This window comes from Pseudomonas jilinensis, assembly GCF_003586265.1.
GTDB lineage: Bacteria > Pseudomonadota > Gammaproteobacteria > Pseudomonadales > Pseudomonadaceae > Halopseudomonas > Halopseudomonas phragmitis.
In genome coordinates this window covers 1-115,343 of the sequence record NZ_QJSA01000013.1, presented here as the reverse complement: position 1 = coordinate 115,343, position 115,343 = coordinate 1, and the positions used below count along the sequence as shown (strand labels likewise).

Sequence of the window (115,343 nt, the reverse complement as noted above, 5' to 3'; positions counted from 1 at the left end):
GCGGGCCAACGTATCCTCGTCACAGACAGGTGACTATGCGCGGATTGACGTTTTTGAGCGCGAGGGGCGCCCCCTGGTGCTGGTCAATGAAACCTGGGGCTTCTACTCGCCAGCCGCGCGAGGCGAGTCGGCGTTTGCCGGAATCTATGCGTTGCAAGGCGGTAATCTGCAGCCACTGTGTCTGTACCAAAGCTACCTGACCCCGCCGCGCACGCGCCTGCTTGAAGGCTTACCGATTTACAGCCAGTTGACCGAAGCATTGGATACGCTGGCGGGTGATCCCTTGCCTGGGTATGCCCAGCATGAACGGCGTGACAATTTTCAGCGCTGGAAGGAGCGTCAGTGGACGCTGCTGAACCTGCCGCTGCTGGGTGCTGATGCACTGTCACGGTATGGCCGCGAGCCAGCTCTGCGTCAGCGCCATGACCAGGCGCTGGAGATGCTGTTCCAGTGGTCCGAGCGCAACCTGCGCAGCAAGCAGCGCTACCAGCAGTTATTGCCGTTGCTGCGTCCGGCACACGCTGAGCTGCACGCGATGTATCAGCAGCAGGGGCTGGATGCCGCTCAGGCGGGCGCTGCCGCGGACCTGCTGCTGCATGAAACATTTGCCCGCAGCCTGGAGAGTCTGCAGGCGCCAGCCGGCGTACCGGGCTTGCCGCTGCAGGGATTTGCCAGCTATCAGCCGCGTTACGCGATTGCCCCGACACCAGGCGAACTGGAGCACGGACGCAGTTTCCAGCGCCTGCACAGCGTGCTGTTGAATCAGGGACCATTGCCGGCAGTGCGTGACTTTCTGGCCTGGGAAAGCCGCACCTTCGGCGAGGAGCGCGGGCTCGGTGCCGACGCTGATACGGCCCTCATGGCCGCCGCCAACAACCCGCCAGCGCTGGCTTATCTGCTTGAACAGGGGCTGGACCCAAATCAGGCCAATGCCTGGGGCAAGACCGCACTGATGACCGCCGTGCAACAGGACAACGCCGAAGCGGTAAGCCTGCTGCTGGCAGCCGGTGCCGACGTGCACGCCCAGACCCGTGCCCGCCAGGCTGGTGTCGGTGGGCCGGATCGCCAGGAAGCAGCTCGGGGACGCCAGACCGCACTGCTGATGGCCGCCGAACAGGCCTCGGAAACCGTTATCACGCAACTGTTGGCTGCCGATGCCGCGCGCCAGGCCTGGGGCGGCTACGATATGGCCGTCTGCACGGCGCTGGCTGGCAATGCGCAGCTACTTGCCAGCACGCAGCAGGCGTTGCGGGCCCGCCTGTGCGTGGAGGATGATTATGCGCCGTTGCCGGTCAGCCGACAGGTGGCAGCCAATCTGCGAGAGGGTGATGTGCTGGTGATTCGTGACGAGGGTATCGAGTATCCGGTCAGCCTGCTGCAGCGCGGCGAAACCCAACTGTTTGGGCGGCATTACCAGTTAACGCCCAAACGCTTGCGCAGTGACCTGCGCGGTCTGGCTACCAACGTAGGTATAGTAGCCAACAGGCGTGCCCGTTTGAGCATCAGCGGCCCTTTGACGCTGGTCTTCGATGACCTGGCGGCGGTCAGCCCAGAGAATGTGCCTTTGCAGGTGTCCTTTCCGGTCAGTGGTGGCGGAGCAGCAGTGGCCGGTTATGCCCTGTCGACAAGCCCGGCCATGCAGGTACTGAGCACGCCCTTTGATGCTGAGCGCAATGATGCCGAGTCAACCTGGCGGGCGCTCTACAGCACAGCCCTGACTCAGGGCTTTCGCCCTACCGGGCAGGGTTATGTGCTTATTCACACACGCGGACGGAGCTGGACCGAGTATCAGTTGGTGGTGACTGAGTAGTTGGTTTCGATGCTGAAAAGTAAAAGCCCCTGAACCGGGGTCACTCTGTCGCTGCCCGCAGCCTGAGCCGTGCCGGGGCCAGCTCATCGGCGCAAAAAGCTCAATTGCGTGGATACCAACCTTGGATACCTAGGCGTGGATTCCTCTTCCAGCGGCGTATCCAAGCAACCAATACGCATATCCAGCCAGCATCGATTATTCAAGCGCGCGGGCTGATCTCAGCATGCATAGTGGGTTAAAGTTCAGGTTTTGCCGCCTCACCCTGGAGCTGTTACGTGAACACGGAAAACCATTCCCAGACGGCCGCCTTTCTCTGGTCGATTGCCGACCTGCTGCGCGGTGACTTCAAGCAGTCGCAGTACGGCCGCATCATCCTGCCGTTCACCCTGTTGCGGCGCATGGAATGTGTGCTAGCGCCGACCAAAGACGCGGTGATCCGTGAGGCCCATGCCCAGGAAGGTCGGCCTGATCTGGTGCGCGAGCGGCTGTTGCTGCGTGCCGCCGGGCAGCAGTTCTTCAATGCCTCCAAACTGACCTTGGGCACGCTGTCCGACACCCAGACCGCTGCCGACCTGATGAGCTATGTGCAGTCCTTCAGCAAGGACGCCCGCGAGATCTTCGAGCACTTCCACTTCGAGGACTTCGTGCAGCAGCTCTCGTCGGCCAACCTGCTGTATCAGGTGGTCCAGCGATTTGCCGCCACCGACCTCAGCCCCGAGCGCATCAGCAACTTCGGCATGGGCATCATCTTCGAAGAGCTGATCCGCAAGTTCGCGGAAAGCTCCAACGAAACCGCCGGGGAGCACTTCACCCCGCGCGATATCGTGCACCTGACCACATCCTTGGTGATCACCGGGCAGGACGACAAGCTCAAGCCCAACAGCATCGTCACCATCTACGACCCGACTGCCGGCACCGGCGGCTTCCTTTCCGAGGGCGACGAGTACATCCAGTCCATCAGCGAGAAGGTGACCGTGTCCGTCTTCGGCCAGGAGCTCAACCCCGAGTCCTACGCCATCTGCAAGGCGGACATGCTGATCAAAGAAAAGATTGTCGAGAACATCAAGCTGGGCAACACCCTGTCCGACGACCAACTGGCCGACAGCCACTTCGACTTCATGCTCAGCAACCCGCCGTTTGGTGTGGAGTGGAAGAAGGTACAAAAGCAGATCACCGACGAGCACAGCGAGAAAGGCTTCAACGGACGCTTCGGGCCGGGCCTGCCGCGCGTGTCCGATGGCTCGCTGCTGTTCCTGCTGCACCTGGTCAGCAAAATGCGTGACCCGCGTGAAGGTGGCTCGCGCATCGGCATCATCCTCAACGGCTCGCCGCTGTTTACCGGCGGCGCCGGTTCGGGCGAGTCGGAGATTCGCCGCTACCTTCTGCAGAACGACCTGGTCGAGGCCATCGTCGCCCTGCCTACCGACATGTTCTACAACACCGGCATCGCCACCTATGTGTGGGTGCTGAGCAATCACAAGGCCGCCGAGCGCAAGGGCAAGGTGCAGTTGATCGACGGCAGCCAGCACTTTGCCAAGATGCGCAAATCACTCGGCAGCAAGCGCCAGTACATTACCGACGAGCAGATCGAGGATCTGGTGCGTCTGTATGGCCGTTTTGAGCAGACCGCACAGAGCAAAATCTTCCCCGTCGAAGCCTTTGGCTACCGGCGCATCACCGTCGAGCGCCCGCTGCGCCTGAACTTCCAGACCAGCGCCGAGCGCATCGAAAAGGTGCTGGAAGAAAAAGCCATCCAGAGGCTGGAAGCCCCGGCACGCCAGCGCCTGATCAACGCCCTGCAGGCCATGGATGCCAGCGTGCTGCACCGCAACCGCGAGCAGTTCAGCAAACTGCTGAAAAAGACCCTCGGCAACCATGACTTCTTCCCCAGCACGCCGGAGCTGAAGGCCATCCTCAGCGGCTTAAGCGAGCGCGACCCCGGGGCGGATATCTGCATGGTCAAAGGCCAGCCGGAAGCCGATGCCGGCCTGCGCGACAACGAGAACGTGCCGCTGGGCGAGTCGGTGTATGACTACTTCGAGCGTGAAGTGAAACCCCATGTGCCGGATGCCTGGATCGACGAGAGCAAGACGGATGCGCAGGACGGCGAAATCGGTGTGGTCGGCTTCGAGATTCCGTTTAACCGGCACTTCTATGTGTTCCAGCCACCGCGCCCGCTGGAAGAAATCGACCGCGACCTGAAAGCCTGCACCAACCGCATCAAGCAGATGATCGAGGGGCTTTCGGCATGACGTTCCCTGCCTATCCGCAATACAAGGACTCAGGAATCGAATCCCTCGGAGAAATTCCGAGCCATTGGGACGTTACTCGGCTTCCGTACGTGATATTCGAAAATAATGCCGGCGAGGTGATTGATAAGAATTTCTGGGGCGACGGATCAGAGCTTCTTTACACATGCGCCAAGCAGCCACTGCTTTCTGACTACAAAGATTTTCCAGACAGGAAAAGAACGGGAGCAAACGATCTACTGCTTACAAGGAATGGAACCCCATATGTTCATCTTCCAAGTCCGGGAGCAATTTACTCCAACGTAGTTCAGCGCGTCAGCCTCATGCCTGGCATGGATCGAAACTTTATGAGATCCGCTTTAGATGTGGCCACACGGGATCTTGTGGGGTATGGAGTATCAATCGCAAGTTTCAACTACGAAATGTGGGCCGCGCTTCGTATACCGTTGCCTGATTATGATGAACAAACCCAAATCGCCCGCTTCCTCGACCACGAAACGGCCCGCATCGACGCGCTGATCGAAGAGCAGCAGCGCCTGATCGAACTGCTCAAGGAAAAGCGCCAGGCCGTGATCTCCCACGCCGTCACCAAAGGCCTCGACCCTACGGTGCCGATGAAAGACTCCGGCGTGGAGTGGCTGGGCGAGGTGCCGGCACATTGGGTGAAAAAACGGCTAAAAAACATATCGCCATTCATTACAGTGGGAATTGTTGTTAATCCAAGTGATTACGTGGCGGATGAGGGACTCCCATTCTTATATGGCGGAGAGGTGAAAGAAGGTTTTATCGAGGTCGATAAAGCAAGAAAAATTTCGCCAGAGCACAGTAGGAAAAATCGAAAGACGATGTTGGAAGCTGGCGACATCGTCACGATGCGAGTGGGCTACCCCGGATTAACAGCAGTTGTTCCGCCTGAGTGCGCAGGGGGAAATTGCGCTTCGGTCATGCTAGTGAAGCGAGGAAATTATGACTCGCACTGGCTTTGTGCTGTGATGAACAGTCGCCTTGTTAGACAGCAAGTCGAAGTAGTGCAGTATGGTGCAGCTCAGAAGCAGTTCAACATCGCTGATGCTATTGAGTTTTGGATGTTTGAGCCGCCAATAGAAGAGCAAACAATGATCGCCGAGTTCATTGGCGGGCAGTCATCTGTATTCAATGCCCTCATGGAGGAGTCGGAGAGATCGATGTTGCTACTCAAAGAACGCCGCTCCGCCCTTATCTCCGCCGCCGTCACCGGCAAAATCGACGTACGCGGCTGGCAGCCACCGGCCAGCATCCAAGCCCCCGAATTAGCCGTAGCAGAGGCCGTGTAATGGCAGATAGCAAGGAAGCGCAATTCCAGCAGGACATCATCATCGCCATGGTCGCCCAGGGCTGGCTCACCGGCCCTGCCAGTGGCTATGACCGGCGCACGGCGCTTTATACCAAGGACTTTCTCGGCTACTTCAAGGACGCCTGGCCGGAGCGCTGGGACAAGTTCGCCAAGGCCAACCCGAATAACCCGGACGGCGTGCTGGTGCAAAAGCTGGTGCGTGAGCTGGAGCAGGACGGCACCCTGGATGTGCTGCGCCATGGCTTCAAGTTGCCGGGGGTGAAGATCGAGGTGTGCAGCTTCAAGCCCGACCACGGCATGAACCCGGACACCCTCAAGCGTTACCAGTGCAACCGCCTGCGCGTGGTGCCGGAGGTGTCGTATTCCCCGCACTACCGCGAGGGTGAGTACAACCCGCGTCTGGATCTGGTGTTGTTCGTCAACGGTATCCCCGTCGCCACGCTGGAGCTGAAAAGCGAGTTCAAGCAGAGCGTGGAAAACGCCAAGCGCCAGTACCGCGTTGATCGCCCGGTGAAAGACCCGCTGACGCGCAAGCCCGAGCCGCTGCTGACCTTCAAGCGCGGCGCGTTGGTGCACTTTGCCGTGAGCCAGGACGAAGTGGCGATGACCACCAAGCTGGCCGGCAAGGAAACCTTCTTCCTGCCGTTCAACCTCGGCAGCCTCGACGGCGGTGCCGGCAACCCGCCTGCGCCGGATTACAGCCAGTACGCTACTGGCTACCTGTGGCAGCGCCTGTTCCAGCCCGATGCCTGGCTGAAGGTGCTGGGTCGCTTCCTGCACCTGCAGAAGAGCGTGAAGGAAGATGCCGACGGCCAGCGCGTCACCAAGGAAATCCTGATCTTCCCGCGCTACCACCAGTGGGAAGTGGTCAACAGGCTGATCGAAACCACCCGTGCCGAAGGGCCGGGCAAGCGTTACCTGATCCAGCACAGCGCAGGCTCCGGCAAGTCCAACTCGATTGCCTGGACGGCGCATCAGTTGGCCTCGCTCTACGATGCCGATGGCCAGCGCCTGTTCAATTCGGTGATCGTGATTACCGACCGCACCGTGCTGGACAAGCAGCTGCAGGACACCATTTACCAGTTCGAGCACGCCCAGGGCGTGGTCAAGTGCATCACCCGCGATATCGGCAACCAGAGCAAGTCCGAGCAGCTGGCCGAGGCGCTGGCCGAGCAGACGCGCATAATCATCGTCACCATCCAGACCTTCCCGGCGCTGTTTGATGCGCTGGACAAGTACCCCAAGCTGGCAAGCGGACGCTATGCGGTGATCGCCGACGAGGCGCATTCCTCGCAGACCGGCTCATCGGCCAGCAAGCTCAAGCAGATTCTTGGCAGCGATGCCCCGGATGCTGAAGAGATCAGTGCCGAAGAGTTGCTGGACGCCGCCGTGGCCGCCCGTGCGCCGAACGAGCGCATCAGCTACTACGCCTTTACCGCCACGCCCAAGGCCAAGACCCTGGAGCTGTTCGGTCGCCCGGCCAATCCGGCGCTGCCGGCAAGCGCTGACAACAAGCCCGTGCCGTTTCACCTCTACTCCATGCGCCAGGCCATTGAGGAAGGTTTTATCCTCGATGTGCTGCGGAACTACACCACCTACAGCACCGCCTGGAAGATCGCTCACCCGGACGGCGACGACGAGGAAGTGGACTCGAAGAAGGCGCGCATGAAGCTGGCGCGCTGGGTGCGCCTGCATCCGTACAACATCAGCCAGAAGGTCGAGGTGATCGTCGAGCACTTCCGCGCCAATATCCGCCACCTGCTGGGCGGCCAGGCCAAGGCCATGGTGGTCACCAGCAGCCGGCAGGAGGCGGTGCGCTATCAGCTGGCGGTGCAGGCCTATGTGAAGCAGATGGGCTACGGCGATGTGCACCCGCTGGTGGCCTTCTCCGGCAGCGTGCTGCCGGACGGGGTGATCCCCGAAGAGGTGACCGAAAGCAGCAGCCTGCTCAACCCCGGCCTGAACGGGCGTGACCTGGCGGAAGCCTTCGACGCCCAGGACTTCAACGTGATGATCGCCGCCAACAAGTACCAGACCGGCTTCGATCAGCCCAAGCTGTGCGCCATGTACGTGGACAAGAAACTGCAGGGCGTGGACTGCGTGCAAACCCTGTCGCGCCTGAACCGCACCTTTGGCGACAGCAAGCCGACCTTCATCCTCGACTTCTTCAACGACGCCCAGGACATTCTCGACGCCTTTCTGCCGTACTACACCAAGGCCGAGCTGACCGACGTGACTGATCCGCAGCTTATCTACGACATTCAGAAGAAACTGGATGCCGAAGGGATCTACTACTGGCAGGAGGTCGAGGCGTTCGCCATGGCCTTCTTCGACCCCAAGGCCGCCGCCAGCAAGCTCAGCTACTACTGCGCGCCGGCCAAGGAGCGCTTTGCCAAGCGCTACAGGCTGGCCCAGGAATCACGCCAGCAGGCGTTGGACTTCAAGCGCAGCGCCGAGAAGAATGGCGACAGTGCCGGCCTGAAAAAGGCCGAGGCGGCCGTCAAGGAAGCCGGCGAGCAGGTGGACCAGCTCGACCTGTTCAAGAAGAACCTGCAGAGCTTCGTGCGCCTGTACGAGTTCCTCTCGCAGATCATTCCCTATGAAGATCGCGAGCTGGAGCAGCTGTGCGTCTACGCCAAGCACCTGCATCCGCTGCTGCGCATAGACCGACTGGATCAGGAAGACGTGGACGTGGGCGAACTGCAACTGACCCACTACCGCCTGACCAAGCGCGCCGAACATCAGCTGCGCCTGAGCGAAGAGCAAGGCGACTACGGCCTCGACCCGGCCACAGGGCTGGGCAGCGGCAAACCCCATGACCCGGAGAAGAAGCGGCTATCGGAAATCATCGAGGCGCTCAACGATATCTTCGGCGCCGAGGTGAGCGACGAAGACCAGCTGCAGTTCCTCACCGGCATCGCCAATCGCATCAGCCGTCAGGAGGATGTGATGGCCCAGGTGAACAACCACTCGGTCGAACAGGTGATGCATGGCCTGTTCCCCAAGCGCGTGCTGGACACCGTGCTGGACGCCATGACCGATCACGAGAAGCTGTCGCTGGAGGTTCTGGATAATGAGACCAAGAGCCGGGCGTTCGCGTTGGTGATTTTGAAGATGCTGACGCAGCAGGCGGGGCTGGATCAGAGCGGCGAGCGCCGCACCTGAACGGTCTAACCAAGTCGGGGAGTAACGATGGCAATTCCGGATTTTCAAACTGTAATGCGCCCGGTGCTGGCGACTGTGCAGGATGGCGTGCCGCTGGCGCTTAATGAGCTGCGCGAGCGAGTTGCCAATCAATTCCAGCTGACGGAGGACGAACGTAAGGAGCGCCTTCCCTCCGGCCATCAGACGGTGATCAATAATCGTATCGGCTGGGCGCGCACCTACCTGAACAAGGCTGGTTTGCTGTGTATACCGGCCAGGGGGATGGTGCAGATTACCGCGCGAGGGAAAGAGGCGCTGACCAGCGGCCCGCAACGCATCACGGTGGGGTGGTTGAAGCAGTTTCCTGAGTTCGCTGACTTTCATACTGCCAAGCCGCAGGGCAGTGATGCGACGGTCGCGAAAGAGCTGGACTTGGCCGAGACGACGCCGGATGAGCAACTGGCAGAGGCTCATCAGGCGTTGGTGCAGTCGTTGGCTGATGAGCTGTTGGCGCAGGTGCGGGCCGCGACGCCGAGCTTCTTCGAGCAGTTGGTTGTCGATCTGATGCTGGCCATGGGGTACGGCGGGTCGCGCAAGGAAGCAGGCAAGGCGACTCAGGCCACCAATGACGATGGTATCGACGGCATCATCAAGGAAGACAAGCTCGGCCTCGACGTGATCTATCTGCAGGCCAAGCGCTGGTCCAATACGGTACATAGGCCCGAGATAGACAAGTTCATCGGCGCATTGACCCGCCAGCGGGCGCGCAAGGGCGTGTTTATCACCACCTCGGAGTTCTCCTCTGGTGCCCGCGAAGCGGCGCTGGGATTGGATATCAAGGTGGTGCTGATTGACGGTGTGGAGCTTGCGCGGCTGATGGTGGAAAACAACTTGGGCGTGAGCGTTAAGCAGGTGTACGAGGTGAAGCAGCTAGACAGTGACTACTTCAGCGAAGACTGATCTGCAACAACGAAAAGGAATGCCATGAACTACCTCGTCATCCTCCAGCCCCTGCTCGACACCATGAAGTGGCTGATCCCGCTCATGCTGCTGATCGGCCTGCTGAAAACGTCCTGGTTCAAGGGCTGGTTCGGCGAACGACTGGTTCGGGTATTAGCCCACTATCAGCTGGATCGCCAGGTCTACCGGCGTCTGCATGACGTCACGCTGCCCACGCCGGACGGCACCACGCAGATCGACCATGTGTTTCTTTCGCCCTTCGGCATCTTCGTGCTGGAGACCAAGAACATGAGCGGCTGGATATTCGGCAGCGAACAGCAGGCGCAGTGGACTCAGCAGATCTACAAGCAGCGCTTCAAATTCCAGAACCCGCTGCGGCAGAACTACAAACACCTAAAGGCGCTGGAAACGGCTCTGGGCGTGGCACCGGAGCAGCTGCACTCGGTAATCGCCTTCGTTGGCGGCGCCACCTTGAAGACGCCGATGCCGGCCAATGTCACCCAGGGCACCGGCTTTATCCGCTACATCAAGTCGTTCGACCAGCCAGTGTTCAGCGAGGTACAGGTAGAGGACATGCTGGACGCTCTGCAAAGCGGTCGCCTCGCTCCGACATTGGCCACTCAGCGCGAGCATGTGCAGCGCCTCAAGCAGCGCAGCGATCCCACCGCCGAGCGCCAATGCCCCAAGTGTGGCAGCGCCCTGCTGGTGCGCACGATCAAGAGCGGTCCCAAGGCCGGTCAACAGTTCTGGGGCTGCAGCGCCTTCCCCAAATGTCGAACCATGCAGCCCTTGAACTAAACTCCCTTGCGAAACAGCCCGTCGAGGGTATGGGACTGAGCAATCAACATGCTTTTCTATCGGTACAGGCCATCGACATAGAGGCTGCTGATCGCCGCCGAGGCTCGGTAAGCAGTGATCTGTACACCATGCTCTATGCCCATTTAGCACCCGATCATTTGTCTGAAGCTGTCCGCCTGAGCCCCGTTTCAAGTGATCTGTTCCGATAAAGCTAACATGATGCTCTACAGTGTCGTCTCTCACTGTCTGGGACATTGTGGGATATTCTGGGATATCCAGAGATGGTGCGGGATTGTGTTATTCGGTGTGTTTAGGTATTCTAGATTCACGACTCAACCTTTGGCGGGCCGATTAAGTTCAGCCTTAGCCTTGGGTGAAGAAACCGGCGAAAGCCGGTTTTTTCGTTTCAAGGGATGGAAAATTCGTGCGAACAGCTTTCTTTGTTGATGGTTACAACCTCTACTACGGCCTGTTACGCGGGTCTCCTCACAAGTGGCTAGATCTAGGTGCGCTGCTTGACAGTATTTTGCGCGTTCAAGATCCCTCAGCTTTTTTAGATTCAGTTCACTATTTCACCGCCCCCGTCATTGCCAAGCTGGCTACTCGTGGTCAATTATCCAATGATGCCCAGCATCGCTACATTCGGGCCTTGCAGGCCAAAGGTGTGCATGTCACGTTGGGTAACCATCGTTTGGGGCGTGGGTATGCCCCCTTGTATCTGGATGGTAAGAAGCCCTCTCGCCTGGATCAGGTGGCTATCTGGGAGCTGGAAGAAAAAGAAACGGATGTGAATTTGGCTCTAGGCATGTATAGGGCAGCTTGTAAGTCACATCTTACCGGGTTGTCGCAGATTGTTTTGGTCTCCGGCGACACCGACCTTTCACCTGCCTTAAGTGCCATTCGTGAAGACTTCCCTCATATTGCTCTAGGTATCATTCTTCCTCATCGCCAAGAGGCCGGTGGCGTGATGCGTAACCCTCCAGGCTCTTTGAAAAAATGCTCTGACTGGATGCGCACCTATATTTCTGATTCCGAGCTGGAGGCTTGCCAGCTTCCCGCGAAGATCCCGTTGCCTAGAAAGCCAGCAATAGTGAAGCCCGATTATTGGTGATTTTCAGGTGTGACACTGCTTGGATATTCGCATACGCCAGAAACCAAAAAGCCCCGAAAATCACTAGGATAATCAGGGCTTTAGGTCTTTCTAATTTGGTGGAGCCGGGGGGATTTGAACCCCCGTCCGCCAGTCCGCCGCTATCGGTTCTACATGCTTAGCCATCTCTACTTAGTTAACTCCTCACCGCCCGAGTGGCAGGGTGTTTGGAGCGAGCTGTATAAGTTTTAGCCGTTACGTCTACAGCGAACTTGGCGGCGATCCTGTTCTATATGACAGCCAAATCTTCGGGTTTACAGGCATCCCCTAGAGGCTGCTAGCCGGCTTAAGCGGCTAGGGCGTAGTTGTCGTCGTTGGCAACTATAAGTGTGCAACAGTGGATTTACGAGTTCTGTTACCAACTCGGCATGCCCCTCAAGTTTTGTAACCGTCGTCGAATCCAAATCGGCCCCAAATCTTGCTGGTCAGTTCTAAGAGTGCATTGTACGGGAAAGGTTCCCGGGTTGAAAGGCGGCTGTGAGCTGGTTTGAGCAAACGCACGGGCTGTTTTGCGCATAAAAAAATACCCCGCTGAGCGGGGCTAGGCATTGCTTGCTTTGAACCTCTGCTGGTGGAGCAGACCAGCCTGGTTATCAGTTCTGACCGGGGGCTGTCGGCAAAGTTCAGCGCAGGTGCAAAAAAATCAGCGATGGTTCTCGCGAACGATGCGCGCCTTCTCGCGGGCCCAGTCGCGTTCTTTCTCGGTTTCGCGTTTGTCGAAGTCCTTCTTGCCTCTGACCAGGGCTATCTCGCACTTGACCAGATGTTTTTTCCAGTACAGCGCCATCGGGACGCAGCTGTAGCCTTTTTGCTGCACGCCGCTGATCAGCTTCTCCAGCTCGCGGGCATTGAGCAACAGCTTGCGGGTGCGGATCGGGTCGGCGATCACGTGGGTGCTGGCGCTCAGCAGGGGCGTGATATGGGCGCCGAACAGGAAAGCCTCGCCATTCTTGAAGACGACATAGCTGTCGACCAGTTGGGCTTTGCCCGCGCGCAGGCTCTTCACTTCCCAGCCGGTCAGGGCCAGGCCGGCCTCGAAGCGTTCTTCGACGAAGTAGTCGTGTTTGGCCTTTTTGTTCAGCGCAATGGTGCCGCTGTTGGCCTGGGGTTTCTTTTGCTTGCTCATAGGCGGCGCATTATAGGGGGTTGTAGGGATTACCGCTATCGTTGGCCGGTGCTTTGCCCTTGTCCTGGTTGGTCAAAATCTGGACAATGCCTTCCTTTTTTCAAAGGCAGACCGGGTTTTCCCATGGCGAATGAGAATGTGTCGATCCACGGTATCTGGGCCAGTCGCTGGGTATTCATTCTGGCAGCGACCGGATCGGCGGTAGGGCTGGGCAATATCTGGAAGTTCCCCTACATGGCGGGTGTCTACGGTGGCGGTGCTTTCGTACTGGTCTATCTGCTGTGCATTGCCCTGATCGGTTTGCCGATTATGCTGGCCGAGACGGTGCTGGGACGCCGTGGCCGCCAGAGCCCGGTCAATACCTTGCGTAGCCTGGCCGTGCAGTCGGCGGCGTCGCCGCGCTGGTCCTGGGCGGCAATGATGGGCATGATCGCCGCCTTGCTGATTCTGTCGTTCTACAGTGTGGTGGCGGGCTGGTCGCTGGACTACATCATTGGCATGGGCCGTGGCGAGTTTGCCGCCATCGACGGTCCTGGTGCGGGCGAGCGGTTTAACGGGCTGACCGCTGACCCCTGGCGTCTGACACTGTGGCACAGCCTGTTCATGCTGGTGACGGCCTTTATCATTGCTCGGGGCGTAGTGGCCGGCCTTGAGCGCAGCTTGCGGATCATGATGCCGATGCTGTTCGTGCTGCTGGTGATTCTGCTTGGCTATGCGTTGACCACCGGCCACTTCATGGAAGGGGTCGAATTCCTGTTCCATTTCAATTTGAGCGAAGTGCCCGACGGCATTCTGGCAGCGATGGGCCACGCGTTCTTCACCCTGAGTGTGGGGGTGGGATCGATCATGGTGTTCGGTGCCTACATGCCGAAAAAGTCCTCAATCGGTAGCACGGTGATCACGGTGGCGCTGCTGGATACCGTGGTGGCGCTGACTGCGGGCCTGGCGCTGTTCCCGATTGTGTTCGCGGCCGGGCTGGAGCCGGGCGGTGGTCCGGGTCTGATGTTTGTCACCCTGCCGATCGCCTTCGGCAATATTGCCATGGGCCAGGTGTTCGGCTTCATTTTCTTTGTGCTGGTGGCGGTGGCGGCCTGGAGTTCGGCCATTTCCATGCTGGAGCCGGCAGTGGCCTACTGGGTAGAGCGAAGTGGCCGCAGCCGGGCTCAGATTACCGGCTGTATTGCGCTGTTCTGTTGGGTGGTGGGTCTGGGTACGGTGCTGTCATTCAACGTGCTGGCCGATGCCAAGTTCTTTGTGCGTGATGCCTTGGGCTGGCATCTGATCCAGTGGGGGGCGGAGGGTGGCAAGACCTTCTTCGAACTGGTTGATTACCTGACCAGTCGGATCATGCTGCCGCTGGGTGGTTTGCTGTTTGCGTTGTTCGCCGGCTGGGTGCTGGATCGCGAGGTGTTCCGGGCCGAGTTGGGGCTCAGATACCCACGGCTGTTCCCGGTGGTATATTGGCTGCTTCGCTACGTGGCGCCGGTAGGGGTGCTGATCGTGTTTGCCTCTGAACTGCTAAAGTGAAGGCCTTATGACTCATATTCAGCGCTCGGCTTTGCTGCCGTATACGGCCAGGCAGATGTTTGATCTGGTTAATCGAGTAGAGCGTTATCCGGAGTTTCTGCCCTGGTGTTCGGTGGCGGAGATTCTGGAAGAAACGGATGTGCAGATGCGAGCCCGGTTGACCGTGGCCAAGGCCGGGATGACGCAGGCGTTCACCACTCGCAATGAGCTGCTGCCGGGCCAGCGCATTGAGATGCGGCTGGAAAATGGTCCGTTCAGTGAGCTGCATGGTGTCTGGGAGTTCAAGGCGCTGGGTGAGGCTGCCTGCAAGATCAGCCTGGATCTGCACTTTAATTATGCCGGCCCGGTGGTCAAGGCGACGCTGGGGCCGTTGTTCAACCAGGCGGCCAACACCATGGTGGATGCTTTCTGCCAGCGGGCCAAGGAGCAATACGGTGGCTGAGCGAACCATTGCCGTTGAAGTGGCCTATGCGCTGGCCCACAAGCAGAAAATCATCAGTCTGACAGTGCCCGAGGGCACCAGCATGCTGGAAGCTGCCAAGCTGTCGCGCATTGCCGAGCACTTTCCCGAACTGGATCTGGATGCCAGTGCCATGGGCGTGTTTGGCAAGACGGTACCCAAGCCGGCTGAACGGATTCTTGCCCAGGGTGAGCGGGTCGAGATCTACCGGCCGCTGATAGCCGATCCCAAGGAAGTGCGCAAGCAGCGCGCGGCAAAAGCCAAGGCGGTTAAGGACGAGCAGGGCGAGCAGGAGTAGTGCAGACGACTCTGGCGCCGTGCAGTAGCTCGGCGCCAGGATAGATGAGAGATTTACTCGCCGGTGCCCAGAGGGGCGCCCAGATCGACCGGGTAGCTTTCGGTGCCGGAGCTGCGCGGGGCCTGGCCACCCATAATGGCTTCGTCGCGGCTGGTGCCGGGGACAAAGTCGCCACTCAGGCCTACCAGGCGATCATTCTCGAAGACCAATGAAATGCGCTCCTGGGTACGCGGGCTGTGCCCGGCCTTCATGCTGTACAGGTAGTCCCAGCGGTTCGGGTGCAGGGTGTCCTGGATCAGCGGGGTGCCCATGATGAAGCGGACTTGACGGGTGGTCATGCCGGGGCGCAATTGGTCGACCATGTCCTGAGTCACAACGTTACCCTGCTGGATGTCAATCTTGTAAACGCCGGGGAAGCCACAGGCGCTCAAACTGATCGCGCAAATGAGAATACACAAGATTTGGTTCAGGGTCTTTGGCATGACGTGGTAACATCCACTATTGTGAAATGGCTCAGTGAGCCATGAATCATACCCGACTGATCCCGCCCTGCGAAGCGCTGAACGAGAAACTGACCATGGTTGAAAATCAAGAACTCCGCAAAGCTGGCCTCAAGGTAACGCTGCCGCGAGTAAAAATCCTGCAGATGCTGGACAATTCCGAAGAGCGTCACATGAGCGCCGAGGATGTATACAAGTCCCTGATGGAGGCCGGAGAAGATGTTGGGTTGGCTACCGTTTACCGGGTTCTGACTCAATTTGAATCGGCCGGTCTGGTGGTGCGCCACAACTTCGACAGCGGTCATGCGGTGTTCGAGTTGGCCGATGGCGAGCATCACGACCATATGGTCTGTGTTGACTCCGGCGAGGTGATCGAGTTTTTCGATCCGGAAATCGAGCGTCGGCAGAAGGAAATCGTCCGTGAGCACGGTTTCGAGCTGGTTGACCACAATCTGGTGTTGTACGTGAAGAAAAAAGGCGCCTGAGGCGCCTTTTTCACGTTTATGCTGTAAGCGAGAGCAGTTTGCGGGCGTGGGCCAGTGACTCTTCGGTCAAGTCCACACCGCCAAGCATGCGCGCCACTTCCTGAATGCGACCGCTCTGGTCGAGCTCGTCAATCCGGGTCCGGGTTGAATCCTTTTTTTGCTCCTTGCGCACGAACAGATGCTGATGCCCTTGGGCTGCGACCTGGGGCAGGTGGGTGACGGTAAGAACCTGGCCGCGCTCGCCAAGCTGGCGCAGCAATTGGCCGACGATCTCGGCAGTGGGGCCGCCAATGCCAACGTCTACTTCGTCGAATACCAGAGTCGGCACCCGTGACGTTTGTGCGGTGATGACCTGAATCCCCAGGCTGATGCGTGACAGTTCGCCGCCGGAGGCAACCTTGGCCAGTGGCTTGGCGGGCTGTCCAGGGTTGGCGCTGACCAGAAACTCGACGCTTTCCAGTCCCTGGGGGGGATAGTTGCCTGGGTTCAGGGGCGCTAGCTGTAGTTCGATCCGCCCGCCCGGCATGCCCAGACGCTGAATTTCACTAGTGACAGCCTTGGCCAGTTTTTGCGCGGCTTTGTGGCGAATGCCGGATAGTTTGTCGGCTAGTTGCTGGTAATGCTCGCGGTAGGCCTTGAGTTCGTCGCCCAGGCGCTCAATGTCGGCATCGCGTTGCTGGAAGCTCTCCAGTTCGTCGATCAGGCGCTGCTGCAGGGCTGGCAGCTCCTCGGGGTTGACCCGGTGCTTGCGGGCCAGTTCGTAGATGCTGCCCAGCCGCTCTTCAACTTCCTGCTGGCGTTGTGGGTCGGCCTCGAAGTGATCCAGGTAGCGGCTCAGTTCACCAACGGCTTCTTCAACCTGGATCTGGGCGCTGGCCAGCAGATTGTGGGCTTCGTTGAGGTGGCGGCTGTGTTCGGTCAGGCCGCCCAGGCGGTTGAGGCTGGAGGTCATGGCCTGCAGCACGCTGCCAGTGTCGTTCTCGCTGCACAGGTTGATCACCTGCTGGCAGGCCATCAGAATCTGTTCGGCATTGGCCAGTTGACGCTGTTCGCCTTCCAGCAACTCCAGTTCGCCATCGAGCAGGCTGAGGTTGTCCAGTTCTTCGAGCTGGTAGCTCAGCAGTTGCAGGCGCGCCTCCTGTTCGTCGTTGTGTTCGCTGGCCTGCTGCAGGGCCTGCTCGGTCTGACGGCAGCGCTGTGCGGCCAGTTGAATCTGGCGGGCCAGGTCGCTGGCGCCGGCGTACTCATCGAGCAGCCGGCGATGGGTCTCGGTCTTGAGCAGTGACTGGTGCTCATGCTGGCTGTGGATGTCGATCAGCATTTCGCCGAGGGTCTTGAGATCTTGCTGGGGGCAGGGACTGCCGTTGATGTAGCCGCGCGATCGGCCTTCGGCGGTGATCACTCGGCGCAGAATCACCTGTTGCTCGGGGCTGTCCAGGTCACGATCGTCCAGCCAGGCCTGGGCTTCGGGAATCTTGCTGATGTCGAAGGTGGCGAGGATGTCGGCCTTGTCGGCGCCAGGGCGCACGGCGCCGCTGTCGGCGCGGTCGCCCAGGGTGAGTGCCAGAGCGTCAAGCATGATCGATTTGCCGGCCCCGGTCTCGCCGGTAATGGCGCTCATGCCGCCTTTGAGCTCAAGTTCGAGATGGTCGACAATGGCGTAATTGTTCACTGCCAGATGTACCAGCATGACCTTGCTCCCCTCCGGTGATTATTTGTTCTGGTTATTTATACAGTACTTATGTTGGCTCCGACAAGAGCTGAGGATTCCTTCGCGCCAGCCCTTGAAGCTGGCGCCAGCGTCCCCATATAGGCTGTCACTATGGGTTGCTTATTTTTCGCTTAATCGGGCTGTATGCCCTTTGCATCACAGGAGATTTCCATGGCGGATGACTATAAACAGGATCTGAACGGCCAGGCGCCTGACGCTGGGGATGTGGTTGAGACCCAGGCCGACGAGGATCTGGCCGCCCGTGTCGCCAGTCTGGAAGAGCAACTGGCGACAGCGCAGGACCAGTTGCTGCGCGCTGCTGCCGATGTGCAGAACGCCCGTCGTCGGGCCGAGCAGGATGTCGAGAAGGCGCACAAGTTCGCGCTGGAGCGCTTCGCCGGTGATCTGTTGCCGATTCTCGACAGTCTGGAGCGTGGCATGGAGCTGTCCGATCCCAATGATCCGGCGATCAAGCCGATGCGCGAAGGCATTGAGCTGACCCTGAAAATGTTTACCGATACTCTGGGTCGCTTCCAGGTCCAGGCAGTGGAGCCGCATGGCGAGCCCTTCAACCCTGAGCTGCATCAGGCCATGGCTATGGAGGAGAGCGCCGCTGTTGAGCCCAATACCGTGCTCAAGGTCTTCCAGAAAGGCTACACCCTGAGTGGTCGTTTGCTGCGTCCGGCGATGGTGGTGGTGAGCAAGACCCCGAGTGATAAACCGGCCGCGCCGCAAATTGACGAGCAGGCTTGAAATTGCTGTGAGCGCCCCCATTTAGTGGGCATGACAGATTGAACCGGCCGCGGGTAAAGCGGCGAGCAGATTCGGAGAACGAGTAATTATGGGCAAAATTATCGGTATCGACCTGGGGACTACCAACTCCTGCGTCGCCATCATGGAAAACGGTGCCACCAAGGTGATCGAGAACGCCGAGGGTGCGCGCACTACCCCGTCCATCGTCGCCTACACCAACGATGGCGAGACCTTGGTTGGTCAGTCGGCCAAGCGTCAGTCGGTAACCAACCCGCAGAACACCCTGTATGCGGTCAAGCGCCTGATCGGTCGTCGGTTTGACGAGGACGTGGTGCAGAAGGACATCAAGCTGGTGCCCTACAAGATCGTCAAGGCTGACAACGGTGACGCCTGGGTTGAAGCCAAGGGCGAGAAAATGGCACCGCCGCAGGTGTCGGCAGAAGTGTTGAAAAAGATGAAGAAAACCGCCGAGGACTACCTGGGCGAGCCGGTTACCGAAGCGGTGATCACCGTGCCGGCCTACTTCAACGACAGTCAGCGTCAGGCCACCAAAGATGCCGGCCGGATTGCGGGCCTGGAAGTCAAGCGGATCATCAACGAGCCGACTGCCGCAGCGCTGGCCTACGGCATGGACAAGGCCCGCGGTGACTCCACTATCGTGGTTTACGACCTGGGTGGCGGCACCTTCGACGTGTCGGTGATCGAGATCGCCGAGGTTGATGGCGAGCATCAGTTCGAGGTGTTGGCCACCAATGGCGATACCTTCCTCGGTGGTGAGGACTTTGACCTGCGCCTGATCGACTACCTGGCCGACGAGTTCAAGAAAGAGAATGGCGTTGATCTGCACAACGATCCGCTGGCTCTGCAGCGCCTGAAAGAGGCTGCCGAGAAGGCCAAGATCGAGCTGTCCTCCAGCCAGCAGACCGACGTCAATCTGCCGTACATCACTGCCGACGCCTCCGGTCCCAAGCACCTGAATGTCAAGGTGACCCGGGCCAAACTGGAGTCGCTGGTCGAGGATCTGGTCAAGCGCAGCCTTGAGCCGTGTCGTGTGGCGATGAAGGATGCTGGTCTGGATGTGTCCGACATCAATGAGGTGATCCTGGTCGGTGGTCAGACCCGGATGCCGATGGTGCAGAAGGCGGTTACCGAGTTCTTCGGCAAGGAACCGCGCAAGGACGTCAACCCTGACGAGGCTGTGGCCATCGGTGCGGCGATTCAGGGTGCGGTACTGGCCGGTGACGTCAAGGATGTGCTGTTGCTCGATGTGACCCCGCTGTCACTGGGGATCGAGACCATGGGTGGGGTGATGACCGCGCTGATCGAGAAGAACACCACTATCCCGACCAAGAAGTCGCAGGTGTTCTCGACTGCCGATGACAACCAGACGGCCGTGACCATTCATGTGCTGCAGGGCGAGCGCAAGCAGGCTGGACAGAACAAGTCGCTGGGTCGCTTCGATCTGGCCGATATCCCGCCGGCGCCGCGCGGCGTGCCGCAAATCGAGGTCAGCTTCGATATCGATGCCAACGGTATTCTCAACGTGTCGGCCAAGGACAAGGCGACCGGCAAGCAGCAGTCGATCGTGATCAAGGCCTCTTCGGGTCTGAGCGAGGACGAAATCGAGCAGATGGTGCGTGATGCCGAGGCCAATGCCGAGGAAGATCGCAAATTCGAGGAACTGGTCACTACCCGTAACCAGGGCGATCAGCTGGTGCATGCCACTCGCAAGACCCTCAAGGAAGTAGGCGACAAGGCCACTGACGAGGAAAAGGCAGCGATTGAGAAAGCCCTGGCTGAGCTGGAAGAAGCAGTCAAGGGTGACGACAAGGAACTGATCGAAGCCAAGATCAATGCCCTGTCAGAGGTCTCCGGGCCGGTGGTGCAGAAGATGTATGCCGAACAGGCACAGGCCGCCCAGGCGGGTGAGGCTCAGGCCGATGCGGCACAGGGCGGCGCCGATGATGTGGTGGACGCCGAGTTTGAAGAGGTCAAGGACAACAAGTGATGTCCCGGCCGTCTGTACCAGCAGACCGGTAACTGTGCCAGGCAACGCGGGACTTAGCTCCCGCGTTGCCGTTTGTGCCGCAAGCGTGTTGTGAAGGAAACGGAAACGATGGCCAAGCGTGATTATTATGAGGTGCTGGGCGTGGAGCGCGGCGCCAGTGAAGCCGAGCTGAAGAAGGCCTATCGCCGTCTGGCAATGAAGTATCACCCGGATCGCAATCCGGACGATAAAGAGGCGGAAGAAAAGTTCAAGGAGGCCAACGAGGCCTACGAAGTGCTGACCGATGCCCAGAAACGTGCTGCCTATGACCAGTATGGGCATGCCGGAGTCGATCCGAACATGGGGGCCGGGGCCGGTGGTTTTGGTGGTGGCGCTAGTTTCTCGGACATCTTTGGTGATGTGTTCGGCGACATCTTCGGTGGTGGCGGTGGGCGTGGTGGTCGTTCCAGCGTGCAGCGTGGCAGTGATCTGCGCTATACCCTGGAACTGGACCTGGAAGAGGCTGTGCGTGGCACGACCGTAACCATTCGGGTGCCGACGCTGGCCGAGTGTAAGACCTGTAACGGGACTGGGGCCAAGAAGGGCTCAAGCCCGGTCACCTGTACCACCTGTGGCGGGCATGGTCAGGTGCGTATGCAGCAGGGCTTCTTCTCGGTACAGCAGACCTGTCCGCGCTGTCATGGCAGCGGCAAGATGATTACCGACCCCTGTGGCGACTGTCATGGCCATGGTCGGGTGGAAGAGCAGAAGACCTTGTCGGTCAAGGTGCCGGCTGGTGTGGACACCGGCGACCGCATCCGCCTGGCGGGTGAAGGGGAGGCCGGGGTCAATGGCGGCCCGTCGGGCGACCTGTATGTCGTGGTATCGGTGCGTGAGCACAAGATTTTTCAGCGTGATGGCAAGAATCTGTATTGCGAAGTGCCGGTCAGTTTTGCCGATGCTGCGCTGGGTGGTGAGCTGGAAGTGCCGACCCTGGATGGTCGGGTCAAATTGAAAATCCCTGAAGGCGCCCAGACCGGCAAGCTGTTCCGGCTGCGTGGCAAGGGTGTGGTGCCGGTGCGCGGTGGTTCGGCAGGCGACCTGCTGTGCCGGATCGTGGTCGAGACGCCGGTCAATCTGACCAAGCGCCAGCGCGAGCTGCTTGAGGAGTTGCGCAGCACCCTGGAGGCCGAAGGCTCCAATCAGTCGCCACGGGCCAAAAGCTGGTTTGAAGGGGTGAAAAACTTCTTCGAAGACATGAAATTCTGAGCGGAGCGAATCCATGAGACGAATCGCAGTGATTGGCGCCGCCGGGCGTATGGGCAAGACCCTGATCGAGGCCGTGACCCAGGCTGAAGGTGCGGCATTGACTGCCGCCATCGAGCGTCCGCAGAGCACTCTGGTTGGGGCTGACGCTGGCGAGTTGGCCGGGGTTGGGTGCCTGGGTGTGACGGTGGCCGGAAGTCTGGAGCAGGTGCTGGATGATTTCGATGTGCTGATCGATTTCACTCATCCGACCAGTACCTTGGTCAATCTGGAGTTGTGCCGGGCCCATGGTAAGGCCATGGTGATTGGCACTACCGGTTTTTCCGAGGAGCAAAAGCAACAGATCGCCGAGGCGGCCAGGCAAATTGGCGTAGTGTTTGCCCCGAACTTCAGTGTGGGTGTCAATCTGTGTCTGAAGCTGCTGGATATGGCTGCCCGGGTAATGGGTGACGATGCTGATATCGAAGTGATCGAAGCGCACCATCGGCACAAGGTCGATGCTCCTTCGGGCACGGCGCTGCGCATGGGGGAAGTGGTTGCCCAGGCGCTGGGGCGTGATCTGCACAAGGTTGCAGTCTATGGTCGCGAGGGTCAGACCGGCGCGCGCGAGCGTGAAACCATTGGCTTTGCCACAGTGCGGGCAGGCGATGTGGTAGGTGATCATACTGTGCTGTTCGCCACTGAAGGCGAGCGGGTGGAAATCACCCATAAGGCTTCAAGTCGGATGACTTTCGCCAAGGGGGCTGTGCGTTCGGCATTGTGGCTGGAAACTCAGGCTGCGGGCCTGTATGACATGCAGGATGTGCTGACGTTACGCTGAGTGTGGTTGAATGGACAAGGCCCGGCCAATGCCGGGCTTTGTCGTATCTGGGATGGGCTTAGCTGCTCTGGTTGGCGACCCGGACCTGTTCGCGGGCCAGCATGTCCAGGGTCTGAATGTTGCGTTGCAGATAAAAAGCGGCAATGGTCGGCACCCAATCTTCGTAATACTTGATCAGGCGCGGCTGGATGAAAGTGTATTGTTTGTCCAGTCGACTGAGTGTGGCCTGCTGGTCGGGGAATAGGCTGTGCAGTTTGCTGGCGCGCTCGGTGATGCGTTGGTCCATGGCGGCAAAGATGCCCTCATCGGCGTCCATGAAGTACACGCCAACCGAGCTGAACATGTTGTTCTGGTATAGCAGCAGGATCTGGTTGGTTTCCAGGCTCTGTTGGTGCAGGGCCAGCAGTTGCTCGGATGCGCTGCTGGTCTGTTCGTCGTAAAGTTGCGCGGCGGTGCGTTCCAGGCGGCCGTGCGCCTGCATGATGCGGTTGACCGTGGCCAGGTTGAAGTGGGCTTCTTCTTCTGGTTGCCCTTCCAGTTCGCGGATCAGGTTGACGAAGTCGGTGTAGGGGCTGCGTAGTTCGTTGGGGTTGCCGAGCTGGCGCAGGAGCTGGTCCATGCGGTTCAGGGCTTGATTATAGGTTTCGCGGTTACCCGGCTCGCGTACTCGCTCATAGAGGTTGTTGTCGATCAGCAGGTAGGTTCCGGCGATATAGCCTTCACTGCGGAACTCATGCAGGGTTTGCAGGCGTTGCAGGTCGGCCTGGGCCAAGGGCGCCATGCACAACAATATCAGTACGATGAAGTTGCGTTTCAGGTGCACTACCATGGTGTTGTCCCCGAGTTTTTCTTTTTGTTGTGATGCAAGTCGTGACCGGTCACCAGGGTCTGTGCTGCCGGCGGGGTGGCGCCTGGGCAGATGACTGCATGCGTTCATCGGGGTTTTTATCACAGTTGACCGAAGGATGAAACACAATGGGATTGTGTCCGGTTGTTGCGGTCGGGCGAACGGTGCCATTCGGTGTGGATATTTTGGGGTCAAGCCGCTAGACTATGGCGCTAATCTGTCTATCTAGCGCGTATCTGACAATGCCTTGTAGCGGGATGTGGTGTCACGGCACCTCATTCCCGCTTTTGTGCAGCCCGCGTTTGGTAAAACGTGTCAGCTCAATCGGAGGTTTTCTTGTCCAAGCCAGCCATTCTCGCCCTTGCCGACGGCAGTATTTTTCGCGGTGAGGCCATCGGCGCCGACGGCCACAGTGTCGGCGAGGTCGTGTTCAATACGGCCATGACCGGTTATCAGGAGATCCTCACCGATCCGTCCTACTCCCGCCAGATCGTAACCCTGACCTACCCGCATATCGGCAATACCGGTGTTACTCCCGAAGATGTTGAAGCCGATCGGGTGCACGCTGCCGGTCTGGTCATTCGCGATCTGCCGCTGCTCGCCAGCAGTTGGCGCTGCAAGCAGAGCCTGCCCGATTACCTCAAAGACAACGGCGTGGTGGCCATTGCCGGTATCGATACTCGCCGGCTGACCCGTATTCTGCGTGAAAAGGGCTCGCAAAACGGCTGCATTATTGCCGGTGATTCGGTCAGCGAGGAACAGGCGCTTGAGCTGGCGCGCAGCTTCCCGGGGCTCAAGGGCATGGACCTGGCCAAGGAAGTCACGGTCAAGGCGCCCTACCAGTGGCGCTCCAGTGTCTGGGAGCTGGCCAGTGACAGCCACCCCGAGCGAGCCGATGCCGAACTGCCCTACCATGTCGTGGCCTATGACTATGGGGTCAAGACCAACATTTTGCGCATGCTGGTGGCGCGCGGCTGCCGCCTGACCGTGGTGCCGGCCCAGACGTCGGCCAGTGAAGTGCTGGAGCTGAATCCGGATGGGGTATTCCTGTCCAATGGCCCTGGTGATCCGGAACCCTGCGATTATGCGATCCAGGCCATTCGCGAGATTCTCGAAACCGAGATTCCGGTCTTCGGTATCTGTCTGGGTCACCAGTTGCTGGCCCTGGCCTCCGGCGCCAAGACCGTGAAGATGGGCCATGGCCACCATGGCGCCAACCACCCGGTGCAGGATCTGGATAGCGGCGTGGTAATGATCACCAGCCAGAACCACGGTTTTGCTGTCGATGAGACGAGCCTGCCGGGCAATCTGCGTGCTACCCACAAGTCGTTGTTCGACGGCACGCTGCAGGGCATCGAGCGCACCGACAAGGCCGCTTTCAGCTTCCAGGGTCACCCCGAAGCCAGCCCCGGCCCGCATGATGTCGCGCCGCTGTTCGACCGTTTCATCGAGGCCATGGCCAAGCGCTGCTAAACCGCCGGAATACAGGATTTACTGAAGATCATGCCAAAACGTACAGACATTCAAAGCATTCTGATTCTCGGCGCCGGCCCCATCGTCATCGGCCAGGCCTGTGAGTTTGACTACTCCGGCGCTCAGGCCTGCAAGGCGCTGAAGGAAGAGGGGTACCGGGTGATCCTGGTCAACTCCAATCCGGCCACCATCATGACCGATCCGGCCATGGCTGATGCCACCTACATCGAGCCGATCAAGTGGCAGACGGTAGAGAAGATCATCGAGAAGGAGCGCCCGGATGCGGTGCTGCCGACCATGGGTGGCCAGACCGCACTGAACTGTGCGCTGGATCTGGAAAAGCACGGCGTGCTGGAGAAGTACGGTGTCGAGATGATCGGCGCCAATGCCGACACCATTGACAAGGCCGAGGACCGTTCGCGCTTCGACAAGGCCATGAAGTCCATTGGTCTGGAGTGCCCGCGCTCGGGTATCGCCCACAACATGGATGAGGCCAATGCGGTACTCGATCAGGTTGGTTTCCCGTGCATTATCCGTCCGTCCTTCACCATGGGCGGCACTGGTGGCGGGATCGCCTACAACCGCGAAGAGTTTGAAGAGATCTGCACCCGCGGTCTGGACCTGTCGCCGACCAACGAGCTGCTGATCGACGAATCGCTGATCGGCTGGAAAGAGTACGAGATGGAAGTGGTCCGCGATAAGAAGGACAACTGCATCATCGTCTGCTCGATTGAAAACTTCGATCCAATGGGTGTGCATACCGGTGACTCGATCACTGTTGCCCCGGCCCAGACCCTGACCGACAAGGAATACCAGATCATGCGCAACGCCTCGCTGGCGGTGCTGCGTGAGATTGGCGTGGAAACTGGCGGCTCCAACGTGCAGTTCGGTATCTGTCCGAACACCGGGCGGATGGTCGTGATCGAGATGAACCCGCGGGTGTCGCGCAGTTCGGCGCTGGCCTCCAAGGCCACCGGCTTCCCGATTGCCAAGATCGCCGCCAAGCTGGCGGTCGGTTACACGCTTGATGAGCTGCAAAACGACATTACCGGTGGCCGCACGCCGGCTTCGTTCGAGCCGTCGATCGACTACGTGGTCACCAAAATTCCGCGTTTCGCTTTCGAGAAGTTCCCCAACGCCGATGCCCGTCTGACCACCCAGATGAAATCCGTGGGTGAGGTCATGGCCATCGGTCGCACCTTCCAGGAGTCTATGCACAAGGCCTTGCGTGGGCTGGAAGTTGGCGTGGTGGGTCTCGATCCCAAGGTTGATCCGGCCAATGCCGAAGTACGCGCCGAAGTCATTCGTGAACTGACCGTGCCCGGCGCCGATCGGATCTGGTATGTAGCGGACGCCTTCCGCATCGGCATGAGCCGTGACGAGGTGTTCGAGCTGACCCGGATTGATCCCTGGTTCCTGATCCAGATCGAGGATCTGGTCAAGGATGAAGAGCGGGTCAAGACGCTGGGGCTGGCCAACATCGATCGCGATCTGATGTATCGGCTCAAGCGCAAGGGCTTCTCCGACGCTCGTCTGGCTCAGTTGTTGGCAGTCAGCGAGAAAACCCTGCGTAGCCACCGTCAGAAGCTCAAGGTGCAACCGGTGTACAAGCGGGTCGACACCTGCGCCGCTGAGTTCGCCACCGATACCGCCTACATGTATTCGACCTACGAGGAAGAGTGCGAGGCCAATCCGAGCGGACGCGATAAGATCATGGTGTTGGGCGGTGGCCCGAACCGGATCGGTCAGGGCATTGAGTTCGATTACTGCTGTGTGCATGCCGCGCTGGCGATGCGTGAAGATGGTTACGAGACCATCATGGTCAACTGCAACCCGGAAACCGTATCGACTGACTACGACACCTCCGACCGTCTGTACTTCGAGCCGGTGACTCTGGAAGACGTGCTGGAAATTGTCCGGGTCGAGCGGCCCAAGGGTGTGATCGTCCAGTATGGCGGCCAAACCCCGCTGAAACTGGCGCGTGCGCTGGAAGAGGCCGGGGTGCCGATCATCGGCACCAGCCCCGAGGCGATCGACCGGGCCGAAGACCGTGAGCGTTTCCAGCAGATGGTTGAGCGGCTTAATCTGCGTCAGCCGCCGAATGCCACCGCGCGCAGTGAAGAGCAGGCGCTGGCGCTGTCAAAGAATATCGGTTATCCGCTGGTGGTGCGCCCCTCCTACGTATTGGGTGGGCGGGCGATGGAAATCGTCTATCAGGAAGATGAGCTCAAACGCTATATGCGCGAGGCGGTCAAGGTGTCAAACGACAGCCCGGTGCTGCTCGACCACTTCCTCAACTGTGCCATCGAAGTCGATATCGATGCCGTTTCTGATGGTACCGATGTGGTGATCGGCGCGATCATGCAGCATATCGAGCAAGCTGGCGTGCACTCCGGTGACTCGGCCTGCTCGCTGCCGCCGTACTCATTGCCGGCCAATATTCAGGATCAGATCCGTGAACAGGTGCGCAAGATGGCGCTTGAGCTTGGCGTGGTTGGCCTGATGAATGTGCAGATGGCAGTGCAGGGTGAGACCATCTATGTGATCGAGGTTAATCCGCGGGCCTCGCGCACTGTGCCCTTTGTATCCAAGTGCATTGGCCAGTCGCTGGCTAAGATTGCCGCTCGGGTCATGGCCGGCAAAACCCTGAAGGAGCTGGGCTTTACCCAGGAAGTTGTACCGCCGTACTTCAGCGTCAAGGAGGCGGTGTTCCCGTTCGCCAAGTTCCCTGGTGTAGACCCGATCCTTGGCCCGGAAATGAAGTCCACCGGTGAGGTCATGGGCGTTGGCGACAGCTTTGCCGAAGCCTATGCCAAGGCTCAGGTTGGCGCTGGCGAGCGCCTGCCGACCGGCGGCTGCGCGTTCCTCAGTGTGCGCGAAGACGACAAGCCGTTTGTTGCCGAGGTGGCGCGTGACCTGGTTGAGCTGGGCTTCGAGGTTGTGGCTACCAGTGGTACCGCCAAGGTGATCGAGGCGGCCGGTATCCCGGTACGCCGGGTCAATAAGGTGACTGAGGGGCGTCCGCACATTGTCGACATGATCAAGAACGATCAGGTCAGTCTGGTGATCAATACCACCGAAGGCCGCCAGTCGATTGCCGACTCCTATTCGATTCGTCGCAACGCGCTGCAGCACAAGGTCTACTCGACCACTACCCTGGCCGGTGGCCAGGCGATCTGCATGGCGCTGAAGTTTGGTCCGGAGAAGATCGTACGTCGACTCCAGGATTTGCACGCAGGAATTTGATATGAAGTATCCGATGACCAAGCAGGGCGCTGAAGCCCTCGAAGTTGAACTCAAGCAGCTCAAGAGCGTGGTGCGTCCGCAGCTCAGTCAGGCGATTGCCGAGGCGCGTGAGCTGGGTGATCTCAAGGAGAACGCCGAATACCATGCTGCGCGCGAGCAGCAGGGCATGGTTGAGGCGCGCATCCGTGATATCGAGGGCCGTCTGTCCAATGCCCAGGTGATCGATGTCACCAGCATTCCGCATACCGGCAAGGTGATCTTCGGCACGACCGTGACCATTGCTAATGTCGATACCGACGAGGAAGTGGTGTACCAGATCGTTGGTGAGGATGAGGCAGACATCAAATCCGGCAAGATCTCCGTGGGTTCGCCCATCGCTCGCGCCCTGATCGGTAAGGACGAGGGTGATGTGGTTGCGGTCAGGACGCCCGGTGGTGTGGTCGAATTCGAAATCGTCGAGGTGCGTCACCAGTGAGCGATATGCTGACCCGGCCAACTCCTCGCGGTGGTCGGGTGGCTTGGCAACTGGCTCAAACCCTCTGGGTTGGTGGTATCTGGGTGGTTCACTTCGTGCTGCTGCCTGCGCTTGATCGTTTTGGCCTGGCGGCGCTGCTGGTCAATGAAATCGGTGCGTTCATGCGGCCGCTGATGATTGGTTTCGCCGCGGCGTGCGCGCTGCTGCAGTTGCTGGTGGCGGGCGTTGCTCTTGGCGCACGCTGCTGGCGCGATCTGCGAGGTCAGCTACTGTTGCTGGTGCTGTTGGCCTGTACGGTATTCTTCGTCGCGCATGGTTTTGCCGGTGGCGAATACTGGGCGATGTTCGCCTATCTGGTGGTGGCATTTGCCGGCCTGGTGCTGGTATTGCAACCCAGGCCTGACGAGGATGTCGAACCGCTCAGGCGTTCTTGAAGCGCAGCAGGTTGGACAGGTTGGCGTTGGGTTGCTTGCTGCGGCGCAGCAGGATAGCCATTTTGCCGATGACCTGAACCAGTTCTGCGCCGGTCTGCTGGCAGATCTCGCTGATCAGCGCCTGCTTGGCTTCACGGTCGGCGACGCTGAGGCGGATCTTGATCAGCTCGTGATCGTTCAGGGCGCGCTCCAGTTCAGCCAACACGCCGGCGCTGACGCCCTGTTCACTGACGATTACCACCGGCTTGAGGTGGTGGCCGATCTTCTTGAGGTCTTTCTTCTGTGCCGAACTGAGCGCCATAATGATCCGAGTGCTTTCCTAGGGTAATGGAGTGAAAGCGCATAGTTTAACCGGCGGCGCGATCCGCTGCACGAGGTATTCCGTGGCCCGATCCAAAACCAGCAAAGGCTGGCTGAAAGAGCATTTCGACGATCCTTTCGTCAAGAAGGCGCAAAAGGACGGCTATCGTTCGCGCGCCAGTTACAAACTGCTGGAAATCCAGGAGCGCGATCGCCTGCTCAGGCCAGGCATGACAGTCCTCGATCTGGGGGCGGCACCGGGTGGCTGGTCGCAGGTCGCCAGCCGGGTGCTGGGGGAGAAGGGGCGGCTGATCGCCTCTGATATTCTGCCGATGGACAGTATTGCTGATGTCACTTTCATTCAGGGTGACTTTACCGAGGATAGCGTGTTCGAAGCCATTCTGGCCGCCATTGGTGATCAGCCTGTCGACCTTGTTATTTCCGATATGGCCCCCAATATGAGTGGAACACCTGCGGTGGATCAGCCGCGCGCCATGTATCTGTGCGAGTTGGCGTTGGATATGGCTACCAGGGTGTTGCGCCCGGGCGGCGACTTTTTGATCAAGGTGTTCCATGGTGAAGGTTTTGATGATTATTACCGGGGTATGCGTGGTCAGTTTGACAAGCTGCTGACCCGCAAGCCGGATGCCTCGCGTGGTCGTTCGCGGGAAACCTACCTGCTGGCGCGTGGATTCAAGGGTGGCGATCACTGAGAATCCCGCTGGGCGACATAGGGCGTTACACTGGCCGATCTGCCGTCAGGGGTGAAACTGGTGTAAGGTAATCGTGTCTAAGCAGACACACGATTTTAGCGAAGGCTCTGCCGGCGAGCGGCGGAGCAAGAGGGTAGGACTTTGAACGATATGGCGAAAAACCTCATTCTGTGGTTGATCATTGCCGCCGTCCTGGTCACGGTGATGAACAACTTCAGCAGTCCCAGTGAGCCGCGTACCGTAAATTACACCGAGTTCCTGGAGCTGGTTAAGGATCGCCAGGTCGAGCGGGTGACGGTTGATGGCTTTGTAATCACCGGCAAGCGGCGCGATGGTGAAACCTTCAAGACCGTGCGGCCGGCGATTCAGGACGGTGGCCTGATCGGCGACCTGCTGAACAATGATGTGGTGGTTGAGGGCAAACAGCCCGAGCAGCAGAGCATCTGGACTCAGTTGCTGATCGCCAGCTTCCCGATTTTGATCATCATCGCGCTATTCATGTTCTTCATGCGCCAGATGCAGGGCGGCGGCGGTGGCCGCGGCGGGCCGATGAGCTTCGGCAAGTCCAAGGCGCGAATGCTGTCTGAGGATCAGGTCAAGACTACCTTTGCCGATGTCGCCGGGTGTGACGAGGCCAAGGAAGAGGTCAGCGAGCTGGTTGAGTTTCTGCGTGACCCGGGCAAGTTTCAGCGCCTGGGCGGCCATATTCCGCGTGGCGTACTGATGGTCGGTCAGCCTGGTACTGGTAAAACCCTGCTGGCCAAGGCCGTCGCTGGCGAGGCCAAGGTACCGTTTTTCACCATTTCCGGTTCCGACTTCGTGGAAATGTTCGTAGGTGTCGGTGCCAGCCGGGTTCGCGACATGTTCGATCAGGCCAAGAAGCATGCGCCGTGCATTATCTTCATCGACGAGATCGATGCCGTGGGTCGCCATCGTGGTGCCGGTCTGGGTGGCGGGCATGACGAGCGAGAGCAGACCCTGAACCAGTTGCTGGTCGAGATGGATGGTTTCGAGGCCAATGACGGCATCATTGTGGTGGCTGCTACCAACCGTCCGGACGTTCTCGACCCGGCGCTGCTGCGCCCGGGCCGATTTGATCGTCAGGTGGTGGTTGGCCTGCCGGATGTGCGTGGTCGTGAGCAGATTCTCAAGGTGCACATGCGTAAGGTTCCGGTTGGCGATGACGTCAAGCCGTCACTGATTGCTCGCGGTACACCGGGTTTCTCCGGTGCCGATCTGGCCAACTTGGTCAACGAGGCTTCGCTGTTCGCGGCCCGGGCCAACAAGCGGCTGGTGGAAATGAAGGAATTCGAGTTGGCCAAGGACAAGATCATGATGGGCGCCGAGCGCAAGTCGATGGTTATGTCCGAGAAGGAGAAGCTCAATACCGCCTATCACGAGTCCGGTCACGCGATTGTTGGCCGGCTGGTGCCCGAGCATGACCCGGTTTACAAAGTGTCGATCATTCCCCGTGGCCGGGCCTTGGGTGTGACCATGTTCCTGCCCGAAGAAGATCGCTACAGCTTGTCGAAGCGGGCGCTGGAAAGTCAGATCTGCTCGCTGTTCGGTGGCCGGATTGCCGAAGAGATGACTCTGGGCTTTGATGGCGTAACCACAGGGGCCTCCAACGACATCATGCGGGCTACCCAGTTGGCTCGGAACATGGTGACCAAGTGGGGCTTGTCGGAAAAGCTCGGGCCGTTGATGTATGCAGAGGAAGAGGGTGAAGTGTTCCTCGGCCGCAGTGCTGGTAGTCAGCACATCAATGTGTCCGGTGATACGGCCAAGCAGATCGACGAGGAAGTGCGGCGTATCATTGATGACTGCTACACCATCGCCAAGCGCCTGCTGGAAGAAAATCGCGACAAGCTGGATTTGATGGCCGAAGCACTAATGAAGTACGAGACCATCGACTCTGACCAGATCGACGACATCATGGCTGGTCGGCCCCCGCGCGAGCCTAAGGACTGGCAGGGTGATGACAAGGCTGGTCCGGGCGCTGCGGCCAAGTCTGGCGATCAGGCGGCCAGCGATGACGCCGAGCGTGATGACGGTGTGATCGGCGATCCGGCGGGCGAGCACTGATTCTTCATGGTTGAACGGCCTAGCAGCTCCCGGTTGCCTTGCGGCGACCGGGAGCTTGATCTTTCCCGTGTCCAGGTCATGGGCATTCTTAATGTTACTCCGGATTCGTTTTCCGACGGTGGGTGCTTCAATCACCGCGACGCCGCGCTGCGGCATGTCGAGCGGATGCTGGGCGAGGGCGCTACGCTGATTGATGTCGGTGGCGAGTCCACCCGCCCTGGTGCGGCTCCGGTCAGTGTTGCGCAGGAGTTGGAGCGGGTCGTGCCAGTGGTGGAAGCGATCAAGCAGCGCTTCGATACCATAGTTTCAGTCGATACCAGTACGCCTGAGGTGATCACTGCCAGTGCCGCAGTCGGCGCCGGGCTGATCAACGACGTGCGCTCGCTGACCCGTCCCGGAGCCTTGGCGGCGGCGGTTGCCACGGGTTTGCCGGTGTGCATCATGCATATGAAGGGGGAGCCTGATGTTATGCAGCGCTCGCCCAGCTACGATTCAGTGCTGGATGAGGTCAATGCTTTCTTGGTCGAGCGGGTGGCGGCTTGCGTGGCGGCCGGGATTCCCAGGGAGCGGCTGATCCTTGATCCGGGGTTCGGCTTTGGCAAAAGTCTGGATCATAATCTCCAATTGTTCGCCCGTATGCATCTGTTGCAGCCGGCAGGTCTGCCGCTGCTGGTCGGCGTGTCGCGCAAGACCATGATCGGGCAGGTGCTGGACCGGCCGGTTGATCAGCGTCTATATGGCAGTCTGGCTCTGGCGGCGCTGGCTGTAGGCAAGGGTGCGCGTATTCTACGTGTCCATGATGTTGCGGCCACCGTCGATGCGGTGCGAATGGCCGAGGCGGTGCAGCAGGCTGGCTGACTAAAACGATAGCGCGCAAGCAAACAGGAATCAGCAGATGGAAAAACGCTATTTCGGCACCGACGGCATTCGTGGCCGTGTTGGGAGCCACCCGATTACTCCCGATTTCATGCTGCGCCTGGGTTGGGCGGTTGGTATGGCGTTCCGCAACCAGGGCAGTTGCCGAGTTGTGATTGGCAAGGATACCCGGATCTCCGGGTATATGTTCGAGTCCGCATTAGAGGCTGGGTTGTCGGCGGCGGGGGCTCAGGTGCAATTGCTCGGACCGATGCCGACTCCGGCCATCGCCTATCTGACCCGCACTTTCCAGGCTGATGCCGGGATTGTCATCAGTGCCTCGCACAATCCTTTCTACGACAATGGCATCAAGTTCTTCTCGGCCAATGGCAGTAAACTGCCGGATGAGCTGGAGCTGGAAATCGAGCGACTGGTCGATGCACCGCTTGAAGTGGTTGAGTCGGCAGCCCTGGGCAAGGTGACCCGGGTCGAGGATGCGTCCGGGCGCTATATTGAATTCTGCAAAAGCAGTGTGCCCACTAGTGCCAGTTTCAAGGGCTTGAAGCTGGTCCTGGACTGCGCTAACGGGGCGACCTACAAAGTGGCGCCCAGCGTGTTTCGCGAATTGGGGGCTGAGGTCAGTGTAATCGGTGTTCAGCCTGATGGGCTGAATATCAATGCCGGGGTTGGCTCGACCGATCTGGCTGCCTTGCGCAAGGCGGTTCTGGCTCAGGGCGCTGATCTGGGGATTGCTTTTGATGGCGATGGCGACCGGGTGATGATGGTCGATGCGCAGGGCAGGGAAGTTGATGGTGATGAGTTGCTGTTCATCATTGCTGATGACCTGCATCGGCGAGACCTGCTGCGCGGAGGTGTGGTAGGGACATTGATGAGTAACCTGGGGCTGGAGCTGGCACTCAAGGAGCGAGGTGTCGAGTTTGTCCGGGCCAAAGTCGGTGATCGCTACGTCATGGCCGGGTTGCGCGAGCGTGGCTGGATTCTCGGTGGCGAGTCGTCCGGGCATCTGGTCTGCCTGCACCATACCTCAACCGGCGATGGCGTGATCGCCGCGTTGCAGGTGCTGATGGCATTGCAGCGCTCGGGGCTGACCTTGGCCGAAGCCTGCGCTGGCATGAGCAAGTGCCCGCAGACGCTGATCAATGTGCGCTATCAGCCTGGTACTCAGTCGCCGTTGCAGGATGCCTCGCTGCTGGCGGCGGTCGAGGCCGTTGAGCAGCGTCTGGGTGATAGTGGTCGAGTATTGTTGCGCCTGTCCGGTACCGAGCCGCTGATTCGGGTTATGGTCGAAGGCCAGGATGCCGCTCAGGTCAAGGCCGAGGCCGGTCTGCTGGCTGAGCGGGTGAAAGAGCTGTTTGCCGAACACGACTGAAATCTCTGAGAACCAACAGTGTTGGCAAGACTGCCTGAAACAGCCTTGCCGGCCTCGCCTGTGTTCTCAGAAGTTCCTTAAAGCTCAAAAAGGCGGTTGTGTCGTTCGGGCATCTTGGTTAACATTGGCGCCCGCTTGAGCTGAGAGGTTAGGCATGCGTCGTCCGTTGGTCGCCGGAAACTGGAAAATGCACGGTACACGGCAATCCGTCGATGCGCTGCTGGTGGCTCTGTCCCAGCAGGACTGGCCTGAGCAGGTGGAGCTGATGATTGCACCGCCAGCGCTCTATATCGAGCGTTGCCGCGAAGCGCTGGCAGCCGGGCCGATCCGCATCGGTGGGCAAAGTTGTGCTCACCAGGCCGAGCCGGGTGCGTTGACCGGCGAAATATCGCCAGCTCAGCTGCGTGATGCTGGTTGTGAGTATGTGTTGGTTGGTCACTCCGAGCGCCGGACTCTGTTCGGTGAAAGCGATGAAGTGGTCAAGCGCAAGTTTGCTGCGGCACTGGCCTGCGGTCTGCGTCCAGTGCTCTGCGTCGGGGAAACCCAGGCCGAGCGCGATGCTGGTGAAACGGCTGATGTAATCGGTCGGCAGCTCCAGGTAGTGCTGGATGCCTTTGGTGTCGGTGGTCTGGCACAAGGTGTGTTGGCGTATGAGCCGGTCTGGGCCATTGGTACGGGCTTGACGGCAAGTCCTGAGCAGGCTCAGGATGTGCACGCCATGATTCGCGCGCGTCTGGCATTGCTCGATGACGAGCAGGCCCGGATGGTGCAGATTGTGTACGGCGGTAGTGTGAAGGCTGATAACGCCGAGGCGTTGTTTGCTATGCCGGATATCGATGGGGGGTTGATTGGTGGTGCCTCCCTCAACGCTGAAGAGTTTGGTGCGATCGCTCGTGCCGCGGGACGTGTGTAATGATTGAAACCGTAGTTGTGGTTATTCACCTGCTGGTCGCCATTGCCCTGGTTGGGTTGGTGCTTATGCAGCAGGGTAAGGGTGCCGAGACCGGTGCGTCCTTTGGTGCGGGTGCGTCGGGCACCGTGTTTGGCAGCCAGGGTTCAGCTACTTTTCTGAGTCGCTTGACTGCTGTGCTGGCCACTGTATTCTTCGTCACCTCGCTGGGTCTGGCTTATTACGCCAGTAACAAGGCCAGTTTCGAGCGTGATGCCGGTCTGCCGAGTCCGGCACTGCAAACGCAGCCGGCTCCGGTGATCAGTGAAGATGTACCTGTGCTGGAGGTGGAAGGCCAGGTTCCTCAGGCTCCAGTCTCGGATGATGTGCCGAGCGCTGAGTAAGCCAAACAGTTTTGCGGAAGTGGTGGAATTGGTAGACACGCTATCTTGAGGGGGTAGTGCCTTAGGGTGTATGGGTTCGAGTCCCATCTTCCGCACCAACCATAGCAGAGCCCGTCATATGGGCTCTGATCATTGCAAGGGCGTTGCCCGGTTGTCTTGTTAGGCGTCCGGGCGTATAATCCACGCCCTAAGATTCGACGCGGGGTGGAGCAGTCTGGTAGCTCGTCGGGCTCATAACCCGAAGGTCGTAGGTTCAAATCCTGCCCCCGCAACCAGTCACAGGGCCCCTTCAGAGGGGCTTTTTCTTAGCTAGTTGTCTGGACTCCGTGACTGGTGCATGGGGTGGCCAGATCCAGGATGGGCCAAGGGCCCATTTTTTGTTCGTGTTTGAAAGAGGCGCTGAATTTGTCCGGCAAGCAGACTGAGTTGGAGGCCATGCTGGCCCCGAGTATTGAGGCTTTGGGCTATCAATGCTGGGGTATCGAGTACCTTTCGCAGGGCAAGCATACCCTGTTGCGGGTGTACATCGAGCATGCCGATGGCATAGATGTGGAGGCCTGCGCTACGGTCAGCCGGCAGTTGAGTGCGGTATTGGATGTTGAGGATCCGATTGCTAATGACTACACCCTGGAGGTGTCGTCACCGGGGATGGATCGTCCGTTGTTCAAGCTTGAGCAGTATGCTGCCTATGTCGGTGAACAGGCAAAGATTCGCCTGCGTACTCCGTTCGATGGGCGGCGCAATTTTCAGGGCATCCTCCGCGGTGTGGAGGGTGACGAGGTGGTTATCCAGGTGGATGATCACGAGTACTTGTTGCCGATCGACTCAATCGACAAGGGCAACATCATTCCCCGGTTCTGAAGGTTTTGGGGCGTAAGTTACCCAATGGACGGCGTTAGGCGAGGCATACGATGAGCAAAGAAGTGCTGCTGGTTGTGGAATCCGTTTCCAATGAGAAGGGCGTACCGCCTGGAGTCATTTTTGAAGCGCTGGAACTGGCGCTGGCTACGGCCACCAAGAAGCGCTACGAGGACGAAGTGGATGTACGGGTGGAGATCAATCGCCACACCGGCAACTACGAGACCTTCCGGCGCTGGACCGTAGTGGCTGACGAAGACTTCGAAGAGCCGGAGATGCAGCTGACTTTGGATCAGGCCCAGGAGCGGGATGCCGCGCTGAACATTGGCGACGTGATCGAAGAGAAGATCGAATCGATCGAGTTTGGCCGAATCGCTGCCCAGATTGCCAAGCAGGTGATCGTGCAGAAGGTTCGCGAAGCCGAGCGTGCCCAGGTCGTTGACGCCTATCGCGACCGCCTGGGTGAAATCATCAGCGGCACGGTGAAAAAGGTGACCCGCGACAGCATCATCGTTGACCTGGGCAACAACGCCGAGGCCGTGTTGCCGCGCGAGGAAATGATTCCGCGTGAAACCTTCCGTACCGGCGTGCGCATCCGTGCTCTGCTCAAGGACATCCGTACCGAAAATCGCGGCCCGCAACTGGTGTTGTCGCGTGCCTGCCCGGAAATGATCATCGAGTTGTTCCGCATTGAAGTGCCGGAAATCGCCGAAGAGCTGATCGAAGTCATGGGCGCTGCCCGGGATCCTGGTTCGCGGGCCAAGATCGCGGTTCGTTCCAAGGACAAGCGCATTGATCCGCAGGGCGCCTGCATCGGTATGCGCGGCTCGCGGGTCCAGGCCGTATCCGGTGAGCTGGGTGGCGAGCGTGTCGACATCGTGCTGTGGGACGACAACCTGGCCCAGTTCGTGATCAACGCCATGGCCCCGGCCGAAGTGGCTTCGATCATTCTCGATGAAGATGCTCACACCATCGATCTGGCAGTGGCTGAGGACAATCTGGCCCAGGCCATTGGTCGCAACGGCCAAAACGTTCGTCTGGCCAGCCAACTGACCGGCTGGACCCTGAACGTAATGACCGAAGACGAGATCCGCGCCAAGCAGGAAGCGGAAACCGGCGACGTGCTCAAGGTCTTCATCGACGAGCTGGATGTGGATGAGGAACTGGCGCAGGTACTGGTCGAGGAAGGTTTCACCTCGCTGGAGGAAATCGCCTACGTCCCGATGGAAGAAATGCTGGATATCGACGGCTTCGACGAGGATATCGTCAATGAGCTGCGCGCCCGGGCCAAGGATCGTCTGTTGACCAAGGCCATCGCCAACGAGGAGAAACTCGAAGAGGCTCAGCCGGCTGACGACCTGCTCAACATGGAAGGCATGGACCGTGCTCTGGCCTTCCAACTCGCTGCCAAGGGCATCCTGTGTATGGAAGACCTGGCCGAACAGTCTGTCGATGATCTGCTCGATATCGACGGCATGGACGAAGAGCGGGCTGGCGCCCTGATCATGGCCGCCCGCGCGCCCTGGTTTGAATAACCGGTCGGTTTGGTGACATCACCCTGCGGTAACGCACGGACCCGACTGAGGAGAGAAGTGAATGGCGGAAGTGACGGTCAAAGAATTGGCTAGTGTGGTAGGAACGCCGGTAGAGCGCCTGCTGCAACAGATGAAAGAAGCAGGTCTAAAACAGACCGGCCCGGAGCAGTCGGTTTCCGATGAGGAGAAACAGGCTCTGTTGGCATTTCTCAAGAATGCCCATGGCGAATCGGCCAGCGAGCCGCGCAAGATTACTTTGCAGCGCAAGACAGTCAGCACCCTGAAGGTGTCCGGCAGCAAGACGGTCAACGTCGAAGTGCGTAAGAAGAAAACTTACGTCAAGCGTGATCCGGCCGAACTGGAGGCCGAGCGTCAGCGTGAGCTGGAAGAGCTGCGTGCTGCTGAAGAGGCACGTCAGCGGGCTGAGGAAGCCCGGCGCAAGGCCGAGGAAGATGCTCGCCTGGCGGCTGAGGAAAGCGCACGCAAGGCCGAAGAAGAGCGGCTGAAGGCCGAAGCCGTCAAGGCTCAGCCTGCTGCCCAAGAGCCGGTCAAGCAGCCGGAGCCGGTTGCCGCAGTTGCCGCCGAGCCCCCTGCTGCAGTACCTGCCGCAGCTGAACCGGCCAAGAAGAAGGAAGAGCACCGGCGCAAGCCAAGCCGGGCTGAGGAAGAGGAAGAGCGCAATCGCAAGCGCGCTGGTGGTCATGGTGGCAAGGACAAGGCCCGTCAGACCGCTCGTATCATCGAGGATGAGGATGGTCTGAGCCGGCGTCGTGGCGGCGGTGGCAAACTCAAGGCCAAGAAACGCAATCAGCATGGGTTCGAGAAGCCCACAGGACCTCTAGTGCGCGAAGTTGTGATCGGCGAAACCATCACCGTGGCCGAACTGGCCCAGAAGATGTCGGTGAAGGCAGCCGAGGTCATCAAATACATGTTCAAGAACGGCACCATGGTAACTATCAACCAGGTGCTGGATCAGGACACTGCCAGCATTGTGGCCGAGGATATGGGGCACAAGGTCAAGCAGGTCCGCGAGAGCGACATCGAAGACCAACTGGTCGAATCGATGCATTTCGAAGGTGAAGAAGTGTCGCGCGCGCCGGTGGTGACCGTCATGGGTCACGTCGACCACGGCAAGACCTCGTTGCTCGACTATATTCGCCGGGCCAAGGTTGCGGCCGGTGAGGCTGGCGGCATTACCCAGCACATCGGCGCCTACCACGTTGAAACCGAGCGTGGCATGGTTACCTTCCTCGACACCCCCGGTCACGCCGCCTTTACCGCGATGCGTGCCCGTGGTGCCCAGGCCACCGATATCGTGATCCTGGTAGTGGCCGCCGACGACGGTGTGATGCCGCAGACCGAAGAGGCCGTACAGCATGCCAAGGCTGCTGGCGTGCCGATCGTGGTGGCGGTGAACAAGATCGACAAGGAAGATGCTGATCCGGATCGGATCAAGAACGATTTGGCCGCACGTGACGTGATCCCCGAAGAATGGGGTGGTGACACCATGTTTGTCCACGTCTCGGCCAAGGTCGGCACCGGTATCGACGAGTTGCTGGAAGCGGTTCTGCTGCAAGCCGAAGTACTTGAGCTCAAGGCCCAGCCATCAGCACCGGGTAAGGGCGTGGTGGTTGAGTCGCGGCTGGACAAGGGCCGTGGCCCGGTTGCCACCGTGCTGGTGCAGAACGGTACTCTGCGTCAGGGCGATATCGTGCTGGCCGGAGTCAACTATGGCCGGGTGCGGGCGATGCTCGATGAAAACGGCCAGCCGATCAAGGAAGCTGGTCCGTCGATTCCGGTCGAGATCCTGGGTCTGGATGGCACCCCGGATGCTGGTGATGAGCTGACTGTGGTATCCGACGAGAAGAAGGCCCGTGAAGTGGCACTGTTCCGTCAGGGCAAGTTCCGCGAAATCAAGCTGGCGCGTCAGCAATCGGCCAAGCTCGAGAACATGTTCGAAAGCATGGGCCAGGACGAGAAGAAGACTCTCAACGTCGTGCTCAAGGCCGATGTGCGTGGTTCGCTGGAGGCCCTGATGGGCTCGCTCAGCGATCTGGGCAACGAGGAAGTTCAGGTCAAGATTGTCTCTGGCGGGGTGGGTGGTATCACCGAAACCGATGCCAACCTGGCGCTGGCCTCCAACGCGGTAATCTTCGGCTTCAACGTCCGGGCTGACGCCACTGCGCGCAAGATCATCGAGAGCGAAGGCATCGACCTGCGCTACTACAGTGTGATCTACGACATCATCGATGATGTCAAGAAGGCACTGACCGGTATGCTCGGCAGCGATGTTCGCGAACAGATTCTGGGTGTTGCCGAAGTGCGTGATGTGTTCCGTTCGCCGAAGTTCGGTGCGGTGGCTGGTTGTATGGTCATCGAAGGTACCGTCCATCGTAATCGCCCGATCCGTGTGCTGCGCGACGACGTGGTGATCTACGAAGGTGAGCTGGAGTCGCTGCGCCGCTTCAAGGACGATGTCGCCGAAGTGCGTAATGGCATGGAGTGCGGTATCGGCGTGAAGAACTACAATGACGTACGTGCTGGTGACCGGATCGAGGTATTCGAGAAGGTCCAGGTTGCACGCACGCTCTAAACCCAGGCCAGAAGCTGGAAGTCCGAAGCTGGGAGTTACTCGCGTGACTCCCAGCTTCGGGCTTTCAGCTTCACGCTTTTGAGTAGAACTGAAATTATGGCCAAAGAATACAGCCGTACCCAGCGGGTTGCCGACCAGATGCAGCGTGAACTGGCGCTGCTGGTCCAGCGCGAGGTCAAAGACCCGCGCCTGGGCATGGTGACCATTACCGCGGTTGAAGTCAGCCGCGACCTGGCCCATGCCAAGGTGTTTTTCACCTTGCTGGGCAAGGACAGTGACGAAGATGTCGCACTCAATCAGGAGATTCTGAAGGACGCCGCCGGCTTTCTGCGCATGCAGTTGGGGCGGGCCATGAAGCTGCGCAGCATCCCGCACCTGCACTTCAATTATGACGAGAGTGTTCGCCGCGGTGTGCACCTGTCGTCGCTGATCGAGCGGGCGGTGGCCGAAGATCGCAAGCATCCGAAGGATGGCGAGGAGTAGCTGGTGTCGCGTCCGCGTAACAAGCGCCGTGATATCGACGGCATTCTGATTCTCGACAAGCCGCTGGGCATGACTTCCAATGCCGCACTGCAGAAGGTGCGCTGGTTGTTCAACGCCAACAAGGGTGGACATACCGGCAGTCTTGATCCGCTGGCCAGTGGCGTGCTGCCGCTGTGTCTGGGCGAGGCGACCAAATTCTCGCAATTCCTGCTGGATGCCGACAAGGCCTATATCACCGAGGCGCGGCTGGGTATGACCACTACCACCGGTGACGCCGAAGGCGATGTGCTGGAAATGCGCCCGGTGGCAGTCGAGCTGGCCCAGGTCGAAGCTCTGTTGCCCCGCTTTACTGGCGATATCGAGCAAATTCCACCGATGTACTCGGCGCTCAAGCAGGGTGGCCAGCCACTGTACAAGCTGGCCCGGGCCGGCGAGACGGTGGAGCGTCAGGCGCGATCTGTTAGAATATCGCGCCTGCAACTGCTCGGACTCGACGGCGATCGCCTGCGGCTCGAGGTGCACTGCAGCAAGGGCACCTATATCCGCACCCTGGTTGAGGATATTGGTCAGGCGCTGGGCTGTGGTGCGCATGTTGCCGAGCTGCGGCGAATTCAGGCCGGGCCGTTCAGTCTGTCCCAGGCGGTCAGTCTGGATACTCTGGAGCAACGCCATGCTGACGGCGGGGCCGAAGCTCTGGACGATCTGCTGCTGCCGGTCGACAGCGGGCTGGCGGATTGGCCGGTGGTCCAGCTCACCGAGCAGACCGCCTATTACCTGAACCATGGTCAGGCGGTCCGGGTGCCGGGTGCGCCGGCTTTCGGCATGGTCCGGTTGTATGAGCCTTCCGGGCGTTTCATCGGTATCGGCGAGATGACCGATGATGCGCGGGTGGCGCCGAAGCGTTTGTTGCGCTTCAATGCATGAGGTTTGCATCCGTCGGCAGTAGCCGGCGGATACCTGGTTGACCCGAATCGGGTCATCACGAGGGTGGCTGTCAACAGGCACGGTCATTTCTCGCTATATCACACAGGGCAAAGGCCCTGGCCTGTTACCTCAGAGGAAGTAAAGAGATGGCACTGAGTGTTGAAGATAAGGCCGCAATCGTAGCCGAGTACAAGCGTGGCGAAGGTGACACCGGTTCCCCGGAAGTCCAGGTAGCGCTGTTGACCGCCAACATCAACAAGCTGCAAGGTCACTTCAAGGAAAACGGCAAGGACCACCACTCCCGTCGTGGTCTGATCCGCATGGTTAACCAGCGTCGTAAGCTGCTGGACTACCTGAAGTCCAAAGACGTTGCTCGCTACAGCGATCTGATCGGCCGTCTGGGCCTGCGTCGCTAAGCGACCTCGCCCTTTTGGACATGACCGGGTCCGATTCCCGGTCATGCCCAGGATTCCGCCAAAAGGCAAAGTAGAGAAGAGAGAGAAAGCACCGTGAAACCGGTAATCAAGCAATTCAAATTCGGTAACAGTACCGTTACCCTGGAAACCGGACGCATCGCCCGCCAGGCCTCCGGCGCCGTGCTGGTAAGCATCGACAATGCCGTCAGCGTCCTGTGTACCGTAGTTGCCGCCAAGTCGGCTGATCCGGGCAAGGACTTCTTCCCGCTGTCGGTGCACTATGTCGAAAAAACCTATGCCGCCGGCCGTATCCCCGGCGGTTTTTTCAAGCGTGAAGGCCGTCCGAGCGAGAAGGAAACCCTGACCTCGCGTCTGATCGACCGACCGATCCGCCCGCTGTTCGCCGAAGGCTTCATGAATGAAGTGCAGGTAGTCTGCACCGTGGTCTCTTCGGACAAGAGCACTGATCCGGATGTCGCCGCCATGATCGGCACCTCCGCCGCCCTGGCTGTCGCCAATCTGCCGTTCAGTGGCCCGATCGGCTGTGCCCGGGTCGGCTTCGACGACAACACCGGTTACGTCCTCAACCCTAACTACGAACAGCTCAAGACCTCGCGTCTGGACATGGTCGTGGCCGGTACCGAAGACGCCGTTTTGATGGTTGAGTCCGAAGCCCAGGAGTTGACCGAAGACCAGATGCTGGGCGCTGTTCTGTTTGCCCACATGGAATTCCAGACTGTGATCCAGGCGATCAAGGAACTGGCCGCCGAGGCCGCCAAGCCGGCGTTCGAGTGGACCGCTCCGGTCGAGAACACCGCGCTGCTGGATGCCATCAAGGGCCAGTTTGGTGCCGAGATCGCCCAAGCCTACACCATCACCATCAAGCAGGATCGCTACAAGCGCCTGGGCGAGCTGCGTGATCAGGCCATTGCTGCCCTGACCGGCGACGAGGAAGGCAAGCCTTCGGTCGGCGAGGTCAAGGATGCCTTCGGCGAAATCGAATACCGCACCGTGCGTGAGAGCATCGTCAACGGCAACCCGCGTATCGATGGCCGTGACACCAAGACCGTGCGTCCGCTGAACATCGAAGTCGGCGTACTGGATCGTACCCACGGCTCGGCGCTGTTCACCCGTGGCGAAACCCAGGCGCTGGTAGTCACCACGCTGGGTACCGCGCGTGACTCACAGTTGCTGGACATGCTCGAAGGTGAGCGCAAAGAGCCCTTCATGTTCCACTACAACTTCCCGCCCTTCTCGGTCGGTGAGTGTGGTCGCATGGGTGGCACTGGTCGCCGTGAAATCGGTCATGGCCGTCTGGCCCGCCGCGGCGTGCAGGCCGTCATGCCCGACATGGAGCAGTTCCCCTACAGCATCCGTGTAGTGTCGGAAATCACCGAATCCAACGGTTCCAGCTCCATGGCGTCGGTCTGTGGTGCGTCGCTGGCGCTGATGGATGCCGGTGTGCCGCTGAAGGCGCCGGTAGCCGGTATCGCCATGGGTCTGGTCAAGGAAGGCGACAAGTTCGCAGTCCTGACTGACATCCTCGGTGACGAGGATCACCTGGGCGACATGGACTTCAAGGTTGCCGGTACCGAGAAGGGTGTCACTGCGCTGCAGATGGACATCAAGATCAACGGTATTACCGAAGAGATCATGGAAATCGCGCTGCAGCAGGCCAACGAAGCCCGTCTGCACATCCTCAAGCAGATGAACGAAGTACTGCCTGAGTCGCGCAAGGAACTGTCGGCCAACGCCCCGACCATGATCAGCATGAAGATCGATCCGGACAAGATCCGCGATGTGATCGGCAAGGGTGGTGCGGTTATTCGTGGTATCTGCGAAGAAACCGGTGCTTCGATCGACATCACCGACGACGGCATGGTCAAGATCTTCGCTGCCAGCAAGGATGCCGCCAATGCCGCCAAGGCCCGGGTTGATGCGATTACCGCTGAAGCGGAAATCGGCAAGGTCTACACCGGCAAGGTCGAGCGCATCGTCGATTTCGGTGCCTTCGTCAGCATCCTGCCTGGCAAGGATGGTCTGGTACACATTTCCCAGATCGCCAACCAGCGCATCGAGAAAGTCACCGACGTGCTGCAGGAAGGCCAGGAAGTCAAGGTCCTGGTTCTGGACGTCGACAACCGTGGCCGGATCAAGCTGTCGATGAAAGATGTCGAAGCCGCCGAGGTCTCGGGCGTCTGATAACCGGTCAGTGTTGATGTAGTGCGTTAAGCCCCGGCAAGTTGCCGGGGCTTTTGCGTTTCAGGGCATCACTTTACCGAGGATTATGACTCAGGCACTATCCGCTACACCCCGGTACGATTTGCCCGGGGCTGCCAACAGGATGTGCGTATGCTTGAAACACTTGGTCAACTGCCGGCCACCATCACCATTTCCGATAGTTTGTGGCAACACCTGATCAGCACGGTGTTGCTGTTGCTGACGGTTTTTATCGCCCGGGCGCTGGCGGGTCGCTTCATTCGCAAGACCGTGAATTCCATCGAGCTGCAGCGCAAGTGGCTGGTCAATACCCGCAATGGGTTCCTGTTGCTGCTGTTGCTGGGGCTGGTGATCATCTGGGGCAATGAACTGCGGACCCTGGCGCTGTCGATTGTGGCTATTGCGGTGGCCTTCGTGGTGGCGACCAAGGAGCTGATCCTGTGCGTAACCGGCTCGATCCTGAAAACCGGCTCGGGGTCGTTCAATATCGGTGACCGTATTCAGATCAAGGACTTCCGTGGTGACGTGATCGATCAGAGCTTGCTGGCTACCACCATTCTGGAGGTTGGGCCGGGCAAGATTACCCACCAGCGTACCGGTCGGATGATTGTCATCCCCAATGCGTTGTTCGTCTCTGAACCGGTTATCAATGAAAGCTTTACCCATGATTTTGTCTTCCATGTATTCACTGTGCCGTTCAAGCGTGAGGACAACTGGCAGGCCGCCCAGCAGGCATTCCTGGACGCGGCCAACCGCCACTGCGAGCCCTATCTTGAGGCGGTGCGGCGCTACATGAAACGCTTCAATGTTCAGCGCGGGCTGGAGGTGCCATCGGTCGAGCCGCGGGTAACCATCCAGGTCCCGGTGGCTGGTGAAGTGCATCTGATCGTGCGCCTGCCGACTCGCTCCGGGCAGCGCGGCTATATCGAACAGACAGTGCTCAGCGAAGTGCTATCCAAGCATGACTTCGCAGCGAAAAAGCCGGAAGTGAGCAGTCTTCCCGAGTCTGACCCGGCGGCAACGACGTAACTTGACCTGGAGCTGTTGGCGCCGATACTGAAAGTCTGACAGGTTGCCCAACGCGGGTGGACAGGTGAGACGAGAAGTGTGGCGCTGGCTGATGATTGGCAGTGCGCTGCTGTTGCTCAGCGGCTGCGCTGGGCTGTTGCGGGTGCCGGGGCCGGAACCGGAATGTCGTGGCTATCTGCGCGAGCTGGACCGGCGAGTCGCTGCTGCTGGCCTGCATGACGGCCTGGGTCCGCCGCCTGCGGCCTATCCCTATTTGCGCGCCAATCGCTTCCTCAACAGCTTTGAGCCGGAACTGCATCAACCCGAATTGCGCCGGGCCTGGCTGGACGCCGGGCAGGCTCTTGATCAGCAGGCGCGTTTGCGTGAGTTGGCGGCCTTGCCAGAATCGTCACTGCACGGGCTGGAGCGACCGGCTGGGCTACCCGGTCATGTGCTGGCGGTCGAGCAGTGCGCCGAGCGCTTGCGCCGGGCTGATCGGCTGGATGCCGATGATGGGCCCTGGCCGCAGGCGGCGCGGGCCTTGCGGATAGCGGATGATTATCGGCTGTGGCAGCGTGGCGTTGGTCTGTACCCTGTGACCCGCTGGTTTATCCGCGCTGGGGTCGGGCGTTGGCAGCAGCGGGTGCGGGCCTTGTTCGAGGCGGATGTGGCCATTGTGCCGCCGGGATTGCGCTATCTGCCGGTCCTGGAGCCTGAGGCCGAGCAGGGACGGTTGTATTTTACCGCCGCTGAGCGGGACGCGCTGGGCTGGCCACAGTTGGCGGATGAACACTGGCGACTGCTGTTTGCGCGCTTTGCCCCGGTCATTGAGCTGGATGGCGCTGCCGATCATGATCGGATCGGTGCGCCAGGGTTGAACCCTGATGGCTTGCCGCAGGTCGATACCGGCCTGCCGAGTGTCTACACCTATCTTAGCGCCGTACGTTTCCAGAGCCAGACTTTGGTACAGCTCAACTATGTCTGGTGGTTTCCTGAGCGTCCTGAAGGCGATGGCTTCGATCTGTATGCCGGGCGCCTGGATGGTCTGACCCTGCGTCTGACCCTGGATGCCGAGGCTACCCCGCTGCTAGTTGAAAGCATGCACAATTGCGGCTGTTACCATCAGCACTACCCGCTACCGGGGCTGCAGCCGAAGCTACGTAGCACCTATGCCGAGCCGCCGCTGATTCTTCCGGGGCCGGGGCCGGCCGAGACGGGGTTGCATCTGCGCCTGAGGCAAACCAGTGCCAGTCACTATGTCACTCATCTGACCTTTGCCCCGCTACCCGATACCGGGCAGGTTTATCAGTTGCGTGATTATCAGGAGCTGCGGCAACTGGCTGTGAGCGCGGGTGGTCCGGGTAGCCTGTTTGGCCGCCATGGCCTGGTACCTGGAACCGAGCGCCGCGAACGCTGGTTGTTCTGGGTGTCAGGGGTACGCGAGCCGGGGGCGATGCGCCAGGCGCAGCGGCATACCACCGCCTTTGTTGGTCGTCGGCATTTCGATGACGCTGACCTGTTGGAGCGTATCTACCAGCCTGTGTCGCACTAGCCAGGCTTGTTCGGGGTCAGGCCCTTGAGCAAATCGATCGGCAGCGGGAAGACGATGGTCGAGGCGTTGCCGGTACTCATATCCGCCAGGGTTTGCAGATAGCGTAACTGGATGGCGCTGGGTTGCTGAGACAGAATTTTGGCGGCTTCGACCAGTTTCTCTGCGGCCTGTAGTTCACCTTCGGCATGAATGATCTTGGCTCGTCGTTCGCGCTCGGCTTCGGCCTGGCGGGCAATGGCGCGGATCATCGATTCGTTGAGATCGACATGCTTGATCTCGACGTTGGCGACCTTGATGCCCCATTCTTCGGTCTGGGCATCGAGGATTTCCTGGATGTCGCTGTTGAGCTTGTCACGTTCGGAGAGCATTTCGTCCAGATCATGCTTGCCCAGGACCGAGCGCAGTGTGGTCTGGGCCAACTGGCTGGTGGCTTCACTGTAGTTCTCCACTCTGATGATCGCCCGCTCTGGGTCGATGACCCGGTAATACAGCACTGCATTGACCCGGACCGTGACATTGTCCTTGGAGATCACGTCCTGGCTGGGTACGTCCAGGGCCACGACCCGCAGATCGACTCGCACCAGTTGCTGTAGGCCCGGGATGACGATCACCAGCCCAGGGCCCTTGACGCCTTGGAAGCGGCCGAGAAAGAACACCACGCCGCGTTGATATTCCGGCAGGATCCGAATGGCCGAGGCGAGAATGATCAGCAGGAAGATCAGCGGAGGTAGATAGGGTAGGAACTCGAAACTCATGGTGCCTCCTCGAAGTGGGCCGAGCTCAGTCGGCGTGCTCCTGTGGATTGCCTTTGAGATGCAGGGTCAGCCCTTCGATCCGGTCGATCTGCACGGTTTGTCCCTGTTGTACCGGATAGGCGGCCAGGGCTTTCCAGCGTTCACCGCTTACCTGGACATGACCGTGGAAGTGGCTGCCCCGGGGTTGAAAATCGTCGATAGCAATAGCCTGCTCCAGGCGCAGGTGTTCGGCGCCGCTGACTGCCGGGCGGCGGCGTAGGCCAATAAAACGCACGGCCGCCCACATCAGGAATACTGCGGCGATGGCGGCAATGCCACCGATAGTCGGCAGTGAGACGGCGTAGTGGCTGCCATCCATCAGGATGATCGAGCCAGCGACAAAGGCAACAATCCCGCCAATCCCGAGGATGCCGAAGCTGGGTAGGAAGGCTTCGGCGACAATCAGCGTCAGGCCGAGCAGGATTAGTGCCAGCCCCGCATAGTTCACCGACAGGACCTGGAAGGCAAACAGTGCCAAAATCAGGCAGATTACCCCGATGACGCCGGGGTACAGGCTGCCTGGATTGGATAGTTCGAAGATGATTCCGTAAAAACCGATGATCATCAGCAGATAGGCAACGTTGGGATTGGTGATGACTGACAGCAGACGGGTGCGCCAGTTGGGGTCGACTCGGATCAGATTTAGGTTGGCAGTATCCAGCACCCGTTCGCCATATGCCATGGCCACACTGCGGCCATGGATCTGGCTTAGCAGATCGTCCACGTCGCTGGCGATCACATCGATCACGTTCAGCTCCAGCGCCTCGCTGGCCCCAAGATTGACCGCCTCGCGCACGGCCTGCTCGGCCCAGTCAGCGTTGCGTCCATGCTTGTCGGCCAGTGCACGGATATAGGCAACCGCATCTTCCAGGACCTTGCGCTCCATGGCGCTACCGCCGCGCCGTGGTTCGCTGCGCCGTTCCTGATCTGGTTCGGCCTGCTCCGTCTCCGGTTGGCGCTCGCTGTCACGCTCTTCAGGTTCCTCGCGCCCAGGCAGGCCGCCCATCTGCACAGGGGTTGCCGAGCCGAGGTGGGTGGCCGGGGCCATTGCGGCGATATGGCTGCCATAGAGAATGTAGGTCCCGGCGCTGGCGGCCCGGGCGCCCTGCGGGCTGACATAGGTGGCAACTGGCACCGGCGAGGCGAGGATGTCTTTGATGATCTGGCGCATAGACTCCATCAGACCGCCAGGAGTGTCCATCTGGATCACCACGATGCTGGCGTTTTCGTCGGCTGCCTGCTGCAGGCCACGCAGCAGATAGTCCATGGTCGCCGGGCCGATGGCTCCGTCGACCGTCAACAGCAGGCCGCTTCGGCGTTCGGCGGGTTCATTGGCCAGGGCCGAGAGCAGGGTCAGCAGTGCGCCCAGCAGCAGGCAACCTAGCCAGAGCAGGACGCGCGGCTGTGCGGGATGGAAGCTCGTAACCTTCATTGCATGGGCCGGTCCGGTTCGAGGGGATACTATTCAGCCTAGCAGATAGCGGCCGTTGTCCAGTTCTGACGCGCCTGCGGCGTCAATTCTGGTCGAAACTATCGGCCAGCGAGTGGTTGACGTCGCGGTGGCCAGCTTCGTCGGCGCGCACAGCCAGTACTACGTCACGTAGTCGGGCGTCGGCCGGAAGTTGCCAGTAATCAATGGCAATTTGCGGGGCTGGGGTGTTGGCCAGTCGGCCACTGTCGATCTCGCCGAGATACTCGGTATAGCTGTAGACCGCCTCTTCCTCGAAGTAGCCGACCAGTCGGTGCGCGGTTCTGGCGGAGACGATATACAGAAGCAGGAAACAGGTGAAGAAGATACCCTGGGCCAGCAGCACGATCAGCCGTTCGAACCACGACGGCTTGGCGATTTCAATGAAGGTCATCAGATGCATGCGCTCGTTCTCTGCTTCTTCGAGCAACGTGTGGATCCATTCGCGGTCATCCTCCATGCGCCTCAGGCTGCGCATGTGGCGCAGCATGCCACCGACCATGCCGGGTACCCCGGCTACGGTTTCCAGCACCACGGCACGGTGGCCATAGCGCTGTTTGAAGAAGCGATCGGCAAACCAGCGCAGAAAACGGGTCAGCCGAAAGGCAATCTGGTCAGATAGCCCTGATGGTTGATGGTGACTGTTCAGGGGATCATCGGTGGCGGTGGCTGAATACGCGGATTGCGGCATGGCGGGCCTCCTTGGCGGCAAGTGGGTTTCAGTCACGTACTGGGCATCTGGACCGCAAGCCACTTGCGGGGTTCGTTGTGGTGTTTTTCATTTTATGACCAGCCAAGCCAGTTGGATGGGCCGTGCCCTCAGCACTCAAGCGAGGCTATTTCCTCGGGGCTCAGGGGGCGGTACTGACCCGGGGCCAGCTGGGGATCGAGAACAATGCTGCCCATACTTTCACGATGCAGGCTCTCAACCTGATTGCCGACGGCGTGAAACATACGCTTTACCTGATGGTAGCGGCCTTCGTAAATGGTTAGTCGGGCGCTGTGCTCATCCAGTTGTTCAAGTTGCGCTGGCGAGGTGGTCAACCCCTCGTAAGCGAAATGAATGCCTTCGGCAAAGCGGTTGGCGGTCTGTGGGCTGATCGGCTGGCGGGTGCGGACATGATAGACCTTGGCCAGCTTGGTGCGCGGCTCGGTCAGGCGCCGCGACCACAGGCCGTCGTTGGTCAGAATCAGCAGGCCGGTAGTACTGCGGTCCAGCCGCCCGCCGATATGCAATTCATTGCGCCAGGCCTCGGGCAACAGTGTCATCACGGTCGGGTGTTGTGGGTCGCAAGTGGCACTGAGGTAGCCGGCTGGCTTGTGTAGCATCAGGTAATGGGCCGGCCGGCCAGGTTTGATCAGGGCGCCGTCCAGGCTGACGGCGGCGAAGCGATCAACCTCCTGGTCCGGCGTGCGGCAAACAATGCCATTGACCGTGACTCGGCCGCAGGCGATCAGTTGACGGCTGGTCTGGCGGCTGTATTGGGCCTGATTGCTGAGGATACGGTCGAGTCGCATGGCGACGATTATAGTCGGCAACTGACCCTGGCTACGGATGACTTTCCGACGAACTGCCCTGATTAAGTACGTGCCCGCAGGCGGTGGGTCTGCGTATTACCTGATTGATGGTCTAGGATAGGGCTGGCATCAAGAGGCCACTGCTAGGTCGTCAAAAGATGATGCTAAAGTGATATCGAGAACAATAAGAGACCATCGCGTAGCTGAGCCGGCTGGAGGTGCCGGGCAGGGAGGCAGGCAGCCGCGATCTTGAATCCAGGACGCCTGGGGGAGTCGCATATGAGCGAGCAAGAAAAAGACATGGAGCTAGACAGCGCGGTCTACAAGACCCTGCTCGAATCCACGCGGGCGATCCCCTGGAAGATCGATTGGAGCACCATGCAGTTCGCCTACATCGGACCGCAGATCGAGCAGTTGCTTGGTTGGGAGCGCTCCAGTTGGGCCAGCGTCAATGACTGGGCCGAGCGGATGCATCCGGATGATCGCGAATGGACGGTCAACTATTGCGTCAGCCAGTCGCAAAGCGGGGTGGATCACGAAGCCGACTACCGGGCGCTGACCAAGGATGGACGTTACGTCTGGATTCGTGATGTGGTGCATGTGGTACGCAAACCCGATGGTGAGGTCGATTGTCTGGTCGGCTTCATGTTCGACATCAGTGAGCGCAAGAAGATCGAAGACAAACTGGTCAGCCTGCAGCGCGAGCTTGAGGAGTTGTCCTACAAGGACGGTCTGACCGGGGTGGGCAACCGTCGGTTGTTCGACTCGGTGCTGGAGGATGAGTGGCTCAAGGCTCGGCGTAACCAGAGTCCGTTGGCGCTGATCCTGATCGATATTGACTATTTCAAACAGTACAACGATCACTACGGGCACCTTCAGGGCGACGAATGCCTCAAGCGTGTGGCCAAGGCTCTGGACCTGACAGCAACCCGCTCCCGAGACTTTCTGGCCCGTTATGGCGGCGAAGAATTCGTGTTGGTATTGCCGGAGACCGACATCGAGGCGGCGTTGACCGTGGCCGAGCGTTGCCGCCGACAGATTTTCAAGGAGCAGATCCCGCATCAGCGCTCCGAGGCCGGGCCGGTGCTGAGTATCAGCCTTGGGGTTGGTAGCTGTATCCCCGGCCATGCTGATGAGCCCAGAGATCTGATCGAATTGGTGGATGAACGTCTGTACCAGGCCAAACAGAAGGGGCGTAACCGGATCGTTGCCGATGGTCAGGCACAGGCCCGCTAGCGGGCTGGTGGCGAGGAAATGGCGGTGGTGGTGTTGGGCTTGGGCGGCCAAACGATTATCATCGCCAGCATCATGTCGTGCGGATACCCGTCCGCGGTTTGCAAGGATGCCTGTCATGCCCCTACGAAAAGCCCATTGCCCCTGCTGTTTGACCCGAACCCTGTATGAGGTGCCATTTCAGTCTGGCCGGGTATTTCAGTGCCGCAGCTGCGAAGGGATGTGGTTCGAGGACCGTCAGCTCAACCAGGCGATCAGCGATACCCACCCGGATATCGATCAGCACTGCCATGTCAGCCACCTGGGCGAGCATTTGGGGGCTAGCCAGCGGGTCTGCTGGCACTGTCAGGCGCCGATGGAGCATTACCACCTGTTACCGGACTATCAGGTCGAGATTGACCGCTGTGCGAGCTGTGACGGAGTCTGGCTCGACCATGACGAGGTCGATCAAGTTATGCATTCACCCAAGCTCAAGGACGCCATGCAGATGCTCAACGCTACGCTCAATTGGCGCTCCTGGCTGTTCGAATTCATGACCCGGATGCCGGTCGAATTCAACATCAAGACCCGGCATACCCCTTGGGTAACCTATAGCCTGATCGGTTTGTGCGTACTGGTGTTTCTGCTGGGTCAGAGCAGCGCTCAGATGGAGGTGGTGCTGATGCTGCTACTGGGTGTGCAGTCCGATCTGGTTGGGCAGCCCCCCATGCTTTGGCAACTGTTGAGTTACCAGTTCGTGCATGGCGGCTGGATGCACCTGCTGGGCAATATGTATTTTCTCTGGATCATTGGCGACAACATCGAGGATGTGCTGGGCCCCTGGCGCTATCTGGGGCTGTATCTGCTGGGTGGGGTGATAGCGGCATTGGCCGAGCTGCTGGTGACCTCCTGGCTGGGCGGGCGTGACCTGCTGCTGGTCGGCGCCAGTGGTTCTATCGCCGCGCTGTTTGGCCTGTATCTGATCTGGTTCCGCTATTCCAGCCTGAGTTTCATGTTCGTGGTTTGGCAGAAGAAACTGGCACCGCACTGGTTTTTTCTGATCTGGAGCGGCATGAACATCTTCGGCATGATGGTTGGCGAAACCAATGTCGCCTACGCTGCGCATCTGGGTGGATTCGCCTTTGGCCTGCTGGCCGGTCTGGCGCTGCAGGACCGGGTCGAGGCGGCCAATCCGCTGGTACGCATGCTTAATGCGCCCGAGGCGCGTTTGCGCCGTTAGTCCTGGGGCCTCGGGCGCACAGGTTCAGCCAGCCAGCCTCACCGCGATGCCTGCCACCAGCTCGCCCTGATGTCGGGCAATGGACAGCTCGGCGTCCGAGGGCTGACGCGAGCCGTCGCCGCCGGCAATGGTCGCCGCGCCATAGGGGCTGCCGCCGCGGGTAGTGGAAATGTCGAACAACTCGCTGGCGCCATAGCCCAGCGGCACGATGATCATGCCGTGATGGGCCAGGGTGGTCCAGGTAGTTATCACCGTGGTCTCCTGGCCACCGCCGGTGCCGGTCGAGGTGAATACACTGGCGACCTTGCCGCGCAGCGCGCCCTTGGCCCAGAGCCCGCCAGTCTGGTCGAGGAACGTGCGCATCTGGCCGCTCATGTTGCCGAATCGGGTCGGGGTACCGAAGATGATTGCATCGTAGTCGGGCAGCTCTGCCAGAGTGGCAACCGCGGCTGCCTGATCAACCTTGCCGCCGGCATTCTTGAAGGCCTCAGCCGGCATGGTTTCGGCCACCCGCTTGACGCTGACCTCGGCCCCAGGCACCTGGCGAGCCCCATCAGCCACGGCATTGGCCATGGTTTCGATATGTCCGTACATTGAGTAATACAGCACCAGAATCTTGGCCATACTGACCTCCATGAAGTAGGGAAAGGGGTGTCGGGCAGAACCGGCACTCTACCCAGCCTAGGTCAGGCTGGCGGGTTGTGGTAGTCCAATGTTGAGGAGGGCCGCGCATGCCGCGTTTGTTTATTGCCCTGGAGTTGCCAGAGCCCGTTAAACAAGCCTTGCTGCAGCTTGCCGAGCCGATGCCGGGCGCACGTTGGCAGTCAGCCGAGCAGTTGCATCTGACGCTGAGGTTTGTCGGCGAAGTTGCCGCCGGGCAGGTCGAGCAGGTGATAGCGGCACTGACCAGCCTGCGTTTTAGGGACTTTACCCTGACGGTAAAAGGGATGGGCTGGTTCGGGCCTCCGCGCCGGCCCCTGGCCTTGTGGGCCGGAGTTAGTCCGCAAGCACCTCTGCGCCGGCTCAAGCAGCAGCTCGATCACCTGCTGGCCGAGGCCGGAATTGGCCCCGACCGACAGGGCTACAAGCCGCATATCACCCTGGCTCGGCTGCATGGGCCGCAACCAGGGCCTGAGGACTACGTGCAGCGCCACAAAGACCTGCGAGGTCCGTGTTTTCGGGTCGAGCACGTCAGTCTGTTTCTCAGTGACCTGAGCGAGCAGGGCGCCAGCTATCGGGTGCTGGGGCGTTATCCGTGCGTTGAGGAGTAGACCGACCATCGTTGGGATCACTTGAAGGACGCGCCTGAGGTTTCGTGGCAGACTGGTCGTTGGAGTGGCAATGCATACTGTGAGGGAGTCATGACTCAGGATATTGATCTGATTGCGATCAACCGAGCGCAGCCCGAATGGCTGGATATTGGTAAGCGCCGGGCCCGCACCGGGCATTTCAAACGGCCTGTGAGTGCTCCCGTGCCGGTTGGCCCGGATGGGCTGGTGGGCGACTTCATCGCTGATGGCAAGCACCACGGTGGGCCGGATCAGGCGCTGTACCTGTACAGCCAGGCTGACATCGACTGGTGGTCAGGCCAGCTTGAGCGCGAGCTGATGCCGGGCTTCTTCGGTGAGAACCTGACTCTGAGCGATTGGTGGGAGCTGCCGCGTATCGGTGATCGCCTGCGTATTGGCGAGGTACTGCTGGAGCTGACCGGGCCACGGATTCCTTGCTCGACCCTGGCGGCGCGGGCGGGTGAGCCAACCTTTGCCAAGACTTTTGCCCGGGCTGCCCGCAGCGGGGCTTATGTGCGAGTGCTGGAGCCGGGGATACTGGAGGCCGGGATGCCTTGCCAGTTGGAAATGCGGGGCGCTGCTGAGTGGCCGGGTATCGAGGAAACCTTCCGCTACTGGCTGGGCAAAACCCGTTCAGAGGCTTTCGTGCGGCGAGCGCTGGCATCACCGATAGCGCTGCGGATGCGGCGCGAGCTGGATGAGTGGCTGGTCGAGCTGGAGGCAGGGACCGCACCGCTGCCGGGAATCTGAGCAGATGAACGCGCCTGCCTATTGGCAATGGCTGGCTGACCTGGTGCTGGCCGTGCATGTGGCCATCGTGCTGTTCGTGATCCTGGGGGTGGTGCTGATTGTGCTGGGTAACGCCTGGGGCTGGCGCTGGGTCAATCATATGTGGTTTCGGCTGGCGCACCTGGCCACGATTCTGGTGGTGGTGGCCGAGGCTTGGCTGGGGCTGGTATGTCCGTTGACCACGCTGGAGATGTGGCTGCGTGAGCAGGCCGGCAGCCGGGTTTATGCCGGTAGCTTCATTCAGTACTGGTTGCAGCGCCTGCTCTATTACGAGGCCCCTGACTGGGTCTTTATCCTGATTTACAGCCTGTTTGCGCTGCTGGTGCTGGCGGTCTGGTGGCGCTACCCGCCGCTCAGGCGCTAGGGACGGCATGATGCCGCCCCTGTGGTCGGCTCAGTCGCGTTGCAGTGCCAGCGCCACGCCCTGGCCACCGCCGATGCACAGCGTCGCCAGACCTTTTTTGGCGTCGCGCTTGAGCATTTCATGCAGCAGGGTGACCAGCACCCGGCAGCCGGAGGCTCCGATCGGGTGACCGAGGGCAATGGCGCCGCCATTGACGTTGACCTTGCTGGCATCCCACTGCAGTTCCTTGCCAACCGCCAGAGCCTGGGCCGCGAAAGCTTCGTTGGCTTCGATCAGATCCAGATCCTGTACCTGCCAGCCGGCCTTGCTCAGGCAGCGCTGGGTGGCGGAGACCGGGCCAATGCCCATGATCGCCGGATCGACCCCGGCATTGGCATAGGACGCTACCTTGGCCAGTACCGGCAGACCCAGTTCGGCGGCCTTGCTGGCGCTCATCAGCATGACTGCGGCGGCGCCATCGTTGAGGCTGGAGGCGTTGCCGGCACTGACACTGCCGTCCTTCTTGAACGCCGGGCGCAGTTTGCCCAGTGACTCGGCTGTGGTGCCTGGGCGCGGTTGCTCATCCTGGTTGATCAGCAGGGCTTCGCCCTTGCGCTGGGGGACGCTGACCGGGGTTATCTCGGCGTCAAAGCGGCCGGCTTGCTGCGCGGCGACGGCTTTTTGTTGCGAGGCGGCAGCAAAGGCATCCTGCTCTTCCCGGCTGATGCCGTACTTGTCGACCAGGTTCTCGGCGGTAATCCCCATGTGGTAGTCGTTGAAGGCATCCCACAAACCGTCATGGATCATGCTGTCGATGACCTGACCATGGCCCATGCGTTGACCGCTGCGCGAGGTCGGCAGCAGGTGAGGGGATAGGCTCATGGATTCCTGGCCGCCGGCGATCATGATCTCGGCATCGCCGCAACGGATAGCCTGGGCTGCCAGGTGCAGGGCCTTGAGCCCGGAGCCGCAGACCTTGTTCAGGGTCAGGGCCGGCACGCTGTGCGGCAGTCCGGCGTGGATCGCGGCCTGGCGCGCCGGGTTCTGGCCGCAGCCTGCCGTTAGTACCTGGCCCAGGATCACCTCGTCGACACTGGCGGGGTCGATGGCGGTTTGTTCAAGCAGGGCGCGAATGACGGTGGCGCCCAACTCGTGGGCGGGAATGTTGGCGAACTGCCCGCCGAAGCTGCCGATGGCGGTACGGGTAGCGGCGACGATGACGACCTCTTGCATGAACGACTCCTCATGACCGGTTCTCAGGGGTGACTAGGATAGACTTGTCAGTCACGATCGACAACCGGGCGCAGCGCAATACGTGCGACTGGCGCACGTTGATTGCACGGGAGGAGGCGGCGGCTGCGAACTCGGTTCGCAGCCGCAAGGGATGGAGCCAGCTCAGGCCCGGTTCAGACGCTGGGCGATCAGCTCATCGACCACGCTGGGATCGGCCAGGGTTGAGGTGTCACCCAGGGTATCCAGTTCGTCACAGGCGATCTTGCGCAGGATGCGGCGCATGATCTTGCCCGAGCGGGTCTTGGGCAAGCCAGGGGTCCACTGGATGAACTCGGGGCGGGCAAATGCGCCGACCTGTTCGGCGACGAACGCTTTGAGCTCGGCCACCAGGGCGTCACTGGGCTCGATATCGTGCATTGGCATGACGAAGGCATAGATCGCCTGGCCCTTGATATCGTGCGGGCAGCCGACCACGGCGGCTTCGGCTACGGCATCGTGCAGCACCAGGGCACTTTCGACTTCGGCGGTACCGATCCGGTGACCGGAGACGTTGAGCACGTCATCGACCCGGCCGGTGATCCAGTAATAGCCGTCTTCGTCACGACGGGCGCCATCGCCGGTGAAATATACCCCCTTGTAGGCGCTGAAGTAGGTGTCGATCAGTCGCTGGTGATCGCCATAGACAGTACGGATCTGACTCGGCCAGGAACGCTTGATGATCAGGTTGCCGCTGGCCGGGCCTTCCAGTTCATTACCTTCTGGATCGACCAGGGCTGGCTCAACACCGAAGAAGGGACGGGTCGCCGAGCCGGGTTTGAGGTTGGTGGCGCCGGGCAGCGGGGTGATCATGATGGCGCCGGTCTCGGTCTGCCACCAGGTATCGACAATCGGGCAGCGCGAGTCGCCCACTACATGGAAGTACCACTCCCAGGCTTCCGGGTTGATCGGCTCACCAACACTGCCGAGCAGGCGCAGGCTGGTGCGCGAGGCGCTGGTTACGTATTCGTCACCCTTGGCCATCAGGGCGCGGATGGCTGTTGGTGCGGTGTAGAAGATGTTGACCTTGTGCTTGTCGACCACCTGCCAGCAGCGCGAGGCGTCCGGATAGGTTGGTACGCCTTCGAACATCAGGGTGGTGGCGCCGTTGCACAGCGGCCCGTAGACGATGTAGGAGTGGCCGGTGATCCAGCCGATGTCGGCGGTGCACCAGTAGGTTTCGCCTTCGTGATAGTCGAACACATAGTGGTGGGTCATGGCGGCACCGAGCAGGTAGCCGCCAGTGGTGTGCAGCACGCCCTTGGGCTTGCCGGTCGAGCCTGAGGTGTACAGGATGAACAGCGGGTCTTCACTGTCCATCGGCTCCGCCGCGCAGTCGGCACTGACTCCGGCAATGGCGTCGTGGTACCAGAGGTCACGGTGTTCGTGCCAGGGGATGTCGGCGCCGGTACGTTGCACGGTGACCACGCTGTGAACGTTGGGGCAATCCTTGAGGGCCTTCTCCACATTCTGTTTGAGCGGCACCTTTTTGCCGCCGCGCACACCCTCGTCGGCGGTGATCACTACCTGGCAGTCGGCGTCAAGGATGCGGTCGCGCAGGGCGTCGGGGGAGAAACCGCCGAACACCACCGAATGCACTGCGCCAATCCGGGCGCAGGCCAGCATGGCGTAGGCGGCCTCGGGAATCATTGGCATGTACAGGCAGACCCGGTCGCCTTTCTTGACGCCGCGAGCTTTGAGCACGTTGGCCAGCCGGCAGACCTTTTCATGCAGTTCGCGGTAGCTGATCCGGGCATCATCGGTCGGCTCGTCGCCTTCCCAGATAATCGCGGTCTGCTCGCCACGGCTGGGCAGATGGCGGTCAATGCAGTTGACGCTGACGTTCAGCTTGCCGTCGATGAACCAGGCGGCCTGGCCCTGACTGAGGTCACTTTCATGGACTTTGCTCCAGGGTTGCTCCCAGGTCAGAAAGCGCTTGGCCTGCTCAGCCCAGAACTGTTCGGGCTGCTCAAGCGACTGACGGTACATGGCCTGGTAACCGGCTTCATCCAGATGGGCATAGGCCCGGGTGGCATCGGATACCAGGTGATTCTCGATCTTGTACATGAACGGCTCCCTCTTGTTTTTATCGGCGTGATACTGCCGTATAGGCTATACAGCCTCAGCCATCGAAGCGGTTAATTCAACCCTTCTTTGGTCTAGTCCGGGGAGGTTAGGGGTATTGAACGGCAAAGATGAGCCCCGCCGAATGGCGGGGCGGGCTGGCTCAGTTCAGCTTGAAGCGCAGGTTGTCGATCAGTCGGGTCTTGCCGAGAAAGGCGGCGGCCAGAGCGACGGCTTCTTCGGTGGTGTCGCTGATCGGGTTCAGGGTCAGGGCGTCACGCAGGTCCAGATAGTCGGGATGCAGGCCGCTGGATTCGAGTACCATCCGCGCCTCCTCAATTACCTGGGCAAAGTCGCGGCGCCCGCTTTGCAGGTTGGCCGCTACTTGTTTGAGGGTGGCAAACAGTAGCGGAGCAACCTCCCGTTCGCTCGGGCTCAGGTAGCCGTTGCGCGAGGACAGCGCCAGACCGTCCTCGGCGCGAACGGTCGGCTCGCCCATGATCTGGGTCGGCAGGCACAGGTCCTGGGTCATCTTGCGAATGACCGCCAGTTGCTGATAGTCCTTCTCGCCGAACACCGCCAGATCAGGTTGGACAATATTGAACAGCTTGCTGACCACAGTAGCGACGCCGTTGAAGTGGCCTGGACGACTGGCGCCGCACAGTCCTTCGGAGACGACCGGAACATTGACGATGGTGTGGCCGTCCATACCTTCGGGGTACATGTCATTGACGCTGGGGGCGAACACCATATGGGCACCGGCATCCAGCAGCTTGGCCTGATCATCGGCCAGGGTCCGCGGATAACTATCCAGGTCTTCGCTGGGGCCGAACTGCAACGGGTTGACGAAGATGCTGACCACCACGTAATCGGTGCGTTGCCGAGCTTTTTCCACCAGGGCGATGTGTCCGGCGTGCAGGTTGCCCATGGTCGGCACCAGACCGATACGTTTGCCATCCTTGCGGGCATGGCTGATGGCGGCGCGGACTTGGGCGATGCTGTGTAGCGTATTCATGGTGTCAGAACTCGTGCTCGGCTGCCGGGAATTCAACGCGTTTGACCGCCTCGACATAGGCGCGGATCGCCGCTGGCACGTCGGGCTGGCCGTTCATAAAGTTCTTTACGAAGCGTGGCAGCCGGCCGCTGATCGACAGCCCGAGCATATCATGAACCACCAGAACCTGGCCGTCGGTGCCTGAGCCGGCACCGATACCGATGACCGGAATTTGCACGCTGCGTGAAATTTCCGCGGCCAGGGCACTGGGTACACATTCGAGCAACAGCATGCTGGCGCCTGCGGCTTCGAGGGCCAGGGCGTCAGCCAACATAGCCTTGGCCTGGGCTTCCTCCTTGCCCTGGACCTTGTAGCCGCCAAGCACATTGACGGTTTGCGGGGTCAGGCCCATGTGGGCACAGACCGGCACGCCACGCTGGACCAGCGCGGTGATGGTCTCGGCCAGCCAGCCGGCGCCCTCAAGCTTGACCACATGGGCCCCGGCCTGCATCAGCACGGCGCTGTTGTTCAGTGCCTGCTCCACCGTAGCATAGGCCATGAACGGCAGGTCAGCCATGATTAGCGCGCCCTGATTGCCGCGCTTTACCGCACGGGTGTGGTAGGCCATGTCTTGGACAGTGACCGGCAGAGTGCTGTCATGGCCTTGCAATACCATGCCGAGCGAATCGCCGATCAGAATCACTTCAACCCCGGCAGTGCTTTCGAGGTGAGCGAACAGGGCGTCATAGGCGGTCAGACTGACAATTTTCTCGCCAGATTGCTTGAGCTTGTTGAGCGTAGTCAGGGTTACTTCAGGCATGGCAGATTCCAGTGGTTCAGCCCCGCAGGGGCAGGATCATGAGACGCCGGGCCCCATCATGGGGAACGGTGTTCTGGATGCTCAGGATGGTATCAACCTGATGACTATAGTGGTCTTGCTCTGTCCGCCGGTCAATCGCCGCCCTGCTGCGGCTCAGGGGCTGCAGACGGGGTGATGACAGGCACGGCGAGGCAGTCGGGTGCATGGCTCATCCTTGGGCCGGGGCGTCGAGACGCTCAAGTCCATCGGCTGGACAGGTGTCCAGCAACTGGCTGAGCCGGGTACCATCTGGCAGGATCAGATCGGCGGCCAGCTCGGCCAGAGGGTAAAGAACGAAGGCGCGGGTCTGCATGTGGTAGTGCGGTACTTGCAGTCGAGGGCTGTCGATGACCTGTTCACCGAACAGCAGCATATCCAGATCCAGAGTCCGGGGGCCCCAGCGTTCAGCCTTGCGCTCACGTCCCTGATCGAGCTCGATACGCTGCAGTTGGTCGAGCAGCTCCAGTGGGGTCAGTTCGGTGTCGAGCTCGGCCACGGCGTTGATATAGGAGGGTTGATCCTGGGGCCCGAGCGGGGCGCTGCGATACAGCGACGAGCGACGAGCCAGGCGAGTTCGCGGCACCTGCCCCAATGCCTCGCAGGCTTTCAGCACTTGGCCGATGGGGTCGGCCTGATTGCTGCCCAGGCCAATGTAGCAGATGCTGCTCATGGGTTGGCCTGCGGACTGCGTGGCTTGCGTTTGCGCCGGCTGCGCTGGCGCTTGGCTGCGGGTTTGTCGGCCAGCTCGCGGACCATCTGCCGGCGCTTGTCTTCGCTGGCATCCTGATAGCGAGTCCACCAGTCACCCAGGCCGTCAGTCTGCTCGCCAGCGCTTTCACGCAGCAGCAGAAAGTCGTAGGCGGCGCGAAAGCGTGGATGTTCGAGCATTTGGTCGGCGCGGCGGCCGCTGCGTCGTTCCAGGCGCGGCTGCAGGTCCCAGATCTCGCGCAGCGGAATAGTGAAGCGCTTCGGTACCGTGGTATGCCGGCACTGTTCTGCCAGCAATTCCTGAGCGGCCTGCTGGTGGGCCGGAATGCTGGGGATGCCGCGTGCCTCCAAGGCTTTGATCCGTGGCGGCAGGGCCGGCCAGAGCAAGGCGGCGTAGAGGAAGGCCGGGGTTACCGGGCGGTCCTGAGCGATGCGCTGATCGGTGTTGCGCAGGGCCTGGTGGACCAGCTTGAGGGTGTAGTCAGGGTTGGCCTGGATAGCCTCATCGGTGTCTGGAAACAGCGGGGCGAACAGGTCGTACTTGAGCAGCAAGGCAAAGGTCTTTTCCCCCTGGCCGCTCATCAACAGCTTGAGAACCTCATCGAACAGCCGGGCCGCGGGAATGTCGTGCAGCAGATCGGCCAGCTCGATAATCGGCGCGGCGCTGTGCGGCTCGATGTCGAAGTTCAGTTTGGCGGCAAAGCGTACTGCCCGCAGCATTCGTACCGGGTCTTCCTGGTAGCGTTGTACCGGGTTACCAATCAGGCGCACTTGGCGGTTGCGAATGTCATGCAGGCCATTGGCGTAGTCATGAATATGGCCGGTGCTGACGTTGTAGTACAGCGCGTTGATGGTGAAATCGCGCCGCTGGGCGTCCTGCTCCAGGGTGCCATAGACATTGTCTCGCAGAAGGCGGCCGGAGTCGCTCTGGCGGGACTGCTCGTCGCCATTGTCTTCATCATGGCCGGCGCGGAAGGTCGCCACTTCGATGATCTCGCGACCGAAATGCACATGCACCAGCTTGAAGCGGCGGCCGATCAGGCGAGCGTTGCGGAAAGTGGCCCGGACCTGCTCGGGGGTGGCGCTGGTAGCGACGTCGAAATCCTTGGGGTCGAGATCCAGCAGCAGATCGCGCACGCAGCCGCCGACTACGAAGGCCTGGTAGCCAGCCTGTTGCAGCCGCTCAACCACATTGACCGCATGCCGGCTGATGCGCTCGCGGCGCAGGTTGTGCTGGCTGGCGGGGATAACGGCGGGCGTAGTGCGATGCCGGACCGGGTGGCCGAAGGGGTTGGGTAGTTTCTGCAACAGCTTTCGTATCATGGGTGCGGGTAGTCCACCAGCGTATCCTGACCCTCATGCCTGGGGCTGAATCGTTTCAATTAAGTATGGCAGGGTCTGGAATGCCGCTTTCAGCCGGACCAAAGGCATGATGACGGGTTGGTCGTGGCGCTTGTGCTGGGCGAACGGGCAGACTGCCTGTATCAACAGTCGGGCATTCTAGCTTGAATAACGGGGGATTTGAATGAGATGAGCGGTATTGAGAGAGGAAAGCTCAAGGGGAGCCATGGCTCCCCTTAATGGATTCTTGTTCTTCTTCTTCTGAGCTATTCTTGTTTTTGTAGGCAGAGGCGACAGTGTCGCCTATTCAGCCAACCCATCCCGGGTTTCAAAACAAACGGATTGCTTTGGAAGCTTAGGTCAATACTCAAGGCCTATCTTCGGCTCTGGACTGGCGGGTTGCTTGAGCAACTTTTATTCTTCTCTGGTTCCAGCCGGACATCCTGTCCGCAGGGTGAGTACCCATTCTCCAAAAAAATCAGTTTGCTTGGCCGCGCACGTTTTATTTTTATTGTGTGTGGAGCCGAATATTATTTTTGTTATGAGTTATCTGGTTTTTATTGTTGTTGTGCCAGATATAAAGCAGAAGCCGTGCCAACTTTTGAATTTCCATATAAATCAATTAGTTAGTATTTTTTCGCCTGAGCGCGTGACCGGGCGTGCGCGGGATTCGTTACCGAACACCCCGGAGAGGTGTTACGGGACTTTAGTAGGGGGTAACAGTTCGATGGGAGGAGAACGGGGTAACAGGTAACACTTGTCGGGTTACTCGGGGGCGATGTGGTGGGGCAGGTGCTGTCGGTTCGCGACCAGTCAGGCCGCGAACCGGATATTTAAGGAGACTCTGAACAACGCCTTAGTATCAGGAGCTGGCGGTTTTCTTGCGTGGGATGCCCAGGCGCTGGCGTCGCTCCCACAGGCATTTGCGGCTGATGCCGAGCTTGTTGGCCAGCTCGGTTTCGGTCATGTGTTCCTGGTGCTCCAGGACAAAGTGTTGGAAGTAGTCTTCCAATGACAGGTCCTCGGTTGGCTCCTGACTGGGGCTGTCCGGGTGGCGCATGGTTTCCAGTGCGTTGGCCGCCTGCGAAGCACGCTCATGCTCCAGATCCAGCTCGATGCCGAGCAGGTCAGTGGAAATTTCCGCATCATCGCAGAGGATGGCGGCGCGCTCGATAGCATTCTCCAGCTCGCGCACGTTACCCGGCCAGGAATAGCGGCGGATTGCATCAGCGGCCTCTTTGCCGAAATGCAAGCCTTCCATGTTCATGTTACGGGCGGCCCGGGCCAGCAGCGCTTCGGCAATCAGCATCACGTCATCGCCGCGTTCACGCAGTGGCGGCAGGCGCAGCTCGATCACATTCAGCCGGTAATACAGGTCTTCGCGGAACAGCCCCTGACGGGCCAGGGTCTTGAGGTCGCGGTGGGTCGCGGCGACCAGGCGCACATCAACCTTGTTGGATTGTACCGAGCCGACCCGGCGGATTTCGCCTTCCTGCAGCACCCGCAGCAGTCGAGCCTGAGCTTCCAGCGGCAGCTCGCCGATTTCATCGAGGAACAGGGTGCCGCCATCGGCGGCCTCGACCAGACCGGTGCGGCCAGCGGTAGCGCCGGTGAAGGCACCCTTCTCATGGCCGAACAGCTCCGACTCAATCAGGGTTTCCGGGATCGCTGCACAGTTGACCGAAATCAGTGGCGCCTTGGCTCGCTTGGAGTTTTCGTGCAGGGCGCGTGCCACCAGTTCCTTGCCGGTTCCGGACTCCCCCTGGATCAGTACCGTGGAATCGGTTGGCGCGACCTTGCTGATGCGCTTGAACAGTGTCTGCATGGCGGCACAGGAGCCGATGATGCCCAGCTCCTTGCCACTCTTGACCGAGCCCTCGCTGGTTGGCTCGTTGCTGGCGGGCTCGGCAGCAGGCTGATTGCGGCGCTGGCTGGCGTCCTCGATGATCCGGGCGACGGCCTGGAGCATTTCGTCATGGTCGAAGGGCTTGGCAATATAGTCGACCGCACCGAGTTTCATGGAGTCGACCGCCGAGCGCAGGCTGGCGTAACTGGTCATGATCAGCACCGGCGTATTGGGGGCTTTGCGAATCAGTTCGGTGCCTGGCTCGCCGGGCAGGCGCAGGTCACTGACAATTAGATCGAAGCTGTCTAGGGAAAAACGTTCCACGGCCTCGTGGACCGAGCCGGCTTCGCTGACCTGGTAGTGGTGGCGTTCCAGCAGCCGTCGCAGGGCGGAGCGGATGATGGTTTCGTCTTCAACAACCAGAATATGTGACATAGCTACCTCATGCGCGGTGCTCACCCAACCCCCCTCAGGTGATGACACCGTTACTTAAAACACTGTAACGCGGCAGGGTGATGATGAATCGGGTGCCGCGCTGTGTTACCGAGTCAGCCGGGCTTTCGACCGTGATCTGACCATAATGCTCTTCGACAATCGAGTAGACCAGTGCCAATCCGAGCCCGGTTCCTGTCCCTGGGTCCTTGGTGGTGAAGAAGGGCTCGAACATGCGATCCATGATCGCCTTGTCGATTCCGCTGCCCTGGTCTTCCACCATGAGCAGCACTTGATGTTCATTGTGTTGGGTCTGAATGGTGATGCGATCACCATCCCGGCTGGCGTCGCGGGCATTGCCCAGCAGATTGATCAGAACCTGAACCAGGTGCTGGCTATCGCCGACGACCCTGTGCTCCGGATTGCACAGGTTAACATAAATGACCTCGGGACCCTTACGGTTGAGTGACAGGAGGTGGATGGCCTCGTTACAACAGGCCGCCAGATCGACTTCTTCGTTGGCGTTGTTGTGGCGGCTGCCGACGTGGGCGAAGTTGACCAGCGACTGGACGATCCGCGAGACCCGGCGGGTCTGCTCGATGATCTGCTCGGCGGCGACCCGAGCCTCCTCCAGATCCGGTTCTTCACGCAGGTTCTGCGCCAGGCAGGCGATCCCGGTGATCGGGTTGCCGATCTCGTGGGCCACCCCGGCGGCCAGGCGACCGATAGAAGCCAGGCGTTCAGAATGCATCAGCTCGTCTTCGAGCATCTGGGTTTCGGTCTGGTCCTCGATCAGCAGCACCAGCCCGCTGTTGCCGATATTACCCGGTTCGTCGATGGCAGCCTTGTGCAGGTTGAGCCACTGGGTCTGACCATTGAGTACCAGTTTCTGTTTGTGGACATGCGCCGATTGGTCCTCGACAAAGCGCTGCAGTACCTGATTCCAAGGCGCTGGCAGGCTTTCCAGCCGGGAGCCGACCACGCTGTCGGCGCTGATCCCGGTCAGGGTCTGCATGGCCCGGTTCCACATCAGTACCTCATTGTCCTTGGCCAGCGAGCAGACTCCCATCGGCAGGTCCTGCAGGGTCTGGCGGTGGTAACGGCGCAGGGCGTCGAGTTCGGCGGCCAGGCCGGTCAGGCGGGTGTGATAGTCCTCCAGCCGGCTTTCGATGAAGTGGATATCCTCGGTCACGTAACCGCCCCGGGCCATCTTGAATGGCAGGAAGGTCTCGATGATGTCCTGCGCCACGGCCGGGCCCATCAGGCCCGAGAGGTTGGCTTCGAGCCGGTCGCGCAAGCGCCGCAGGGCATAGGGACGGCGCTCATCGAACGGTAGCTTGAGGTCGCGCAGAGCCTGTTCTACTTCCTGCTGGGCGGTCTTGTTGCCCAGTGGCTTGGCCAGTTGCTGAGCGAATTCCTGTGGTGAGCTGGCGACCAGCTCCATACGTTGCGGGCGGCTGACGTTGTCCACCGAACAGGCCTCGGCGGCGCTCTGCTCTTCAGCCGAACGTTGGGTGAACAGCGAGACCAGGGTGAACACCACGATGTTGACGGTCAGTGAGGTAATGGCCGCAATGTGCCATGTGTCAGGGTTGAAGCTCAGGTTCAGGCCCAGTAGCCGGATCCCGGACAGCTCGCTGATCAACGGCAGTAGCAGGGTGACCGACCAGACCAGCATGCCGGCGACCAGCCCTCCGATGAAGCCGCGGCGGTTGGCCTGTGGCCAGTACAGGACCGACAGGGCGCCGGGCAGAAACTGCACAGTGGCAACGAACGAGGCTATGCCGAGGTTGGCCAGGTCCTGTTCAGCGCCCAGCAGGCGGTAGAACCCGTAGCTACCCATAATGATGGCGGCGATCAGGCTGCGTCGGGTCCACAGTAGCCAGCGGTAGATGTTGTTGTCGGCGCTGGGTTGATAGACCGGTAGCACCAGATGGTTGAGGACCATGCCGGACAGTGCCAGGGTCACCACGATGATCAGCCCGCTGGCGGCTGACAGGCCACCGACGAATGCCAGCAGACTCAGCCAGTCGGCGCCGGCGGCCACGCCCAGGCCCAGGGTGAAGTATTCCGGGTTGGTTGGCACGTCCAGATGCAGGCCGGCCCACAGGATCGGCGGCACCGCCAGGCTCATCAGCAGCAGAAACAGTGGCAGACCCCAACTGGCCGTGCCCAGAGCGCGGGGGTTGAGGTTTTCGGTAAAGGCCATGTGGTACATGTGCGGCATGACGATGGCGGCGGCGAAGAACACCAGCAGCAGGGTGCGCCAGGGGCCTTCCTGCAACGGCGAATGGAGGGTACGCAGGGCCTGCTGGTTATGGCTGAGCCACTCCTCCAGCCCACTCGGGCCACCGAACACCGCATACAGGGCGAACAGGCCGACCGTGCCGAGGGCGATCAACTTAACCAGCGACTCGAAGGCGATGGCGAAGACCAGTCCTTCATGTTTTTCCCGCGCCGAGATGTGGCGGGCGCCGAACAGAATGGCGAACAGGGTAATCAACAGGCAGAAGCCAAAGGCCACCGAGTCCTGGCCCGGATCGTGGGTCAGTATCAGCACAGAGTCGGCCACCGCCTGGATCTGCAGGGCCAGCAGCGGCAGTACGCCAATCAGCATCAGCAGGGTCGTCAGAGTACCGGCCCAGGTGCTGCGAAAGCGGAAGGCGAACAGGTCAGCCAGCGATGACAACTGATAGGTGCGGGTGATGCGCAGGATCGGATTAAGCAGCACCGGTGCCAGCAGAAAGGCGCCACAAATGCCCAGGTAATAGGTCAGAAAGCCGTAACCGTACTGATAGGCCAGCCCGACTGTGCCGTAGAAGGCCCAGGCGCTGGCATAGACCCCCAGTGACAGGGTGTAGATCGCGGGATGACGCATCAGCCCGCGCGGCAGCAACCCGCGTTCGGTAATCCAGGCGACGCCAAACAGGGCTAGCAGGTAAACAACGCTGATCAGGATCAGCAGGCTGAGATCAAAGCTCGTCGGCATCTTTGGGGCTCTGCAGCAACATGCCGGCAATGATCAGGATCAGCCACAGCACATAGGGGCGGTACCAGGCGCCCTGGGGTTCTATCCACCAGTCCATGATGGCCGGTGAGAACAGGTAGATGCCAATGACCAGCAGCAGTACCAGCCGATAAATATACATAGGGTCAGCGCGCCATGGGTGAGGTGATGATGGTAATCAGCCGGCACCGGCTTGCCAAGGGCATTACTCGCTGAGGTCGGGCAATTGCTGGAGGGCCGGGAGACGTTCAGGCTGCCAGTGGACGGTAGCCCAGCCGAGCAGTTCGTTGATATCGGCCCTGGCCAGTTCGGCTGGCGGCTCCTGGGCCAGCACCTGGAGCGCACGGAACAGGGTGGCCGGCGCCTGTTCGGCGGCCAGCGGCGTCGAGGTAAGGCGCTTGCTGAGTTTTTCACCGTCCCGGCGCATTGCTAGCGGAATATGCAGGTGGCGTGGCGGGCGGGCGCCTAGTAACTGGTACAGCCAGAGCTGGCGAGGGGTCGAGTCGAGCAGGTCGGCACCGCGCACAACATCGCTGACCTGCTGGGCGATATCGTCGGCGACCACGGCCAGTTGGTAGGCGATGATGCCGTCGCGGCGGCGAATGATGAAGTCGCCGACCTCGGTTTGCAGGCGCTGGGTAAAGAGGCCCTGCAGGCGATCGATGAAACTGAGCGGGTGGTCATCGACCTGAACACGAATGGCCCGGTCGGCAGCAGCGGATAGCTGCCGCTGGCGACAGGTGCCTGGATAGATGCCGGCATGAACCTGCAGTTCACGCCGTGAACAGTCGCAGTAGAACGCCTGGCCGGCAGCGAGCAGTTGGTCGATTAGTTGCTGGTAGTAGTCCGTGCGCTGGCTTTGCCAGAGTACCGTGGCATCCCAGTGCAGGCCGTAGGTGTCCAAGGTCTGCAGAATCTGATCGGCCGCCCCGGGCAGGTTGCGGGGCAGGTCGAGATCCTCGATGCGCACCAGCCACTGGCCGCCGGCCTGGCGGGCATCCAGATAACTGGCCAAGGCCGCCAGCAGCGAGCCAAAGTGCAGTTGGCCACTGGGGGTGGGGGCGAAACGACCGATATAAGCGGGGGTGTTCGGCATTACTGAGCCGCGAGAAAAAGTTTACCGATGAGCCGGCAAGTGGGCTCATCGGTGTGGCGCGGTGGGCTGGCTTAGCCGCCGATCTGCTTTTCCTTGATTTCTGCCAGGGTCTTGCAATCGATGCACAGCGTCGCGGTGGGACGTGCTTCCAGGCGACGAATACCGATTTCAACACCGCAGGAATCGCAGTAGCCGTAGTCGTCTTCCTCAATGCGCTGCAGGGTCTGATCGATTTTCTTGATCAGCTTGCGCTCACGGTCACGGGCACGCAGTTCCAGGCTGAACTCTTCTTCCTGGCTGGCGCGGTCGGCCGGGTCGGGGAAGTTGGCGGCTTCGTCCTGCATGTGATGCACGGTGCGGTCAACTTCTTCCATCAACTCCTGTTTCCAGTTGTTGAGAATGTCAGCGAAATGCGCAAGCTGCCGCTCGTTCATGTATTCCTCACCCTTTTCTTCCTTGTAGGGTACGAAACCACGGATCAACATAGAGTTCTTCTGTTTGGCATTACTGGGCATGAGAACCGCCTCACTTTTTGCTCGATCGTCCTGTGCCAGGCGCCTTGTTCTGGGCGCCTGCGGGGGTTGCGGCCACTGGCTGCAAGCGGGCAAAGCTACCAGAACCTGTGCCCCCGCGCTACTGTTTGCCGCCAGATGGTTTGACTGGTGCGTGGCGGGTATCATTCGGGTTTTACCCTGTCTGATGGCGGAGAACAACATGCAGCAGCATAACTGGGCGCGGCGGGTCCAGGATATTCAGCCATTTCATGTGATGGCGGTGCTGGCCCGGGCCAAGTATTTGGAGGCTCAGGGCTGCGACGTGATCCACATGGAAATCGGCGAGCCGGACTTTACTACCCCGGAGCCGATTATCCGTGCCGGCCAGAATGCGCTGGCCGCTGGGCATACCGGCTACACCCCGGCGCTGGGCTTGCCGGCGCTGCGTGAAGCCGTGGCTGGGCTGTATGCCCGGCGTCACGGTATCGATCTGGACCCGCGCCGGGTGATCATTACTCCAGGTGGCTCGGCTGCTTTGCTGTTGGTCAGTGCGCTGCTGGTCGAACCGGGTCAGCAGGTGCTGATGGCCGATCCGGCCTATCCTTGCAACCGGCATTTCCTGCGTCTGGTCGAGGGCCGTGCGCGGTTGATTCCGACCGGCCCGCAAACCGCTTACCAACTGACTCCGGAACTGGTTGAGCAACATTGGGATGCTGATTGTCGGGCGGTTCTGGCTGCATCTCCAGCCAACCCGACTGGCACCCTGCTCAGCCGCGCGCAGTTGGCGGCGTTGGCGCAGACCACCAGACGGCTGGGTGGGACCCTGATTGTCGATGAGATCTATCACGGTCTGACCTATGGCTGCGAGGCCAGTTCGGTGCTTGAAGTAGCCGATGACGCCTTTGTGCTCAACAGTTTCTCCAAATATTTCGGCATGACCGGTTGGCGGCTGGGCTGGCTGGTGGCGCCGGAGGCCGCGGTGCCGGAGTTGGAAAAGCTGGCGCAGAACCTCTATATCTGTGCGCCGCACATGGCCCAGCAAGCCGCCTTGGCGGCCTTTGGCGAAGACAGTCTGACCATCTGCGAGCAGCGCCGTGAAGCTTTTCGCCAGCGCCGCGACTTCCTGCTGCCGGCCCTGCGTGAGTTGGGCTTTGATATTCCACTGACCCCGGACGGGGCCTTCTATCTGTATGCCGATATGCGCCGGCTGGGTGGCGACAGTGATGCCCTGTGCCGGCATCTGATCGAAACCGAGCATCTGGCGATCACCCCAGGTCTGGATTTTGGTCAGTATCGTGCCAGTGAGCATGTGCGCTTTGCCTATACCACCTCGGTGGCGCGGCTGGAGCAGGCGGTGGAGCGGCTGGCGCGCGGGCTCGGGAACTGGCCGGGATGCTGATTGCGTTCGATCCGCCGCTGCTGGGCGGGGTGCTGTTGCGCCGGTACAAGCGGTTTTTTGCTGATGTGCGCCTTGACGACGGGCGTGAGCTGACCCTGCACTGCCCCAATACCGGCTCCATGCTCAATTGTGGTGAGCCGGGCAGCCGAATCTGGGGCAGCGTGCAGCCGCGTCCAGGGCGCAAGTTACCGGGCACCTGGGAACTGGTGGAAACCGCGCCAGGAGTACTGGCCTGCATTCACAGTGCCCGGGCTAACAAAGTGATCGAAGCTGGCTTGCAGGCCGGGCTGATCACACCGCTGGCCGATTATCTGCAGTGGCGCCGGGAGGTGCGCTTGCCCGGCAGCAACAGTCGTTTCGACTTTCTGTTGAGCGGGGCGGGTGAGTGCGTGGTTGAGGTCAAAAGCGTGACCCTGGCAGTCGGCGAGGGCGTGGGTGCCTTTCCCGATGCCGTCAGTCTGCGTGGGCAGAAACACCTGAGTGAGCTGGTTGAGGTGCTGGCCAGTGGTCGCCGGGCCTGTCTGCTGTTCTGCGTCATGCACTCAGGCATTGAGCGGGTGCGGCCGGCCGATGAGATCGATCCGGTTTATGGGCAGTTGCTGCGTGAGGCGGTGCAGGCGGGTGTCGAAGTTGTGGCCTGGTCAGTGATCCCAGGTCCGGAAGGCCTGCGCGTGGCTGGAGCTCTGCCGGTTGAGCTTTAAGCTACTAATCGGTGTTTGCTTCGATCAGCCATACCTGCCCACCGTTGATACGGCACGGCAACTGGCGCAGAAACTGGCCGCTGCAGGGGCCAGCGACACATTCGCCGGTTTCCGGCAGAAACAGCGCGCCATGGGTGGCGCACTGGATCAGTCGGCCGGAGTGGTCGAGAAAACTGTCCGGAGTCCATTCCAGTGGGATGCCGCGGTGTGGGCAGCGGTTTTCGTAAACGAACACCTGCTGGCCCTGGCGCACTGCGAACAGGGCCTGACCCTCATGCATCAGGCCCTTGCTACCCGGGTCGGGTAACTGGTCCAGGTGGCACAGCGGGGTGGCAGGGGCGTGGGCATTATTGGTCATGCGCCAATTATCCCTGCCACCCCAGCACCTGGCTAGCCCTTAGAACTCCCAGATCAGGTTGACTGCGGCATGCCGACCCGGCTGGGTGTAGCGAGCCAGGCCGGGTGTGCTGTCAGACAGACTGCGCACATCGCTCCAGTGCCAGTATTGCTTGTCGGTCAGGTTGTAGACCCCGGCGTTGACGGCGACGGCGTCGGTTACCTGCCAATAGCCGATCAGATCCAGCAGGCCGTAGCCCTGGGTTTTGAACGGATTGCCGTTGGTTTGGGTTTCGTCGATCCGCGACTTGGCGGCGACGGCAGTGAGGATCAGCTCGGCGCCGTAACGGCCATTGGGTTCATCGTAACCGAGCCCGACCACCGCCTTGAGTGGATCGATGCTGTTGAGCGGCTGACCACTGGAATCATCCTTGCCACGGGCCCAGGCCATGCTGGCGCGTGTGCGGCTGCCAAGCGGCAGGCCAAGATGGTCCAGGTACAGCTCGCCGCGTGCCTCGGCGCCGTAGATGGTGACCTTGTCGAGGTTGACGTACTGGAATTCGCCGAACGGGAAGCCGGGGACACTGGAGTCGCGGCGTACCTGTTCGATGAAGTCGTCGTAACGGTTGTAGAACAGTGCCAGGCCGAAGCTGCCCTGGGCGTACTCCCCGCGCAGCCCCAGTTCATAGCTGTCGCTGGTTTCGGCCTTGAGCTTGGGGTTGGCGATAGTGCGGTACATGCCCGGGTTTTCGAACTCGCCGAAGATGTTCACCGGTTGCGGGGCGCGGAACCCGGCGGCGTACTGGGCATAGACGCTGTGGGCGTCATCCACGGCGTAGATGATGCCTAACTTGGGTGACAGTGCCGAGTCCTTGTAGCGCGGCGGGTTGGGGTCAGTGGCGGCGCTGTTGAGATACTGCTGGGTGACGTGCGGCTTCATCTCGTAGCGGTCGTAACGCACCCCAGGGGTCAGGGTCCAGCGACCGAGGCTGATGGTGTCCTGGGCGAACAGGGCGTATTCCCAGACGGTTGGATCGGGGAAGTCGCTGGTCGGTGCGATCGGGGTGCTGATGCCGGTCGCCAGCACGGTTTCCTGGCCCTTGCGCAGATCGGCGCTCTTCAGACGTTTGAGATCGGCGCCGTAGATCAGCCGGTGGTTGCTATCGGCCCAGGTGAAGTCTCGTTCAAGCTGGGTGTTGAAGGCCCAGAGCTTTTCTTCGTAATAGGAGTCGCGGCTGCGGAAGGTGGGCTGGCCGCCGACCACCCGGTCCTGGAAGGTCTGTTGGCGGGTCTGGCTGTCCTGATGACTGAGCTGCCAGCTCAGGCGGTCGGCAAAGCCCAGGCCCAGATCCAGGTTGTGCTGCAGGCTGAAGCGTTCACGATCAACCCGGTCCCTGGCGTCCGAGCTGCGAATGGTGGCGGTGTCGCTGTACTCGCTAAGTACCCGGGTGTCGGTGGTGTCGCGGAATTTTTCGTAGGTTAGTTGCAAGCGACCGTTCTCGCCGTAATCCCAGCCCAGTTTGCTCAGCAGGTTGTCGGTGGTGTAGTCGACCGGGTTGGCCTTTTCCCGTTCGCTGCCAATGCCGCCGCGGCCGCCGTAGGTAGCTGTCTCATCGCCGGTGCGTCGGCCCAGATGCAGCAAGGCGTCCCACTGTCCACGGCGTCCAGCCAGGGTGGCGCTGCGCAGCCAACTGCTGTCGGAGCTGTCGTAGCCCGTCTTGAGCCGGCCATAGCTGTCATCCCCTGCGCTCAGGTAGTCGCCGGCGTCCTTGGTCAGGAAGCTGACGGCACCACCAATGGCATCGCTGCCATAGAGCGAGGAAGCCGGGCCGCGAATGATTTCCACCCGCTTGACCGTATCCAGATCCACATAGTTGCGTCGGGCACTGAGGAAGCCGCCGAAGTCGAAGGCGTCCGGCACCCCAATGCCATCGACCTGGGTCAGGACCCGGTTGCCGCCGATCCCGCGAATGCTGAAGCCGGACAGGCCGAAGCGACTACCGGTACCGCTGACCGAGACGCCTGGTTCAAAGCGCACCAAGCCCTGAATGTCCTTGATGTTCTCCCGATCGATCTGTTGCTGGTCGGCCACGCTGACGCTGCCGGCTACGTCGCCCAGGCGCTCTTCCTGGCGGGTGGCGGTGACGGTCATGGTGTCGAACTGGCGTGCCGCGCTTGGGGTCGGGGTGTCAGCCAGAGCTGGCAGGCACAGGGGCAAAGCCAGCAGGGCCCAAAGTTGGCGAGCCAGCGGTTTGTGCGGATAGGGGGGCATGGCGTACTCCTTGTTGTCGCTTGCAGATGTTATGGGGGTTGGCAAAACGGTCAGAATTGAATAATAATCTTTATCTAAATGCAAATGATTATTATTTGGTAGAGAGATGAGCCTAACGTATGGCCGGGTACTGAGGCACTGGGGCGTCTGGGTGCTGGTGTCGCTGTTGGTGCATGGCCTGTGGTTGCTCGGCAGTCGAGAGTCGGGGTTGTCGGCGCTGCCGGCTCCGGCGCCCACAGTGCTGAGTCTGGGGCTTGCTCAGCAACCCCGACCGGCTCCTGAACCTGAGACCAGGCTTGAGCCTGCACCAGTTGAGCCGGCGCGAGTGGCCACGCCGCCGAGCCCGCCCAAGCCAGCAACCAAGCCACCAGACCCGGTGGCCACGTCGCCGGTGGCTCGGGCCGAGCCAGCAGCGCCACCGCAGGCATCGGCAGTCGCCAGTGCGCCATCGGCGCCTGCGCCGGCCGCGGCAAATCCGCCGGCGCGAGTCGAGCCCGCGCAGAGCGAGCCGGTGATTACCCAGTCGCCGCGTTATGCCGAGCCTCCGGCCCGCCCGGCCTACCCGGCACTGGCCCGGCGCCGGGGCTGGCAGGGTGAGGTCTGGCTGGAGATCGAGGTCGGACCTGAGGGGCGTAGTGCCGAGCCGGTGCTGTTGCGCTCATCTGGATTTGAATTGTTGGACAAGGCTGCACTTGAGGTAGCCCGCCAGTGGCGCTTCGTTCCGGAGCAGCGCAATGGGCGGCCGGTAGCCACCCGGGTGCGGATTCCAGTGCAGTTTGCATTGCGCTAGCCATGTCGGCTGGCGCACGTTTCAAGGGGAAGAAAATGAACATGATGACGCAACAGGCAACACCGGCCTTCGCCGGACAAGACCTGCTTGATGCCTGGCAGCAACTGCGCGAAAGCCAGCCGCGCCTGCGCATTCGTGAGGCGGCGGTCCATCTGAATGTCAGTGAGGCTGAGCTGCTGTATGCCTCGCAAGGCGAGCGGGTGGTACGCCTCAAGCCCGATTGGACGGCGCTGATAGAGGCCTTGCCGGGTATGGGCGAGTTGATGGCCCTGACTCGTAATGATTACTGCGTACATGAGCGCCACGGGCGCTACGACAACATTAATCTCAGCCGCAACGGCCAGATGGGCCTGGTGGTCAATCCGGACATCGATCTGCGTCTGTTCATGACCGATTGGAGCAGCCTGTTCGCGGTCAGTGAGCCGCTGGCCGACGGCAAGTGGCGGCGCAGCCTGCAGGTGTTCGACAGGTACGGTCAGGCTGTGCACAAGATCTACCTGACCGATGCCTCCGACCTGCTGGGCTGGGTGCGTCTGACCGAGCAGTTGCGTGATGACAGTACCGAGGCGCTGGCTATTGAACAGCGGCCGCTGCCGCAGTTGCCGCGCGCCGACGCTGCGGTCGACCAGCCAGCGCTGGCCAGTGACTGGGCTGCGCTCAAGGACACCCATCATTTCTTCGCCATGCTGCGCAAGCACCAGCTTACCCGGACTCAAGCTCTGCGCCTGGCTGGCAGCGAGTGGGCTGAACGGCTGGCGCCAGGCGCACTGGTCGAGAGTCTGGAACGGGCGGCCGAAACCGGTCTGGAAATCATGGTGTTCGTCGGCAACCCGGGCTGTATCCAGATCCATACCGGCCCGGTCAAGCGTCTGGTGCGCACCGGCGAGTGGTTCAACGTGCTGGATCCGGCCTTCAACCTGCACCTGCGCGACGGTGCCATCAGCGAGTTGTGGCGGGTTCGCAAGCCGACGGCGGACGGCATAGTGAGTTCGCTGGAGGCCTACGACAGCCAGGGTGAGTTGATCGTGCAGCTGTTTGGTGCGCGCAAGCCGGGCAAACCGGAACTGTCAGCCTGGCGCGAACTGGTGGAAAGTCATGTGGTCGCTTGAATTGCCGAGCTGGTTCCTGGCCCAGGGCGCAGTGGCCTGGCCACTGCTGCTGTGCTCAATCCTGACCCTGGCTCTGCTGCTGGAGCGGGTGGTCACCCTGGCCGGCATGCCGGGCCTGGGCGAGCGCGACTGCCGTGAGGCGGCGCGTCAATGCCGGGATTGCAGCAGTAACGAGCCGGACGCTGTGCGGTTGGGTTGGCGGCATGGCGTCTGCCTGCTGCGCGTACATTCCCACCTGCCCAGGGGGCAACGTGAAGAGTTGCTGGGCGTCTGGCTGGTACATGTGCAGCAGCGGCTGCAGCGGCGCTTGCGCTTGCTGCAGTTGATCGGGGTGCTCAGTCCCATGCTCGGGCTGCTGGGCACCGTGCTGGGCATGCTCGGCATGTTTAAGGCGATTGCCGGTGATGGCGGTCCGGTCACGCCGGGGGTGTTGGCTGATGGCCTGTTCCAGGCGCTGTACAGCACTGCCTGGGGACTACTGATCGCGTTGCCGGCACTGGGCGGTGGTCAGGCCCTGGGGTTGTGGAGCAGCAGCTATGTTGAACGACTGCAACAGTTGCTCAATCGCTGCATGCTGGCCATGGATGGACTGGAGCCGGATGCGGTGGTTGGTGCCAGTCCGCTGTCCGGGTCGCAGCTGGTGAACGCATGATCCGCTTGCCCGAGCCACCAGCCCAGAGCAGCCTGTTGGCTGACCTGACACCTTTGCTGGATGTGATTTTCATTGTTCTGGTGTTCTTTCTGCTGACGGCGCAGACGCCGCTGCTGCAGGTGCCGCTGCAACTACCGGACAGCCAGGACGCTAGTCCCGCTGCCGCCGACAGCGCCCAGCGCCAGCAACTGGCTCTGTTTGCCGATGGCGCCTGGCAATTGGCCGAGCAGCGTTATCCCGATTGGCCGAGCCTGCGTGAGGCGTCAGCGCTGCAAACACTCGAAGCGCTGGATATCGCCGTCGAGCGTAGCGCCATGGCCGATGACCTGTTGCGTCTGCTGGCCTGGCTGAGTGCCCAGGGCATCACCGATACCCGTTTGTTGATGGAATCTGCCGATGAATAAAATTTTAGTGGGGGCCTGCCTCTGGCTGTTGGCCTGGCCGTTGCTGGCTGAATCCCGGAGTCCGCGACTGATCAGTGCCGGCGCCAGTATTACCGCGATTTTTCAGGCGCTGGAGCTGATGCCGCAATTGGTCGGGGTCGACAGCACCAGCCTGCCATTGCTGGGCGATCAGGCGCCGGCGAATATCGGCTATCCACGGCAGATTAGCGCCGAAGGGCTGCTTTCGCTCAATCCTGATGTGCTGATTGGCAGCGAGGAAATGGGCCCGCCGGCAGTATTGGCTCAGTTGCGCTCGGCCGGGGTTGAAGTGCTGGTGCTGTCGGCCGAGCCCAGCCTGGAAACGCTGTTGGCCAATATCACCGCGCTGGGGCAGCGTTTCGATCGCGAAGCTCAGGCCGCGCGTTTGCGGCGAGATCTGGAGTCGCAACTGGCAGCCTTGCCGCAGGTGCCTGAGCCGCAACCGCAGGCACTGTTTCTGCTCAGCCACTCGGCCGGAAGCCTGCTGGTGGCTGGTTCACGCACGGCTGGTGACAGCCTGGTACGGCTGGGCGGCATGCACAACCCGATGGCCAGCCAGTTCTCCCAGTATCGGGCGCTGTCGGCCGAGGCCTTTATCGGCTTGGCGCCGGTCTGGCTGCTGACTACCTCGCAGAGTCTCGAGATGGCGGGCGGTGTCGATGGGCTGCTGGCCTTGCAGCCAACCCTGCGGGCCACTCCGGCCGGCCGCCTGGGTCAGGTGTTGGGAGTGGATGGAGCGCAGATGGTGGGTGGTTTCAGTCCGGCCATTGCTGATACCTTGTTGCAATTGCGGCAAGCGGCGCTGAGCGTCGAGCCGCGTCGTCAGGCCCGGGTCGACTGAGGACGTTTCATGGATTCCGCCCACCGGCTGCGGCCGGTCATTATGCTGTTGCTGACAGCTTTGCTGCTGTTGGCGTTTTTGTTGTCCCTGGCACTCGGTGCGGTGGCGATTCACCCACTCGACACCGTGCGCGCGCTGGGCCGTATGCTTGGCCTCAGTCAGGTTGCGCCGGAGACCGCGCTGATCATCGAACACATTCGCCTGCCACGGACTCTGATGGGATTGCTGGTGGGCGCGACCCTGGCCCTGACCGGTGCGGTGATGCAGGGGTTGTTCCGCAACCCGCTGGCTGATCCGGGATTGATTGGGGTTTCCAGTGGTGCGGCGCTCGGTGCGGCCCTGGTCATCGTGCTTGGCAGTTGGCTGCTGGCCAGCCTGCCGGCCAGTTGGATGCCCTATGCCACGGTTGGCGGCGCCTTCATTGGCGGGGTGATTACCACCTTGCTGGTCTATCGCCTGGGGCAGACCGCTCAGGGCACATCGGTGGCCAGCATGCTGCTGGCCGGTATCGCGATTGCCGCGATCAGCGGCGCCTTCATTGGGTTGCTCAGCTACATCGCCGACGACACCATGCTGCGGACTCTGACTTTCTGGAACATGGGCAGTCTGGGCGGCGCCAACTTTGAGCGGGTAGGGGTGCTGGCACTGTGCTGCGCGCTGGTCTGGTGGCGCTTGCCGCGTCAGGCCAAGGCGCTCAATGCGCTGCTGCTGGGTGAGTCGGAAGCCCGACATCTGGGTGTCGATGTCGAGCGGGTCAAGCGTGAACTGATCCTGTTGACGGCGCTGGGGGTCGGGGCCTGTGTCGCCGCCGCCGGGCTGATCGGTTTCGTTGGCCTGGTGGTGCCGCACCTGGTGCGATTGATGCTGGGGGCTGATCATCGGCGGGTCATTCCGGCCTCGATGTTGCTGGGTGGAGGCTTGCTGTTGCTGGCCGATGTGGTGGCCCGGCTGGTGGTAGCGCCGGCCGAGCTGCCGATTGGGATCCTGACTGCGCTATTGGGCGCGCCGTTCTTCCTGATGCTGTTGATGCGCGCTCAGCGCCGGGGAGGGCTGTGATGTTGAAGGCTTCGCAACTGGCCTGTGCCCGGGGAGGCTGTCGGATTCTCGAGGGGATCGACTTCACCCTGGCTGCCGGCGAAGTAGTAGCAGTACTGGGTACCAACGGGGCGGGCAAAAGCACCTTGATGGCAACCTTGACCGGTGAGCTGCCGATCGCTGCTGGCCGGGTCGAGCTGGCTGGTCGGCCCCTGGCTGACTGGCCGGCGAGCAAACGGGCCCAGGCCCTGGCGGTGTTGCCGCAATCATCGACCCTGGCGTTTCCATTCAGCGCCGAGGAAGTAGTCGCCATGGGCCGGCTACCGCACCACAGTGGCCTGGAGCGCGATCGGCAGATCATCGAGCAGGCCATGCAGGCGGCTGATGTCGCCCATCTGCGTGGGCGCAATTACCTGACCCTGTCCGGCGGCGAGCGCCAGCGCGTGCATCTGGCCCGGGTGCTGGCCCAGATTTGGGAGACCGAAGGCGCCTGTCTGCTGCTGGACGAGCCGACCGCTTCTCTGGATCTGGCCCATCAGCAACTGACCCTGGCTCAGGCGCGTGGCGTTGCCGAGCGTGGCGGCGCCGTGCTGGTGATTTTGCACGATCTGAATCTGGCGGCCCGCTTTGCCGACCGTATCCTGTTGCTGGATCGTGGTCGCATGCTGGCGCTGGGCAGTCCCTGGGAGGTGCTGGAGGCCGAGCGGATTCGCACGGTGTTTGGGGTCGAGGTACTGGTGCAGCCACATCCGCAGCAGAACTGCCCGTTGCTGATTATCTGAGGTGATGATGAAAGCATTGTTTACTGTGTTTGGCCTGTGGTTGCTGACGGTCACGGTGCAGGCCGCACTGCCGGACTGGCAGGCACCGCGGGGGCTGGAGGATCCGCATCTGGGCCAGGTGCTGGATACCGCGACGGGTGAGTGGCTGGCGCCCGGGCAGTTGCTGGAGCGGCTACTGGAGGCTCCGTATGTGCTGGTCGGCGAGAAACATGACAATCCAGATCATCATGCCTTGCAGCTCTGGCTGCTGGAGCAGTTGCAGGCCCGCCGGCCGCAGGGGGCACTGGTAATGGAGATGCTTGGCCCGCAGCAACAGGCAGCGGTTGATGAGCAGCAAGGACGGATGTTGCCGGAGGATGCGGCACTGGTGCAGGCGTTGGACTGGAACCCTGGCTGGGACTGGCAGCACTATGGCCCGTTGGTGCGCTGGGGGTTGGCTGTGCCGCAGCGTCTGTTGGCGGCTAACCTCGGCCGTGATGAGATGAGTGCTCTGTATCGTCAGCCACAGCCGTTGTCCGAGGTTTACCGGGGCGAGACTCGTGAGGCGCTGGCGCAGATCATGCGCGAGTCGCATTGCCACAAGCTGCCGGAAACTCAGGTACCGGCCATGCTGGCGATCCAGCAGGGCCGTGACCAACGTATGGCCGAGGTGTTGCAGGCGGCACCGACCCCGGCTCTGCTCCTGGCTGGTGGCTATCACGTACGCAAAGATCTGGGGGTGCCGCTGCACTGGGCTGGGGCTACCGCGCCGCGGGTGCTGATGCTGGTGGAGGCCGGGAGCGCTCTGCCGGACGAAGCTCAGGCCGACTATGTGTGGCTGACCCCGGCGACCGAAGAGCAGGACTACTGCGCCGGGATTTCCTGAGTTGTGAGCAGTGCCGGGCTGAGTCTGAGCATGTCGATGCAGGCGCAGGCCAGCGCGTCGGCGCGTGCGGCCAGACTCAACTGGTTGGGGGTCATCAGCCAGTGATAGATGATGCCACTTATGAATCCGCTGAGGGTAAGACTGGCGCTTGGAATATCCAGTGTCTTGGGTAACTGGCCTTTGCTTACCGCATTGAGCAGCGCCAGACTGCAGTGCTCGAGATGGGTTTCGTACATGGTTTGCAGGCGCCGATAGAGTTCATTGTTCTGCTGGCTTTGCTCGCAACGCAGAAACAGAATTTCATGAACGCGCCGGTTGGACGGGTCCTTTTCCACGCGCTGGAATATCTGGCTGATCAGCTCCTGCATGCGACCCAGGGGGTCGGGCTCGTCAGCGCTGCGGGTTGTTTCACCAAGTGGGTCGAGCGGTGTGATCATGCGTTCGAGCAGTGCATCGAGCAGGTCCGACTTGTCCTGAAAGTGCCAATAGATGGCGCCACGGGTTACCCCGGCGGCTTTCGCTACATCGCTCAGTGTGGTGCTGGATATGCCTTTCTCATGGAAACACTGCTCAGCCGCATCAAGGATACTGAACCGGGTTTCCATGGCCTCTTCTTTTGTTCTACGGACCATGGCCTGCTCTCTGGAAGTCGGGTGTCAACACCCACCCAAGGGTGGGCTGGCCGCTATATTAACCAATGCAATTTCCGTTTACAAACATTCATGAATGTAAGTATACTCGCTGCCATTCAAACCAAGCTATTCTGTTTGCACTCCCTGCTTCGACCCACGAGAGGTTCCCCATGCCCGCCATGCCAGGCCGCATTCTAGTTGCTCCCTTACTGGTTTCTGCGCTGTTGCTCAGCGCCTGCCAGCCCTCCGCAGATACTGCCGTGCCCGCTCAAGCCAAGCCGAAAGTCGGTGTCGTGGTGTTGCAGACAGAGCCCTTTGAATTGATCAGTGAGCTGCCGGGCCGTACCGCGGCCTATCGGGTCGCCGAGGTACGTCCGCAGGTCAGCGGCATTATCCAGAAGCGTCTGTTTGCCGAAGGCAGTGAGGTCAAGGGAGGCGATCAGCTCTACCAGATCGATCCGGCGGTCTACGAAGCCAACCTGCAGAGCGCTCGCGCCGGGGTATTGTCGAGCCGTTCACTGGCCGAGCGCTACGCCACTCTGGTCAAGCAGGAGGCGGTCAGTCGCCAGCAGTATGACGAAGCCCGGGCCGCCAGCCTGCAGGCCGATGCTGTGTTGAAGCAGGCCGAGATCGACCTGCGCTACACCAGGGTGCTGGCGCCAATCTCTGGACGTATCGGCCGTTCGGCGGCCAGTGAAGGTGCTCTGGTCACCAGTGGCCAGGCCAATGAGCTGGCGACCATCCAGCAGATTGATCCGATCTATGTCGATGTGGTGCGTTCTGCCCGGGAAATGCTGAATCTGCGCCGTGAGATGGACGCCGGGCAATTGCAGATGGCTGGTGACGATGCCGCGCGGGTCACTCTGACTCTGGAAGATGGCAGTCAGTACGAGCATGCAGGGCAGCTCGAATTCTCCGAAGTGTCGGTGGATGCCAGTACCGGTTCGGTGACGCTGCGGGCGGTGTTCCCCAACCCGGAGCGGCTGTTGTTGCCGGGTATGTTCGTGCGGGCGCAACTGGTGTCTGGGCAGAAGGCTGAAGCGATCCTGGCGCCGCAGCAAGGTGTGACCCGTAACCCGCGTGGTGAGCCGGTGGCCATGGTGGTCAACGGTCAGGGCCAGGTCGAGCAGCGGGTACTGAGCGCCGAGCGCACTGTGGGCGACCGCTGGCTGGTCAGCGCCGGCCTGCAAGCCGGAGACCAGTTGATCACCGAAGGACTGCAGTTTATCCGTGCCGGTGACGAGGTTGAAGTGGTGCCGGCCAGCAATGTCAAAACCGCCAGCCTTCCCGGCGCCGAGCCGGTAGAAGGCTGAAAAGGAATCTGACGCATGTCGAAATTTTTTATTGATCGACCTATTTTCGCCTGGGTGATCGCCTTGGTGATCATGCTGGCTGGCGGGCTGTCGGTACTCAGCCTGCCGGTCAACCAGTACCCCAGCATCGCCGCTCCGGCCGTAGGGATTTCCGTAAGCTATCCTGGGGCCTCAGCCCAGACCGTGCAGGACACAGTGGTTCAGGTCATCGAACAGCAGATGAACGGTATCGATGGCTTGCGTTACATGTCCTCGTCGACCAATGCCGACGGCAGCATGAGCATCACCCTGACCTTCGAGCAAGGGATCGACCCGGATATCGCCCAGGTTCAGGTGCAGAACAAGCTGCAACTGGCGACTCCAATGCTGCCCCAGGAAGTACAGCAGCAGGGGATCAGGGTCACCAAGTCCACGGTCAACTTCCTGATGGTGATTGGCCTGGTGTCCACCGACGGCAGCCTGACCGGTCCGGACCTGGCCGACTACATTACGTCCAACCTGCAGGACCCGCTGTCGCGTACCCCCGGGGTTGGCGACTTTCAGGTCTTTGGCGCGCCCTATGCCATGCGGATCTGGCTGGACCCGGCACGGCTGAACAATTTCAGTCTGACCCCCAGTGATGTGCGTAGCGCGATTCAGGAGCAGAACGTTCAGATTGCTTCCGGTCAATTGGGCGGCATGCCCTCGGTCGAAGAACAGCAACTGACCGCGACTATCATCGGCAAAACTCGTCTGCAGACCCCCGAGCAGTTCCGCGACATTCTGCTCAAGGTCAACCGCGATGGTTCCCAGGTACGCCTGGGTGATGTCGCCCGGGTTGAGCTGGGCGCCCAGAACGCCAGTACCAATGCTCAGTACAATGGTCAGCCAGCCACGGGGATCGCCATCAATCTGGCCACCGGCGCCAATGCGCTGGATACCACCAAGGCGGTCAAGGATACCGTTGAACGGCTCAGGCCGTTCTTTCCCGACGGGGTCGATGTGGTCTATCCGTACGAGACTGCGCCGGTGGTTTCGGCGTCGATCACCAACGTGGTGCATACCCTGATTGAGGCCGTAGTGCTGGTTTTCCTGGTGATGTTCCTGTTCTTGCAGAACTGGCGCGCCACCCTGATTCCAACCCTGGCAATCCCGGTGGTTATTCTGGGCACCTTCGGTGTCATGTCGGCCTTCGGTTTCAGCATCAACGTGCTGACCATGTTCGCCATGGTGCTGGCTATTGGTTTGCTGGTGGACGATGCGATCGTGGTGGTGGAGAACGTCGAACGGGTGATGAGCGAAGAAGGCCTGCCGCCGCGTGAGGCAACCCGCAAGTCGATGGGCCAGATCCAGGGCGCGTTGGTCGGTATCGGCATGGTGCTGTCGGCGGTGTTTATTCCGATGGCGTTCTTTGGCGGTTCGACCGGGGTCATCTACCGGCAGTTCTCGATCACTATCGTCTCGGCGATGGTGCTGTCGGTACTGGTGGCGTTGATCTTTACCCCGGCGCTGTGTGCCACCCTGCTCAAGCCGGTCAAGGCCGGGCATCACCATGAAAAGCGTGGGTTCTTCGGCTGGTTCAACCGGACCTTCAATCGCGGTGTGGACAGCTATCAGCGCAGCGTAGCCGGTATTCTGCGCAACAAGACGCCCTACCTGGCGCTGTATCTGCTGATTGGGGTGATCATGGTGTTCCTGTTCCTGCGTCTGCCCACCGCCTTCCTGCCGGATGAGGATCAGGGCGTGCTGTTTGCCCAGATCACTGCCCCGGTGGGTTCGACCACCGAGCGGACCCAGGCCAGTATCGACGAAGTGCGCCGTTACCTGCTGGAAGACGAGAGCGACATTGTCAGTTCGGTGTTCACCGTTAGCGGCTTCAACTTTGCCGGCCGCGGCCAGAACTCGGGTATCGCCTTCATCATGCTCAAGCCCTGGGAAGAGCGTACTCGGCCGGAGCAAAGCGTGTTCGCCCTGGCGGGCCGGGCCCAGGAGAAATTTGGCGAATTGCTGGATGCCCAGGTGTTTGCCTTCGCCCCGCCGGCGGTGATGGAACTGGGTAACGCTACTGGCTTCAACCTGTTCCTGCAGGATAACGCCGGAGTTGGACATGAAGTACTGATGCAGGCTCGCAACCAGTTCCTCGGTATGGCCAATGAACATCCGATGCTGATGGCGGTGCGCCCCAACGGCCTGGATGACGAGCCGCAATATCAACTGACGATCGATGATGAAAAGGCCCGGGTGCTCGGCGTGTCGCTGACAGATATCAACAGTACGCTGTCGATTGCCTGGGGCTCGGGGTATGTCAACGACTTTATCGACCGTGGCCGGGTCAAGCGGGTCTACTTGCAAGGCGAAGCCAGCTCGCGGATGAACCCGGAAGACTTCAATCAGTGGTATGTGCGCAATGCCGCCGGCGATATGGTGCCGTTCAGCGCCTTCAGCTCGGGCAAATGGACCTATGGACCGCCGAAGCTGGCGCGTTACAACGGTGTGTCGGCGGTCGAGATCCTGGGTGAAGCGGCGCCGGGCTACAGCTCTGGGGATGCTATGCGGGCAGTCGAGGAGATTGCCGCCCAGTTGCCACCGGGGGTGGGTTACTCCTGGACCGGGCTGTCCTATGAAGAGCGGCTGTCCGGCAACCAGGCGCCGGCACTTTATGCCCTGTCACTGATCATCGTGTTCCTGTGTCTGGCGGCGCTGTATGAAAGCTGGTCGATTCCGCTGGCCGTGATGCTGGTGGTGCCGCTGGGGATCATCGGCGCGGTGCTGGCGACCATGGGTCGCGGACTGTCCAACGATGTGTTCTTCCAGGTCGGTCTGCTGACCACCATTGGTCTGACGGCCCGTAACGCGATTCTGATCGTCGAGTTTGCCAAGAGCTTGCACTTGCAGGGACTGTCGTTGATCAATGCGGCGGTCGAGGCCTGCCGGATGCGCTTGCGGCCGATCATCATGACCTCGCTGGCATTCAGCATGGGGGTGTTGCCGCTGGCCATTTCCAGCGGTGCCGGGGCCGGTAGTGCACATTCGATCGGTACCGGTCTGCTGGGTGGCATGGCTGCGGCTACGGTGCTAGTGATCTTCTGGGTGCCGCTGTTCTTCGTGCTGATCTCTTCGCTGTTCTCGCGCAAGCCTGAACCTGAAGCGGATGCACCGGCTGCGGAGGTGCGCCCATGAACTTCAAGGCTTCGTTGATGATGGTGGCGATGCTGGGACTGACCGGCTGTTCACTGATACCCGAGTACCAGCGCCCGCCGGCGCCGGTACCGATGGATTGGCAGGCGGCCAACGACTTGCCTGGTGAGGCGCAGTTGAGCCTGGCTGGCTGGCGTGACTACTTCCAGGATCCGCAGTTGCAGACCCTGATCGCCAGTGCGCTGGAACACAATCGTGACTTGCGGGTGGCGGCGCTGAATGTCGAGGCCTATCGGGCTCTGTACCGGGTCCAGCGGGCTGAGCGCTTGCCGGAGCTGTCGGCCTCCGGCAGCGGTGCCCGGACCCGGCTGCCGGCCAGTCTCAGCGCCGGCGACCAGGCCATGATCAGCAGTCAATACAGCGCCACCCTGGATGTGGCCTGGGAGCTGGATCTGTTCGGCCGGATCGCCAGCCTGTCGGAGCAGGCGTTGGAAGAGTATCTGGCTACTGAACAGGCCCGGCGCGGAGTGCATACGGCCCTGGTGGCCAGTGTAGCGAGGGCCTACCTGACCTGGCAGGCGGATCAGAACCTGTTGCAACTGGCCGAGGAAACCATGGCCAATTATCAGCAGAGTTATGACCTGATCACCCTGAGTCAGCGTGAAGGGATTGCTTCGACACTGGAACTGGCGCAGTCACGAGCAGCGCTGGAATCTGCCCGGGCTGCGGTGGCCCAGTATCAGCGGCTGGTGGCCCAGGATCGCAATGCCCTGGCGCGCCTGGTTGGCCAGGAGCAGGCGCTGGCACCATTGGAATCGCGCACTCTGGAGGCGGTGGCGCTGCCGGCGTTGCCGGCCGACCTGTCTTCCGAGGTATTGCTGCAGCGCCCGGATGTGCGTCAGGCCGAACACCGGCTGCTGGCGGCCAATGCCAGTATCGGTGCGGCGCGGGCGGCATTCTTTCCGAGCATTCGCTTGACCGGGGCCGCGGGTACCGCCAGCAACGAGCTATCCGGGCTGTTCGATGGTGGCTCGGGTTACTGGAACTTCGCGCCGTCGATCGCGCTGCCGATCTTCAATGCTGGACGGCTGCAGGCCAACCTCGACTATGCCGAGCTCAGTCGTGACACTCGGGTGGCCGAGTATGAAGCTACCTTGCAGGAGGCGTTCCGTGAGGTAGCCGATGCACTGGCGGCGCGTGAGGGTTACGGCGCCCAACTGCAGGCCCGTCAGGCGCTGGTTGAGGCCAACGAGCAGTATTACCGGCTGGCCGAGCAACGCTATCGTGGCGGAGTCGAGAGCCATCTGACTCTGCTTGATGCCCAGCGCGAACTGTTCAATGCCCGCCAGCAGTGGTTGAGCGAGCAACTGGCGCTGCTCAGCAGCGAGGTTGATCTGTTCCGGGCGCTCGGTGGTGGCTGGCTTGAAACCACTAACGCGCAAGAGGGTGCGGGTTAAACCGCACCCATCTGGCGGGAAATCCGTGCGGCCACGGCCAGCAGTTCCTGGCGGTAGCTGGCCTGGGTCTGCTCGTCCTCCAGCAAGGCTTCGGGCCCCGACAGGTTGATTGCGGCAATGATTCGCTGGCGGTGGTCACGGATCGCGCAGGCGATTGCCGTTGAATAATCGGAGCGGCTCAGTACCCAGCCGCGTTCTCGATCGCTCTCTACCTGATGCCGCAGCTCCGGCAGGCTGCGCGGGCCGGGTGGCGGATGGTCGTCCAGGCGACAGTAGCGGTAGAGCTGTTCCAGCTCGCCATCGGTCAAATCACACAGCAGGACCCGGCCCATTGCGCTGCGGTGACAGGCGATGCGACTACCGATCGGAATGTTGACCGACAGGCGTTGGCCGGCAAACGCCCGATACAGGTACAGGCTGTCGGTCTGTTCGCGGATGCTCAGGTGACAGGACAGCGAGGTGCGATCGCGCAGGTCGTTGAGGTGGGGCATGGCCACCTCGACGATATCGCGACTGGCCAGATAGCGGAAACCGTCACTGACCACCGCCGGCCCCAGTTCGTAGCTGTTGGTGCCGATCTTGTGCAGATAGCCCATGTCGCTAAGGGTCTGGACGATGCGGTACAGCGCCGACACGCTAACCTCCAGCGCTTCGGCCATCGCGTTCATGCTCAGACTGCGTTGCCCAGCATGGAACAGTTGCAGAATCTCAAGCCCGCGCTGCAATGACGGTACCCGATAGTCGTTTTTCTCCATCATCTCGGCAGCTCAAATCAGGGTTTCTATGCCCACGGGGCAACCGTCGAACTCGCCCATGGCATCCAGCAGCGCAGCCCAGAAGTATTCGGCAGCGGCGCGGTCGCACAGCAATTCAAGGCAAGGCTGGAGCGGCGTGCCGGCGTTGATTACGATGACATTGATCCTGGCCGCCGAGGTCTGCGCCACTGCCAGTGGCGGGAAGCTCTGAGGGCGCAGGTCGACCGCACAGAGTTTGGCCATGACCTCGGCACAATGCTGCCCGCACAGCCTCAGCCAGGCATGGCTGTCGGTACGGGGCAGCAGGTAGTTGGCCGTGGCGTCCTGCTGCCAGCCATTTTCCAGGCGTTGCAGGCGTTGACCCTGGTCGCCCAGACTGCTCAGCAGCAAGTACTCGGTGCGTGACAGGCGTGCCACCAGACTGCCGTCGGTCTGGCGCAGGGCCAGGTTGGGGGCCGGGGGTAGCTCGAAACCCTGGGCCTGAAGGTAGTGGGCGCTGTCTGCGCCCCGAAAGCCGACCCGGGCCAGGTTGCACAGATCGACCAGCGCGCAGCGCCTGGCCGTTTCTGTTTCGCCGCTGCTGTAGCGGGCGACCGTCAGGCTATTGCCCAGCCTGCTCAGTTGGGCATTGGCCTGCAAGTGATACAGCGGGCTGCGGGCGGGGTATTGGGTGGGACTGATCATGATCACAGCTCCTGGCGACGGGTTTCGGGATCGTAGAACGGCAGCTCGACTACCTCGGCATGGACCATCTGGCCACCTTCGACACGGATCGGCAGGTGTTGGCCTGGTCTGATCTGATCGGCACCGGCATAGGCCATGCCGATGATTGCGTTCAGCGTGGGCGAGTACTCGCAGGACGTGATGTTGCCGCTGATCTGTGCGCCGTTTAATACCAGATGACCTTCCAGCGGTCTGGGTGAGTCTGCCGGCAGGCGGAATCCAACCAGTTTGCGCTTGAGTGGCTGGGCTTCGAGAATTTCCACCGAGCGTTTGCCGACGAAGAACGGCTTCTTGCGGGCAATCGCCCAGGTCATGTCGATCTCGTCGATACGGGTCATGCCATCGGTGTCCTGGCCGATGATCACATGACCTTTTTCCAGACGCAGCAGGCGCTGGGCCTCGACCCCGAACGCCCGGATGCCGAACTCGGCCCCGGCCTGCATCAAGGCATCCCACAGGTACTCGCCATAGCGCGCCGGAACATGGATTTCATAACCCAGTTCACCGACAAAACCGACCCGCAGCAGACGCGCCGGTACCCCGGCTACAGTACCGGTACGCACGCCCAGATAGGGAAAGCCTTCGGCGGACAGATCAACGTCAGTACACAGCTTGGCCAGTACCTGACGCGCCAGTGGTCCGGCCAGATTGACTGCGGCCAGTGCGGTGGTCAGGTTGGTGATATCGACGTTCAGCCGCCACTGGGCGTTCCACTTAAGCATCTGTTGGTAGATGCGCTCGACACCGCTGGTGGTGGCGGTGACGTAGAAGTGCTGTTCGGCAAACCGGGCGCAGACACCATCGTCGATCACCACGCCCTGTTCGTTGGTCATCAGCGCGTAGCGCGAGCGACCTATCGGCTGTTTGACGAAGGCGAAGGTATACAGCCGGTTGAGTAATTCGGCCGCATCCGGACCGCGCAGATCCAGCCCGCCAAGAGTCGACACATCGATCAGCCCAACGTTGTTGCGCACGTTCAGGGCTTCGGCCTGGATACAGGCATCACGTTGATCAGCCGGGCCGTAATAGGCCGGTCGCTGCCAGTTGCCGGCCGGCATCAGTTGTGCTCCGGCCTGCAGGTGGCGCTGATGCATCGGCGTCTGGCGATACGGGTCGAAGCCGCGTCCGGCGATATGCGCCAGGCTTTCCGCGACGAACGGCGGGCGGGCGGTGGTCACACCGGTTTCGCTGACCGTGCGCTGGGTTGCGGCAGCGACCAGGCGGGCGGTCGGCAGGGCCGAGTGGCGCCCCTGAGAGGGTCCCATCCCTACGGTGGAGAAACGTTTGACCAGTTGCACGTCGCGGTAGCCGTGACGGGTGGCGTTGACGATATCGGCGATCTGCAGGTCTTCGTCGAAGTCGACGAACTCCTTGCCCTTGGGGTGGGCGAACAGCGGCCAGTCGGCATTAGCGCTGGGTTCCGGCTGCAGCATGCCCGCCTGATCCTGCGGCTCCAGGGCCAGGCCGTGCAGCGCCTGGTGCGCGGCGCGGCGGGCGTCGGCAAGCACGTTGTCGAGTTGCTGCCAGCCGTTGACCGAGCCGGCCAGCAGCAGGTTGTCCGGCAGCCCGCTGAGACGGAAGCTGGCACTGGCGTCATCGTAGCTGAGCCTGGCGCCGGCCTGACAGGCCAGTTGATAGACCGGCATGTAGCCTGAGGACATGCATAGCAGGTCACAGTCCAGTTCTGTACCACCGTTCTGGACCTTACCCCGCCCGCTGATCCGGCGGATTTCGACGCCGCCCAGGTGCAGGCCGCTGCGCCCGGTGCGGGCCGCGTACACGGTACTGCCCAGGTGGCAGGCAATGCCGCAGGTTTGCACCTGGGTCAACAGCAGCGGGTCGTGCGGCTGTGCACGCAGATCAACCAGTGCGGCGACCTCAACGCCTTGCTGATGCAGGTCGAGGGCGGCCAGGTAGCCGTGATCATTGCCGGTCAATACCACGGCCCGTTTCCCGGGTTTGACTGCATAGAGCTTCATCAGCCGCTGGACGGCGCTGGTCAGCAGGATGCCGGGCAGGTCGTTGTTGTGAAACACCACCGGCTGATCAAAAGCGCCGCTGGCGAGAATGCACTGTTTGGCCCGGACCTTGTACAGCCGTTGCCGCTGGATCACCGGCAGGAAGTTGTCGCTGAACCAGGCGTTGCAGGTCGCGTCGGTCATGACCCGGATATTGGGGTGCTGCTCGACCCTGTCGATCAGGTTGCGCCGCAGCCGATCCGCCGCGCCAGCGTCGGCAGCGAAGCGGCTCCAGGCCAGAGCTCCGCCCAGGTAGGCTTGCTGCTCGACCAGCAATACCTGGGCGCCGGCGTCGGCGGCACTCAGGGCTGCCTGCAAGCCGGCAGGGCCTGCGCCAATCACCGCGACGTCGGTAAACACAAAGGCCTTGTCGTGATAACCGCCACGGGCGTCGAGATCCAGCACACCGAGCCCGGCTTTCTTGCGGATCAAGGGCTCCCAGTATTTCCACACGCCCTTGGGTTTGTAGAAACTGCGGTAATAGAAGCCGACCGGCATGAAACGAGAGAATTTGCCCAGGTAGGCGTCGCGGTCACGCGTCAGTGAGCCGCTGACATTCTGGGCCCAGACCTCCAGGCCTTCGCTAAGACTCTGGCGGTCGGCCAGCGCATTGGGTTGCTGGGCCAGTTGCACCAGTGTATTGGCATCTTCGCCAGCCAGGGTCAGCGGCCCGCGGGGGCGGTGGTACTTGAACGAGCGTGACAGCAGCCACTGGCCGTTGGCGAGCAGTGCGCTTGCGATGCTGTCACCGGCCAGACCCTGGTAGTCGCGGCCATCAAACCGAAACTGCATAGGCTTGCTGCGATCGATCAGCAGGCCCATCGGGGCGGGCAGGCGCTCAGGATTGCTTATACGCTCAGGGCTGTTCATGCGCTGACTTCCTCTTCACGGCTGGCCGGCAGGTTGAATTCGACCCGTTGGCTGAAGCGCTCGCTGGGGTCGTAGGTACGAATGATCTGGTCAGTAACGGTGTGACGCTCGGCCAGAAACCAGTAGCTGCTGGCCGAGTGCATCCACCACTCGGTGACTACTCCGGCGAGGTTGTCGCTGTTGAACACATAGTCGGCCCATTCGGCATCCGAGCAGGTGTTGGGGTCGGGCATGAGTTTGAATTCGCCGCCATAGGTGAATTCGCTGATGTTGCGCGGCCCGTTGAGCGGGCAGGGCATGATTTTCATGATTGCATCCTCAATGGCTGGCGGCGGTGGCGCCCATTTCGTTGACCTGCTCGAAGCGTGAGAAACGCTCTAGGGCAAAGGGCTGGATCAGCTCCGGTACCTGTCCGCCGCTGGCTACCAGTTCGGCCATGGTCTTGCCGCAGATCGGGGTGGCCTTGAAGCCCCAGGTACCCCAGCCGGCGTCCAGGTAGTAGTTGTCCAGCGGCGACAGCCCCATGATCGGGCTGTAGTCCGGGGTCATGTCGGTGATGCCGGCCCACTGGCGCATCAGCTTGGCCTGGGCCAGAAACGGGAACATCTCGATGGCATGGGCCAGCAGGCTTTCTTTCAGTTCCAGGGTCGAGCGTGTGTTGTACAGCGGGTAGGGATCCGAGCCACCGCCAAACACCACCTCGCCGCGGCTGGTCTGCTGGACGTAGCAGTGCAGGGCCGAAGAGCTGACCAAGGGGTCGAGGAAGGGCTTGAATGGTTGGGTGACCATGGCTTGTAGCGGGTAGCTGTGAATCGGTGCGCGGATGCCCAGCTTGTTCAGCAGCAGCGAGCTGTGCCCGGCAATGGCCTGCACCACGCAGCCGCAGCGCACGGTGCCACGGTTGGTCTTGATGGCGCTGACCCGGTCGCCGTCGAGCACAAAGTCCTGGGCTTCGGTCAACTGATGAATTTCCACGCCGCGTTTGGCCGCCTGCTTGGCGTAGCCCCAGGCCACCGCGTCGTGGCGGGCAGTGGCGCCGTCGATATGCCAGAGCCCGGCCAGAACCGGTAGATGCCCGGGGTCCAGGTTCAGGCTCGGCACCAGTTCGCGGATCTGCTGACGGTCGATCATCTCGGTGCGGCCACCGAAGTGCTTGTTGACTTCGGCGCGTTGGCGAAAGGCGCGCACCGTGGCGTCGGTGTGCGCCAGAGTCAATTGACCGCGCTCTGAGTACATGATGTTGAAGTCGAATTCGTTCGACAGTTCCTTGAACAGGCGCACCGACTCGGCATAGAACCGCACGCCCTCGCTGGTCAGGTAGTTGGAACGGATCACCGCTGTGTTGCGCGCAGTGTTGCCGCTACCCAGGTAGGATTTTTCCAGCACCGCGACATTGGTGATGCCGTGGTATTTAGCCAGGTAGTAGGCGATTGCCAGACCGTGGCCTCCGCCGCCGATGATCACCACGTCATAGCTCGGCTTGAGCTCAGTTGGTGCGGGCAAATCGACCTCGATCGGGTAGTCGGATGACAGGCCGTATTTCAACAGACTGAACGGCATGGGGCCTCCTGGGCATGCTGCCGGGTAATTTCGGTGTCAGCCCGGTTGGTGCTGAGCTGTTCTGGACACGCTGTAAATACATCCCTGTACGCTCGTAGATGCCATCCCTGGCATCTAACGGTCCAGAACAGCTCAGCACCAACCGAGCTACTTAGTCCGTGCGTGTTTAACGAAAAATCACTGTGCGCTCATTGTTGAGAAACACCCGGTGTTCGAGGTGGTACTTGACCGCCTTGGACAGGGCCACGGTTTCAGTATCGCGGCCGATGGCGACCAGGTCTTCGGGCAGGTAGGTGTGATCGACCCGCTGGACCTGCTGTTCGATGATCGGGCCTTCGTCGAGGTCGGCGGTGACATAGTGGGCAGTGGCGCCAATCAGCTTGACGCCGCGCTCCCAGGCCTGGTGATAGGGTTTGGCGCCCTTGAAACCGGGCAGGAACGAGTGATGGATGTTGATCGCCCGGCCGGCCAGCTTGTCGCACAACTCATCAGAGAGAATCTGCATGTAGCGGGCCAGCACCACCAGTTCGGTGCCGGTTTCCTCGACGATCTTCAGCAACTCGGCTTCCTGCTGAGCCTTGTTGTCCTTGTTCACCGGCAAATAGATGAAGCGGATACCTTCGCGCTCGGCCATTGGCCGCAGATCAAGGTGGTTGGAGACGATCGCGGTGATCCGCATGTCCAGCTCGCCCTTGTGGTGGCGGTACAACAGGTCGGTCAGGCAGTGGTCGTACTTGCTGACCATCAGCAAGACCGGCATCGGCCGGCTGTTGTCGAACAGTTCCCAGCGCATGTCGAAACGCTGGGCGACATCATCGAAGCCTGCACGCAGGTTGGCGAGATCGGCATTCACTCCGGTGTTGAAGCGAAACACCGCGCGCATGAAAAACATGTCCTGGAACTCGTCGTCGAACTGCGACATTTCACTGATGTAGCAACCCTGGCCGGCCAGGTAGCTGGTAACCGCGGCGACGATGCCGGAGGTGGCCGGGCAACTGATCTTGATGGTGTAGTGCTGTGACGCGCTGGGCATGGCAAGCCCCCTCTCAGTATTTGAAACCTGCCTGGCGTCTTCATGGGTAAACATTCAATTCACTTGTGAAGAGATTTAACTGCCAGGAATAAAATATTCGCTATATGTTTTTTATAAGCGAAGCGCGGTTTTTCAGTCAATACTGTGAGGAAAATAAAAATCCTGAGAGGAATTTTTTATGGTGAGGTATTGGCCAGCCTACAGACTGTCTTCCAGGGTGCTCAGGCTCTGAACGCCGGGGCTGAAGTGCCAGTTGGGATCGTCGTACCCATGACCCAGCCAACGAGTGATCAATTCACGGTAGCTGGCGCTGGGTCGGAACTCGTCAATGAACTGGTTGATGGCTTTGAGCAGGCTGGTACTGCCAGGCTGGTTGGCCACAGCCGCGCTGTAGAACCACAATTGGGGGCTGAGATTGCCCGGCAGGATTTCCAGCTTGCCGCGCCAGGGGCTGTCCGGGCCGTGACAGGCCCAGTGATAAATCGGCAGGTCGACGGCAAAGGCATCGACCACGCCATCGGCCAGGCAGTCATGAATCTGGCTCTGGTCGTTGTAGGCCAGCAGATTGGCCAGCGCAATGCGGCCACCGGCCTGTTGCCGGTTGGCTTGCCAGCGTAATCCGCGCGCGGCCAGGGTTTCGAGCGCGGCTGGGTCGTTGATACACCCCAGTACCTTGTCCTGCAGGTCATCAATCCCGCGTATCCGTGTGTCACCGGCCCGCTTGGCGAGGATATAGGGCAGGAACACATAGGGATTGGAAAAGGCTACCTGCTGGTATTCGGGCATTGGAGGCAAAGCGCTCCAGACCAAGTCGGCCTCGCGTTCGCGGCGCTGGGGGCCGGCCTCAAGCAATTGCAGGCAGCGGTCCCAGGGGTATTCGACGAACTGGCACTTGACCCCCAGCCAGTTAGCGAAGGCGCGGGCCAGGTCGGCGTCCAGACCGACCAGAGCGGCACCGGGGGCGGTGCGAAATGACAGCCCTTTGAAATGTGGCTCGATGGCGATGCGTACTTCGCCGCGCTGGCGGATGTCGGCCAGACGGTCGTAGTCGTGCTGCAGTTGCAGCTTTTCCTCGTTGAGCAGGCGCTGCATGTTCTGCGCGCCATCGCTGCGCTGGATATCCTGCAGATCGTGCAGCAGGTCCAGGCTCCAGTTGGTCCGGCTGCGCAGATGCTGATCGCCGGCCTCGCCAATGGTCACGCCTGCGGCGATTACCCGGTTGTTGGTTTCGATCTGGCCCAGATGTTCGGCCATGCGGTCGAGCAGGCCGTGCAGGGTTTGCAGCGATTCGCTGACGCGCTGACCGAGCATGGCCAGTTGGGTTTCGGCCGTTTTAAGCATCTCTTCCAGTTGTCCGGCCAGTGGGCTGAGGTCGATCTGTTCATAGGCTTTCTGGACATTGTCCTGGGTGCGCAGTGCCAGTTCACGGATTTCCTGGGCGACCACGGCGAAGCCCCGACCGGACTCACCGGCGTGAGCGGCTTCGATGGCGGCATTGATCGATAGCAACTGTACCGTGCGACCAATATTGTCGATGGCGTCGATGACTCCGCGTGAACCCTGGCTGCGCGCCTCAATGGCCTCGACCAGTTCGGCGAACTGCTGGCTGAAAAAGCCTTGGGTAGCCTGCAGTTCCAGATCCATTTCGGTACGCAGCTGCTCGGCGCTGTGACTGCTGTCACCAAGAAAGCCACGGGTCTGATTCAGGAATGTCAGTTGCTCGCCACTGCGTGCGGAAATCTCGGCCAGGCTGCCCTCGACCTGATCGATCGCCTGCAGGGTATGCCGGTTGAGCGCCTCAAGACGCTCGAGCAGGGCGTGCATGCCAGGCTGGTTGTCGACCGCCGGCAGCCGCTGCAGTTGTTCGCGCAGCGCGGCCGGCATGCGCCCGGACTCAAGCGCCAGGGCTCGCTCCCAGTCGCCCGCGAGCAGGGACTGTTGCCAGTCGTGCAGTGGCAGGTGGTGCGGTGAGTCCGGTTTCAGCCAGCGCATGATGACTCCTTAATCCTGTGAACAGGCAGTCTGGGTGGGGTTGAGGTTGCTGCACAGCCGGGTCAGATCGGCTTTCAGGCCGTGCACGCACTGTTGCAGTTCGGCGGTACTGGTATCCGGATGGCCCTGGACGATGAACAGGGCTTCCTGGCTTTCGGCCTGCAGGGCGCTGACCGCGCACTGGCGATAGTCCATCCGGCAGATCACCTGCTGATTGGCGTCGAAATAGGCGTATTCGCCTTCGGCTAGCGTCATGTTCTGTTCGGCCCCCAGCGGGTGAAAGTGTTCGTGCCCCCGGCTGATATCCAACCGAACCGGCAGGGCGATATGACGTAGATCATGAGCCCCGATCGACAGACCGGTACTCAGCGACCAGTGGTTGTACAGATCGACCACCGGTGAGATGCGGCGCAATTCGCCCAGACGCAACAGTTGATCCAGCAGTGCGCAGGGTGAGGCCGGAAAGCGTTTGGCTGAGCGGCCCTGGCGTTGGCGCAGGCGGTTGAAACTATCGACCCAGCGCATGCTGGCCTGGACGTCGACGCTCTGACGCAATTCGTGCAGGCGAGCCAGCAGGATTGGCGTCCAACTGTGGTTGCGCAGGCCATGAACGGTAAACGCGCTGGCCTTGAGGCCTAGCGATGAAGGGGTGTAGAGCTGAAAAATCGGACTGAGCATAACGGCACCTGTTCGGGCGGCAAGTGCCGCCTCCTGGCTGATCAGCCGGTGGCAGACCGGCAAGCGGGATGCTGATGTTTTTGTAATCTGGTTATCAGGGGCAAAAGCAAGGGCTGTGCCAATGGCAGAATTGGCAGCAGGCCGCAGGGGTGGGGATCAGCGCATATTGGGGGCGGGATGTCGGCCGCAGCAGGCTGCGGCCGCCGAGTGCTCAGTTCTGGTCGTAATTCATTACCGACAGCAGGCGGATGGGCACCTCAACCAGGGTTTCCGGGCCGTGGGGCACTTCGGCGTCGAAGGTCAGGCTGTCACCAGGACCCATGGGGTAAAGCTGGTTGCCATGCCGATAAACCAGCCGGCCTTCGAGCAGGTGAATGAACTCAGTGCCGGGGTGGGAGAAGGTTGGAAACTCTTCGGCAGCATCATCCATGCTGATCATGTAGGCCTCGAAGCTCTTTTTCGGCCCACGGGTGTGGTTGAGCAACTGATAGGTGTGGCCTTTCTCGGTGCCGCGGCGCACCACTTCCAGCCCCTCACCACTGTGGACCAGCAATGCGCCTCCACCTTGCTGATCATACTGACTGAACAGTTTCGACATTGGCAGGCCCAGCACATCGCACAGGCGTGTCAGGGTATCCAGACTGGTAGACACCTGGGCGTTTTCTATTTTGCTCAGCATGCCCTGACTGATGCCGGCAATGCGCGCCACGTCGGTGATCTTCAGCCCTTGGGCCTGACGTTGACGGCGAATCTGCATGCCCAGATATTGCTCCAGCTTGAGGCGTGGTTGGGTGTCGCTTGATTTGGCCATTGAGTATGCACGCTTTCAGATCGGTAAATTAAATTTAGCACCAAGAATGTGCGCAAACGCATCGTCATGACAACAACCAGCGCATCCGGGGCAGGGGCATTTTTCCATAGATATACCCATTACGCGGCATTTTGACAGGCTTTTCTCGCATCTGGAGGACTTGGCAAGCGGATTGCATTTCTTATGGTGAAATTAAAATTCCTGTGTGGAATAATTTGCCGAAAGGAGCTATCCCATGTTGCCCAGCGAGACACAGCAAATCATTGAACAGTACGGTATCAAGTACGTGCTGGCGCAGTTTGTCGATATTCATGGTGCTGCCAAAACCAAGTCGGTACCGGTCAGTGGCCTCCAGGCTGTAGCCGAGGAAGGTGCCGGGTTTGCCGGCTTCGCCATTTGTGGCATGGGCATGGAGCCTCATGGGCCGGACTTCATGGCCAGGGGCGATCTGTCGACTCTGACCCCGGTGCCTTGGCAGCCGGGCTACGGCCGGCTGCTGTGTATCGGTCATGTCAACGGCCAGCCGCACCCCTATGACACCCGCTATGTGTTGCAGCGCCAGATCGAACGACTGACAGACCGGGGCTGGACCATGAATACCGGCCTGGAGCCGGAGTTCAGCCTGTTCCGCCGTGATGAACGAGGACAGTTGCAACTGGTTGATGCCAGCGACACTCTGGATAAGCCCTGCTACGACTACAAGGGCTTGTCACGTTCGCGGGAGTTTCTCGAGCGCCTGACCGAAGCGCTGCAGCAGGTCGATTTCGACATCTACCAGATCGATCATGAGGATGCCAACGGCCAGTTCGAGATCAACTATACCTACAGCGACGCCATGACCTCGGCCGATCGCTTCACCTTCTTTCGCATGGCTGCCGGCGAGATTGCCAATGAACTGGGCATGATCTGCTCGTTCATGCCCAAGCCGGACCCGCGCCGCTCGGGCAACGGTATGCACTTTCATATTTCGCTGGCCAGCAAGGACTGCTCCAACCTGTTCCACGACCCGGCAGACCCCTCTGGTATGGGGTTATCGAAGATGGCCTATCACTTCGCCGCCGGGCTGTTGGCCCATGGGCCGGCGTTGTGTGCCTTTGCCGCGCCGACGGTCAATTCCTACAAGCGCCTGGTGGTGGGGCGCTCGTTGTCAGGGGCGACCTGGGCGCCAGCTTTTATCGCCTATGGCGAGAATAACCGCTCGGCGATGGTGCGCATTCCCTATGGCCGGATCGAGTTCCGCCTGCCTGATGCTGGCTGCAATCCCTATCTGGTCACCGCCGCGATCATCGCCGCCGGTCTGGACGGTATCGACCGTCAATTGGAGCCGGGCCAGCCCTGCAACGAGAACCTCTACAACTTGAGTCTGGAGGATATCACCGCACGCGGGATCAAGACTCTGCCACAGAATCTCAATGAAGCCTGTCTGGCGCTGGAAGCCGATCCGCTGTTCCGCGAAGTGCTGGGATCGGAAATTGTCGATGAGTTCATCAAGCTCAAGCGCATGGAGTGGGTGGAATACAGCCGCCATGTCAGTGACTGGGAAGTACAGCGGTATACCGAATTCTTTTGAAGCCGCCCGAGGCCTGGGCCTCAGGCTCCCGAACGTAGTGAGGATGTGTTTATGTGTGGAATTGTCGGGTTGTATCTGAAGAACCCTGAACTGGAATCGCAGCTTGGTGCCCTGTTCGAGCCGATGCTGCTGGCGATGACCGATCGCGGACCGGACAGTGCTGGCTTCGCCATCTACGGCGATGAAGTGGTCGATGGCTGGATCAAGCTGACGCTGCAAAGCACCACGGCAGACTATGACTGGAGCAGCCTGATGGGCGCGCTGGAAGGGCGTCTGGGTTGCTCGCTGGACTGGTTCAGCAATGCTGATGCGGTTGTGCTCAAACTCAATGCCGATGAGCGTCAGGCGCGCGCCGCGCTGACCGAGCTGGCGCCCGAGGTGCGGGTGATGAGCATCGGTCAGAGCATCGAGATTCTCAAGGGCATGGGCTTGCCGGCGGCGATTGCCGAGCGTTTCTCACTCAGCGCCATGAAAGGCAGCCATATCATCGGCCATACCCGCATGGCCACTGAAAGCGCGGTAACCATGGAAGGCAGCCACCCGTTCTCCACGGGTAATGACCTGTGCCTGGTGCACAACGGTTCGCTGTCCAATCACAGCCGCCTGCGTCAGGAGCTCAAGCGCCGTGGCTTGCAGTTCGAAACCGAAAACGACACCGAGGTGGCCGCCGCCTACCTGACCTGGCGCCTGCGTGAAGGCGACTCGCTCAAACAGGCGCTGGATCATGCCCTGAACGATCTGGATGGCTTCTTCACTTTCGCCATTGGCACCCGTGAAGGTTTTGCGGTGATTCGTGATCCGATCGCCTGCAAGCCGGCGGTGTTGGCCGAAACCGAGGATTACGTGGCCATGGCCTCGGAATACCAGGCTTTGGCTGGGCTACCGGGGATCGATCAGGCCCGGGTCTGGGAACCGGAGCCCGCCACCATGTACATCTGGGAACGCAAGAGCGCCTGAGGAGCAACGTGATGAAAACCATTGATCTGTCCAGCACTCCGGTGCGTGAACTCAATCAGGCGCTGCATGTGCAGGCCGGCGCTGTCACCGAACGCGAGTGGCTGGTGACCCATCCCGATGGCAAGCACAACCTGGCGGTTGGCCTGAACGAGGCGGTCTCGGTCGATATTCAAGGCCACAGCGGCTACTACTGCGCCGGCATGAACCAGAAAGCCACGATCACCATACATGGCAATGCCGGGGTCGGCGTGGCTGAAAACATGATGTCTGGGCTGGTGCACGTCAAGGGCAGTGCCTCGCAGTCGGCCGGAGCCACGGCCCATGGCGGCTTGCTGATCATTGACGGCGATGCCGGGGCACGCTGCGGGATCTCGCTGAAAGGCGCCGATATCGTGGTTGGCGGCAGCGTTGGCCATATGAGCTGTTTTATGGGCCAGGCCGGGCGTCTGGTGGTCTGCGGTGATGCAGGCGATGCGTTGGGCGACTCGCTGTACGAGACCCGCATTTACGTCAAGGGCTCGGTCAAGTCGCTGGGTTCTGACTGCATTGAGAAAGCCATGCGCGCAGAGCATCTGGAGGAACTGACGGAATTGCTTAACCGTGCCGGCTTCGACGAGGACCCGGCCAGCTTCAAACGCTATGGCTCGGCCCGGCAACTGTACAACTTCAAGGTGGATAACGCAGCGGCCTACTGAGCCGTTCGGTCTGACTGATTGAGAGGAATGCATATGAACGACACCCATGAGCCGGTACTGCGCGAGTCCGCCACCTTCGACCGCCTGACCATTCAGGAAATACAGCGAGCCGCCGAGACCGGCATCTATGACATTCGTGGTGGTGGGACCAAGCGAAAGGTGCCGCATTTCGATGACCTATTGTTGCTAGGAGCGAGCATTTCCCGTTATCCGCTGGAAGGCTATCGGGAAAAATGTGGGACCGATGTGGTGCTCGGCACCCGCTTCGCCAAAAAGCCGATCCACCTGGATATCCCGGTAACCATCGCGGGTATGAGTTTTGGTGCGTTGTCGGCCCAGGCCAAGGAGGCTTTGGGTCGTGGTGCGAGTATCGCCGGCACCAGTACCACCACCGGGGACGGCGGCATGACCCCGGAAGAGCGCGGTCAGTCCAGGCATCTGGTCTATCAGTATCTGCCGTCGCGTTACGGCATGAACCCGGACGATCTGCGCAAGGCCGACGCCATTGAAATCGTATTGGGCCAGGGCGCCAAGCCTGGTGGCGGCGGAATGTTGCTAGGCATGAAGGTGACTGAGCGGGTCGCCGGCATGCGCACCTTGCCGGTTGGCGTCGATCAGCGCAGCGCCTGTCGGCATCCGGACTGGACTGGCCCGGATGATCTGGCGATCAAGATTGCCGAACTGCGCGAGATCACCGACTGGGAAAAACCTATCTATGTGAAGATCGGCGCCAGCCGCCCATATTACGACGTCAAGCTGGCGGTCAAAGCCGGTGCCGATGTGATTGTGCTCGACGGTATGCAAGGGGGAACGGCGGCTACTCAGGAAGTGTTCATCGAGCATGTCGGCATCCCGATTCTCTGCGCCATTCCCCAGGCGGTTCAGGCTCTGCAGGAAATGGGCATGCATCGGCAGGTGCAACTGATTGTCTCTGGCGGAATCCGCACCGGCGCCGACGTGGCCAAGGCCATGGCGCTGGGTGCTGATGCGGTGGCGATCGGTACCGCCGCATTGATTGCCCTGGGTGACAACCATCCGCGCCTGGACAGCGAGTTGCGCAAGCTGGGTTCGGCTGCCGGCTATTACGACGATTGGCAGAATGGTCGCGACCCGGCTGGCATCACCACCCAGGACCCGGAACTGGCCAAACGCCTGGACCCGGTTGAGGGTGGCCGGCGGCTGGCCAACTACCTGCGGGTGTTGGTGCTGGAGGCTCAGACCATGGCCCGCGCCTGTGGCAAGTCGCACCTGCACAACCTCGATCCCGAGGATCTGGTGGCCCTGAGTGTCGAGGCGGCCGCCATGGCCAGGGTGCCGCTGGCGGGCACCAGCTGGATTCCGGGGCAGGGTTACTGAAGTGAGTGCTTTTGTAGATCAGGCGCCGCTCGAGCGGGCGGTGCCGTCAGCTTGCCAGGTGCTTGATGGGCGGACGCTGGCGATCCAGGTGCGGAGCGAGGTCGCTGCCAGGGTGGCCCGACGTTGCGCGGCTGGCGCCAGTGTCCCGGGTCTGGCGGTGGTACTGGTGGGTGAGGATCCGGCTTCACAGGTTTATGTTCGGCACAAGATTGCCGCCTGTGAGCAGGTCGGGATGCGCTCGCTCAGTCACAGGCTGCCGGCCGGCGTCAGCGAAACCGAGCTGCTGATGCTGATCGAGCAGTTGAACGCTGACCCGGCAGTCCATGGGATTCTGGTCCAGTTGCCACTGCCAGCGCATATTGATGTGCGCCGGGTGATCGGTCGGATTGCTCCGGGCAAGGACGTCGATGGCTTCCACCCGGAAAACCTTGGTCGGCTGGCCGCCGGAGTACCGGGCTTGCGACCCTGTACGCCCAAGGGCTGCATGCGCTTGCTGGCCAGCGCCGGAGTCGATCCATGCGGCAAGCTGGCGGTGGTGGTTGGTGCGTCGACCATCGTTGGCCGGCCTATGGCGCTGGAATTGCTCAAGGCCGAGGCTACGGTGCTGGTAGCGCACAAGCAGACCTGCGATTTGCCGCAACTGGTGTGCCAGGCGGATATCCTGGTGGTGGCCACGGGTGTGCCTGGGTTGATTCGCGGTGACTGGATCAAGCCCGGAGCGGTGGTGCTGGATGTTGGAATCAATCGTCTGGCGGATGGTCGCCTGACGGGTGATGTGCAGTTTGAGGCAGCCAGTGGCAGAGCGTCCTGGATTACTCCGGTGCCCGGTGGGGTAGGACCAATGACTATTGCCTGCCTGCTGGAAAACACTCTGGAAGCGGCCGAAGCATCTGCGTGCAGCATGCGCTGATGAGACACAAAAAGACAGGCAAAAAAAGAGCCCGCTCAGAGAGCGGGCTTAAATCCGTGATTAGCCTGATGAGGAGATAACCGTTGTCTTGCGACAAGCTGTTATCCAGAAAACTCTGAAGGAGACTGCGCTTTAGAGTCTTCGCAAGCCATCTCGCGATGACTTGGTGTTAATAATAATCGTTATCATTTGAGAGTCAACCCCTTTTGCAACTTATTTTCCTGCCAATTGCTTGTAGTGGGTCAATTCCTTGTTCATCAGGTCGATACGTCGGGCCATGCTTTCGATCAGGCTGTGGGCAATCCGGGGGTTGCTCTGCATCAGCGCCAGGAACTGGTCCTTAGGGATCATCATGACGGTCGTCGGCACACTGGCGATCACCGTGGCCGAGCGCTTTTCCCGGGTGAACAGCGCCATGGCGCCGAAAATTTCATCCTTTTGCACATCACCGACCTTGATGCCTTCGACAAAAGCTTCGGCATGGCCTTCGGTGATGATGAAAACGTGGTCAGCCTCGTCGCCCTGGCGGATCAGTTCCGCGCCGGGGGCAAAGTGCTGAAATCCGGTGACCGGGCGTACTTCCGGTGGCTTGCTGCGCGCCAGTGCGTCAGACATCAGCGCGGCCTGGCCGAGAATGTACTGGGTAAACAGTTCCTGACGCTGATTGCTTTCATGGATATGCCGGAACAGCGCTTCGCGATCGTAGGGGATCAGCACCAGCGGCTCTTCACTGAGGTAGGTGCAGGGCGCGGTATTCAGCCCTTGGCGCAGGCCCAGCAAGTCACCTTCCTGCAGATAGAACAGTGGCTTGTTGTCGATCAGGGCATGTAGCAGGCCGCTTTTGAGCAGGTACAGGCGGTTGTTGCCGATCGACTGGTAAAGATCCTTGACCGCGTCCAGGGCGATAGGGTCGGCGCAGGGTTCCAGGCCTTCCAGCAACTGCTCAGGGATGCTCTGCAGGGTGCTGATCAGCTTTTCAGCGTAGGGGGGCTGGTCACCTATGAGGTACATGGCTGCATTCCTTCTTATCGGTCCTGATTAACCAAAACCCGCGGGCCTGCTGCCAGGCAAGTCGGCGTGGCTACTGCATTTGGTTGCGCGCTTGGCGGTCCCATGTCCATCCAACATAAAAGCCGGTTACTGGCACTGGCAACCGCTATCCCTCGGCAGTGTGAGCTATTTCGCTTTTATGCCGGAAGAGACAGTTGACCCTCAGAGCTGCTGACGCTCCAACTGTTTTAGCAGGTGGGCTTTGTACTCCGGGTCCAGTTGATTCCAGTGGACATCCTCAAGGGCGCCAGCCAGGGCGAACAACAGGGCCTTGGAGGCTCTGAATCCGCGTGCCCTTACCGCGCAATACGCATCCACCGGGCCACGCTTGCGCAGTTCCGCCAGGCTATGGATGCCCGTGGCGTGGAGCCATTGCACCGAGGTTTTGCCGAGATTGCGTAGGCCAAGGAGTTCATCATTGCTCATGGTCACCCCGCTGTGTCATCAGGCTATGAATAAGCCTTACTACTGGGATGCCCCCCAAGGCGTGGCTGACTGGCTGCAAAACCAGCTTTTCGATCTGTCTTGTCTGCATGTGTCCGGGCTTCTTGTTATTGGGTCCCACACGCAGTGTAGATGGCCCTGGATGATACGTACAGCCAGGCGCCGGCGCGGAGACCCTAGGACCATGGCATGCTCAGAGCCGTTGACGCAGTTGCGTCAGCAGTTTCTCCAGAGCCTGGGGTTGGCTGGTGTCGACGGCCAGACAATGCTGTAGCTCATCAGCGCTGAGTGGCTCGAGCTGTTCAAGCTGGTGCTGAACCACAGCCAGATCGGCGTCGGAGGGGTCAATAGCCTGTTGTTGACGCTGTTCTAGCCAGTCGGCTATCTGCTCAAGCGGGGCGTGACAGTGGATCAGCAGGCATGGGGCGCATTGCTGTTCGATGGCTTGGCTGATCAGTTCGCGTTGCTGCTGTTTGAGGTGGGTGGCGTCGACGATCACCGAATACCCGGCCGCCAGGATCTGACTGGCCAGGTTGGCCAGTCGGGCATAGGTCTGTTCGCTGAGCCCGGGAGCGTACAGACCGTCATTCAGACGCCCGGTCTGTTGCTTGCCGAACAAACGCTTGCGTTCGATGTCCGAGCGTATGCGGATGCCGCCCAGGGCTTCGAGTGCGGCCATGGCCACGGTGCTTTTGCCCGAGCCCGAGACGCCATGGGTGAGCAGGCCGAAGCGTTGCGGAATCAGTGTGTAGGACTCGGCCAGATCGGCGTAGCTCTGATACCGGGCCAGTACTTCCTGGCGTTCGGCGTCTTCGACTGGTTGGGTCAGGCGCAGCAGTGCGACCTTGGCCCGGACCATGGCCCGGTAGGCCTTGTAGTAGTTGAGCAGGGCCAGGCCAGCGTAGTCGCCGGTCTGTTCCAGGTAGGCGTTGACGAAACGGTGTGACAGCGCGTACAGGCCCCGGTCCTCCAGATCCATGGACATGAAGGCCACATCGCTCATGACGTCGGTCCAGCGGAAGGCGTCATTGAACTCAATGCAGTCGAACAGGGTCACTTGTCCGTCGACCAGGGTGACGTTGTCCAGGTAAATGTCGCCATGGCATTCACGCACGAAACCTTCAGCTTTGCGTTGCGCTAGTTGGGGCTGGAGGCGTTGGAAGGTAGTATGTGCCCACTGTTCAAGTTGCTCGAGCTGATGCAGCTGGGCTGATGCGCTGAGCAGTGGACGGATCTGCTCGAAGTTTTGCGCCACCGGGGCATGGACCTGTTCGGGCTCGCCCCAGGCACTGTCCAGCGGGGCGTGCTCGATCCGCTCGTGAAAACTGGCCAGGCTAAGCGCCAACTGGTCGATATGCCAGGGCTGCAGGTCGCCGGCTTTTTGCAGGTTGCTGAGCAGATCCTGTTGACGGAACTGGCGGGTTTTGACCAGGTATTCGATAACCGGGCCATCACCGTCCAGGCGTGGATCGTCTTCACTGCCACGTACGGCAACGACGTCCAGATAGAGTTGTGGTGCCAGGCGTCGGTTGAGACGGACTTCTTCGGCACAAAAATGAGCCCGACGCTCGAGTGTGGAGTAGTCGAGAAATCCAAAGTTGACCGGTTTTTTTATCTTGTAAACGTACTCTCCGGTCAGTAAAACCCAGGAAATATGGGTCTCAATCAGGGTAAAGTCCTGAACCGGATGGTCATACAGCGCTGGATTTTTCAGGGCATTGAGTAGTGTCAGGCTCACGATGGATCCTTGCGTGGGCGAATGATACGGGCATTATGCGGGTTGGCCGGGCCAAGGCCAACCTTGGTTGCCGTGCCAGCGGGCACGTAGTGGTAGTCAGTGACGGGGTTATTCAAGGGGATTATGGCTAAAAAGCGCAAAGCGAAGTCGAAGGGCAAGCCGGGGCTGGGACGCCGCATTCTGGGCTGGACCATAAAACTGGGTCTGGTGGGGCTGGTGCTGTTCGCCGGACTGGTCATTTATCTGGATGCAGTGGTGCAGGAGAAGTTCTCCGGCAAGCGCTGGGCCGTGCCTGCCCAGGTGTTTGCCCGGCCATTGGAACTGTATGCCGGGCAACAGCTCAGTCGCGATGACTTCGTGACTGAGCTGGGCGCGCTGGGCTACCGCACCGTCAGTGCGGCGCGCCAGCCGGGGCAGATGGCGGTATCGGGCAGTCGGGTGGATGTCTATACCCGGGGGTTTCAGTTCTTTGAAGGCATTGAGCCTGCCCAGCGTCTGAGTGTGGGTTTCTCTGGCAATCAGGTGACTAGTCTGTCGGGTGGCAATGATGTGGTCATGGCTCGTCTGGAGCCGCTGATGATCGGTGGCATCTATCCGGCCCACAACGAGGACCGGATTCTGATTCGCCTGGACCAGGCTCCGCCCTATCTGATCGAAGCGCTGATTGCGGTCGAAGATCGGGACTTTTTCCAGCACTTCGGCGTGTCACCCAAAGGCATTGCCCGGGCGATGTACGTCAACCTGACGGCCGGTAGCGTGGTACAGGGCGGCAGCACCCTGACCCAGCAGTTGGTCAAGAACTTCTTCCTGACCAGTGATCGCAGCCTGGTCCGCAAGGGGACCGAAGCGATCATGGCGGTGCTGCTGGAGCGGCACTATCCCAAGGAGGAGATCCTCGAGGCCTACCTCAATGAGGTGTTTCTCGGTCAGGATGGCCGGCGCGCGGTGCATGGCTTCGGTCTGGCCAGTCAGTACTATTTCGCCCAGCCGTTGCACGAGCTGGAGTTGCACCAGGTGGCGCTGCTGGTGGGGATGGTCAAAGGGCCCTCGCTGTACAACCCGCGCCGCCGGCCGGAGCGGGCCAAAGCCCGGCGCGACCTGGTCATCCAGATGCTGGCCGAGCAGAACATGATTACGCCGGAGCTGGCCGAGCAGGCCCGGGCCAAGCCTCTGGACACATCCACCCGCGGCAGCCTGGCTGACTCCAGCTACCCGGCCTTCATGGACCTGGTCAGACGCCAGTTGCGCGAAGATTACCGCGACGAGGATTTGACCAGCGAAGGTTTGCGGATCTTCACCAGCTTCGATCCGTTGTTGCAGAACAAGGCCGAAAAGGCGGTGGAAACCACGCTCAAGCGACTAGGACCGGCCGACGGTGAGATCGAACTGGAAGGCTCGATGGTCGTGACCGGAGCCCAGACCGGTGAGGTGCTGGCCCTGGTTGGCGGGCGTAATCCGCGGTTTTCAGGGTTTAACCGGGCCCTGGATGCGTCGCGCCCGGTTGGCTCCTTGATCAAACCGGCAATCTATCTGACCGCGCTGGAGCAGCCGCAGAAATATTCACTGGTGACGTTGATTGATGATTCGCCGATCACTCTCGATGCCGAGCCAGGCAAGACCTGGAGCCCGCAGAACTATGATCGCCAGAGTCATGGCTGGGTAACCCTGCATCATGCCTTGAGCCGTTCCTATAACCAGGCTGCTGTCCGCCTGGGTGTGGATCTGGGGGTGCCGCAGGTACTCAAGACGGTTGAGCGGATGGGCGTGCCGCACCGCTGGCCAGCGTATCCGTCGATGCTGCTGGGCTCGGGGGCGATGACTCCGGTGCAGGTGGCTGACATGTATCAGACCATCGCCAACGGTGGCTTCAACACCCCGTTGCGGGGTATCCGCAACGTTCTGACCGCAGAGGGTGATCCACTGCATCGTTACCCGTTCGAGGTGGAACAGCGTTTCGACTCAGCCACTATCTACCTGATGCAGGAGGCTATGACTCGGGTAATGACTGAAGGCACTGGCCGATCGGCGTATAATCAGGTTCCGGCCAGTATTCGGCTGGCGGGCAAGACCGGGACCACCAATGATCTGCGCGATAGCTGGTTTGCCGGCTTCTCCGATGATCTGGTGGCGGTCGCCTGGATTGGTCGTGACGACAACGGTCGTACCCGTCTGACCGGGGCTACCGGAGCCTTGCAGGTGTGGAGTGCCTTCATGCGTGAAGCACATCCGCGCAGCCTGTCTAGCCAGCCGCCGGAAGGTGTGGTGATGGCGTGGATTGATCGTGAAACCGGGCAGGGCAGTGATCCGAGCTGTCCGGATACGGTTCAGGTTCCATTTCGGGCTGGCTATCAGCCGCTACCGGGACCCGGCTGCCGACCGCTGCTGGATGTCGAGGTGGTCAAGGATGGTGGAAATAAAGTGCTGGATGTGATTCGTGGCTGGTTGCGGTAGGCTTGCCGGTCGCATCTGGAGGAGACTGACATGGGTATGAAACGAACGTGGCTAATCATGGGGTGTGCCCTGCTGGTGGCTGGTTGTGCCGGCTCCGGTGGGTCTATCCCGGTTGTGGACTCGGGCCGTCAGGTTTCCAGTGAAGACCGGCATTCCGGTGTGGGGCGTCAGCCCCAGGTTCAGCCATCGACCCCGCGTGACAGCGGTGTGGTGGTGATGGTGCCCGATGATGCGGGCGGTTCACGGGCGGTGGAGTCCTACCCGTTGGATGTGCAGCCGCCGTTGCAGACCGGGTCGGGCAGTGTGCCCGGTACCGGTACTCAGCAGCCGGCTCCAGGTGGGTTGCAGCAGGACGAGCAGCTTGATGGTCCGGTGCTGGCGTTGCTGACAACGGCTCGGCAGCAGGAAAGTGGAGGTGATCTCAATGGTGCTTCCGCCAGCCTGGAACGAGCTATGCGCATCGCGCCTCGTGAGCCGCAAGTGCTGTACCGTTTGGCTCAGGTCCGGCTGGCCCAGGGAGATGCCGCCCAGGCCGAGCAGTTGGCTCGGCGCGGGCTGTCCTATGCGGGCGGTCGTCCCACGCTGCAGGCCGGGCTGTGGGAGCTGGTTGCCGAGGCGCGTGAACGCCAGGGTGATGCGGCAGGCGCGGCCGAGGCCCGTCAGCGAGCCCGAGTAACGCTGTGAGTCAGGCCGACTGGCAGGCGCTGAGCGAGTCTCTGGCTGAGTTGGAGCGGCTCATGCGGGAATTGGCGCTGTGGTCCGAGCAAGCTCCGCAGCCGCAGCGGATGAACAGTCGAGCGCCGTTCTTTGTCGATACCCTGGCTTTCGAAGAGTGGTTGCAGTGGGTGTTCATTCCGCGCATGCGGGTAATCGCGGAGCAGCGGGCGGGGCTGCCGCCAGGCTGCAATGTCACCCCCATGGGTGAAGAGGCTTTCATTCACCTGGCTGGCCGTCAGCAGGCGCTGCTGACGGTGTTGGCGCGGATCGACCGGCTGGCGACCCGCATGGCAGACTGAGCTCTGTTTCAGTTGCAGTATTCGCGCAGGTCGCTCCGAGTCCGCTCGATAGCGGCCTGACGCTCTTCCTCGGTCACTCTGACCAGTTCTCCCGATGCGTCGGTGCGGCGCAGTCGCGGGTTATCCAGCAAGGTCTGCAGGTTGTCTCTGAGTTCGGCGCATTCGCGTTCGCGTTGAGCCTGGCGAGCGCGTGCGGCCTGCTGGTCCTCGTTGTGCTGGCGTTCCAGTTCCGGGTCGGTGGCGACGGGGGGCGCTGGCGTTCGCAGCTCGCCACCCGGGGGCGGCGGGGACTTGATGTCGATCCGCTGATAGGCGCGGTCGGCTGGCGGTTGCTGGCCAAACTGCACCTGTCCCCGGTCGTCGGTCCAGCGATACATTTGGGTTGCCATGGCGCTGCTGCAGAGCAGGCTCAGGGCAATGGCGAAGAGCGATTTGCGCATGCCGGTATCCATCCCTCAATTGTGCGTTCAAAGGCCCTACTATAGCCAATCCGTTTGCGGTGCACAGCGCAAGGCTCGGTTAGTGTGCCGATCCTCGTGCTTTTGTCTCACTTGACTTGACTTGTCGTCCGCGAGTGTAAACAATTCGGGGTTCTCAAAAGCGCGCCATGTTCTGGGCCCACAAGCACTAATGTGGTGCGCTTTGTTGCTCAATCCAGGAGGCGAGACCCGCTAGCTCCTGGCCTGGCACCCGCACGCGCTACCTCGCGCTGGGTGAGGCGGTACCGGCACCCCAATGGCATGCCGCCTCCAATGCACGTAGTCAAGCTGATGCATGGCAACTACCGTTGTCACTGCGCTGCCGAGCAGTAAACAGGATCCGGCTGCCCGCCCTTGGCGGACGGCAAGCTAGAGGTGAATCAAAAGTGGAGCTTTTATCCGGCGCTGAGATGGTCGTCCGCTCTTTGCGTGACGAGGGTGTTAAATATATCTATGGGTATCCGGGTGGTGCCCTGCTGCATATCTACGATGCGATTTTTCGCCAGGACGATGTGACCCACATTCTGGTGCGTCACGAGCAGGCGGCTGCGCATATGGCCGACGGCTACGCGCGCGCCACCGGCAAGCCGGGCGTGGTGCTGGTGACGTCTGGTCCGGGTGCGACCAATACCGTGACCGGGATTGCGACCGCCTATATGGACTCGATCCCGATGGTGGTCATTTCCGGCCAGGTGCCGAGCAACCTGGTGGGGACCGATGCGTTCCAGGAAACCGACATGGTCGGTATTTCGCGACCGATCGTGAAGCACAGCTTCATCATCAAGGATCCGCGTGAGATTCCCGAGGTTATCAAGAAGGCCTTCTACCTGGCTCAGACCGGGCGTCCGGGGCCAGTCGTTGTGGATATTCCCAAGGACATGACCAATCCGGCCGACAAGTTCGAATACAGCTATCCGAAGAAGGTCAAGCTGCGTTCCTACAACCCGGCACTGCGTGGGCATACTGGTCAGATCCGCAAGGCCATGGAGCTGGTGGCCGCTGCCAAGCGGCCGATCATCTACGCTGGTGGTGGCGTGATCATGGGTGGTGCGGCCAAACAGTTGACCGAGCTGGCCAAGGAACTCGGTGTGCCGGTAACCAACACCCTGATGGGGTTGGGCGCTTACCCGGGAACTGATCGCCAGTTCCTCGGCATGCTCGGCATGCACGGCAGCTACACCGCCAACGTCGCCATGCATCATGCTGATGTGATTGTGGCCATTGGGGCGCGGTTCGATGACCGGGTAATCAACGGTGCAGCAAAGTTCTGCCCGAATGCCAAGGTCGTGCATGTCGATATCGATCCGGCCTCGATTTCCAAGACCATTCGTGCCGATGTGCCGATCGTTGGTCCGGTCGACAGCGTGTTGAGCGAGATGCTGAGCATCGTCAAGGACGAGTCTTTGCGTCCGGCCAAGGACGTGCTGGCCAGCTGGTGGAAGCAGATCGAAGAATGGCGTGGCAGTCGCGGCCTGTTCCCCTATGACAAGGGCGACGGCACCATCATCAAGCCGCAGACCGTGATTGAAACCTTGTGGGAAGTAACCAAGGGCGACGCCTTCGTTACCTCGGACGTTGGTCAGCACCAGATGTTCGCTGCTCAGTACTATCGGTTCGACAAACCCAATCGCTGGATCAACTCCGGTGGTCTGGGCACCATGGGGTTTGGTTTCCCGGCGGCCATGGGGGTCAAGATGAACTTCCCCGAGGCTGATGTCGCCTGTGTAACCGGCGAGGGCAGTATCCAGATGAACATTCAGGAGATGTCGACCTGCCTGCAGTACGATCTGCCGGTCAAGATCATCAACCTGAACAACCAGGCGCTGGGCATGGTACGCCAATGGCAGGACATGCAGTACAACAGCCGCTATTCGCACTCCTATATGGAATCGCTGCCGGACTTCGTCAAGCTGGCCGAAGCCTACGGGCATGTTGGTATGCGGGTAGAAACGCTCGCCGACCTCAAGCCGGCGATGGAAGAGGCCTTTGCTCTGCGCGACCGGTTGGTGTTCATGGATATCTGTGTAGATACCTCCGAGCACGTCTATCCGATGCAAATCAAGGACGGCTCGATGCGTGACATGTGGCTGAGCAAGACGGAGCGTACCTGACATGAGACATATCATTTCCGTACTGCTGGAAAACGAGCCAGGTGCGCTGTCCCGAGTAGTTGGCCTGTTCTCCCAGCGTAACTACAACATCGAAACCCTGACTGTGGCGCCGACAGAGGATCCAACGCTGTCGCGCCTGACCCTGACCACCATTGGTCATGACGAGGTCATCGAACAGATCACCAAGAACCTCAACAAGCTGATTGAGGTGGTGAAGCTGGTCAATCTGTCCGAAGGTAGCCACATCGAGCGCGAGCTGATGCTGGTCAAGATCAAGGCCACTGGTGCTCAGCGGGCCGAGGTCAAGCGGACTACCGACATCTTCCGTGGGCAGATCGTCGATGTGACCAGTAGTGTGTACACCGTGCAGCTGACCGGGCCTACCGACAAGCTGGACAGCTTCATCGAAGCGATCGGGCCGACCTCCGTGCTGGAAGTGGTTCGCACTGGTGTGTCAGGCATTGCGCGTGGCGAGAAGGTTCTGAGTATTTAATCCAATTGGTTGCGGGTCCGGGCGGGCCCGCGCAGGTAACAAGGGGAATTCCATGCAAGTTTATTACGATAAAGATTGTGATCTGAGCATCGTTCAGGGCAAGAAGGTTGCCATTATTGGTTACGGTTCTCAGGGCCATGCGCACGCCTGCAACCTGAAAGACTCCGGTGTCGACGTAACTGTTGGTCTGCGCCCGGGCTCGGCTTCGGTCGCCAAGGCTGAAGCTCATGGCCTGAAAGTTTCTGACGTGCCGTCTGCCGTTGCTGCTGCTGATCTGGTCATGATTCTGACTCCGGACGAGTTCCAGGCCCAGCTGTACAAGGGTGAAATCGAGCCGAACCTGAAGCAGGGCGCTACCTTGGCGTTCGCCCACGGTTTTGCCATTCATTACAACCAGATCGTGCCGCGCAAGGATCTGGACGTAATCATGATCGCACCCAAGGCGCCGGGCCACACCGTGCGTTCCGAGTTCGTGCGTGGCGGCGGTATTCCTGACCTGATCGCGATCTTCCAGGACGCTTCCGGCAACGCTAAGAATGTTGCGCTGTCCTACGCTTGCGGTGTTGGCGGTGGTCGTACCGGGATCATCGAAACTACCTTCAAGGACGAGACTGAAACCGATCTGTTCGGTGAGCAGGCGGTTCTGTGTGGTGGCGCAGTCGAGTTGGTCAAGGCTGGTTTCGAGACTCTGGTTGAAGCCGGTTATGCGCCGGAAATGGCCTACTTCGAGTGTCTGCATGAACTCAAGCTGATCGTTGACCTGATGTTCGAAGGCGGTATCGCCAACATGAACTACTCGATCTCCAACAATGCCGAGTACGGTGAGTATGTGACCGGTCCGGAAGTCATCAACGAGCAGTCGCGTGAAGCCATGCGCAATGCGCTTAAGCGCATCCAGTCTGGTGAATATGCCAAGATGTTCATTGCCGAGGGTGCCCACAACTATCCGTCGATGACTGCAGCCCGTCGCAACAACGCTGCCCATGGTATCGAAGTGGTAGGCGAGAAGCTGCGTGCCATGATGCCCTGGATTGCAGCCAACAAGATTGTCGACAAGGCCAAGAACTAAGCCTGTCTTCGGTTGTTAAAAAACGCGGCTTCGGCCGCGTTTTTTGTGGGCGCGAGGGCAAGCTACTGGCTAAGTTGGCCGCAAGTTGCCAAACTGTGCAGCTAGACAGCCGTAACAAGGTAAGCTGATGACTGACAAGCAAGAACACGAACAGCCGCTGGAAAGTGATGACACCCATCCGCTGTTGCCGATCGATGAGCATATCGAGGAAGTGCATGGCCCGGATGGCAAAAAGGTCCGGCACAAGGGAATTTACCTGCTGCCCAACCTGTTCACGACGGCGGCCTTGTTCTCCGGGTTCTACGCCATCGTTAGTGCGATGGATGGGAATTTTGCCCATGCGGCCATTGCCGTGTTCGTTGCCATGGTGCTGGATGGGCTGGACGGGCGGGTAGCGCGTCTGACCAATACCCAGAGTGCCTTTGGTGCCGAATATGACTCTCTGTCGGATATGGTGGCCTTCGGCGTCGCCCCGGCTCTGGTTGCCTTTAGCTGGGCGCTGCACGATCTGGGCAAGGTCGGCTGGGTCTTTGCCTTTATCTACGTCGCTGGTGCCGCCTTGCGTTTGGCGCGGTTCAATACCCATATCGGTACGCAGGACAAGCGTTACTTTACTGGTCTGGCCAGTCCTTCGGCAGCTGGCCTGGTTGCCGGTATGGTCTGGGCCTTGAGTGATTTTGGCGTCGATGGCGGCGATATCGCTCTGCTGGTCGGGGTGCTGACGGCCTTGGGTGGTCTGCTGATGGTCAGCAATATCCGTTATTACAGCTTCAAGGATCTGGACTTCCGTGGTCGAGTGCCGTTCTTCGTGATTCTGTTGGTCGTACTGGTGTTTGCGGTGATCTCTACCGACCCGTCACGGATTCTCTGGCTGATCTTTATTGCCTATAGCGCCTCGGGTCCGGTGCAGGCGCTGTGGCGCTGGCGTCAGCGCCAGAAGACCGATGCCAGTGTCTGAGTGCTGAGTTCTATTACTTGCAAAGCCCCGCCTCTGGCGGGGC

At 60.7% G+C, this 115,343-nt stretch carries 99 protein-coding genes, 2 tRNA genes, 1 other RNA gene and 3 pseudogenes (1 of these 105 running past the window's edge); 66 read left to right on the top strand and 39 right to left on the bottom strand.

What is annotated here, in order from left to right:
- The 7 genes from C2846_RS14720 to C2846_RS14690 all read left to right on the top strand — a co-directional run.
- On the top strand, positions 1-1,810 hold the 3' portion of the coding sequence (locus C2846_RS14720; RefSeq protein WP_119701798.1) for an ankyrin repeat domain-containing protein. 785 nt of this gene lie to the left of the window's left edge; only the last 1,810 of its 2,595 coding nucleotides appear in the window; its start codon lies beyond the left edge, outside the window; the stop codon is at positions 1,808-1,810.
- 275 nt (positions 1,811-2,085) lie between these two features.
- Entirely contained in the window at positions 2,086-4,062 is a 1,977-nt protein-coding gene (locus C2846_RS14715; protein WP_119701797.1) for a type I restriction-modification system subunit M, read from the top strand.
- Positions 4,059-5,372 carry a restriction endonuclease subunit S domain-containing protein gene (locus C2846_RS14710; protein ID WP_119701796.1) on the top strand — a complete coding sequence of 438 codons (1,314 nt, stop codon included), beginning with the start codon at positions 4,059-4,061 and terminating at the stop codon, positions 5,370-5,372. The genes C2846_RS14715 and C2846_RS14710 overlap by 4 nt, the downstream gene beginning before the upstream one ends.
- Positions 5,372-8,557 (top strand): type I restriction endonuclease subunit R, encoded by a 3,186-nt coding sequence (locus C2846_RS14705; RefSeq protein WP_119701795.1) that lies wholly within the window; start codon positions 5,372-5,374, stop codon positions 8,555-8,557. The genes C2846_RS14710 and C2846_RS14705 overlap by 1 nt, the downstream gene beginning before the upstream one ends.
- Before the next feature lie 27 nt (positions 8,558-8,584).
- Entirely contained in the window at positions 8,585-9,496 is a 912-nt protein-coding gene (locus C2846_RS14700) for a restriction endonuclease (protein ID WP_119701794.1), read from the top strand.
- Positions 9,497-9,520: 24 nt separating this feature from the next.
- A complete protein-coding gene (locus C2846_RS14695; protein WP_119701793.1) occupies positions 9,521-10,294 on the top strand; it encodes a nuclease-related domain-containing protein in 774 nt (257 codons plus the stop codon).
- Positions 10,295-10,718: 424 nt separating this feature from the next.
- The gene (locus tag C2846_RS14690) at positions 10,719-11,405 is read left to right on the top strand and encodes an NYN domain-containing protein (RefSeq protein ID WP_119701792.1); all 687 of its coding nucleotides are present in this window, start codon (positions 10,719-10,721) and stop codon (positions 11,403-11,405) included.
- Positions 11,406-11,501: 96 nt separating this feature from the next.
- On the opposite strand, the gene ssrA is transcribed toward C2846_RS14690, so the two are convergent.
- Positions 11,502-11,857, bottom strand: a transfer-messenger RNA (tmRNA) gene (gene ssrA, locus C2846_RS14685).
- Positions 11,858-12,087: 230 nt separating this feature from the next.
- Positions 12,088-12,570: an SsrA-binding protein SmpB gene (smpB, locus tag C2846_RS14680; RefSeq protein ID WP_080048502.1), complete on the bottom strand. Its 483-nt coding sequence runs from the start codon at positions 12,568-12,570 to the stop codon at positions 12,088-12,090.
- A 123-nt stretch (positions 12,571-12,693) separates the two neighbouring features.
- Here smpB and C2846_RS14675 point away from each other — a divergent pair, with 123 nt between their 5' ends.
- Genes C2846_RS14675 through C2846_RS14665 form a run of 3 tightly spaced genes read left to right on the top strand, consistent with a single transcriptional unit; the run spans position 12,694 to position 14,855 of the window.
- On the top strand, positions 12,694-14,097 hold the full coding sequence (locus C2846_RS14675; protein WP_080048501.1) for a sodium-dependent transporter: 1,404 nt from the start codon (positions 12,694-12,696) through the stop codon (positions 14,095-14,097).
- A 7-nt stretch (positions 14,098-14,104) separates the two neighbouring features.
- Positions 14,105-14,539 carry a type II toxin-antitoxin system RatA family toxin gene (locus C2846_RS14670; protein ID WP_119701791.1) on the top strand — a complete coding sequence of 145 codons (435 nt, stop codon included), beginning with the start codon at positions 14,105-14,107 and terminating at the stop codon, positions 14,537-14,539.
- Positions 14,532-14,855, top strand: coding sequence for an RnfH family protein (locus C2846_RS14665; protein WP_080048499.1), 324 nt, complete (start codon positions 14,532-14,534; stop codon positions 14,853-14,855). The genes C2846_RS14670 and C2846_RS14665 overlap by 8 nt, the downstream gene beginning before the upstream one ends.
- Positions 14,856-14,962: 107 nt before the next feature.
- On the opposite strand, the pseudogene C2846_RS14660 reads toward C2846_RS14665, so the two are convergent.
- Positions 14,963-15,337: pseudogene (locus C2846_RS14660) on the bottom strand (outer membrane protein assembly factor BamE); the annotation flags it as partial.
- A gap of 95 nt (positions 15,338-15,432) precedes the next feature.
- Here C2846_RS14660 and fur point away from each other — a divergent pair.
- Positions 15,433-15,840, top strand: coding sequence for a ferric iron uptake transcriptional regulator (gene fur, locus C2846_RS14655; RefSeq protein WP_080051590.1), 408 nt, complete (start codon positions 15,433-15,435; stop codon positions 15,838-15,840).
- 16 nt (positions 15,841-15,856) lie between these two features.
- On the opposite strand, the gene recN is transcribed toward fur, so the two are convergent.
- Positions 15,857-17,530: a DNA repair protein RecN gene (recN, locus tag C2846_RS14650; protein WP_119701790.1), complete on the bottom strand. Its 1,674-nt coding sequence runs from the start codon at positions 17,528-17,530 to the stop codon at positions 15,857-15,859.
- Between the two features lie 192 nt (positions 17,531-17,722).
- On the opposite strand from recN, the gene grpE reads away from it, so the two are divergent.
- From grpE to dapB, 4 genes are all read left to right on the top strand, one after another.
- The gene (grpE, locus tag C2846_RS14645; protein ID WP_080048496.1) at positions 17,723-18,304 is read left to right on the top strand and encodes a nucleotide exchange factor GrpE; all 582 of its coding nucleotides are present in this window, start codon (positions 17,723-17,725) and stop codon (positions 18,302-18,304) included.
- Positions 18,305-18,392: 88 nt separating this feature from the next.
- Complete coding sequence (dnaK, locus tag C2846_RS14640) at positions 18,393-20,312, top strand: molecular chaperone DnaK (RefSeq protein ID WP_080048495.1); 1,920 nt, start codon at positions 18,393-18,395, stop codon at positions 20,310-20,312.
- A 108-nt stretch (positions 20,313-20,420) separates the two neighbouring features.
- Positions 20,421-21,560 (top strand): molecular chaperone DnaJ, encoded by a 1,140-nt coding sequence (gene dnaJ, locus C2846_RS14635; RefSeq protein ID WP_080048494.1) that lies wholly within the window; start codon positions 20,421-20,423, stop codon positions 21,558-21,560.
- Between the two features lie 13 nt (positions 21,561-21,573).
- Positions 21,574-22,377: a 4-hydroxy-tetrahydrodipicolinate reductase gene (dapB, locus tag C2846_RS14630; RefSeq protein WP_119701789.1), complete on the top strand. Its 804-nt coding sequence runs from the start codon at positions 21,574-21,576 to the stop codon at positions 22,375-22,377.
- A gap of 58 nt (positions 22,378-22,435) precedes the next feature.
- Here dapB and C2846_RS14625 read toward each other — a convergent pair whose 3' ends face one another.
- Positions 22,436-23,206: a hypothetical protein gene (locus C2846_RS14625; protein WP_119701788.1), complete on the bottom strand. Its 771-nt coding sequence runs from the start codon at positions 23,204-23,206 to the stop codon at positions 22,436-22,438.
- Positions 23,207-23,560: 354 nt separating this feature from the next.
- Between C2846_RS14625 and carA the strand changes: the two genes are divergently transcribed.
- From carA to C2846_RS14605, 4 genes are read left to right on the top strand one after another with little or no spacing between them, the layout of a single operon-like run.
- The gene (carA, locus tag C2846_RS14620) at positions 23,561-24,697 is read left to right on the top strand and encodes a glutamine-hydrolyzing carbamoyl-phosphate synthase small subunit (protein ID WP_119701787.1); all 1,137 of its coding nucleotides are present in this window, start codon (positions 23,561-23,563) and stop codon (positions 24,695-24,697) included.
- 30 nt (positions 24,698-24,727) lie between these two features.
- A complete protein-coding gene (carB, locus tag C2846_RS14615) occupies positions 24,728-27,943 on the top strand; it encodes a carbamoyl-phosphate synthase large subunit (RefSeq protein WP_080048490.1) in 3,216 nt (1,071 codons plus the stop codon).
- 1 nt (position 27,944) lies between these two features.
- The gene (greA, locus tag C2846_RS14610; protein WP_080048489.1) at positions 27,945-28,418 is read left to right on the top strand and encodes a transcription elongation factor GreA; all 474 of its coding nucleotides are present in this window, start codon (positions 27,945-27,947) and stop codon (positions 28,416-28,418) included.
- A 5-nt stretch (positions 28,419-28,423) separates the two neighbouring features.
- Positions 28,424-28,852, top strand: coding sequence for a hypothetical protein (locus tag C2846_RS14605; protein ID WP_080048488.1), 429 nt, complete (start codon positions 28,424-28,426; stop codon positions 28,850-28,852).
- Here C2846_RS14605 and yhbY read toward each other — a convergent pair.
- Positions 28,839-29,153, bottom strand: a complete 315-nt coding sequence (gene yhbY / locus C2846_RS14600; protein ID WP_080048487.1) for a ribosome assembly RNA-binding protein YhbY — start codon at positions 29,151-29,153, stop codon at positions 28,839-28,841. The two genes, C2846_RS14605 and yhbY, sit on opposite strands and share 14 nt — an antisense overlap.
- A gap of 82 nt (positions 29,154-29,235) precedes the next feature.
- Here yhbY and rlmE point away from each other — a divergent pair, with 82 nt between their 5' ends.
- The 17 genes from rlmE to C2846_RS14515 all read left to right on the top strand — a co-directional run bounded on the left by rlmE (position 29,236) and on the right by C2846_RS14515 (position 47,077).
- Positions 29,236-29,865 (top strand): 23S rRNA (uridine(2552)-2'-O)-methyltransferase RlmE, encoded by a 630-nt coding sequence (rlmE, locus tag C2846_RS14595; protein WP_080048486.1) that lies wholly within the window; start codon positions 29,236-29,238, stop codon positions 29,863-29,865.
- A 150-nt stretch (positions 29,866-30,015) separates the two neighbouring features.
- Positions 30,016-31,950: an ATP-dependent zinc metalloprotease FtsH gene (gene ftsH / locus C2846_RS14590; protein WP_080048485.1), complete on the top strand. Its 1,935-nt coding sequence runs from the start codon at positions 30,016-30,018 to the stop codon at positions 31,948-31,950.
- 6 nt (positions 31,951-31,956) lie between these two features.
- Positions 31,957-32,808, top strand: coding sequence for a dihydropteroate synthase (gene folP, locus C2846_RS14585; RefSeq protein WP_080048484.1), 852 nt, complete (start codon positions 31,957-31,959; stop codon positions 32,806-32,808).
- A 37-nt stretch (positions 32,809-32,845) separates the two neighbouring features.
- A complete protein-coding gene (glmM, locus tag C2846_RS14580; RefSeq protein ID WP_080048483.1) occupies positions 32,846-34,195 on the top strand; it encodes a phosphoglucosamine mutase in 1,350 nt (449 codons plus the stop codon).
- A gap of 154 nt (positions 34,196-34,349) precedes the next feature.
- Positions 34,350-35,108, top strand: a complete 759-nt coding sequence (gene tpiA / locus C2846_RS14575; protein ID WP_080048482.1) for a triose-phosphate isomerase — start codon at positions 34,350-34,352, stop codon at positions 35,106-35,108.
- Positions 35,108-35,488, top strand: coding sequence for a preprotein translocase subunit SecG (gene secG, locus C2846_RS14570; RefSeq protein ID WP_080048481.1), 381 nt, complete (start codon positions 35,108-35,110; stop codon positions 35,486-35,488). Before tpiA ends, secG begins: the two co-directional genes overlap by 1 nt.
- Positions 35,489-35,501: 13 nt before the next feature.
- A tRNA-Leu gene (locus C2846_RS14565) sits at positions 35,502-35,586 on the top strand.
- Positions 35,587-35,686: 100 nt separating this feature from the next.
- Positions 35,687-35,763 (top strand) — tRNA-Met (locus C2846_RS14560).
- Positions 35,764-35,893: 130 nt separating this feature from the next.
- Positions 35,894-36,349 (top strand): ribosome maturation factor RimP, encoded by a 456-nt coding sequence (gene rimP, locus C2846_RS14555; protein WP_080051589.1) that lies wholly within the window; start codon positions 35,894-35,896, stop codon positions 36,347-36,349.
- A 50-nt stretch (positions 36,350-36,399) separates the two neighbouring features.
- Positions 36,400-37,881, top strand: a complete 1,482-nt coding sequence (nusA, locus tag C2846_RS14550) for a transcription termination factor NusA (RefSeq protein WP_080048480.1) — start codon at positions 36,400-36,402, stop codon at positions 37,879-37,881.
- A gap of 61 nt (positions 37,882-37,942) precedes the next feature.
- Positions 37,943-40,474: a translation initiation factor IF-2 gene (gene infB, locus C2846_RS14545; RefSeq protein WP_080048479.1), complete on the top strand. Its 2,532-nt coding sequence runs from the start codon at positions 37,943-37,945 to the stop codon at positions 40,472-40,474.
- A gap of 96 nt (positions 40,475-40,570) precedes the next feature.
- On the top strand, positions 40,571-40,957 hold the full coding sequence (gene rbfA, locus C2846_RS14540) for a 30S ribosome-binding factor RbfA (RefSeq protein WP_080048478.1): 387 nt from the start codon (positions 40,571-40,573) through the stop codon (positions 40,955-40,957).
- Between the two features lie 3 nt (positions 40,958-40,960).
- Positions 40,961-41,881: a tRNA pseudouridine(55) synthase TruB gene (gene truB, locus C2846_RS14535; RefSeq protein ID WP_119701785.1), complete on the top strand. Its 921-nt coding sequence runs from the start codon at positions 40,961-40,963 to the stop codon at positions 41,879-41,881.
- A 146-nt stretch (positions 41,882-42,027) separates the two neighbouring features.
- On the top strand, positions 42,028-42,297 hold the full coding sequence (gene rpsO, locus C2846_RS14530) for a 30S ribosomal protein S15 (protein WP_080048476.1): 270 nt from the start codon (positions 42,028-42,030) through the stop codon (positions 42,295-42,297).
- Positions 42,298-42,390: 93 nt separating this feature from the next.
- On the top strand, positions 42,391-44,499 hold the full coding sequence (gene pnp / locus C2846_RS14525) for a polyribonucleotide nucleotidyltransferase (protein ID WP_080048475.1): 2,109 nt from the start codon (positions 42,391-42,393) through the stop codon (positions 44,497-44,499).
- A 150-nt stretch (positions 44,500-44,649) separates the two neighbouring features.
- Positions 44,650-45,546, top strand: a complete 897-nt coding sequence (locus tag C2846_RS14520; protein ID WP_080048474.1) for a mechanosensitive ion channel domain-containing protein — start codon at positions 44,650-44,652, stop codon at positions 45,544-45,546.
- Between the two features lie 64 nt (positions 45,547-45,610).
- Complete coding sequence (locus tag C2846_RS14515; RefSeq protein WP_131038224.1) at positions 45,611-47,077, top strand: hypothetical protein; 1,467 nt, start codon at positions 45,611-45,613, stop codon at positions 47,075-47,077.
- Here the strand turns inward: C2846_RS14515 and C2846_RS14510 are convergent.
- The 4 genes from C2846_RS14510 to C2846_RS14495 form a co-directional block, all read right to left on the bottom strand.
- Positions 47,074-47,832 carry a slipin family protein gene (locus C2846_RS14510; RefSeq protein ID WP_119701783.1) on the bottom strand — a complete coding sequence of 253 codons (759 nt, stop codon included), beginning with the start codon at positions 47,830-47,832 and terminating at the stop codon, positions 47,074-47,076. The two genes, C2846_RS14515 and C2846_RS14510, sit on opposite strands and share 4 nt — an antisense overlap.
- A 25-nt stretch (positions 47,833-47,857) precedes the next feature.
- Positions 47,858-49,303 (bottom strand): NfeD family protein, encoded by a 1,446-nt coding sequence (locus tag C2846_RS14505; protein WP_080048471.1) that lies wholly within the window; start codon positions 49,301-49,303, stop codon positions 47,858-47,860.
- Positions 49,304-49,385: 82 nt separating this feature from the next.
- Positions 49,386-50,030 carry an alternative oxidase gene (locus C2846_RS14500; RefSeq protein ID WP_119701782.1) on the bottom strand — a complete coding sequence of 215 codons (645 nt, stop codon included), beginning with the start codon at positions 50,028-50,030 and terminating at the stop codon, positions 49,386-49,388.
- Between the two features lie 128 nt (positions 50,031-50,158).
- A complete protein-coding gene (locus tag C2846_RS14495; protein WP_080048469.1) occupies positions 50,159-50,857 on the bottom strand; it encodes a pseudouridine synthase in 699 nt (232 codons plus the stop codon).
- 279 nt (positions 50,858-51,136) lie between these two features.
- Here C2846_RS14495 and C2846_RS14490 point away from each other — a divergent pair, with 279 nt between their 5' ends.
- Both C2846_RS14490 and C2846_RS14485 read left to right on the top strand, forming a co-directional pair.
- Positions 51,137-52,093, top strand: a complete 957-nt coding sequence (locus C2846_RS14490; protein WP_119701781.1) for a sensor domain-containing diguanylate cyclase — start codon at positions 51,137-51,139, stop codon at positions 52,091-52,093.
- 115 nt (positions 52,094-52,208) lie between these two features.
- Positions 52,209-53,309 carry a rhomboid family intramembrane serine protease gene (locus C2846_RS14485; RefSeq protein WP_165443833.1) on the top strand — a complete coding sequence of 367 codons (1,101 nt, stop codon included), beginning with the start codon at positions 52,209-52,211 and terminating at the stop codon, positions 53,307-53,309.
- Positions 53,310-53,333: 24 nt separating this feature from the next.
- On the opposite strand, the gene wrbA is transcribed toward C2846_RS14485, so the two are convergent.
- Positions 53,334-53,933, bottom strand: a complete 600-nt coding sequence (gene wrbA / locus C2846_RS14480; RefSeq protein ID WP_119701779.1) for an NAD(P)H:quinone oxidoreductase — start codon at positions 53,931-53,933, stop codon at positions 53,334-53,336.
- Between the two features lie 107 nt (positions 53,934-54,040).
- Here wrbA and thpR point away from each other — a divergent pair, with 107 nt between their 5' ends.
- The 3 genes from thpR to C2846_RS14465 all read left to right on the top strand — a co-directional run bounded on the left by thpR (position 54,041) and on the right by C2846_RS14465 (position 55,751).
- Positions 54,041-54,580 (top strand): RNA 2',3'-cyclic phosphodiesterase, encoded by a 540-nt coding sequence (gene thpR / locus C2846_RS14475; protein WP_080048465.1) that lies wholly within the window; start codon positions 54,041-54,043, stop codon positions 54,578-54,580.
- Positions 54,581-54,670: 90 nt separating this feature from the next.
- Positions 54,671-55,348, top strand: coding sequence for an MOSC domain-containing protein (locus tag C2846_RS14470; RefSeq protein WP_205890227.1), 678 nt, complete (start codon positions 54,671-54,673; stop codon positions 55,346-55,348).
- Between the two features lie 4 nt (positions 55,349-55,352).
- Complete coding sequence (locus tag C2846_RS14465) at positions 55,353-55,751, top strand: DUF2784 domain-containing protein (protein WP_119701778.1); 399 nt, start codon at positions 55,353-55,355, stop codon at positions 55,749-55,751.
- A gap of 30 nt (positions 55,752-55,781) precedes the next feature.
- On the opposite strand, the gene C2846_RS14460 is transcribed toward C2846_RS14465, so the two are convergent.
- From C2846_RS14460 to dksA, 11 genes are all read right to left on the bottom strand, one after another.
- Complete coding sequence (locus C2846_RS14460) at positions 55,782-56,963, bottom strand: acetyl-CoA C-acetyltransferase (RefSeq protein ID WP_119701777.1); 1,182 nt, start codon at positions 56,961-56,963, stop codon at positions 55,782-55,784.
- A 162-nt stretch (positions 56,964-57,125) separates the two neighbouring features.
- Positions 57,126-59,066, bottom strand: coding sequence for an acetate--CoA ligase (gene acs, locus C2846_RS14455; RefSeq protein ID WP_119701776.1), 1,941 nt, complete (start codon positions 59,064-59,066; stop codon positions 57,126-57,128).
- Between the two features lie 160 nt (positions 59,067-59,226).
- Positions 59,227-60,078: a pantoate--beta-alanine ligase gene (gene panC / locus C2846_RS14450; protein ID WP_080048461.1), complete on the bottom strand. Its 852-nt coding sequence runs from the start codon at positions 60,076-60,078 to the stop codon at positions 59,227-59,229.
- Positions 60,079-60,082: 4 nt separating this feature from the next.
- Positions 60,083-60,877, bottom strand: coding sequence for a 3-methyl-2-oxobutanoate hydroxymethyltransferase (panB, locus tag C2846_RS14445; RefSeq protein WP_080048460.1), 795 nt, complete (start codon positions 60,875-60,877; stop codon positions 60,083-60,085).
- A 208-nt stretch (positions 60,878-61,085) separates the two neighbouring features.
- Positions 61,086-61,586: a 2-amino-4-hydroxy-6-hydroxymethyldihydropteridine diphosphokinase gene (gene folK, locus C2846_RS14435; RefSeq protein WP_080048458.1), complete on the bottom strand. Its 501-nt coding sequence runs from the start codon at positions 61,584-61,586 to the stop codon at positions 61,086-61,088.
- On the bottom strand, positions 61,583-62,947 hold the full coding sequence (locus tag C2846_RS14430) for a polynucleotide adenylyltransferase PcnB (protein WP_080048457.1): 1,365 nt from the start codon (positions 62,945-62,947) through the stop codon (positions 61,583-61,585). Before C2846_RS14430 ends, folK begins: the two co-directional genes overlap by 4 nt.
- Positions 62,948-63,827: 880 nt before the next feature.
- A complete protein-coding gene (locus tag C2846_RS14425; protein ID WP_080048456.1) occupies positions 63,828-65,246 on the bottom strand; it encodes a sigma-54-dependent transcriptional regulator in 1,419 nt (472 codons plus the stop codon).
- Positions 65,247-65,280: 34 nt separating this feature from the next.
- Complete coding sequence (locus tag C2846_RS14420; RefSeq protein WP_080048455.1) at positions 65,281-68,232, bottom strand: sensor histidine kinase; 2,952 nt, start codon at positions 68,230-68,232, stop codon at positions 65,281-65,283.
- A complete protein-coding gene (locus tag C2846_RS14415; protein WP_090475058.1) occupies positions 68,216-68,392 on the bottom strand; it encodes a hypothetical protein in 177 nt (58 codons plus the stop codon). Before C2846_RS14415 ends, C2846_RS14420 begins: the two co-directional genes overlap by 17 nt.
- Before the next feature lie 63 nt (positions 68,393-68,455).
- Positions 68,456-69,346, bottom strand: a complete 891-nt coding sequence (gluQRS, locus tag C2846_RS14410) for a tRNA glutamyl-Q(34) synthetase GluQRS (protein ID WP_080048454.1) — start codon at positions 69,344-69,346, stop codon at positions 68,456-68,458.
- Between the two features lie 71 nt (positions 69,347-69,417).
- A complete protein-coding gene (gene dksA / locus C2846_RS14405; RefSeq protein ID WP_080048453.1) occupies positions 69,418-69,861 on the bottom strand; it encodes an RNA polymerase-binding protein DksA in 444 nt (147 codons plus the stop codon).
- Between the two features lie 199 nt (positions 69,862-70,060).
- On the opposite strand from dksA, the gene C2846_RS14400 reads away from it, so the two are divergent.
- Positions 70,061-71,239: a pyridoxal phosphate-dependent aminotransferase gene (locus C2846_RS14400; RefSeq protein ID WP_080048452.1), complete on the top strand. Its 1,179-nt coding sequence runs from the start codon at positions 70,061-70,063 to the stop codon at positions 71,237-71,239.
- Entirely contained in the window at positions 71,239-71,940 is a 702-nt protein-coding gene (gene sfsA, locus C2846_RS14395; RefSeq protein ID WP_119701816.1) for a DNA/RNA nuclease SfsA, read from the top strand. The genes C2846_RS14400 and sfsA overlap by 1 nt, the downstream gene beginning before the upstream one ends.
- Positions 71,941-71,944: 4 nt before the next feature.
- On the opposite strand, the gene C2846_RS14390 is transcribed toward sfsA, so the two are convergent.
- Positions 71,945-72,298 (bottom strand): Rieske (2Fe-2S) protein, encoded by a 354-nt coding sequence (locus tag C2846_RS14390; RefSeq protein ID WP_080048451.1) that lies wholly within the window; start codon positions 72,296-72,298, stop codon positions 71,945-71,947.
- A 39-nt stretch (positions 72,299-72,337) separates the two neighbouring features.
- Positions 72,338-74,548, bottom strand: coding sequence for a TonB-dependent hemoglobin/transferrin/lactoferrin family receptor (locus tag C2846_RS14385; RefSeq protein ID WP_119701775.1), 2,211 nt, complete (start codon positions 74,546-74,548; stop codon positions 72,338-72,340).
- Between the two features lie 106 nt (positions 74,549-74,654).
- On the opposite strand from C2846_RS14385, the gene C2846_RS14380 reads away from it, so the two are divergent.
- The 8 genes from C2846_RS14380 to C2846_RS14345 are packed head-to-tail and all read left to right on the top strand — an operon-like array spanning position 74,655 to position 81,044.
- Positions 74,655-75,338, top strand: coding sequence for an energy transducer TonB (locus C2846_RS14380; protein WP_119701774.1), 684 nt, complete (start codon positions 74,655-74,657; stop codon positions 75,336-75,338).
- A gap of 35 nt (positions 75,339-75,373) precedes the next feature.
- Complete coding sequence (locus C2846_RS14375) at positions 75,374-76,447, top strand: hemin-degrading factor (RefSeq protein WP_420849056.1); 1,074 nt, start codon at positions 75,374-75,376, stop codon at positions 76,445-76,447.
- A complete protein-coding gene (locus C2846_RS14370) occupies positions 76,434-77,099 on the top strand; it encodes a MotA/TolQ/ExbB proton channel family protein (RefSeq protein ID WP_119701773.1) in 666 nt (221 codons plus the stop codon). Before C2846_RS14375 ends, C2846_RS14370 begins: the two co-directional genes overlap by 14 nt.
- Positions 77,096-77,503 carry an ExbD/TolR family protein gene (locus C2846_RS14365; RefSeq protein ID WP_119701772.1) on the top strand — a complete coding sequence of 136 codons (408 nt, stop codon included), beginning with the start codon at positions 77,096-77,098 and terminating at the stop codon, positions 77,501-77,503. Before C2846_RS14370 ends, C2846_RS14365 begins: the two co-directional genes overlap by 4 nt.
- Positions 77,496-78,362, top strand: a complete 867-nt coding sequence (locus C2846_RS14360; protein WP_119701771.1) for a heme/hemin ABC transporter substrate-binding protein — start codon at positions 77,496-77,498, stop codon at positions 78,360-78,362. Before C2846_RS14365 ends, C2846_RS14360 begins: the two co-directional genes overlap by 8 nt.
- A gap of 9 nt (positions 78,363-78,371) precedes the next feature.
- The gene (locus C2846_RS14355; protein WP_080048445.1) at positions 78,372-79,418 is read left to right on the top strand and encodes a FecCD family ABC transporter permease; all 1,047 of its coding nucleotides are present in this window, start codon (positions 78,372-78,374) and stop codon (positions 79,416-79,418) included.
- Positions 79,418-80,179, top strand: coding sequence for a heme ABC transporter ATP-binding protein (locus tag C2846_RS14350; protein WP_080048444.1), 762 nt, complete (start codon positions 79,418-79,420; stop codon positions 80,177-80,179). The genes C2846_RS14355 and C2846_RS14350 overlap by 1 nt, the downstream gene beginning before the upstream one ends.
- Before the next feature lie 4 nt (positions 80,180-80,183).
- A complete protein-coding gene (locus C2846_RS14345) occupies positions 80,184-81,044 on the top strand; it encodes a ChaN family lipoprotein (protein ID WP_119701770.1) in 861 nt (286 codons plus the stop codon).
- On the opposite strand, the gene C2846_RS14340 is transcribed toward C2846_RS14345, so the two are convergent.
- On the bottom strand, positions 81,023-81,676 hold the full coding sequence (locus tag C2846_RS14340) for a TetR family transcriptional regulator (protein WP_080048442.1): 654 nt from the start codon (positions 81,674-81,676) through the stop codon (positions 81,023-81,025). The genes C2846_RS14345 and C2846_RS14340 overlap by 22 nt on opposite strands.
- 170 nt (positions 81,677-81,846) lie before the next feature.
- On the opposite strand from C2846_RS14340, the gene C2846_RS14335 reads away from it, so the two are divergent.
- Genes C2846_RS14335 through C2846_RS14325 form a run of 3 tightly spaced genes read left to right on the top strand, consistent with a single transcriptional unit; the run spans position 81,847 to position 87,563 of the window.
- A complete protein-coding gene (locus tag C2846_RS14335; protein WP_119701769.1) occupies positions 81,847-82,989 on the top strand; it encodes an efflux RND transporter periplasmic adaptor subunit in 1,143 nt (380 codons plus the stop codon).
- Between the two features lie 15 nt (positions 82,990-83,004).
- Positions 83,005-86,148, top strand: coding sequence for an efflux RND transporter permease subunit (locus tag C2846_RS14330; RefSeq protein WP_119701768.1), 3,144 nt, complete (start codon positions 83,005-83,007; stop codon positions 86,146-86,148).
- On the top strand, positions 86,145-87,563 hold the full coding sequence (locus tag C2846_RS14325) for an efflux transporter outer membrane subunit (protein ID WP_080048440.1): 1,419 nt from the start codon (positions 86,145-86,147) through the stop codon (positions 87,561-87,563). Before C2846_RS14330 ends, C2846_RS14325 begins: the two co-directional genes overlap by 4 nt.
- Here C2846_RS14325 and C2846_RS14320 read toward each other — a convergent pair.
- The 10 genes and pseudogenes from C2846_RS14320 to C2846_RS14280 all read right to left on the bottom strand — a co-directional run bounded on the left by C2846_RS14320 (position 87,560) and on the right by C2846_RS14280 (position 98,003).
- Entirely contained in the window at positions 87,560-88,318 is a 759-nt protein-coding gene (locus C2846_RS14320) for an IclR family transcriptional regulator (protein WP_119701814.1), read from the bottom strand. The two genes, C2846_RS14325 and C2846_RS14320, sit on opposite strands and share 4 nt — an antisense overlap.
- A 12-nt stretch (positions 88,319-88,330) precedes the next feature.
- On the bottom strand, positions 88,331-89,008 hold the full coding sequence (locus C2846_RS14315; protein WP_420849055.1) for a sarcosine oxidase subunit gamma: 678 nt from the start codon (positions 89,006-89,008) through the stop codon (positions 88,331-88,333).
- Positions 89,005-90,450, bottom strand: a pseudogene (locus tag C2846_RS19255) (glycine cleavage T C-terminal barrel domain-containing protein); the annotation flags it as partial. The pseudogene C2846_RS19255 and the gene C2846_RS14315, both read right to left, overlap by 4 nt.
- 71 nt (positions 90,451-90,521) lie before the next feature.
- Positions 90,522-91,929, bottom strand: a pseudogene (locus C2846_RS19250) (2Fe-2S iron-sulfur cluster-binding protein); the annotation flags it as partial.
- Positions 91,926-92,237 carry a sarcosine oxidase subunit delta gene (locus C2846_RS14305; protein ID WP_119701766.1) on the bottom strand — a complete coding sequence of 104 codons (312 nt, stop codon included), beginning with the start codon at positions 92,235-92,237 and terminating at the stop codon, positions 91,926-91,928. The gene C2846_RS14305 and the pseudogene C2846_RS19250, both read right to left, overlap by 4 nt.
- Positions 92,238-92,247: 10 nt before the next feature.
- Positions 92,248-93,489, bottom strand: a complete 1,242-nt coding sequence (locus C2846_RS14300; RefSeq protein WP_119701765.1) for an FAD-dependent oxidoreductase — start codon at positions 93,487-93,489, stop codon at positions 92,248-92,250.
- A 166-nt stretch (positions 93,490-93,655) separates the two neighbouring features.
- Positions 93,656-94,522, bottom strand: coding sequence for a formyltetrahydrofolate deformylase (gene purU / locus C2846_RS14295; RefSeq protein WP_080048435.1), 867 nt, complete (start codon positions 94,520-94,522; stop codon positions 93,656-93,658).
- Between the two features lie 198 nt (positions 94,523-94,720).
- Positions 94,721-96,514, bottom strand: a complete 1,794-nt coding sequence (locus C2846_RS19245; RefSeq protein ID WP_119701764.1) for a methyl-accepting chemotaxis protein — start codon at positions 96,512-96,514, stop codon at positions 94,721-94,723.
- 9 nt (positions 96,515-96,523) lie between these two features.
- Positions 96,524-97,192: a B3/B4 domain-containing protein gene (locus C2846_RS14285; protein ID WP_080048433.1), complete on the bottom strand. Its 669-nt coding sequence runs from the start codon at positions 97,190-97,192 to the stop codon at positions 96,524-96,526.
- A gap of 211 nt (positions 97,193-97,403) precedes the next feature.
- Positions 97,404-98,003 carry a helix-turn-helix domain-containing protein gene (locus C2846_RS14280; RefSeq protein ID WP_080048432.1) on the bottom strand — a complete coding sequence of 200 codons (600 nt, stop codon included), beginning with the start codon at positions 98,001-98,003 and terminating at the stop codon, positions 97,404-97,406.
- A gap of 235 nt (positions 98,004-98,238) precedes the next feature.
- On the opposite strand from C2846_RS14280, the gene glnT reads away from it, so the two are divergent.
- Genes glnT through folD form a run of 5 tightly spaced genes read left to right on the top strand, consistent with a single transcriptional unit; the run spans position 98,239 to position 103,491 of the window.
- A complete protein-coding gene (gene glnT, locus C2846_RS14275; protein ID WP_080048431.1) occupies positions 98,239-99,573 on the top strand; it encodes a type III glutamate--ammonia ligase in 1,335 nt (444 codons plus the stop codon).
- A gap of 51 nt (positions 99,574-99,624) precedes the next feature.
- Positions 99,625-100,530 (top strand): class II glutamine amidotransferase, encoded by a 906-nt coding sequence (locus tag C2846_RS14270; RefSeq protein ID WP_119701763.1) that lies wholly within the window; start codon positions 99,625-99,627, stop codon positions 100,528-100,530.
- A gap of 11 nt (positions 100,531-100,541) precedes the next feature.
- A complete protein-coding gene (locus tag C2846_RS14265; RefSeq protein ID WP_119701762.1) occupies positions 100,542-101,225 on the top strand; it encodes a GltB/FmdC/FwdC-like GXGXG domain-containing protein in 684 nt (227 codons plus the stop codon).
- A gap of 33 nt (positions 101,226-101,258) precedes the next feature.
- Complete coding sequence (locus C2846_RS14260) at positions 101,259-102,581, top strand: FMN-binding glutamate synthase family protein (RefSeq protein ID WP_080048428.1); 1,323 nt, start codon at positions 101,259-101,261, stop codon at positions 102,579-102,581.
- Between the two features lies 1 nt (position 102,582).
- Positions 102,583-103,491: a bifunctional methylenetetrahydrofolate dehydrogenase/methenyltetrahydrofolate cyclohydrolase FolD gene (folD, locus tag C2846_RS14255; RefSeq protein ID WP_240638209.1), complete on the top strand. Its 909-nt coding sequence runs from the start codon at positions 102,583-102,585 to the stop codon at positions 103,489-103,491.
- A gap of 213 nt (positions 103,492-103,704) precedes the next feature.
- Here folD and C2846_RS14250 read toward each other — a convergent pair whose 3' ends face one another.
- The 3 genes from C2846_RS14250 to C2846_RS14240 form a co-directional block, all read right to left on the bottom strand.
- On the bottom strand, positions 103,705-104,502 hold the full coding sequence (locus C2846_RS14250; RefSeq protein ID WP_080048427.1) for a cyclic nucleotide-binding domain-containing protein: 798 nt from the start codon (positions 104,500-104,502) through the stop codon (positions 103,705-103,707).
- A 201-nt stretch (positions 104,503-104,703) separates the two neighbouring features.
- On the bottom strand, positions 104,704-104,967 hold the full coding sequence (locus C2846_RS14245) for a TfoX/Sxy family DNA transformation protein (protein ID WP_119701761.1): 264 nt from the start codon (positions 104,965-104,967) through the stop codon (positions 104,704-104,706).
- A gap of 211 nt (positions 104,968-105,178) precedes the next feature.
- Positions 105,179-106,723, bottom strand: a complete 1,545-nt coding sequence (locus tag C2846_RS14240) for a bifunctional aminoglycoside phosphotransferase/ATP-binding protein (RefSeq protein WP_119701760.1) — start codon at positions 106,721-106,723, stop codon at positions 105,179-105,181.
- A 123-nt stretch (positions 106,724-106,846) separates the two neighbouring features.
- Between C2846_RS14240 and mrcB the strand changes: the two genes are divergently transcribed.
- Genes mrcB through C2846_RS14225 form a run of 3 tightly spaced genes read left to right on the top strand, consistent with a single transcriptional unit; the run spans position 106,847 to position 110,190 of the window.
- Complete coding sequence (gene mrcB / locus C2846_RS14235) at positions 106,847-109,174, top strand: penicillin-binding protein 1B (RefSeq protein WP_080048424.1); 2,328 nt, start codon at positions 106,847-106,849, stop codon at positions 109,172-109,174.
- Positions 109,175-109,210: 36 nt separating this feature from the next.
- Positions 109,211-109,858 (top strand): tetratricopeptide repeat protein, encoded by a 648-nt coding sequence (locus C2846_RS14230; RefSeq protein ID WP_080051582.1) that lies wholly within the window; start codon positions 109,211-109,213, stop codon positions 109,856-109,858.
- The gene (locus C2846_RS14225; RefSeq protein ID WP_119701759.1) at positions 109,855-110,190 is read left to right on the top strand and encodes a YqcC family protein; all 336 of its coding nucleotides are present in this window, start codon (positions 109,855-109,857) and stop codon (positions 110,188-110,190) included. The genes C2846_RS14230 and C2846_RS14225 overlap by 4 nt, the downstream gene beginning before the upstream one ends.
- Before the next feature lie 8 nt (positions 110,191-110,198).
- On the opposite strand, the gene C2846_RS14220 is transcribed toward C2846_RS14225, so the two are convergent.
- Positions 110,199-110,630 carry a DUF4124 domain-containing protein gene (locus C2846_RS14220; protein ID WP_165443831.1) on the bottom strand — a complete coding sequence of 144 codons (432 nt, stop codon included), beginning with the start codon at positions 110,628-110,630 and terminating at the stop codon, positions 110,199-110,201.
- A 425-nt stretch (positions 110,631-111,055) separates the two neighbouring features.
- Here C2846_RS14220 and C2846_RS14215 point away from each other — a divergent pair, with 425 nt between their 5' ends.
- The 4 genes from C2846_RS14215 to pssA all read left to right on the top strand — a co-directional run bounded on the left by C2846_RS14215 (position 111,056) and on the right by pssA (position 115,300).
- The gene (locus C2846_RS14215; protein ID WP_080048421.1) at positions 111,056-112,780 is read left to right on the top strand and encodes an acetolactate synthase 3 large subunit; all 1,725 of its coding nucleotides are present in this window, start codon (positions 111,056-111,058) and stop codon (positions 112,778-112,780) included.
- Between the two features lies 1 nt (position 112,781).
- Entirely contained in the window at positions 112,782-113,273 is a 492-nt protein-coding gene (gene ilvN, locus C2846_RS14210) for an acetolactate synthase small subunit (RefSeq protein WP_080048420.1), read from the top strand.
- A gap of 52 nt (positions 113,274-113,325) precedes the next feature.
- Positions 113,326-114,342 (top strand): ketol-acid reductoisomerase, encoded by a 1,017-nt coding sequence (gene ilvC, locus C2846_RS14205; protein WP_080048419.1) that lies wholly within the window; start codon positions 113,326-113,328, stop codon positions 114,340-114,342.
- Between the two features lie 127 nt (positions 114,343-114,469).
- Positions 114,470-115,300 carry a CDP-diacylglycerol--serine O-phosphatidyltransferase gene (pssA, locus tag C2846_RS14200; RefSeq protein ID WP_080048418.1) on the top strand — a complete coding sequence of 277 codons (831 nt, stop codon included), beginning with the start codon at positions 114,470-114,472 and terminating at the stop codon, positions 115,298-115,300.
- Positions 115,301-115,343 lie beyond the last annotated feature (43 nt).

Coding starts and splice junctions, on each gene's coding strand:
- C2846_RS14710 (WP_119701796.1), top strand. CDS start 4,059: ATGACGTTCCCTGCCTATCCGCAATACAAGGACTCAGGAATCGAATCC.
- C2846_RS14705 (WP_119701795.1), top strand. CDS start 5,372: ATGGCAGATAGCAAGGAAGCGCAATTCCAGCAGGACATCATCATCGCC.
- C2846_RS14700 (WP_119701794.1), top strand. CDS start 8,585: ATGGCAATTCCGGATTTTCAAACTGTAATGCGCCCGGTGCTGGCGACT.
- C2846_RS14695 (WP_119701793.1), top strand. CDS start 9,521: ATGAACTACCTCGTCATCCTCCAGCCCCTGCTCGACACCATGAAGTGG.
- smpB (WP_080048502.1), bottom strand. CDS start 12,570: ATGAGCAAGCAAAAGAAACCCCAGGCCAACAGCGGCACCATTGCGCTG.
- C2846_RS14675 (WP_080048501.1), top strand. CDS start 12,694: ATGGCGAATGAGAATGTGTCGATCCACGGTATCTGGGCCAGTCGCTGG.
- C2846_RS14670 (WP_119701791.1), top strand. CDS start 14,105: ATGACTCATATTCAGCGCTCGGCTTTGCTGCCGTATACGGCCAGGCAG.
- fur (WP_080051590.1), top strand. CDS start 15,433: ATGGTTGAAAATCAAGAACTCCGCAAAGCTGGCCTCAAGGTAACGCTG.
- recN (WP_119701790.1), bottom strand. CDS start 17,530: ATGCTGGTACATCTGGCAGTGAACAATTACGCCATTGTCGACCATCTC.
- grpE (WP_080048496.1), top strand. CDS start 17,723: ATGGCGGATGACTATAAACAGGATCTGAACGGCCAGGCGCCTGACGCT.
- dnaK (WP_080048495.1), top strand. CDS start 18,393: ATGGGCAAAATTATCGGTATCGACCTGGGGACTACCAACTCCTGCGTC.
- dnaJ (WP_080048494.1), top strand. CDS start 20,421: ATGGCCAAGCGTGATTATTATGAGGTGCTGGGCGTGGAGCGCGGCGCC.
- dapB (WP_119701789.1), top strand. CDS start 21,574: ATGAGACGAATCGCAGTGATTGGCGCCGCCGGGCGTATGGGCAAGACC.
- C2846_RS14625 (WP_119701788.1), bottom strand. CDS start 23,206: ATGGTAGTGCACCTGAAACGCAACTTCATCGTACTGATATTGTTGTGC.
- carB (WP_080048490.1), top strand. CDS start 24,728: ATGCCAAAACGTACAGACATTCAAAGCATTCTGATTCTCGGCGCCGGC.
- greA (WP_080048489.1), top strand. CDS start 27,945: ATGAAGTATCCGATGACCAAGCAGGGCGCTGAAGCCCTCGAAGTTGAA.
- C2846_RS14605 (WP_080048488.1), top strand. CDS start 28,424: ATGCTGACCCGGCCAACTCCTCGCGGTGGTCGGGTGGCTTGGCAACTG.
- yhbY (WP_080048487.1), bottom strand. CDS start 29,153: ATGGCGCTCAGTTCGGCACAGAAGAAAGACCTCAAGAAGATCGGCCAC.
- ftsH (WP_080048485.1), top strand. CDS start 30,016: ATGGCGAAAAACCTCATTCTGTGGTTGATCATTGCCGCCGTCCTGGTC.
- folP (WP_080048484.1), top strand. CDS start 31,957: ATGGTTGAACGGCCTAGCAGCTCCCGGTTGCCTTGCGGCGACCGGGAG.
- glmM (WP_080048483.1), top strand. CDS start 32,846: ATGGAAAAACGCTATTTCGGCACCGACGGCATTCGTGGCCGTGTTGGG.
- tpiA (WP_080048482.1), top strand. CDS start 34,350: ATGCGTCGTCCGTTGGTCGCCGGAAACTGGAAAATGCACGGTACACGG.
- secG (WP_080048481.1), top strand. CDS start 35,108: ATGATTGAAACCGTAGTTGTGGTTATTCACCTGCTGGTCGCCATTGCC.
- nusA (WP_080048480.1), top strand. CDS start 36,400: ATGAGCAAAGAAGTGCTGCTGGTTGTGGAATCCGTTTCCAATGAGAAG.
- infB (WP_080048479.1), top strand. CDS start 37,943: ATGGCGGAAGTGACGGTCAAAGAATTGGCTAGTGTGGTAGGAACGCCG.
- rbfA (WP_080048478.1), top strand. CDS start 40,571: ATGGCCAAAGAATACAGCCGTACCCAGCGGGTTGCCGACCAGATGCAG.
- rpsO (WP_080048476.1), top strand. CDS start 42,028: ATGGCACTGAGTGTTGAAGATAAGGCCGCAATCGTAGCCGAGTACAAG.
- C2846_RS14520 (WP_080048474.1), top strand. CDS start 44,650: ATGCTTGAAACACTTGGTCAACTGCCGGCCACCATCACCATTTCCGAT.
- C2846_RS14510 (WP_119701783.1), bottom strand. CDS start 47,832: ATGAGTTTCGAGTTCCTACCCTATCTACCTCCGCTGATCTTCCTGCTG.
- C2846_RS14505 (WP_080048471.1), bottom strand. CDS start 49,303: ATGAAGGTTACGAGCTTCCATCCCGCACAGCCGCGCGTCCTGCTCTGG.
- C2846_RS14500 (WP_119701782.1), bottom strand. CDS start 50,030: ATGCCGCAATCCGCGTATTCAGCCACCGCCACCGATGATCCCCTGAAC.
- C2846_RS14495 (WP_080048469.1), bottom strand. CDS start 50,857: ATGCGACTCGACCGTATCCTCAGCAATCAGGCCCAATACAGCCGCCAG.
- C2846_RS14490 (WP_119701781.1), top strand. CDS start 51,137: ATGAGCGAGCAAGAAAAAGACATGGAGCTAGACAGCGCGGTCTACAAG.
- C2846_RS14485 (WP_165443833.1), top strand. CDS start 52,209: ATGCCCCTACGAAAAGCCCATTGCCCCTGCTGTTTGACCCGAACCCTG.
- wrbA (WP_119701779.1), bottom strand. CDS start 53,933: ATGGCCAAGATTCTGGTGCTGTATTACTCAATGTACGGACATATCGAA.
- thpR (WP_080048465.1), top strand. CDS start 54,041: ATGCCGCGTTTGTTTATTGCCCTGGAGTTGCCAGAGCCCGTTAAACAA.
- C2846_RS14470 (WP_205890227.1), top strand. CDS start 54,671: ATGACTCAGGATATTGATCTGATTGCGATCAACCGAGCGCAGCCCGAA.
- C2846_RS14465 (WP_119701778.1), top strand. CDS start 55,353: ATGAACGCGCCTGCCTATTGGCAATGGCTGGCTGACCTGGTGCTGGCC.
- C2846_RS14460 (WP_119701777.1), bottom strand. CDS start 56,963: ATGCAAGAGGTCGTCATCGTCGCCGCTACCCGTACCGCCATCGGCAGC.
- acs (WP_119701776.1), bottom strand. CDS start 59,066: ATGTACAAGATCGAGAATCACCTGGTATCCGATGCCACCCGGGCCTAT.
- panC (WP_080048461.1), bottom strand. CDS start 60,078: ATGAATACGCTACACAGCATCGCCCAAGTCCGCGCCGCCATCAGCCAT.
- panB (WP_080048460.1), bottom strand. CDS start 60,877: ATGCCTGAAGTAACCCTGACTACGCTCAACAAGCTCAAGCAATCTGGC.
- folK (WP_080048458.1), bottom strand. CDS start 61,586: ATGAGCAGCATCTGCTACATTGGCCTGGGCAGCAATCAGGCCGACCCC.
- C2846_RS14430 (WP_080048457.1), bottom strand. CDS start 62,947: ATGATACGAAAGCTGTTGCAGAAACTACCCAACCCCTTCGGCCACCCG.
- C2846_RS14425 (WP_080048456.1), bottom strand. CDS start 65,246: ATGTCACATATTCTGGTTGTTGAAGACGAAACCATCATCCGCTCCGCC.
- C2846_RS14420 (WP_080048455.1), bottom strand. CDS start 68,232: ATGCCGACGAGCTTTGATCTCAGCCTGCTGATCCTGATCAGCGTTGTT.
- C2846_RS14415 (WP_090475058.1), bottom strand. CDS start 68,392: ATGTATATTTATCGGCTGGTACTGCTGCTGGTCATTGGCATCTACCTG.
- gluQRS (WP_080048454.1), bottom strand. CDS start 69,346: ATGCCGAACACCCCCGCTTATATCGGTCGTTTCGCCCCCACCCCCAGT.
- dksA (WP_080048453.1), bottom strand. CDS start 69,861: ATGCCCAGTAATGCCAAACAGAAGAACTCTATGTTGATCCGTGGTTTC.
- C2846_RS14400 (WP_080048452.1), top strand. CDS start 70,061: ATGCAGCAGCATAACTGGGCGCGGCGGGTCCAGGATATTCAGCCATTT.
- C2846_RS14390 (WP_080048451.1), bottom strand. CDS start 72,298: ATGACCAATAATGCCCACGCCCCTGCCACCCCGCTGTGCCACCTGGAC.
- C2846_RS14385 (WP_119701775.1), bottom strand. CDS start 74,548: ATGCCCCCCTATCCGCACAAACCGCTGGCTCGCCAACTTTGGGCCCTG.
- C2846_RS14380 (WP_119701774.1), top strand. CDS start 74,655: ATGAGCCTAACGTATGGCCGGGTACTGAGGCACTGGGGCGTCTGGGTG.
- C2846_RS14375 (WP_420849056.1), top strand. CDS start 75,374: ATGAACATGATGACGCAACAGGCAACACCGGCCTTCGCCGGACAAGAC.
- C2846_RS14370 (WP_119701773.1), top strand. CDS start 76,434: ATGTGGTCGCTTGAATTGCCGAGCTGGTTCCTGGCCCAGGGCGCAGTG.
- C2846_RS14365 (WP_119701772.1), top strand. CDS start 77,096: ATGATCCGCTTGCCCGAGCCACCAGCCCAGAGCAGCCTGTTGGCTGAC.
- C2846_RS14360 (WP_119701771.1), top strand. CDS start 77,496: ATGAATAAAATTTTAGTGGGGGCCTGCCTCTGGCTGTTGGCCTGGCCG.
- C2846_RS14355 (WP_080048445.1), top strand. CDS start 78,372: ATGGATTCCGCCCACCGGCTGCGGCCGGTCATTATGCTGTTGCTGACA.
- C2846_RS14350 (WP_080048444.1), top strand. CDS start 79,418: ATGTTGAAGGCTTCGCAACTGGCCTGTGCCCGGGGAGGCTGTCGGATT.
- C2846_RS14345 (WP_119701770.1), top strand. CDS start 80,184: ATGATGAAAGCATTGTTTACTGTGTTTGGCCTGTGGTTGCTGACGGTC.
- C2846_RS14340 (WP_080048442.1), bottom strand. CDS start 81,676: ATGGTCCGTAGAACAAAAGAAGAGGCCATGGAAACCCGGTTCAGTATC.
- C2846_RS14335 (WP_119701769.1), top strand. CDS start 81,847: ATGCCCGCCATGCCAGGCCGCATTCTAGTTGCTCCCTTACTGGTTTCT.
- C2846_RS14330 (WP_119701768.1), top strand. CDS start 83,005: ATGTCGAAATTTTTTATTGATCGACCTATTTTCGCCTGGGTGATCGCC.
- C2846_RS14325 (WP_080048440.1), top strand. CDS start 86,145: ATGAACTTCAAGGCTTCGTTGATGATGGTGGCGATGCTGGGACTGACC.
- C2846_RS14320 (WP_119701814.1), bottom strand. CDS start 88,318: ATGGAGAAAAACGACTATCGGGTACCGTCATTGCAGCGCGGGCTTGAG.
- C2846_RS14305 (WP_119701766.1), bottom strand. CDS start 92,237: ATGAAAATCATGCCCTGCCCGCTCAACGGGCCGCGCAACATCAGCGAA.
- C2846_RS14300 (WP_119701765.1), bottom strand. CDS start 93,489: ATGCCGTTCAGTCTGTTGAAATACGGCCTGTCATCCGACTACCCGATC.
- purU (WP_080048435.1), bottom strand. CDS start 94,522: ATGCCCAGCGCGTCACAGCACTACACCATCAAGATCAGTTGCCCGGCC.
- C2846_RS19245 (WP_119701764.1), bottom strand. CDS start 96,514: ATGCGCTGGCTGAAACCGGACTCACCGCACCACCTGCCACTGCACGAC.
- C2846_RS14285 (WP_080048433.1), bottom strand. CDS start 97,192: ATGCTCAGTCCGATTTTTCAGCTCTACACCCCTTCATCGCTAGGCCTC.
- C2846_RS14280 (WP_080048432.1), bottom strand. CDS start 98,003: ATGGCCAAATCAAGCGACACCCAACCACGCCTCAAGCTGGAGCAATAT.
- glnT (WP_080048431.1), top strand. CDS start 98,239: ATGTTGCCCAGCGAGACACAGCAAATCATTGAACAGTACGGTATCAAG.
- C2846_RS14270 (WP_119701763.1), top strand. CDS start 99,625: ATGTGTGGAATTGTCGGGTTGTATCTGAAGAACCCTGAACTGGAATCG.
- C2846_RS14265 (WP_119701762.1), top strand. CDS start 100,542: ATGAAAACCATTGATCTGTCCAGCACTCCGGTGCGTGAACTCAATCAG.
- C2846_RS14260 (WP_080048428.1), top strand. CDS start 101,259: ATGAACGACACCCATGAGCCGGTACTGCGCGAGTCCGCCACCTTCGAC.
- C2846_RS14250 (WP_080048427.1), bottom strand. CDS start 104,502: ATGTACCTCATAGGTGACCAGCCCCCCTACGCTGAAAAGCTGATCAGC.
- C2846_RS14245 (WP_119701761.1), bottom strand. CDS start 104,967: ATGAGCAATGATGAACTCCTTGGCCTACGCAATCTCGGCAAAACCTCG.
- mrcB (WP_080048424.1), top strand. CDS start 106,847: ATGGCTAAAAAGCGCAAAGCGAAGTCGAAGGGCAAGCCGGGGCTGGGA.
- C2846_RS14230 (WP_080051582.1), top strand. CDS start 109,211: ATGAAACGAACGTGGCTAATCATGGGGTGTGCCCTGCTGGTGGCTGGT.
- C2846_RS14220 (WP_165443831.1), bottom strand. CDS start 110,630: ATGCGCAAATCGCTCTTCGCCATTGCCCTGAGCCTGCTCTGCAGCAGC.
- ilvN (WP_080048420.1), top strand. CDS start 112,782: ATGAGACATATCATTTCCGTACTGCTGGAAAACGAGCCAGGTGCGCTG.
- ilvC (WP_080048419.1), top strand. CDS start 113,326: ATGCAAGTTTATTACGATAAAGATTGTGATCTGAGCATCGTTCAGGGC.
- pssA (WP_080048418.1), top strand. CDS start 114,470: ATGACTGACAAGCAAGAACACGAACAGCCGCTGGAAAGTGATGACACC.